The 111118-nt window shown below is 65.3% G+C and carries 112 protein-coding genes and 1 pseudogene (2 of these 113 only partly in view); 44 read left to right on the forward strand and 69 right to left on the reverse strand.

Going from position 1 to position 111118, the window contains the following annotated elements:
- A protein-coding gene (locus tag F9K07_RS10555) for a DUF1631 family protein (RefSeq protein ID WP_159592569.1) crosses the window boundary here: on the forward strand, positions 1–434 show its end. It extends 1663 nt beyond the left edge of the window; the window shows 434 of its 2097 coding nt (coding positions 1664–2097); the start codon falls outside the window, past its left edge; its stop codon occupies positions 432–434.
- Here F9K07_RS10555 and F9K07_RS10560 read toward each other — a convergent pair.
- A complete protein-coding gene (locus F9K07_RS10560; RefSeq protein WP_159592572.1) occupies positions 431–1789 on the reverse strand; it encodes a TAXI family TRAP transporter solute-binding subunit in 1359 nt (452 codons plus the stop codon). The genes F9K07_RS10555 and F9K07_RS10560 overlap by 4 nt on opposite strands.
- A 419-nt stretch (positions 1790–2208) precedes the next feature.
- Here F9K07_RS10560 and F9K07_RS10565 point away from each other — a divergent pair, with 419 nt between their 5' ends.
- Entirely contained in the window at positions 2209–2763 is a 555-nt protein-coding gene (locus F9K07_RS10565) for an NYN domain-containing protein (RefSeq protein ID WP_159592575.1), read from the forward strand.
- On the opposite strand, the gene F9K07_RS10570 is transcribed toward F9K07_RS10565, so the two are convergent.
- The 9 genes from F9K07_RS10570 to F9K07_RS10610 all read right to left on the reverse strand — a co-directional run bounded on the left by F9K07_RS10570 (position 2747) and on the right by F9K07_RS10610 (position 10070).
- Positions 2747–2911, reverse strand: coding sequence for a hypothetical protein (locus F9K07_RS10570; protein ID WP_159592578.1), 165 nt, complete (start codon positions 2909–2911; stop codon positions 2747–2749). The genes F9K07_RS10565 and F9K07_RS10570 overlap by 17 nt on opposite strands.
- Before the next feature lie 66 nt (positions 2912–2977).
- Complete coding sequence (locus F9K07_RS10575) at positions 2978–3229, reverse strand: hypothetical protein (RefSeq protein ID WP_159592581.1); 252 nt, start codon at positions 3227–3229, stop codon at positions 2978–2980.
- Between the two features lie 70 nt (positions 3230–3299).
- Complete coding sequence (locus tag F9K07_RS10580; RefSeq protein WP_159592584.1) at positions 3300–4781, reverse strand: SulP family inorganic anion transporter; 1482 nt, start codon at positions 4779–4781, stop codon at positions 3300–3302.
- 309 nt (positions 4782–5090) lie between these two features.
- The gene (arsH, locus tag F9K07_RS10585) at positions 5091–5813 is read right to left on the reverse strand and encodes an arsenical resistance protein ArsH (RefSeq protein WP_159592587.1); all 723 of its coding nucleotides are present in this window, start codon (positions 5811–5813) and stop codon (positions 5091–5093) included.
- Positions 5814–5909: 96 nt separating this feature from the next.
- Positions 5910–6935: an ACR3 family arsenite efflux transporter gene (gene arsB / locus F9K07_RS10590; RefSeq protein ID WP_159592590.1), complete on the reverse strand. Its 1026-nt coding sequence runs from the start codon at positions 6933–6935 to the stop codon at positions 5910–5912.
- Entirely contained in the window at positions 6935–7435 is a 501-nt protein-coding gene (locus F9K07_RS10595; protein WP_159592593.1) for an arsenate reductase ArsC, read from the reverse strand. Before F9K07_RS10595 ends, arsB begins: the two co-directional genes overlap by 1 nt.
- A gap of 10 nt (positions 7436–7445) precedes the next feature.
- Positions 7446–7775 carry an ArsR/SmtB family transcription factor gene (locus tag F9K07_RS10600; RefSeq protein WP_159592596.1) on the reverse strand — a complete coding sequence of 110 codons (330 nt, stop codon included), beginning with the start codon at positions 7773–7775 and terminating at the stop codon, positions 7446–7448.
- Positions 7776–7785: 10 nt separating this feature from the next.
- Complete coding sequence (arsJ, locus tag F9K07_RS10605) at positions 7786–9024, reverse strand: organoarsenical effux MFS transporter ArsJ (RefSeq protein WP_159592599.1); 1239 nt, start codon at positions 9022–9024, stop codon at positions 7786–7788.
- 2 nt (positions 9025–9026) lie between these two features.
- Complete coding sequence (locus tag F9K07_RS10610; RefSeq protein WP_159592602.1) at positions 9027–10070, reverse strand: ArsJ-associated glyceraldehyde-3-phosphate dehydrogenase; 1044 nt, start codon at positions 10068–10070, stop codon at positions 9027–9029.
- A 201-nt stretch (positions 10071–10271) separates the two neighbouring features.
- On the opposite strand from F9K07_RS10610, the gene arsA reads away from it, so the two are divergent.
- The 3 genes from arsA (at position 10272) to F9K07_RS10625 (ending at position 13732) form a co-directional block, all read left to right on the forward strand.
- Positions 10272–12290, forward strand: coding sequence for an arsenical pump-driving ATPase (arsA, locus tag F9K07_RS10615; protein WP_159592605.1), 2019 nt, complete (start codon positions 10272–10274; stop codon positions 12288–12290).
- A gap of 168 nt (positions 12291–12458) precedes the next feature.
- Positions 12459–12719 (forward strand): hypothetical protein, encoded by a 261-nt coding sequence (locus F9K07_RS10620; RefSeq protein ID WP_236581881.1) that lies wholly within the window; start codon positions 12459–12461, stop codon positions 12717–12719.
- A 74-nt stretch (positions 12720–12793) separates the two neighbouring features.
- Positions 12794–13732 (forward strand): cation diffusion facilitator family transporter, encoded by a 939-nt coding sequence (locus tag F9K07_RS10625; protein WP_159592608.1) that lies wholly within the window; start codon positions 12794–12796, stop codon positions 13730–13732.
- Positions 13733–13738: 6 nt separating this feature from the next.
- Here F9K07_RS10625 and chrA read toward each other — a convergent pair whose 3' ends face one another.
- From chrA to F9K07_RS10640, 3 genes are read right to left on the reverse strand one after another with little or no spacing between them, the layout of a single operon-like run.
- A complete protein-coding gene (chrA, locus tag F9K07_RS10630) occupies positions 13739–14968 on the reverse strand; it encodes a chromate efflux transporter (protein WP_159592612.1) in 1230 nt (409 codons plus the stop codon).
- The gene (locus F9K07_RS10635; protein WP_159592615.1) at positions 14928–15227 is read right to left on the reverse strand and encodes a hypothetical protein; all 300 of its coding nucleotides are present in this window, start codon (positions 15225–15227) and stop codon (positions 14928–14930) included. Before F9K07_RS10635 ends, chrA begins: the two co-directional genes overlap by 41 nt.
- Before the next feature lie 13 nt (positions 15228–15240).
- Complete coding sequence (locus F9K07_RS10640; protein ID WP_159592618.1) at positions 15241–15876, reverse strand: Crp/Fnr family transcriptional regulator; 636 nt, start codon at positions 15874–15876, stop codon at positions 15241–15243.
- A gap of 95 nt (positions 15877–15971) precedes the next feature.
- On the opposite strand from F9K07_RS10640, the gene F9K07_RS10645 reads away from it, so the two are divergent.
- The 3 genes and pseudogenes from F9K07_RS10645 to F9K07_RS10655 all read left to right on the forward strand — a co-directional run bounded on the left by F9K07_RS10645 (position 15972) and on the right by F9K07_RS10655 (position 17119).
- On the forward strand, positions 15972–16529 hold the full coding sequence (locus F9K07_RS10645; protein WP_159592621.1) for an aspartate carbamoyltransferase: 558 nt from the start codon (positions 15972–15974) through the stop codon (positions 16527–16529).
- A gap of 37 nt (positions 16530–16566) precedes the next feature.
- Positions 16567–16878: pseudogene (locus F9K07_RS10650) on the forward strand (AAA family ATPase); the annotation flags it as partial.
- The gene (locus tag F9K07_RS10655) at positions 16871–17119 is read left to right on the forward strand and encodes a hypothetical protein (RefSeq protein WP_159592624.1); all 249 of its coding nucleotides are present in this window, start codon (positions 16871–16873) and stop codon (positions 17117–17119) included. The pseudogene F9K07_RS10650 and the gene F9K07_RS10655, both read left to right, overlap by 8 nt.
- 153 nt (positions 17120–17272) lie before the next feature.
- On the opposite strand, the gene F9K07_RS10660 is transcribed toward F9K07_RS10655, so the two are convergent.
- Positions 17273–18418, reverse strand: coding sequence for an acyltransferase family protein (locus F9K07_RS10660; RefSeq protein WP_159592627.1), 1146 nt, complete (start codon positions 18416–18418; stop codon positions 17273–17275).
- Entirely contained in the window at positions 18419–18754 is a 336-nt protein-coding gene (locus F9K07_RS10665) for a cupin (protein ID WP_159592630.1), read from the reverse strand.
- A 97-nt stretch (positions 18755–18851) separates the two neighbouring features.
- Between F9K07_RS10665 and F9K07_RS10670 the strand changes: the two genes are divergently transcribed.
- Positions 18852–19808 carry a LysR family transcriptional regulator gene (locus tag F9K07_RS10670; RefSeq protein ID WP_159592633.1) on the forward strand — a complete coding sequence of 319 codons (957 nt, stop codon included), beginning with the start codon at positions 18852–18854 and terminating at the stop codon, positions 19806–19808.
- Between the two features lie 7 nt (positions 19809–19815).
- On the opposite strand, the gene F9K07_RS10675 is transcribed toward F9K07_RS10670, so the two are convergent.
- The 3 genes from F9K07_RS10675 to F9K07_RS10685 are packed head-to-tail and all read right to left on the reverse strand — an operon-like array spanning position 19816 to position 21125.
- The gene (locus F9K07_RS10675; protein ID WP_159592636.1) at positions 19816–20220 is read right to left on the reverse strand and encodes a VOC family protein; all 405 of its coding nucleotides are present in this window, start codon (positions 20218–20220) and stop codon (positions 19816–19818) included.
- A gap of 40 nt (positions 20221–20260) precedes the next feature.
- Entirely contained in the window at positions 20261–20659 is a 399-nt protein-coding gene (locus tag F9K07_RS10680; RefSeq protein WP_159592639.1) for a VOC family protein, read from the reverse strand.
- 25 nt (positions 20660–20684) lie between these two features.
- Positions 20685–21125, reverse strand: a complete 441-nt coding sequence (locus F9K07_RS10685; protein WP_159592642.1) for a DMT family transporter — start codon at positions 21123–21125, stop codon at positions 20685–20687.
- Between the two features lie 363 nt (positions 21126–21488).
- Here F9K07_RS10685 and F9K07_RS10690 point away from each other — a divergent pair, with 363 nt between their 5' ends.
- Together F9K07_RS10690 and F9K07_RS10695 are read left to right on the forward strand one after the other, a co-directional pair.
- A complete protein-coding gene (locus F9K07_RS10690) occupies positions 21489–21998 on the forward strand; it encodes an SRPBCC domain-containing protein (RefSeq protein WP_159592645.1) in 510 nt (169 codons plus the stop codon).
- A gap of 1 nt (position 21999) precedes the next feature.
- Positions 22000–22356, forward strand: coding sequence for a 5-carboxymethyl-2-hydroxymuconate Delta-isomerase (locus tag F9K07_RS10695; protein ID WP_159592648.1), 357 nt, complete (start codon positions 22000–22002; stop codon positions 22354–22356).
- Between the two features lie 87 nt (positions 22357–22443).
- Here the strand turns inward: F9K07_RS10695 and F9K07_RS32265 are convergent, their stop codons facing one another.
- The 6 genes from F9K07_RS32265 to F9K07_RS10725 all read right to left on the reverse strand — a co-directional run bounded on the left by F9K07_RS32265 (position 22444) and on the right by F9K07_RS10725 (position 28095).
- Positions 22444–23175, reverse strand: coding sequence for a copper-binding protein (locus F9K07_RS32265; protein WP_159592651.1), 732 nt, complete (start codon positions 23173–23175; stop codon positions 22444–22446).
- 20 nt (positions 23176–23195) lie between these two features.
- A complete protein-coding gene (locus F9K07_RS10705) occupies positions 23196–23705 on the reverse strand; it encodes a cupredoxin domain-containing protein (RefSeq protein WP_159592654.1) in 510 nt (169 codons plus the stop codon).
- A gap of 21 nt (positions 23706–23726) precedes the next feature.
- Positions 23727–25145 carry a multicopper oxidase family protein gene (locus F9K07_RS10710; protein ID WP_159592657.1) on the reverse strand — a complete coding sequence of 473 codons (1419 nt, stop codon included), beginning with the start codon at positions 25143–25145 and terminating at the stop codon, positions 23727–23729.
- 1 nt (position 25146) lies between these two features.
- Positions 25147–26502, reverse strand: a complete 1356-nt coding sequence (locus tag F9K07_RS10715; protein WP_159592660.1) for a TolC family protein — start codon at positions 26500–26502, stop codon at positions 25147–25149.
- Between the two features lie 79 nt (positions 26503–26581).
- Entirely contained in the window at positions 26582–26962 is a 381-nt protein-coding gene (locus F9K07_RS10720) for a hypothetical protein (protein WP_159592663.1), read from the reverse strand.
- Positions 26963–27024: 62 nt separating this feature from the next.
- Positions 27025–28095 carry a glycerophosphodiester phosphodiesterase gene (locus F9K07_RS10725; protein ID WP_159592666.1) on the reverse strand — a complete coding sequence of 357 codons (1071 nt, stop codon included), beginning with the start codon at positions 28093–28095 and terminating at the stop codon, positions 27025–27027.
- A gap of 160 nt (positions 28096–28255) precedes the next feature.
- On the opposite strand from F9K07_RS10725, the gene F9K07_RS10730 reads away from it, so the two are divergent.
- On the forward strand, positions 28256–29998 hold the full coding sequence (locus F9K07_RS10730) for a long-chain fatty acid--CoA ligase (protein WP_159592669.1): 1743 nt from the start codon (positions 28256–28258) through the stop codon (positions 29996–29998).
- Here F9K07_RS10730 and F9K07_RS10735 read toward each other — a convergent pair.
- Positions 29989–30912, reverse strand: a complete 924-nt coding sequence (locus F9K07_RS10735; protein WP_159592672.1) for a LysR family transcriptional regulator — start codon at positions 30910–30912, stop codon at positions 29989–29991. The two genes, F9K07_RS10730 and F9K07_RS10735, sit on opposite strands and share 10 nt — an antisense overlap.
- 71 nt (positions 30913–30983) lie before the next feature.
- Here F9K07_RS10735 and F9K07_RS10740 point away from each other — a divergent pair, with 71 nt between their 5' ends.
- The 6 genes from F9K07_RS10740 to F9K07_RS10765 all read left to right on the forward strand — a co-directional run bounded on the left by F9K07_RS10740 (position 30984) and on the right by F9K07_RS10765 (position 35836).
- Positions 30984–32003 (forward strand): alpha/beta fold hydrolase, encoded by a 1020-nt coding sequence (locus F9K07_RS10740; protein WP_159592675.1) that lies wholly within the window; start codon positions 30984–30986, stop codon positions 32001–32003.
- Between the two features lie 4 nt (positions 32004–32007).
- Positions 32008–32982: a Bug family tripartite tricarboxylate transporter substrate binding protein gene (locus F9K07_RS10745; RefSeq protein WP_159592678.1), complete on the forward strand. Its 975-nt coding sequence runs from the start codon at positions 32008–32010 to the stop codon at positions 32980–32982.
- 27 nt (positions 32983–33009) lie between these two features.
- Complete coding sequence (locus tag F9K07_RS10750) at positions 33010–34377, forward strand: acyclic terpene utilization AtuA family protein (RefSeq protein WP_159592681.1); 1368 nt, start codon at positions 33010–33012, stop codon at positions 34375–34377.
- Positions 34370–34732 (forward strand): AtuA-related protein, encoded by a 363-nt coding sequence (locus F9K07_RS10755; protein WP_159592684.1) that lies wholly within the window; start codon positions 34370–34372, stop codon positions 34730–34732. Before F9K07_RS10750 ends, F9K07_RS10755 begins: the two co-directional genes overlap by 8 nt.
- A gap of 96 nt (positions 34733–34828) precedes the next feature.
- Complete coding sequence (locus F9K07_RS10760) at positions 34829–35089, forward strand: hypothetical protein (protein ID WP_159592686.1); 261 nt, start codon at positions 34829–34831, stop codon at positions 35087–35089.
- A gap of 6 nt (positions 35090–35095) precedes the next feature.
- Entirely contained in the window at positions 35096–35836 is a 741-nt protein-coding gene (locus tag F9K07_RS10765) for a 2OG-Fe dioxygenase family protein (protein ID WP_159592689.1), read from the forward strand.
- 344 nt (positions 35837–36180) lie between these two features.
- Here F9K07_RS10765 and bktB read toward each other — a convergent pair whose 3' ends face one another.
- The 5 genes from bktB to F9K07_RS10790 form a co-directional block, all read right to left on the reverse strand.
- The gene (gene bktB / locus F9K07_RS10770; RefSeq protein WP_159592692.1) at positions 36181–37368 is read right to left on the reverse strand and encodes a beta-ketothiolase BktB; all 1188 of its coding nucleotides are present in this window, start codon (positions 37366–37368) and stop codon (positions 36181–36183) included.
- Between the two features lie 56 nt (positions 37369–37424).
- A complete protein-coding gene (locus F9K07_RS10775) occupies positions 37425–38015 on the reverse strand; it encodes a histidine phosphatase family protein (protein WP_159592695.1) in 591 nt (196 codons plus the stop codon).
- A 15-nt stretch (positions 38016–38030) separates the two neighbouring features.
- Positions 38031–38807, reverse strand: a complete 777-nt coding sequence (locus F9K07_RS10780) for an SDR family NAD(P)-dependent oxidoreductase (protein WP_159592698.1) — start codon at positions 38805–38807, stop codon at positions 38031–38033.
- A gap of 2 nt (positions 38808–38809) precedes the next feature.
- Positions 38810–39454 (reverse strand): pseudouridine synthase, encoded by a 645-nt coding sequence (locus tag F9K07_RS10785; protein ID WP_159592701.1) that lies wholly within the window; start codon positions 39452–39454, stop codon positions 38810–38812.
- Positions 39455–39675: 221 nt separating this feature from the next.
- Positions 39676–40662 (reverse strand): IS110 family transposase, encoded by a 987-nt coding sequence (locus tag F9K07_RS10790; RefSeq protein WP_159591904.1) that lies wholly within the window; start codon positions 40660–40662, stop codon positions 39676–39678.
- A 353-nt stretch (positions 40663–41015) separates the two neighbouring features.
- Between F9K07_RS10790 and F9K07_RS10795 the strand changes: the two genes are divergently transcribed.
- The 3 genes from F9K07_RS10795 (at position 41016) to F9K07_RS10805 (ending at position 44590) form a co-directional block, all read left to right on the forward strand.
- Positions 41016–42017 carry a tRNA dihydrouridine synthase gene (locus tag F9K07_RS10795; RefSeq protein ID WP_159592704.1) on the forward strand — a complete coding sequence of 334 codons (1002 nt, stop codon included), beginning with the start codon at positions 41016–41018 and terminating at the stop codon, positions 42015–42017.
- 33 nt (positions 42018–42050) lie between these two features.
- Positions 42051–43610, forward strand: coding sequence for a glutamate--cysteine ligase (gshA, locus tag F9K07_RS10800; RefSeq protein WP_159592707.1), 1560 nt, complete (start codon positions 42051–42053; stop codon positions 43608–43610).
- An 83-nt stretch (positions 43611–43693) separates the two neighbouring features.
- Positions 43694–44590 (forward strand): dienelactone hydrolase family protein, encoded by an 897-nt coding sequence (locus tag F9K07_RS10805; RefSeq protein WP_159592710.1) that lies wholly within the window; start codon positions 43694–43696, stop codon positions 44588–44590.
- 156 nt (positions 44591–44746) lie between these two features.
- Here the strand turns inward: F9K07_RS10805 and F9K07_RS10810 are convergent, their stop codons facing one another.
- Positions 44747–45217 carry an SRPBCC family protein gene (locus F9K07_RS10810; protein ID WP_159592713.1) on the reverse strand — a complete coding sequence of 157 codons (471 nt, stop codon included), beginning with the start codon at positions 45215–45217 and terminating at the stop codon, positions 44747–44749.
- 118 nt (positions 45218–45335) lie between these two features.
- Between F9K07_RS10810 and ylqF the strand changes: the two genes are divergently transcribed.
- Positions 45336–46277 carry a ribosome biogenesis GTPase YlqF gene (gene ylqF / locus F9K07_RS10815; protein WP_159592716.1) on the forward strand — a complete coding sequence of 314 codons (942 nt, stop codon included), beginning with the start codon at positions 45336–45338 and terminating at the stop codon, positions 46275–46277.
- 4 nt (positions 46278–46281) lie between these two features.
- Here ylqF and F9K07_RS10820 read toward each other — a convergent pair whose 3' ends face one another.
- From F9K07_RS10820 to F9K07_RS10850, 8 genes are all read right to left on the reverse strand, one after another.
- Entirely contained in the window at positions 46282–46563 is a 282-nt protein-coding gene (locus F9K07_RS10820; protein WP_159592719.1) for a DUF427 domain-containing protein, read from the reverse strand.
- A 10-nt stretch (positions 46564–46573) separates the two neighbouring features.
- Positions 46574–46714 (reverse strand): hypothetical protein, encoded by a 141-nt coding sequence (locus F9K07_RS31565; RefSeq protein ID WP_201451542.1) that lies wholly within the window; start codon positions 46712–46714, stop codon positions 46574–46576.
- 93 nt (positions 46715–46807) lie between these two features.
- Positions 46808–47416: a thioredoxin fold domain-containing protein gene (locus F9K07_RS10825; RefSeq protein ID WP_159592722.1), complete on the reverse strand. Its 609-nt coding sequence runs from the start codon at positions 47414–47416 to the stop codon at positions 46808–46810.
- Positions 47417–47519: 103 nt separating this feature from the next.
- Positions 47520–47954, reverse strand: a complete 435-nt coding sequence (locus F9K07_RS10830; protein ID WP_159592725.1) for an RcnB family protein — start codon at positions 47952–47954, stop codon at positions 47520–47522.
- A 113-nt stretch (positions 47955–48067) separates the two neighbouring features.
- Positions 48068–48544, reverse strand: a complete 477-nt coding sequence (locus tag F9K07_RS10835) for a tellurite resistance TerB family protein (RefSeq protein WP_159592728.1) — start codon at positions 48542–48544, stop codon at positions 48068–48070.
- A 49-nt stretch (positions 48545–48593) separates the two neighbouring features.
- Entirely contained in the window at positions 48594–49211 is a 618-nt protein-coding gene (locus F9K07_RS10840) for a DUF938 domain-containing protein (RefSeq protein WP_159592730.1), read from the reverse strand.
- Positions 49212–49227: 16 nt separating this feature from the next.
- Positions 49228–50454 carry a hypothetical protein gene (locus tag F9K07_RS10845; protein WP_159592733.1) on the reverse strand — a complete coding sequence of 409 codons (1227 nt, stop codon included), beginning with the start codon at positions 50452–50454 and terminating at the stop codon, positions 49228–49230.
- A gap of 75 nt (positions 50455–50529) precedes the next feature.
- On the reverse strand, positions 50530–50922 hold the full coding sequence (locus F9K07_RS10850) for a hypothetical protein (RefSeq protein WP_159592736.1): 393 nt from the start codon (positions 50920–50922) through the stop codon (positions 50530–50532).
- A 219-nt stretch (positions 50923–51141) separates the two neighbouring features.
- Between F9K07_RS10850 and F9K07_RS10855 the strand changes: the two genes are divergently transcribed.
- On the forward strand, positions 51142–51888 hold the full coding sequence (locus F9K07_RS10855; RefSeq protein WP_159592739.1) for a tRNA-uridine aminocarboxypropyltransferase: 747 nt from the start codon (positions 51142–51144) through the stop codon (positions 51886–51888).
- A gap of 79 nt (positions 51889–51967) precedes the next feature.
- Here the strand turns inward: F9K07_RS10855 and F9K07_RS10860 are convergent, their stop codons facing one another.
- Genes F9K07_RS10860 through F9K07_RS10870 form a run of 3 tightly spaced genes read right to left on the reverse strand, consistent with a single transcriptional unit; the run spans position 51968 to position 54467 of the window.
- Positions 51968–52972 (reverse strand): tripartite tricarboxylate transporter substrate binding protein, encoded by a 1005-nt coding sequence (locus tag F9K07_RS10860; protein ID WP_442907414.1) that lies wholly within the window; start codon positions 52970–52972, stop codon positions 51968–51970.
- Positions 52973–52992: 20 nt separating this feature from the next.
- Positions 52993–53271, reverse strand: a complete 279-nt coding sequence (catC, locus tag F9K07_RS10865; RefSeq protein WP_159592742.1) for a muconolactone Delta-isomerase — start codon at positions 53269–53271, stop codon at positions 52993–52995.
- 11 nt (positions 53272–53282) lie between these two features.
- Positions 53283–54467, reverse strand: coding sequence for a muconate cycloisomerase family protein (locus tag F9K07_RS10870; protein ID WP_159592745.1), 1185 nt, complete (start codon positions 54465–54467; stop codon positions 53283–53285).
- A gap of 118 nt (positions 54468–54585) precedes the next feature.
- On the opposite strand from F9K07_RS10870, the gene cynR reads away from it, so the two are divergent.
- Positions 54586–55488 carry a transcriptional regulator CynR gene (cynR, locus tag F9K07_RS10875; protein ID WP_159592748.1) on the forward strand — a complete coding sequence of 301 codons (903 nt, stop codon included), beginning with the start codon at positions 54586–54588 and terminating at the stop codon, positions 55486–55488.
- Here the strand turns inward: cynR and F9K07_RS10880 are convergent.
- Complete coding sequence (locus tag F9K07_RS10880) at positions 55463–56233, reverse strand: alpha/beta fold hydrolase (protein WP_159592751.1); 771 nt, start codon at positions 56231–56233, stop codon at positions 55463–55465. The two genes, cynR and F9K07_RS10880, sit on opposite strands and share 26 nt — an antisense overlap.
- 154 nt (positions 56234–56387) lie before the next feature.
- Between F9K07_RS10880 and F9K07_RS10885 the strand changes: the two genes are divergently transcribed.
- On the forward strand, positions 56388–58724 hold the full coding sequence (locus F9K07_RS10885) for a penicillin-binding protein 1A (RefSeq protein ID WP_159592754.1): 2337 nt from the start codon (positions 56388–56390) through the stop codon (positions 58722–58724).
- Positions 58725–58858: 134 nt separating this feature from the next.
- On the opposite strand, the gene F9K07_RS10890 is transcribed toward F9K07_RS10885, so the two are convergent.
- Entirely contained in the window at positions 58859–59188 is a 330-nt protein-coding gene (locus tag F9K07_RS10890) for a hypothetical protein (protein WP_159592757.1), read from the reverse strand.
- Positions 59189–59309: 121 nt separating this feature from the next.
- Complete coding sequence (locus F9K07_RS10895; RefSeq protein ID WP_159592760.1) at positions 59310–59717, reverse strand: phage holin family protein; 408 nt, start codon at positions 59715–59717, stop codon at positions 59310–59312.
- Positions 59718–59909: 192 nt separating this feature from the next.
- On the opposite strand from F9K07_RS10895, the gene F9K07_RS10900 reads away from it, so the two are divergent.
- Positions 59910–61751 (forward strand): DEAD/DEAH box helicase, encoded by a 1842-nt coding sequence (locus tag F9K07_RS10900; RefSeq protein WP_201451543.1) that lies wholly within the window; start codon positions 59910–59912, stop codon positions 61749–61751.
- Between the two features lie 53 nt (positions 61752–61804).
- On the opposite strand, the gene F9K07_RS10905 is transcribed toward F9K07_RS10900, so the two are convergent.
- The 4 genes from F9K07_RS10905 to F9K07_RS10920 form a co-directional block, all read right to left on the reverse strand.
- Positions 61805–62212 carry a hypothetical protein gene (locus F9K07_RS10905; RefSeq protein ID WP_159592763.1) on the reverse strand — a complete coding sequence of 136 codons (408 nt, stop codon included), beginning with the start codon at positions 62210–62212 and terminating at the stop codon, positions 61805–61807.
- Complete coding sequence (locus F9K07_RS10910) at positions 62196–62813, reverse strand: nucleotidyltransferase domain-containing protein (protein ID WP_159592766.1); 618 nt, start codon at positions 62811–62813, stop codon at positions 62196–62198. The genes F9K07_RS10905 and F9K07_RS10910 overlap by 17 nt, the downstream gene beginning before the upstream one ends.
- Positions 62814–63083: 270 nt before the next feature.
- Positions 63084–64763 (reverse strand): P-loop ATPase, Sll1717 family, encoded by a 1680-nt coding sequence (locus F9K07_RS10915; RefSeq protein WP_159592768.1) that lies wholly within the window; start codon positions 64761–64763, stop codon positions 63084–63086.
- Positions 64751–66574: a glutamine--tRNA ligase/YqeY domain fusion protein gene (locus F9K07_RS10920; RefSeq protein ID WP_159592771.1), complete on the reverse strand. Its 1824-nt coding sequence runs from the start codon at positions 66572–66574 to the stop codon at positions 64751–64753. Before F9K07_RS10920 ends, F9K07_RS10915 begins: the two co-directional genes overlap by 13 nt.
- A gap of 95 nt (positions 66575–66669) precedes the next feature.
- Between F9K07_RS10920 and F9K07_RS10925 the strand changes: the two genes are divergently transcribed.
- Positions 66670–67950 carry a DUF2157 domain-containing protein gene (locus F9K07_RS10925; protein WP_159592775.1) on the forward strand — a complete coding sequence of 427 codons (1281 nt, stop codon included), beginning with the start codon at positions 66670–66672 and terminating at the stop codon, positions 67948–67950.
- 22 nt (positions 67951–67972) lie between these two features.
- On the opposite strand, the gene F9K07_RS10930 is transcribed toward F9K07_RS10925, so the two are convergent.
- Entirely contained in the window at positions 67973–68968 is a 996-nt protein-coding gene (locus F9K07_RS10930) for a Bug family tripartite tricarboxylate transporter substrate binding protein (protein ID WP_159592778.1), read from the reverse strand.
- Between the two features lie 83 nt (positions 68969–69051).
- Between F9K07_RS10930 and F9K07_RS10935 the strand changes: the two genes are divergently transcribed.
- Positions 69052–70254: a CaiB/BaiF CoA transferase family protein gene (locus F9K07_RS10935; RefSeq protein ID WP_159592781.1), complete on the forward strand. Its 1203-nt coding sequence runs from the start codon at positions 69052–69054 to the stop codon at positions 70252–70254.
- Between the two features lie 31 nt (positions 70255–70285).
- On the opposite strand, the gene F9K07_RS10940 is transcribed toward F9K07_RS10935, so the two are convergent.
- Positions 70286–72175: a choice-of-anchor I family protein gene (locus tag F9K07_RS10940; protein ID WP_159592784.1), complete on the reverse strand. Its 1890-nt coding sequence runs from the start codon at positions 72173–72175 to the stop codon at positions 70286–70288.
- Positions 72176–72265: 90 nt separating this feature from the next.
- On the reverse strand, positions 72266–72883 hold the full coding sequence (locus F9K07_RS10945) for a DUF924 family protein (RefSeq protein WP_236581883.1): 618 nt from the start codon (positions 72881–72883) through the stop codon (positions 72266–72268).
- A gap of 135 nt (positions 72884–73018) precedes the next feature.
- On the opposite strand from F9K07_RS10945, the gene F9K07_RS10950 reads away from it, so the two are divergent.
- Positions 73019–73423, forward strand: a complete 405-nt coding sequence (locus tag F9K07_RS10950; RefSeq protein ID WP_159592790.1) for a hypothetical protein — start codon at positions 73019–73021, stop codon at positions 73421–73423.
- A 46-nt stretch (positions 73424–73469) separates the two neighbouring features.
- On the opposite strand, the gene F9K07_RS10955 is transcribed toward F9K07_RS10950, so the two are convergent.
- From F9K07_RS10955 to mutS, 7 genes are all read right to left on the reverse strand, one after another.
- Positions 73470–74279 (reverse strand): LytR/AlgR family response regulator transcription factor, encoded by an 810-nt coding sequence (locus F9K07_RS10955; RefSeq protein WP_236581996.1) that lies wholly within the window; start codon positions 74277–74279, stop codon positions 73470–73472.
- Between the two features lie 59 nt (positions 74280–74338).
- A complete protein-coding gene (locus tag F9K07_RS10960; RefSeq protein WP_159592796.1) occupies positions 74339–75385 on the reverse strand; it encodes a sensor histidine kinase in 1047 nt (348 codons plus the stop codon).
- 38 nt (positions 75386–75423) lie between these two features.
- Positions 75424–75735, reverse strand: a complete 312-nt coding sequence (locus F9K07_RS10965; RefSeq protein ID WP_159592799.1) for a 2TM domain-containing protein — start codon at positions 75733–75735, stop codon at positions 75424–75426.
- Positions 75736–75876: 141 nt separating this feature from the next.
- Complete coding sequence (locus F9K07_RS10970) at positions 75877–77808, reverse strand: PAS domain S-box protein (RefSeq protein ID WP_159592802.1); 1932 nt, start codon at positions 77806–77808, stop codon at positions 75877–75879.
- Positions 77809–77893: 85 nt separating this feature from the next.
- Positions 77894–78730, reverse strand: a complete 837-nt coding sequence (locus F9K07_RS10975) for an alpha/beta fold hydrolase (RefSeq protein WP_159596893.1) — start codon at positions 78728–78730, stop codon at positions 77894–77896.
- Positions 78727–79554 (reverse strand): proteasome-type protease, encoded by an 828-nt coding sequence (locus F9K07_RS10980; protein WP_159592805.1) that lies wholly within the window; start codon positions 79552–79554, stop codon positions 78727–78729. The genes F9K07_RS10975 and F9K07_RS10980 overlap by 4 nt, the downstream gene beginning before the upstream one ends.
- On the reverse strand, positions 79551–82208 hold the full coding sequence (gene mutS / locus F9K07_RS10985) for a DNA mismatch repair protein MutS (protein WP_159592808.1): 2658 nt from the start codon (positions 82206–82208) through the stop codon (positions 79551–79553). The genes F9K07_RS10980 and mutS overlap by 4 nt, the downstream gene beginning before the upstream one ends.
- 313 nt (positions 82209–82521) lie before the next feature.
- On the opposite strand from mutS, the gene F9K07_RS10990 reads away from it, so the two are divergent.
- Entirely contained in the window at positions 82522–84903 is a 2382-nt protein-coding gene (locus F9K07_RS10990) for a hypothetical protein (protein ID WP_159592811.1), read from the forward strand.
- A 73-nt stretch (positions 84904–84976) separates the two neighbouring features.
- Here F9K07_RS10990 and F9K07_RS10995 read toward each other — a convergent pair whose 3' ends face one another.
- Positions 84977–85369, reverse strand: coding sequence for a GFA family protein (locus tag F9K07_RS10995; RefSeq protein ID WP_159592814.1), 393 nt, complete (start codon positions 85367–85369; stop codon positions 84977–84979).
- Positions 85370–85499: 130 nt separating this feature from the next.
- Positions 85500–86849 carry an MFS transporter gene (locus F9K07_RS11000; protein WP_159592817.1) on the reverse strand — a complete coding sequence of 450 codons (1350 nt, stop codon included), beginning with the start codon at positions 86847–86849 and terminating at the stop codon, positions 85500–85502.
- Positions 86850–87063: 214 nt separating this feature from the next.
- Here F9K07_RS11000 and cyoA point away from each other — a divergent pair, with 214 nt between their 5' ends.
- The 7 genes from cyoA to F9K07_RS11035 are packed head-to-tail and all read left to right on the forward strand — an operon-like array spanning position 87064 to position 93769.
- The gene (cyoA, locus tag F9K07_RS11005) at positions 87064–88074 is read left to right on the forward strand and encodes a ubiquinol oxidase subunit II (protein WP_159592820.1); all 1011 of its coding nucleotides are present in this window, start codon (positions 87064–87066) and stop codon (positions 88072–88074) included.
- A gap of 7 nt (positions 88075–88081) precedes the next feature.
- Positions 88082–90082: a cytochrome o ubiquinol oxidase subunit I gene (gene cyoB, locus F9K07_RS11010; RefSeq protein ID WP_201451544.1), complete on the forward strand. Its 2001-nt coding sequence runs from the start codon at positions 88082–88084 to the stop codon at positions 90080–90082.
- Between the two features lies 1 nt (position 90083).
- Positions 90084–90701 carry a cytochrome o ubiquinol oxidase subunit III gene (gene cyoC, locus F9K07_RS11015; RefSeq protein WP_159592826.1) on the forward strand — a complete coding sequence of 206 codons (618 nt, stop codon included), beginning with the start codon at positions 90084–90086 and terminating at the stop codon, positions 90699–90701.
- Positions 90701–91105 (forward strand): cytochrome o ubiquinol oxidase subunit IV, encoded by a 405-nt coding sequence (cyoD, locus tag F9K07_RS11020; RefSeq protein WP_159592829.1) that lies wholly within the window; start codon positions 90701–90703, stop codon positions 91103–91105. The genes cyoC and cyoD overlap by 1 nt, the downstream gene beginning before the upstream one ends.
- The gene (locus F9K07_RS11025; protein ID WP_201451545.1) at positions 91102–91866 is read left to right on the forward strand and encodes an SURF1 family protein; all 765 of its coding nucleotides are present in this window, start codon (positions 91102–91104) and stop codon (positions 91864–91866) included. The genes cyoD and F9K07_RS11025 overlap by 4 nt, the downstream gene beginning before the upstream one ends.
- A gap of 27 nt (positions 91867–91893) precedes the next feature.
- On the forward strand, positions 91894–93225 hold the full coding sequence (locus tag F9K07_RS11030; RefSeq protein WP_236581884.1) for an ATP-binding protein: 1332 nt from the start codon (positions 91894–91896) through the stop codon (positions 93223–93225).
- On the forward strand, positions 93215–93769 hold the full coding sequence (locus F9K07_RS11035) for a response regulator transcription factor (RefSeq protein WP_159592832.1): 555 nt from the start codon (positions 93215–93217) through the stop codon (positions 93767–93769). The genes F9K07_RS11030 and F9K07_RS11035 overlap by 11 nt, the downstream gene beginning before the upstream one ends.
- 84 nt (positions 93770–93853) lie before the next feature.
- On the opposite strand, the gene F9K07_RS11040 is transcribed toward F9K07_RS11035, so the two are convergent.
- From F9K07_RS11040 to F9K07_RS11065, 6 genes are all read right to left on the reverse strand, one after another.
- Positions 93854–94309: a hypothetical protein gene (locus tag F9K07_RS11040; protein ID WP_159592835.1), complete on the reverse strand. Its 456-nt coding sequence runs from the start codon at positions 94307–94309 to the stop codon at positions 93854–93856.
- Complete coding sequence (locus F9K07_RS11045) at positions 94306–95802, reverse strand: DUF6862 domain-containing protein (RefSeq protein ID WP_159592838.1); 1497 nt, start codon at positions 95800–95802, stop codon at positions 94306–94308. The genes F9K07_RS11040 and F9K07_RS11045 overlap by 4 nt, the downstream gene beginning before the upstream one ends.
- A gap of 10 nt (positions 95803–95812) precedes the next feature.
- Positions 95813–96163: a hypothetical protein gene (locus tag F9K07_RS11050; protein ID WP_159592841.1), complete on the reverse strand. Its 351-nt coding sequence runs from the start codon at positions 96161–96163 to the stop codon at positions 95813–95815.
- A 240-nt stretch (positions 96164–96403) separates the two neighbouring features.
- On the reverse strand, positions 96404–96856 hold the full coding sequence (locus F9K07_RS11055) for a hypothetical protein (protein WP_159592844.1): 453 nt from the start codon (positions 96854–96856) through the stop codon (positions 96404–96406).
- Positions 96853–102825: a two-partner secretion domain-containing protein gene (locus tag F9K07_RS11060; protein ID WP_159592847.1), complete on the reverse strand. Its 5973-nt coding sequence runs from the start codon at positions 102823–102825 to the stop codon at positions 96853–96855. Before F9K07_RS11060 ends, F9K07_RS11055 begins: the two co-directional genes overlap by 4 nt.
- Positions 102826–103000: 175 nt before the next feature.
- Positions 103001–104125 carry an MBL fold metallo-hydrolase gene (locus F9K07_RS11065; RefSeq protein WP_159592850.1) on the reverse strand — a complete coding sequence of 375 codons (1125 nt, stop codon included), beginning with the start codon at positions 104123–104125 and terminating at the stop codon, positions 103001–103003.
- Between the two features lie 117 nt (positions 104126–104242).
- Between F9K07_RS11065 and F9K07_RS11070 the strand changes: the two genes are divergently transcribed.
- Positions 104243–104530: a hypothetical protein gene (locus F9K07_RS11070; RefSeq protein WP_159592853.1), complete on the forward strand. Its 288-nt coding sequence runs from the start codon at positions 104243–104245 to the stop codon at positions 104528–104530.
- Here F9K07_RS11070 and F9K07_RS11075 read toward each other — a convergent pair.
- Positions 104516–104872: a hypothetical protein gene (locus tag F9K07_RS11075; protein WP_159592856.1), complete on the reverse strand. Its 357-nt coding sequence runs from the start codon at positions 104870–104872 to the stop codon at positions 104516–104518. The genes F9K07_RS11070 and F9K07_RS11075 overlap by 15 nt on opposite strands.
- Before the next feature lie 543 nt (positions 104873–105415).
- Here F9K07_RS11075 and F9K07_RS11080 point away from each other — a divergent pair.
- Entirely contained in the window at positions 105416–106864 is a 1449-nt protein-coding gene (locus F9K07_RS11080) for a sigma-54-dependent transcriptional regulator (protein ID WP_159592859.1), read from the forward strand.
- A 60-nt stretch (positions 106865–106924) separates the two neighbouring features.
- Here the strand turns inward: F9K07_RS11080 and F9K07_RS11085 are convergent, their stop codons facing one another.
- A complete protein-coding gene (locus F9K07_RS11085) occupies positions 106925–107383 on the reverse strand; it encodes a PA2169 family four-helix-bundle protein (protein ID WP_159592862.1) in 459 nt (152 codons plus the stop codon).
- Between the two features lie 292 nt (positions 107384–107675).
- Here F9K07_RS11085 and F9K07_RS11090 point away from each other — a divergent pair, with 292 nt between their 5' ends.
- The 5 genes from F9K07_RS11090 to rpoN all read left to right on the forward strand — a co-directional run.
- Positions 107676–108362, forward strand: coding sequence for an outer membrane beta-barrel protein (locus F9K07_RS11090; RefSeq protein ID WP_159592865.1), 687 nt, complete (start codon positions 107676–107678; stop codon positions 108360–108362).
- A gap of 80 nt (positions 108363–108442) precedes the next feature.
- Positions 108443–108874 carry a response regulator gene (locus F9K07_RS11095; protein WP_159592868.1) on the forward strand — a complete coding sequence of 144 codons (432 nt, stop codon included), beginning with the start codon at positions 108443–108445 and terminating at the stop codon, positions 108872–108874.
- A gap of 5 nt (positions 108875–108879) precedes the next feature.
- A complete protein-coding gene (locus F9K07_RS11100; protein ID WP_159592871.1) occupies positions 108880–109455 on the forward strand; it encodes an MgtC/SapB family protein in 576 nt (191 codons plus the stop codon).
- Positions 109456–109562: 107 nt separating this feature from the next.
- Positions 109563–109871, forward strand: a complete 309-nt coding sequence (locus F9K07_RS11105) for a GlsB/YeaQ/YmgE family stress response membrane protein (protein ID WP_159592874.1) — start codon at positions 109563–109565, stop codon at positions 109869–109871.
- A gap of 210 nt (positions 109872–110081) precedes the next feature.
- A protein-coding gene (rpoN, locus tag F9K07_RS11110; protein ID WP_159592877.1) for an RNA polymerase factor sigma-54 crosses the window boundary here: on the forward strand, positions 110082–111118 show its 5' portion. 454 nt of this gene lie beyond the right edge of the window; 1037 of the gene's 1491 nt are visible here — the first part of the coding sequence; it begins with the start codon at positions 110082–110084; its stop codon lies beyond the right edge, outside the window.

Raw genomic sequence — 111118 nt, forward strand, 5'->3', positions numbered from 1 at the left:
AACCCTGGATGCAGCGCAACGAGGCGCGCGATTCCTGCCTGATGGACGACGTGTTCAAGGACGGCCCGCCCACCACCACGCAGCCGGCCTTTCAGGAAACGCAGCGCATGCAGCGCGACTGGGCCGACGTGAAGACCGAGATCGCGGCACAGCACACCACCGACATCCCCGTGGGCACCTGGGTCGACATCCTGCAGGAAGGGCAGGCCGCGCGCTGGCAGATCACCTGGGCCAGCCCGCACGGCACACTGTTCCTGTTCACCGGCAGCGACGGCCGCTCGCTCTCCATGACCAAGCGCGGTTTCGAACGGCTGCTCGAGCAAGACCGCCTGCGCGTGGTGGCCCAGAACGGTGTGGTGGATGCGGCCCTGGACGAAGTGGCGCGCCAGGCCTGGCTGAACAGCGCCAAGGCCACCAACTTCGCCGGACTTTAAGACGCGGCGGCGGCGTCGGCGCGCACCGCGCGGCGGGGCGCCTGCAAGCGCTTCCTGACCAGGTGGATGTTGTTGCGCAGCGCATAGAGCTCGTCTGTGTACGAGAGCGGCACCACGATCTTCTCCACCTTGGACTCCATCGCATCGAGCTGCTCCAGCAGGTCCTCTGTGCTGTCGCTGCCACTCTCCGCGTGTTGTTCGATGTCGCGCAACTCGGCGTACCAGCGGAACACGCGCGAGCGGATGCGAAAGGCGTAGAGCGGCGGCACGATGCGCGAGAGCGGCAACGCCAGCACGATGATCAGGCCCATGGCCAGCCACACGCGCTCGATCATGTTGGCCAGCCAGAACGGCAGGTAGCGCTGCAGGAACGGTGGGCCGCTCTTGATGGCGCGCTGCGCCTCGGATGAAATCGGCACTTCGCTGTGTTCCAGGCTGGGGTATTCGCGCGCCTTGCTGAACCAGCTCGCTCCGCCGTGCAAGGTGGTGGAGGTCTGCGCGAAGAGTTGCAGGATGGCGGGGTGCGTGTCGCTGTGCGCGAGCAGGCTGGTGGTGGAGGCGACCAGGCGCACGTTGCGCGGCGGGATGTTGGCGGCCAGGTCCACCACGCCTTGCGGCATCACCACCGGCGTGAGGTAGCCAAAGCGCCGCGAATAGGCTTCGCTCTGTGCAAAGTCGAGCAGGCGGATGCCCGGGGTCTGCAGCAGCATCTGCACCATCAGCGACTCGGGCGCGGAGGCGAATACCACGGCGTCCAGCTCGCCGTTGAGGAAGGCCACCGTGGCCGGCGTCTGCTCCAGTTCGCTGAGCTTGAGTTCGGACGCCTGGAGGCGGTTGACGTCGAGCAGCGTGGTGAAGAGGCGCGGCACGCCGCTGCCGGGGGTGCCGACGTTGACGCGCCAACCCTTGAGCTCGGAGAGCTTGGTCACCACGGGCTTCTTGTGCAGGCGTTGCGCCGAGTCTTCGCGGTAGAACAGCCACAGCGGTTCGACGAACAGGCTGCCGAGCGAGACGATCGAATCTTCGTCGTCGTAGCCGATGTCGGCCGTGCCGCCCTGCACGAAGCCCAGGTCGGCTTCACCGTTGCGCAGCAGCTCCAGGTTGGCCGACGAGCCCTCGGATTGCTTGAGCTCGACGGTGATGCCGTAACGCGCCAGCGCTTCGGCATAGCGCTTGCCGAACTCGTCGTAAGCGCTTTGCGCCGGCCCGGTGGCCAGCACCACGCGCTTGGGCGGCGTGGGGTTGAGCCACCAATAGGTGAGGCAGAGCAGGGCGATGGTCAGAAACGCGAACGGGCCTGCGGACAGCAGCATTTCGCGCAGCGACAGCAAGGTGTATCGCAGGGTTTTGGGCATGGGCGCGACATTAGCACGGCGTGCCCGGTCTGCCTGTCTGGTGGGATGTAGCAAGGCGTTAACCGTGGGGTGTATGGGCACCGCCACCGCCCCGTGGCCGATTCGCGCTGCGTGAAGATTTCTTGCTCAATGCCTTGGATGCTTGCGATGCGTTGAGGTAAAGTCGCTCCCGCTCACGAAGGGTGAGTCGGGCCTGAGAACCCGTTGGAATTTGTCGCGGCCCGAAGGCCGCTGTTCAGCCCGCTGGTACAGCGGCCTTCTTCGTTCGTGCATGCTTTTTGGCGGCTCGGGCGGGAGGCCGCAAGGCCTGCCGGCTTTTCGCGAGAAATTCCCCGGTTCTCAGCCCGTTCGGGCCGCCGCCACTCTGTCACGTGGCGTCGGCTGTTCCATGAACAACGAACGCAATGGGAGAAGGCCGAATGGCGAAGCGTGCGAACAAGCAACAAAGACTCGCCGTGTTGATCGACGCGGAGAACGTTTCCCACACACTCATCCCTGCCATCCTGCTGCGCTGCGCCTGCTACGGCACGCTGCAGGTCAAACGCGCCTTTGCGGACTGGTCGCGGCCTGACATGCGCAACTTCCGCAATGTGCTGAACCGCAACGCGATCGAGGCGGTGCACCTCGTCTCCTACGCCCGCGGCAAGAACGCAGCCGACATCGCGCTCTGTCTGAACGCGATGGAGCTGGTGCACACCGGCCAGTTCGATGCCGTGTGCCTCGTGTCATCCGACAGCGACTTCACACCACTGGCGTTCACCTTGCGGCGCGCAGGTGTGCGGGTGTACGGGTTTGGGGGACGGCAAACGCCACGGGCTTTTGTGGCGGCTTGCAGTAACTTTATCTACACGGAGTCGGTGGGGGAGGGGGTGCCAACTTGTGCGCGTTCGGGAAGTGCGGGTGGGGCTCGAGATGCGGTGGTGATTTCATCGCCTGGGGGCTCGACGGACTGCAGTCTCAGAAGCATGGCGTGAGGTTTGGCTGGGACTTCACCGCCTCGGCAATCACGGCCTGCGGGTCTCCCCGGTGGGCCTCCATCGAGACCTGGAAGCCCACCGCCTCCAGCACGTTGCGGGCTTCCTTGATCTGCTTCGGCCCTTGAACCTGAGGCTTTCCCGCCATGAGCAGGTGGATGGGCAAACCGCTTGAGTAGCGGGCTTCCCGCAATCATCTGGATGCCCTGGCGGGTCACGCTGGAGCCATCGATGCCATGGCCCGCTCCCGCAGGCCGTTGAGGAACACCCTGCCGACTTCCCGGGCCGCGCGCGTCCTCGTCTCGTCCTCGTCGCTCAACTGCTTGAGCAGGTTCTCCTGGGCATCCAAGCCGATGGCCCCGCTGTGATCCTGCACGGCCTCCAGGCGCGGGTGCCGGTCGATGACGTGAAGCAGTTCCATCGGGGCCTGCATCCGCCGGGCCGCCCAGGTGGCGTAGTCCGCCACGCTCTAGGCGTACTTCGATTGGTCCACGCAGGCCAGTACTTTCTTGTCTTCGTTCATCTGGTGTTCTCCTTCAGTGGCCCATCAGCATGTCTTGCGCGCCATCCTTGTCGTGGATGCCGAAGCGGTCCACCATGGTTGAACTGGCCTCGTTCAAGCCGATGACTTCGACCTCCGCTCCCTCGCGGCGGAACTTGATGACCGCCTTGTCCAGGGCGCTCACGGCGGTGATGTCCCAGAAGTGGGCACGGCTCACATCGATGCGAACCTTGTCGATGACTTCCTTGTAGTCAAAGGCGTTGGAGAAACGGTCGGCGCTGGCGAAGAACACCTGCCCGATCACCTGATAGGTGCGAGTGCGCCCTTCGTCCTCGCTTTGCGATTTCACCCGCAGGACCTGCCCGACCTTGTGGGCGAAGAAGACGCCCGAGAGCAGCACCCCGGTCAGCACGCCCATGGCGAGGTCGTGGGTGGCCACGGTGACGGCCACGGTGGCAATCATCACCACGCTGGAACTTTTGGGGTGCTCGCGCAGGTTCTTGATGGAGCCCCAGTTGAAGGTGCCGATGGAGACCATGATCATCACGGCCACCAATGCGGCCATGGGAATCTTTGCTACCCAGTCCCCCAGGAACACCACCAGGATCAGCAGCACGACACCAGCAGTGAGCGTGGACAGCCGACCACGCCCCCCGGACTTGATGTTGATGATGGACTGACCGATCATGGCGCAGCCCGCCATACCGCCGATGAAGCCCGTGGCGATGTTGGCAACGCCCTGGCCCACGCACTCGCGGTTCTTGTCGCTCTTGGTGTCCGTGAGGTCGTCCACGATGGTCGCGGTCATCAGCGATTCCAGCAGGCCCACCACCATGAGGGTGAGCGAGTACGGGAAGATGATGGCCAGCGTCTCCCAGGTCAGCGGGATGTTCGGGATGAGGAACATCGGCAGGCTGTCGGGGAGGTCACCCATGTCGCCCACGGTTCGGATGTCGAGGTCCAGAGCGATGGCCACCCCGGTGAGCACGACGATGGTGACCAACGGGGATGGCACCGCCTTGGTGATGTAGGGTAGGCCGTAGATGATGCCTAGACCCGCCGCCGTCATGGCGTAGACGTGCCACGTCACGTTGGTGAGTTCCGGTAACTGGGCGAGGAAGATGAGGATGGCGAGGGCGTTCACGAAGCCCGTCACGACCGAGCGCGAAACGAACCTCATCAAGGCACCCAGGCGGACCCACCCAGCGATGACCTGGAGAATCCCTGTGAGCACCGTAGCGGCCAACAGGTATTCGAGCCCGTGCTCTTTCACCAGCGTCACCATCAGGAGGGCCATGGCACCCGTGGCTGCGGAAATCATCCCCGGTCGGCCCCCAGTGAAGGCAATGATGGTGGCGATGGAGAAGGAGGCGTAAAGGCCCACCTTGGGGTCCACCCCGGCGATGATGGAGAAGGCAATCGCCTCCGGGATGAGTGCGAGGGCGACGACCAGTCCCGCGAGGAGGTCGTTGCGCACGTTGGACAGCCAGTCCTGGCGTAGTGTTTGAAGTGACATTGGGAAATGGCCCTCGCGGTGATGCGAAGGCAGAAAGCTCTGCAAGAGGGGTGTGACCAACTGATGCTGGTCAGGCGAAGCACGTAGGGCGCGTGGCAGCCCTGGGAAACTACGGTGGAGTCACCGAGCAGAAAAAGCCCCGTGGCAGGCCCCAGCCGGGGTAGGACACCGGGTGCTTGAGGGAGGCTGCGAGGGTATGTTGCACTGCGCCATTGTACTTAACGACCTCGGCGTCACTACCGGCTGGCAGCGATGGGTGCCCAGCAAGATATCCGCATTCGCGTCGAACTGGTTGGCAACCCTTCAGATTCAGATGGCCTTCTGGTTCACGCGCATCATCAGGTCGTCGGCCGATTCCTTGCGCTCGCTGTAGCGGTCCACCAGATAGGGCGACACGTCGCGCGTGAGCCAGGTGAACTTCACCAGTTCTTCGATGACATCGACGATGCGATCGAAGTAAGGCGAGGGCTTCATGCGGTCGTTGCCATCAAACTCCTGGAACGCCTTGGCCACTGACGACTGGTTGGGGATGGTGATCATGCGCATCCAGCGGCCCAGCACGCGCATCTGGTTCACGGCATTGAACGACTGCGAGCCGCCACAGACCTGCATGACGGCCAGCGTTTTCCCCTGTGTGGGTCGCACCGCGCCCAGGGACAAAGGGATCCAGTCGATCTGGGCTTTCATGATGCCGGTCATGGCGCCGTGGCGCTCCGGCGAGCACCACACCATGCCCTCGGCCCACGCGGCCAGCTCGCGCAGTTCGACGACCTTGGGGTGGGTGTCGGGCGCGTCGTCGGGCAGGGGCAGGCCGCCGGGGTTGAACACACGCGCCTCGGCGCCCATGGCCTGCAGCAGGCGCACGCATTCCTCCACCACGAGGCGGCTGAAAGAGCGCTCGCGCAACGAACCGTAGAGCAGCAGGATCCTGGGCGCATGGCTGCTGGCCAGGTTGGTGCGCAAACGTTGTGGGTCGGGCACCCTGAAATGGGCAGCGTCGGCCTGGGGCAGGTCATGGAGCGGCTTTGACACTTTGTCCTTGTTCGTTGATCACGGGTTCGCCATCTTGCTGGCCGACAAAGTCCAGAAGTTGTTCGTCGCTCCTAGACCGTGATGGTGCTCATGGCCTCAGGCACCCAAGCCCTGGTCGGAGGGCCGCCAGGCGTTGACCAGCGCCACCAGTGACAGCATCACCGGCACCTCCACCAGCACGCCAACCACCGTGGCCAGCGCCGCGCCGCTGTTCAGCCCGAAGAGCGAAATGGCCACGGCCACCGCCAGTTCAAAGAAATTGGAGGTGCCGATCAGGCAGGCCGGGCCGGCCACGTTGTGCGGCAGCTTGAGCCACTGGGCACCCCACCAGGTGATGAAGAAGATGCCGTAGGTCTGCAGCACCAGTGGCACCGCGATGAGCAGGATGACCAGCGGCTGGCGCACGATGGTTTCGGCTTGAAAGCCGAACAGCAACACCACGGTGGCAATCAGCCCGATCACCGACCAGGGCTTGAGCGCGGCAACAAACGCGGTCACGCTTGCCGGCCCGCGCCGCATCAAGAACTGGCGCGTGAGCATGCCGGCCACCAGCGGCAGCACCACATACAACACGGTGGACAGGAGCAGCGTTTCCCAGGGCACGGTCACGTTGGTCACGCCGAGCAAAAAGGCCGCGATGGGCGCAAACGCCACCACCATGATCAGGTCGTTGATCGACACCTGAACCAGCGTGTAGTTGGCATCGCCTTTGACGAGCTGGCTCCACACAAACACCATGGCCGTGCAGGGCGCCACGCCGAGCAAGATCATGCCGGCGATGTACTCGCTGGCTGACTGCGGATCGACCCAGGGCGCAAAGATGTACTGGAAGAACAGCACGCCGAGTGCCGCCATGGTGAAAGGCTTGATGAGCCAGTTGACCACCAGCGTGAGCACCAGGCCTTGCGGCTTCTTGCCCACATCGCGTACCGCGTTCCAGTCGATCTGGATCATCATCGGGTAAATCATCACCCAAATGAACACGGCCACCACCAGGTTGACCTGCGCAACTTCCATCGCCGCCACAGCCTGAAAACCCGATGGCACGATCAGGCCCAGGCCCACGCCCGCGGCAATGCCCAGCGCCACCCAAACCGAGAGATATCGCTCAAAGAGTCCCATCAGGCTTTGACCTGACCGATGTGTGCGAGCTCTTGTTTGAGCGCGAGCTTGTTGAGTTTTTCAATCGGCAGCACGGTCAGCAAGGCGATGCGCCGGCTCAGCACCATGAAACAGTCGTTGAAGGCGCGGTGGATGACCTCGTCGCTGCCTTTGACAGCAGCGGGATCTTCGACGCCCCAGTGCGCCGACATGGGCTGCCCTGGCCAGACCGGGCACACCTCACCCGCAGCCTTGTCGCACACCGTCAGTACGAAGTCCATGTGCGGCGCATCAGCGGTAGCAAATTCACTCCAGTTCTTGCTGCGCAGATCATTTGCCTTGAAGCGGTTGCGCTCCAGCAGGTCGATGGCGTAGGGATTTACCGCACCGGCCGGGTGGCTGCCCGCGCTCCATGCGCGAAAGCGGCCTGCGCCTTGCTGGTTGAGGATGGCCTCGGCCATGATGCTGCGCGCCGAATTGCCAGTGCAGATGAACAGGACGTTGTAGGTGAGCTTGGTCATTTGGAGTCTTTCAGCAGGTGGTGCAGACGGGAACAGAGGTCGTCATTTCGCAGGGCTCGCCCTGACAGCAGTGCGCGGTGAGGAATTGCAGCAAGTCGTTCATGGCGCCGAACTCGGCGCGGTAGATCAGGTAGCGGCCATCGCGCTCCTGCGACACCAGCCCGGCGTGGCTGAGTTCCTTGAGATGGAATGACAGTGCCGTGCTGGCCACACCGAGCGATTCGCTGAGCTGACCCGGCGTGAGGCCCTGGGGCCCTTGCGCCACGAGCGCACGGAAGATGCGCAGGCGCGTCTCCTGCGCCAGGGCACCGAGGGATTTGACGGCGAGGGTTTCGTCCATGGAATGGCTTTCAGGCGGTGGTGTGTTGCAAGGTGGCTTGGGTCGGCAGTTTGAGCGTGGCCAGCCAGCACACGATCAACATGAGCGCAGAGCCCAGCAACGCATACAGCAGCCCGCCCCACTGGTAGAGCAGCCCCGAGAGCAGCGTTCCGCTGAAGCGCCCGAGCGCGTTGGCGGCGTAGTAGAAGCCCACGTCTTCGGCCGCTTTCTCCGAGCCCGCGTAAGCCAGCACCAGGTAGGAGTGCACCGATGAGTTCACCGCGAAAGCAAAGCCGAACACGCCCAGCCCGCCCACCACCACCCAAGGCAGGTGCGGCACGTTCAGCGCCACGGCAATCGCAAGTGCAATGGGCACCAGCGCCAGCAAGGCCGACCACAGCCGCGCTGCGGGCACCTCGGTGCTCAAACCGTCGGTGCTGCGTTTGACAAAGGCCGGTGCCATCGCCTGCACCGCGCCGTAGCCGATGGTCCAGGCGGCGAGAAAGGTGCCGACCATGGTGAAGGTCCAGCCCTGCGAATACAGGTACACCGGCACGCCCACCACAAACCACACGTCACGCGCACCGAACAGCACCACACGCGCCGCGGCCAACACGTTTACGCCGGTGTTCTTGGCAAAGAGTTCCCTGGCCGACTTCGACGCCTTGCTCTTGCCCATCATCTGCGGCAGCGAGGTCACCACGCCCGCCAGCACCAGCGCCAGCAGCGCCGCCATGGCCCACAGCGCCTGCTGAAAGCCCAGCGTCTGCAAGAGCAAGCCACCCAGGAAAAAGCCCACACCCTTCATGGCGTTCTTGCTGCCGGTGAACCAGGCCACCCACTTGAAGAGCTGCCCCGAGCCCTGGCTTTTCGCCTGGTCGGCCGTGACCTTGATGGCCGACTTGCTCGCGGTTTTGGTGAGGTCCTTGGCCACACCGCAGATGCCCTGCGCCAGCACTACCCAGGCCACAGACATCGCCGCGCTCCAGGCGGGATCGAGGAAAGACAACACGGTGAAGCCGGTGATCTGCGTGACCAGGCCCACGGTGAGCATGCGGGTGATGCCGTAACGCGTGGCCAGCCAGCCACCAACGAAGTTGGCCACGATGCCGGCGGCTTCGTACAGCAGGAACAGAAACGCCAACGTGAACGGCGAATAGCCCAGGCCGTAGAAGTGCAGCAGCACCAGCATGCGCAACGCGCCGTCGGTGAGCGTGAAGCCCCAGTAGGCGGTCGTGACGATGGCGTAGTTGCGCTCGGCGGTGTTCATCTTCAGATACCGACCTTGTGCATGTGACAGGCCAGATCGACCATGCGGCAGGCGTAGCCCATCTCGTTGTCGTACCAGGCGTAGACCTTGAGCAACGTGCCGTCGGTCACCATGGTGGAGGGCGCGTCCACGATGCTGGAGCGCGTGTCGCGTGCGTAGTCCACGCTGACCAGCGGGCGTGTCTCGTAGCCCAGGATGCCGGCCAGCGGACCCTGTGCCGCAGCGGCAAACAACGCATTGACTTCGTCCACCGTGGTCTCGCGCTTGAGTTCGAACACGCAGTCGGTCAGCGAGGCGTTGAGTGCCGGCACGCGCACCGCGTGGCCGTTGAGCTTGCCCTTGAGTTCGGGGTAGATCAACGCGATGGCGGTGGCGCTGCCGGTGGTCGTGGGCGCCAGGCTCATCAGTGCGCTGCGCGCGCGGCGCAGGTCTTTGTGCGGCGCGTCCACCACCAGGTTGGTGTTGGTCGGGTTGTGCAGCGTGGTGATCTGGCCGTGGCGGATGCCGATGGCCTCATGTACCACCTTCACCACTGGCGCGAGGCAGTTGGTGGTGCACGACGCGGCGGTGACGATGCGGTCACGCATTGGCTCGTACAGCGTTTCGTTCACACCCACCACGATGTTGAGCACGCCGCCGGTCTTCACCGGCGCGGCCACGATCACGCGCTTCGCTCCCCGGTCCAGGTGGCCCTGGATCGTCTCCGGCGTGAGGAATTTGCCGGTGCACTCCAGCACCAGGTCCACGCCGAGTTCGCCCCAGGGAATGTCGCCGGGTGAGGCGTGCGAAGAAAACGACAAACGCTGCTGGTCGATGCGGATGGCTTCTTCGCCCTCGGCTTCGATGTCGGCGCGCCATTTGCCCTGCACGCTGTCAAACGCCAACAGGTGGGCGGTGGCCGCAGCGCCGCCTTTCAATTCGTTGAGGTGCACCACCTGCAGCCGGTTGCCGGCGCGCGGATCGGTGCTTTCGCGTTCGGCTGCGCCGAGGGCGGCGCGCAGGGCAAGGCGACCGATGCGGCCCATGCCGTTGATGCCAACTTTCATGTCGTTCCTATCCAGCGTGATACATTGATTCAATAATCGTTGAAGTATCGCACGCGATCATGACAGCATGGTGACGGCTCAAATGCAAAGATTGGAAACCGCCGACCTATGATGGCCCCGTCGTTGGTGGCTTATGGGTGAGAAAACACAGACCTCGGTCGATCGCTGAGCAATGCTGCGGAAAACGTGGAGCGCTATCAAATGGAAATCAAAGTGTTGGGTCCAGGCTGCAGCCAGTGTGTCGCCACCATTGAGATGATTGAGCGAGTCGCCCGGGACGTGGCTGTGAAGGTGGATATCACCAAAGTGGAGGATCCTCAGGAGATTCTTCACCTGGGCGGCACGGGGACACCGGTCGTCATCGTCGCCGGGAGGATCGTCCACAACGGCGGATTGCCTTCCCATGAGGCTGTCCGCGCATGGCTTCAGTCGCCCTCCGCCGGATTTCTCGATCATCCCTCCCGACATCTCTTCTTCACCGGCAAAGGTGGGGTGGGCAAAACGTCTCTCTCGACGGCCGCCGCGCTGACCCTGGCGGATGCGGGCAAAAAAGTGTTGCTCGTCAGCACCGATGCTGCGTCGAACCTGGACGAAATGTTGGGAATCGAACTTCGCAACACCCCTGTGCCTGTGCCTGGTGCGCCTGGCTTGTCGGTGTTGAACATCGACCCTGACACCGCAGCAGAGTCGTATCGCCAGCGGGTCTTGGCACAGATGGATGCGGGCAGCACCGAAGAAGAGCGTTCTACCGTGCGAGAGCAGTTGTCTGGCGCCTGCACCACCGAGATCGCTTCCTTCGACGAGTTCTCTTCCCTGTTGTCCGAAGGTGTCGAGCACTACGACCACATCGTTTTCGACACGGCACCCACAGGTCACACGCTACGGCTGCTCAGTCTGCCCAAAGCCTGGACCGGGTTTTTGGAGGGCAACGACAGGGGCGCCTCGTGCCTGGGACCGCATTCCGGATTGAAAATGCAGGAGGTGCGGTTCAAGGCAGCACTTGATGCCTTGTGCGATCCTTCGAAGACCACGGTGATTTTGGTGACGCGACCGGACAAGGGCGCCATTGCCGAAGCCGCACGCACGTCGGCAGAGCTGCACGAGCTCGGGCTGGACAACCAGAGGCTGGCCATCAACGGCGTGTTCCACGCAAGCGAGCGGACCGATGCGGTGGCCCGCGCCATCGAAGACCTGGGCAAGCAAGCGCTGGATGGCATGCCTGAATCGCTGCGTGCGCTGCCGCAAGACCTCGTGCCCCTTCGACCCTTTGACACGGTCGGTCTGTCCGCACTGCGGGCGCTGCTCGCGCCTGGCAGCAGTCCGATCACCCCGCGCCCGATGGCCGCAGCAGAAAATACGACACATCTTCAAGGCCTGGACGCGCTGGCGGACGAGCTGGCGATGGCCGGACACGGTTTGATCATGGTGATGGGCAAGGGGGGCGTGGGCAAGACAACGGTCGCGGCTGCGTTGGCCCTGGGCTTGGTCCTGCGCGGTAAGACGGTGCACCTGAGCACCACCGATCCGGCCGCCCACCTGGCGAGCACCTTGAGCGGCGACGTGAACGGTCTCAAGGTGAGTCGGATCGACCCAAAGCTTGAAACGCAGCGCTACATCGACAAGATCATGGCGGCTCGGTCTCCCGGCCTGGATCCGGCGGAACAAGCCCTGCTGCTGGAAGACCTGCAATCGCCCTGTACCGAGGAAGTGGCAGTCTTCCACGCGTTTTCGCACATCGTCAGCGAGGGTCGAAGTGCCTTCGTCGTGCTGGACACCGCGCCCACCGGGCATTCCATGCTGTTGATGGATGCCACTGGCGCCTACCACCGACAAATGACGCGCGAATTCGAAGGGCACGGTTCGGCACGGATCGTGACGCCTTTGATGAGGTTGCAGGACGCAACGTTCACCAAGATCATCCTGGTCACCCTGCCCGAAGCGACGCCCGTGTCACAAGCAGCAGCGTTGCAGGACGATCTCCGGCGCGCGCAGATCGAACCCTATGCCTGGGTGCTCAACAAGAGCGTGTTGGCGGCAGGCACGAAGGATCCGTTGCTGACTGCCCGGTTGGCAGGAGAACGCCAACAGATGCAACGCATGCACGCTGGACTGGCCAAACGCCTGTTCGTGCTTCCGTGGCTGACGGTCCCGCCGATTGGATTCGCGGCCCTGTCCGGATTGGTCAGCAAGACATCCGCTGTTGCTCCAACCCACAGATGATTCGCGATGTGTGAGCTGCTGGCGCTGTCAAGTTCGCACCCTGCTCGGCTGACGTTTTGATGCAGCGCAAACAGGCCACGTCACAACTGGCGTAGGCTGATCTTTGCATGAACCGTCGGGCGCATGCGGTGTGCGACGAAGTCCCTCGATGCCGAATTAAAAGCCAACATGCCAGACACGGCTCCCAAACTGCAGTTTCACGTCGAGTCCCGGCGGATCGACTCGCACGGCAGTCTGTCCCACTGCAAGAGCGCCGAAATTGCGCTGGACACCGACATGGCCGGCAATCCCGAAGCGTTCAACCCAGCCGAGCTGCTGCTGGCTGCGCTGTCGGCCTGCATGATCAAGAGAGGTGATGGAAGAAGCGTGTATCGTCTGTGGCACCTGTGTCACGGGCTGCAGCCGACCCGTTTCCCGTTTCGACTTTGACTGCAAGAAGGCCGTCGTGGTGGATCCACTCAAGTGCATGGTCGGCTGAGCGTCCGCTCGAAACAAACATTCACATGAATGAAACCCACGACCACAGCCACGCACCTGCCAACTTCAACCGCGCTTTCGCGATCGGCGTCGTCCTCAACCTCGCATTCGTTGCCATCGAAGCGTTCTACGGCTGGAAGATCAACTCGCTCGCCCTGCTGGCCGACGCTGGCCACAACCTGAGCGATGTGGCCGGGCTGGTCCTGGCCTGGGGTGGTGCGCTGGCGACCAAGCTGCGCCCGAACCCCAGGCACACCTATGGCTGGCAGCGCGGAACCATCCTCGCTGCCTTTGCCAATGCATTGCTGCTGCTGGTGGCCATGGGCGCGCTGATATGGGAGGCGGTGGGTCGGCTCACGTCGCCCGACTCTTTGGCGGGCGCCGAAGGCGTGACCATCATGGTGGTGGCCGGCATCGGCATCGTGGTCAACACGGTCACGGCCTTGCTGTTCATGCGCGGCGGCAAGTCCGATCTCAACATCCGCGGAGCGTTTCTGCACATGGCGGCCGACGCGCTGGTGTCGGCTGGTGTGGTGGTGGCCGGTGCGTTGACGCTGTGGTTGGGCTGGACCTGGCTCGATCCAGTGGCCAGCCTGTTGATCGCTGTGGTGATTCTGGCTGGCACATGGAATCTGTTCCGCCAATCGCTCCACATGCTCTTTGATGGCGTACCGGACAGCATCGACTTTCAGGAGGTGCACGCTTGCTTGGCGAGTCAACCCGGCGTCAGCCAGGTGAGCGATCTCCACATCTGGGCCATGAGCACCCAGAAAATTGCACTCACGGCGCATCTGGTGATGCCGGCTGGCGCTGCAGACGACACATTCCTGAAAAATCTGACCAACTTGCTGCACGACCGGTTCGGGATTTCTCATGCCACGTTGCAGACCGGGAAAACGCCCTTGCCGAACATGTGCGGAATTACCGCACAAGTTGACTCTCCTCAACCTTCTCGTTCTGCCTGAACCACCTCAGAGCGCCATGCCCCAACCAGCGAGCGCAGCGCCTGCGACAACGTACACAGGTGAAACCCGTCCATAAACCAGAAGCCCGAACGCTGCCAAGGCAAGACCAAAGTCGGCTTTGGACTGAATCGCACTGGTCCACACGGGGTCGTAGAGCGCCGACGCCAATACGCCCACCACGGCCGCGTTGATGCCGCCCATGGCTCTCTGGACCGAGTCGCGTTGTCGAATGCTTTCCCAGAACGGCAACGCACCCACCACCAGGACAAAGGCCGGCAGGAAAATGGCCAGCAGCAAGCCCAGCCCGCCCACCCAGCCCCCCAGTGGAGCCGGCATCACAGCGCCGAGGTACGCGGCGAAGGTGAAGAGAGGCCCTGGCACGGCTTGCGCAGCCCCGTAGCCCGCGAGGAAGGCGTCGTTGCCGACCCAGCCGGGTGGAACCACGCCGGCCTGGAGCAGAGGCAAGACGACATGACCGCCGCCAAATACCAGCGCACCTGCGTTGTAGAGCACGGCAATGGCCGAAGCAGCCAGTGAGCCGGTGGCCACTGCAACAGCTGGCAACAAGAAGAGCAGCGCGACGAACAGGAAAAGCAAGAACGCACCGACCCGCTTGCTCACGCCGTAGTCGCGGTGCTGGGCAGGCGGCAAATGGCCGAGTTGCAATGCCCAGCGGCCCACGAGTCCGCCGACGACGATGGCGGCTATCTGGCCCAGCGCGGTGGGCACGGCGAGCACCAGCAAGGCCGCAACCACCGCCAGCCCCGAGCGCAGCCGATCGGGACACAAGGACTTGGCCATGCCCCAGACCGCTTGCGCCACTACCGCCACAGCAACGACCTTCAGCCCGTGCACGGCGCCCGACGCGGCCAGGCCGGCCCACTGCGTCACGCCATAGGCAAACAGAATGAGTGCGATGGCCGACGGCAAGGTGAATCCGAGCCAGGCGCCCAAGGCACCTGCCCAGCCCGCCCGGCCCATGCCCAGCGCAATGCCCACCTGGCTGCTCGCCGGACCCGGCAGGAACTGGCACAAAGCCACCAGGTCTGAGTAGCTCTTGTCGTCCAGCCATTTCTTGCGTTCGACGAATTCGGTGCGGAAGTAGCTTAGGTGAGCCACGGGTCCGCCAAAGGAGGTCAGACCGAGTTTGAGGAATGCCAGAAAGACCTCCAGGGTTGAACCTCGGTTGGCCGTTTCAGCGCGTTGGTTTGCGTCGTTTGGTGGGTGGGGCGTCATGGGTGGATTTCTCGGGAAGGGCTTCATCAACCAATTCGGCCAGTCGGATCCCATGAGAAGGTTGGGGTGGCAAAGTTGAAACCAACCATGCGAATGTACGGATTTTCATGCCGAGCAATCCCTGCTCTTCTTGCCGGTGCGCGATCTTTCTCGCATCCCGTCGTTGGCCATCCAGCGAACTGTTGATGGTTTTATCGGCTTGCGCTTGTGCTGCGAACAGCGGGCAGGCAGCAGCCGAGTCCAAGCCTTTCTCGTGCATGCAAGTCAGCAAGTCATTCTGCTGCCGTAACCGTGTTCTGGCCACGCGCCACGGCAATGAAGCCCTGTTCGCGGTACACCGTGTCGTCTTTCTCAAGCACGGCCACGGCGCGGTAGAGCGCCTCGTGGGACACAGCCAGTTCAGCGGCGAGTGACTTGAGACCCGACTCAATGTGCAAGCGGCCACCCACACCTTCGGTCTCGATCATGTGTAGCAGCCTTTCGCCCACCCCTTTGAGCGACATGCGCTCGCACTGCGCCCGCAGCCGGCGCACTTCGGCGTTGAGCATGGCGATCCAGCGCAACGCGAACGCAGAGTCGGTGGTCAGTGCGGTCTTGAGGGGTTCGATGGGCAGCGCCACTGCACGGCCCGGCGCGGTCACCACCGCGTCGCAGTGGTAACTCCCCGACTGCAGGCTGGCCTCTGCCACGAAACCCTGGCGTACCCGCTGCAGAGCCAGGGGTGCGCCTTGTTCACCTATACGCTCCAGCACGACTTCGCCCTGCACAACGAAGAACATGTATCTGGGACGCTGGCGCTGACGGAACAGCTTCTCGCCCTTGCGCAAATCGACACCACTCGCCACGGATGTGAGGCTGGGCGGAAGAAGCTTGCGCAGCGTGTCGGGGAGCGTGATCGGCTTGTTCATGTGAATGGTGGGTCGTGTGATTCAAATCATATGACGGCACGATCTTCCTGCAGACAATCGCCTTCATCAACTTGCGTTCATTCAGGAACAACGACATGCTCAAAACCGCCATCGCTTCGGCAGTGTTTTTTTCTTGCGTGGGAGGCGTTCATGCCCAGGCCATGGATCACAGCCGCATGGATCATGGTGCCCACATGGCCAACATGCCCCATGGTCAGCGACAGGCAGACGTGGCGCAGCGCGGCAAAGACGTCATGCCCTTCAGTCTCGCTGCGACCACCCACATTTTCAGCAAGACGAACCAGGGCGGCATTCAACAGGTGGTGGTCAAGGACGCCAGCGACGCCGAACAGGTGAAGCTGACACGCCTGCACCTGCGGGAGATCCGCGAACAGTTTCTGAAGGGCGACTTTTCCGGGCCGACGCGCATTCACGGCCAGTACATGCCCGGCCTGGCCGAACTGAAGGCGGCCCGCTCGGGGCAGATCACCATCACATACGCAGAGCTCAAAGAAGGGGCCGAACTTCGATACACCACGGCGAACACAGCGCTGGTGTCGGCACTGCACCGATGGTTCGATGCCCAGTTGGCCGACCACGGCACGGACTCGAGGGCTGGACATGCCGGGCATGGTGGCGTGAAAAAGCCGTGAGGGCGCTTCAGGTCCGCCGCGACCTCGATCTCGACGCCGCCGATTGCGCGATGCGATGGCTGGCCACATTGAGGCAATCCTCTCAGCCGGCATGTCGGTGGTGCTCGATTTCCCCTCGAACACGGTCACCACGCGAGCTTGGGCTCGCGGCATTTACGAGAAAGCCGGGGCAACCCATCGCTTGCATTACCTCGATGTTCCCGACCAGGTTTGCAAAGCGCGCCTGCGTGCTCGCAACCTCTCGGGAGAACATCCATTTGAGACGACGGATGCCGAGTTCGACCAAATCACCAGTCACTTCGTCGCGCCTACAGTGGAGGAGGGCTACAACATCGTCCGCTATGGCTGAACGAAGCCGGTTGATGGCTGTCGTGGCATTCGGAGGCCGACGGTGGCAGGCAGAATGCGGCCAGAAGCGGACGGTCCGTACCGAGCAGGTTGACACCGAGAGGAAGGGCGAGATGGCTGGGCCAACGATGTCGGAAGAGAAGTACCGGGCGCTGACCAAAAGGCAGCGGGTTGCCTACTGGGTAGCGCTCGCCGCCGTCGCCGCGTTCATCGCGTACATGCTCTTCGTCTACCGGCAATAAAGTTGTAGGCCCGCTATGGGCCTATCCGCGACATTCGCCAGCCGTCGGGCCTGTCTCGCGCCGCTGCTTCCGATTCACTGCGAACGCCCCAGGTCGATGCCGTTGCTGCGCCGGCAAAAGAGCCATGCAAGGCATCCACGCTACATGGATGTTTCAGAGTACGCGAGTGACACCGGGCAGTGCTCGCAGTGTCCGGGCCAAGAGGAAGGAAAGTGCTGTGCCAAACACGCTAACCAGCAGGAACTTGAGCAGCGAAGGTAGTGGCCAAGGCGCAATCAGCACGCTTAGAGCCACAACCACGGGTGCATGGATGAAGAATGCGCCATATGCCTCCTCGCCCCAACGCTTCCAGCGCTGGCTGGGGACATTGAATCTCAGACGGAACTGAACGAGCAGGACGGCCATGATGCCCCAGGCGACGAAGGGCTCCCAAAGGGCATAGAGGACTGCGGCTGCGCTCAGTCCACCATTGAAGTCGACGGCCTTCCCGTCCATTGCTCCAGACAGCACCGCCCCAAGCGGCAGAAGCGGAATCGCTACTAGCGACGCGAGACCCCAGTCCCGTGCCCGTTCCAGACTCACTCGTTCGAGCCAGCGACCGGCCGACGCGCGACAGCCCAGGAAGAACAGGAAGACATAGGAGGCAAAGTAGCCCAACTGGAGCCCCAACACGTTCTGCCCCACGGGGATCCATTGCCGAATGCCCAACGCGGCAAGGCCGACAAGCACGGCACTCAGAAGCCAGTTTGGCCCGCTTGGCATGGATGCTTGCGTGCCCGACCTAGGCCAAGCTGTCCGTGGACTAGCTCGAGACCAAAGGATCCAGGCAAGCGTGAAGAGGAGCAAGGCCCAGGCAAACCACAACGGCCCCAACACGAACGCGCCGGAACCAAGCCAGTCCCCCCAGGGGGTGAACACCGATTGGCCCTTGGGGATGCAGCCAAGCGCGACAGCCATCGGACCCAGAACGAAGCCGAACACGAGCAATGGCACGCCGAGCCTGACGCCGCGGTCCAACAAGAAGCGCCGAAGGCCCTTTCGCTGCAACGAGCCCGGTGTAAAGTACCCCGCCAGCAGGAAAAACATGCCCATGAAGAAGGACTGGTTCACTGCGCAGAACAAGGTCAGGAGCAAGCTGCCGGGTCGGCCTGCATCGGTCACTTCGCGATAGAACCACGAACCCGCGCCACCGTACGTGATGGCCGCGTGGTGGGCGATGACCAGGGCTGCTAGCACCACGCGCAATCGGTCGATGAAGCCGGTTCTGCCGCTTTGACCAGGTGTCTCGACAGTGGCCATTTAGACCGAGCCCTTCGTCTCCACGACCAATATCCGCGCAGCTCCCTGTGGATGTGCCACATGTTCGCATCCAACGCATGCGTAGAACACGTCGCCGACCCCAAGGACCACGACTTCGACTCCTTCCGTTCCCCGAACGTGCATGTCCACGTGACCATCCAGCACTGCGAACACTTCGTCGCCATCGTTCACATGCCACTTGTAGGGGGCGTCGGTCCAGTGCAGGCGAATCGTGATGCCGTTCATCTCCGCGATGTCGGTCGCTCCCCAGGCCCGCTCGGCCGTGAAGTTGCGGGCCCGCGCAACTCGGTATGTCTTGGACTTTGTTGCTTCCATCTTCAGGTCTTCCTCAGCTCACATGCCTCATCTAGGCAAGAGTCTTCATCTGTTTGGCTGATAGCATGAATGGTGTTCATATGACAGAGATCGCCTTATGGCTAGAACAGACCTCAACGCCCTCAGCGTGTTTGCTGCCCTGTTCACGGAGTTGCACGTGACAAGGGCGGCTGCCAAGTTGGGCGTAACCCAGTCCGCGGTGAGCCATGCGCTGCGCAGCCTGCGTGACCGCTTCGACGACGAGCTCTTCGAACGCACCGCCAAGGGACTCAGGCCCACCAAGCGCGCGACGCAGCTGGCTCCTCGGGTCATCGAGGCCGTGCAAGCCGCAGAGGACGTCTTTCGTCTGCGGCCGGGCGCCGTTTCCCCCGTTCCGAGAGCACTCCACGTCTCGATGTCCGACTACGGCGTCGCGGTATTCCTGCGCGGGCTCTCTCATTGGTTGTCCGCCGAGCACCAGAGCGTGAACCTGCGCGTCAGCAACCGACCGCGCGTCGAGGCATTGGCCGAGGTCGAGGAACGCAAGTTGGATGTGGCGGTGGGTGTCTTTCCCGCCTTGGACCACGGTCGGCTGCGACAGACGCTGCTGCTGCAGGATCCGTTCGTCACCGTCGCCTGGAAGGAAAACCCGCGCGTCTCCAAGGGCCTGACGCTCAGCACATACGTGGAGCTACCCCATGTGCTGGTCAGCGTAGGCGGGGACGCCAGGGGTACGGTCGACGAATGTTTGGAGCGGCGTGGGCTGCGCCGGCGCGTCGCGTTGGCCGTGCCGAGCTTCATCCTCGCTCCAGAACTGGTCATCGGCACCGACAGACTCCTGACCATCACCAGCACGGCTCTGGCGCTTCGGCCCGAACTCGCCGAGCAGCTCGCGGTGTTCAAGCCACCGGTAGACCTTCCTCTGATGGACATCGTCGCTGTGACACATGCTCGCTCCGACGCCGACACCTTGGTGCAGTGCTGCTGCCGGACGCTCGCGCTGCAGGGAAAGCAGGCGTTGGCCGAGGGCCGTTCGCTGGGACGACGACTGCGCCCGACAGGAAAGTCGCGCTGAGACCGCGCTACGCCTCGCCAGTTAGGCAGGGCGCGCACTCCAGTACGACGCGGTACCCGTCCGGATCCTCGAATGTCTTGCCGTTGGTCTCCCAGTACGGATTGATGGACGGCACCGGGACAAAGCCCATGGCCGTCATCCGGTCGACGATTTCCTGCCACTCGGCCGCCGTCGGGACGTAGAACACCAGCAGGTTTTCCTGGGTAGGCGCCCGCCCGGCTCGATGGCAGCGGTGGGTGGTGAAGGCCAGGTGATAGGGCCAGCCTCGGCGACCGAGGAACACGCCATCGAAGCCGGCATGGTCCTGGAAGCCGCCGATAACCTCGAGTCCGAGCCCGTCCCGATAAAAGCGCAAGAGCGCCTGCGGGTCGTCGGTCGGTCGGGCGATGCGAAGCTTGGGTGCAGCGTTCATGGAGTGAGAACAGCATAGCGGAGCTCCGAGTCGACATGTGTCAGACCGCGTCCCGCCAAGGGGCGAGCTGGAGGACAACCCGATAGCCGTCGGCGTCTTCGAAGGTGACCCCCATGCTGTCCCAGTACGGGTTGTAGGACGGTACAGGCTCGAATCCGGCACGGCGCATGCGCGACACAGCGGCTTCCCAGTCATCGCGCTCTGGAAGGTAGAAAACGACCAAGTTGTCCTGTGTCGGAGCGCGGCCGACTTCGTGCCCACGCTGATGAGTGAATTCGAAGTGGTAGGGCGACCCGGGCCGGCCGAGCATCACCCCGTCGAATTCGGCGTGGTCTTCAAAATGACCGAGCACCGAGAGGCCCAGGCCGTCTCGATAGAACGGAAGCAACGCGTCGATGTTGTCCGTCGGGCGCGCGACTCGAAGGGTCGGGATAGGCATGTCGTGTTCCTAAATGAGTTGAGGGCTAGCGAGCGCGAACGACCAGGAGTGCGCCGACGAAGACAAGAGCGACGCCGAGCAGCACCGTGGAGCTGGCGGTCTTGGGCGTCCCGGTGAACCAACCGAAATGGTCGATGAAGAGTGAAGCCGCGAGTTGGCCTGAGAGCACCAGCAGGAACGTCGCGGCCAGGCCCAGCTTCGGTGCGACGACGGCGTTCATGGTGACGAAGGCAGCTCCCAGGAGGCCGGCGCACCAGTACAGCGGTGGCACGGACCGCAAAGATGCCTCCCCTGGGAGGCGGGCGCCCATCAACAGCAGAGTCAAGCCCAGTCCGAAGAGGCCGACCGCGTTGTTTGCGAGAGCTGCCCAGAGCGGACCTCCAAGGGCGTTGCGAGTCTGGCCGTTCATGACCAGCTGGATGGCCACGGCGACACCGCCCAGCAGAGCAGACAAGGAGTACAGCATCAGTTGCTTCGCCAGATTTCGCCGGTTGGAGCGTTCCCGAACGAGGCGGCCTCATCGCGGAGCAGGGCGAGACCCTCTGCGGAGGGGATGCCGCGCGAGGCATTGCCGGGGACGTCATAGGAAGGGGCGCTACCTTCTGCCCGTCCGAACGCCTCGCCAGCCCTGGCGCCAAGGGGTGAGCTGTGCTCCGTGAAGTCGAGTGTTGCGGCCATCGGGCTCTCCTGTTGTTGCCACGACAGTAATATCATTCATGTCGTCAATCCAGGAGAATGAGCAAGTCTCATTGACACCTTGAATGCTCTGCACAGTCATTTCGTTCGCGCCGAAGACTGCCTAAGCTGGAGGCCACTTGAGGAGTCAGCGATGCAACTGAATATCGAAACGTCGATTGAGATTGACACGCCGGCGGTGCTTGTTTGGTCGGTCCTTCTGGATTTCGACGCCTACCCTGAATGGAACACGTTCATGTCGAACATCCAGGGATCAATCGTTCCAGGGGAACGTGTGCGGGTGTCCATCCGTCCGCCTGGCTCCGCCAGCGTTAGCTTCAAGCCCCGGGTGCTTTCGGTGACCAGCGGGCGCGAACTGCGCTGGCTGGGCCGATTCCTCGTGCCTGGGTTGTTCGATGGAGAGCACTACTTCAGGCTCGAGCCAATGGGGACCGACCGGGTCAGGTTTGTTCACGGGGAGGTCTTCTCAGGGCTCCTTGTCAGACTTGCCAAGGACTCGCTGACGACCTCAATCCGTGAGGGCTTTGACGAAATGAACCGCGCCCTGAAGAGAAGGGCTGAATCGCTGCGTGTGGCCATGTGCAGCGGCACCTCGAGAAACGTCGATGCCAAGCGTTCTACACAACGTCTGATCGCGGCTTGAGATGCCTCACCTGACACTTGAGTATTCGGGCAACCTCTCAGGGCTCGACGTGCGGCAAGCACTCGTGTCGCTCAACGCCACATTGTTGGACAGCGGCCACTTCGACGGCCCGGACATCAAGAGCCGGGCGCTCCGGCTTGAGGATTTCCTGGTCGGCGATGGCATCCAAACGGCGGCGTTCATGCATGTCACTCTTCGACTCATCTCTGGCAGGACATCGGAAACCCGCGGCTCGCTCGCATCGGCCCTATTGAATGTGCTGACTGGCGCTCTGCCGAGGATTGCCAGCCCGTCCACGCAGCTCAGCGTGGAGGTCATAGAGCTGGACTCCGTCGTTTACGCGAAGGCGATTGTCTAATGCCCGCCTGGGCAACTTTCGACCTGTGAGAGTCGACTCAAAGGCGACCTTCGACGGACCAAGAAACTGAAGAGACTTGCCGCAGATTCAAGGCGCAGGCTCCAGATTCATCACCGTATACGCACCATTGACCTTGTCCACCGTCACGCGCACCTTGTCCCCAGCCTTCACGTTGGCCAGCAGCGCCGGATCGCGCACCTGGAACACCATGGTCATGGGCGGCATGTCCAGGTTCTTGATCTCGCCGTGCTTGAGCGTGATCTTGCCGGCGGCGGTGTCCACCCTGCGTACTTCGGCGTCGGTGGGCGGCAGCGCATTCGCTGCTGCGTCGTTCGAGGTGCGCTTGAAGCCCTGAGACGCCGCAGCGCCCGCGTGGTGCTGGAACACGCGCGTGCTGCCGTCGCGCTGGACCAGGAGCACGTCGTACGCATCGCGCCGCTCGCCGTACACCGGGCCGTCCATGCCCGGGCTGCCCACCGGCATGCCGGGCACGGCAAGGCCGAGTGCCTGGGGCTTTTCTTTCAGCAAGCGGCGGATTTCGCTGGCCGCCACATGGCCTTCGATCACATAGCCGTCGACGAGCGCGGTGTGGCACGACCCGAACTTCGCCGGCATGCCCAGGCGTTGGCGCATGGCGGTGTTGCCGCTGTCGAACAGCTGCACCTGGAAACCATCGGCGCGCATCAGCGCGACCCAATCGTTGCAGCAGCCGCAGTTGGGGTCTTTCCAGACCTGTAGGGTCGGGGCCTTGGCTTGCGCCCAGGCGGCCGCGGAGAGGGGCAGGCCGATGGCGGCGCTGAGCAGATGTCTTCTTTGCATCGTGGGTTCTCCTGAATTGGTCAAGGCTTGACGCGGATGGTGCCGCGCATGCCGGCTTCGAAGTGGCCGGCGATGAGGCAGGCGAATTCGAAATCGCCCGCGCGGTTGAAGGTCCAGACGATGTCGCCGCGCTGGCCCGGTGGCACGTGCGCCATGTAGGGCTCGTCATGTTCCATGCCCGGGTGCTTCTTCATCATGTCGGCGTGCGCCTGCAGGTCCGCGCCGGTGCCGAGCACGATCTCGTGCATGACCTTGCCCTGGTTGAGGGCGCGCAGGCGCAGCGTTTCGCCCTGGCGCACGTCGAGGTGGTTGGGGCTGAGCTTCATGTCGTCGGTCATGCGGATGTCGACCGTGCGCTTGACCGCTTTCGCGTCGCCCGCGATGCCCCAGGGCTTTTGCTCTTTCACCACCGGTGCAGCGGCTTTGCCGTGCGTGTCGCCGTGCGCTTGCGCGACGGGGGCGGAAAGCGCCCAGGGCAGGGCGAGCAGGCTGAGCTGGAAGTGGCGGCGGTTGGTGGGGTTCGTGTTCATGGGATGTTCCTTCATATCGGGTCAGTGGTGGTTGTGGCCGGCACCGGTGGCCGGCTTGCGAACGGTGGCGTTGGCGGGAGCCGTGGCGGGGGCTGCTGCGGGCCGGGTTGTTTCGGGCGCGGCACCGCCGTCGACCAGCCGGGCTTGCGTGCCGGGCGGCATCGGGTAGGGGCCGGGGTCGCTGTAGTCGCCGGCCTTCTGGTCGGCGCGCACCTTGAGCGTGGTGAACATGCCGCCCATTTCGATCGGGCCGTACGGGCCGGTGCCGGTCATCATGGGGAAGGTGTTGGCGGGCAGCTCCATCTGCATCTCGCCCATGTCGGCCATGCCGCGTTCGCCCATCACCATGTAGTCGGGGCTGGCGCGTTGCAGCGGTTTCACGAGGCCGCGGTGGTCGACACCGATCATGGTGGGCACGCTGTGCCCCATCGCGCCCATGGTGTGGTGGCTTTTGTGGCAGTGCATGGCCCAGTCGCCCGGCTCGTCGGCGACGAATTCGATCTGCCGCATCTGGCCCACCGCCACGTCGGTCGTCACCTCAGGCCAGCGCGCGGCGCGCGGCACGGGGCCGCCGTCGGTGCCGGTGACCTCGAATTCGATGCCGTGGATGTGGATCGGGTGGTTGGTCATGGTGAGGTTGCCCACGCGCACCCGCACGCGTTCGCCCAGGCGCGCCACCAGGGACGTGATGCCGGGGAACACGCGGCTGTTCCAGGCCCAGATGTTCTGGTCGAGCATGGTGTTGACCTGCGGCGTCCTGCTGCCGGGCTCGACGTCGAAGGCGTTGAGCAGGAAGCAGTAGTCGCGTTGCACGTCTTCGAACAGTGGGTGTTTCTGTTTCGGGTGCGTGACCCAGAAGCCCATCATGCCCATGGCCATCTGCACCATTTCGTCGGCGTGCGGGTGGTACATGAAGGTGCCGGGCCGGCGCGCGGTGAACTCGTAGACGAAGGTCTTGCCGGCGGGAATGGCCGGCTGGTTCAGGCCGCCGACGCCGTCCATGCCGTTGGGCAGGCGCTGGCCGTGCCAGTGGACGGTTGTGTGCTCGGGCAGGCGGTTGGTCACGTAGAGGCGCACACGGTCGCCCTCGACCACTTCGATGGTGGGCCCGGGGCTCTGGCCGTTGTAGCCCCACATGTTCACCAGAAAGCCGGGCGCCATCTCGCGCACCACGGGTTCGGCCACGAGGTGGAATTCTTTCACGCCGTTGCGCATGCGCCAGGGCAGCGTCCAGCCGTTGAGCGTGACCACGGGGTGGTAGGGGCGGCCCGCGCCGGTCACGCCGGACGGCGTCCAGGGCGCGGCGGTGTCGGCGGAGGTGTGTTGTACCGCCTCGGGCAGGGCGGCGAGTGCGGCGCGGTTGACGCTGGCGGCCGCGACCGCCGTGGTGGCCGCACCGGCGAAGAAATGCCGTCGGTTGAGGTTGTGGTTGTGGTGCATGTCAGTGTCCTGCGGGCGCGGCGGTGGAGGCGGCGCCGGTGGCGGAAGAGGGGGTGGGGGCCGCGGCATCCGCGCCACCAAGCAGGGCTTGCCAGTCGGCGCGGGCGGTCCAGTAGTCGCGCCGGGCCTGCAGCGCGGTGTCGAGCGAGGCCATGCGCTCGCGTGCGCTGGCCAGAAGCTCCCAGGTGCTTTGCAGCATGCCGTTGTAGCGCAGCTGGGTCTCTTGCTCGACGGCCGCTTGCAGCTTGATCACCACGTCTTGCGCGTGCCGCGCGCTGGCGTGGCGCAATTGCAGGGTGGTCCAGGCCTCGCGCGCCATCGAACGGCGCTCGACCGCCAACTGACGCAAGCGCGTTTCGGCGTCGATGCTGCGTTCGAGCGTGCCGTCGCGCAGCAGGCTGAGGTTGTCGATGTGGGGCGGGGTGCTGGTCTGCAGCGATCGCAGCGCCGTTTCAACGGTCTCGTTCCAGGCCTGGCGGCGCGCGGGGGACACGGCCGCGAGGTCGCGTGCCGCCAGCAGGCGGGTCTGAGCCAGCGTCGGGTGGCTGCGCAGCACGGCCGCTTCGCCCATGGCCTCGCCCGGCGCGGGCTGCGGGGGCAGCTCCGGCAGTGCATTGGGCAGCCGCGCACTGAGCCGGGCCACCGCCTGGGCGTCCGCGTCGCCGAGCAGGCGGGCGAGGCGCTCCTGCGCGGCCAGGGTGTCGCCACGGGCGTTCGCACTGGCCTGCCAGGCGTTGGCCTCGATGAGTTGCTCGCGCATCTGGCGCACCTGGCTCCAGTTGCCGGCGCTCACCATGCGCCGGCCCAGCTCGCTGCCGGTGCGCGTCGCATCGAGCGCATCGTTGAGCAGACGCTCGCGCTGGCGCGTGGCGACGGCGTCGATCCAGGCACGCTGCAGGTCGCGCACGTGCGCCGCGTAACGCGCTTGCACCTGCGCGCGCGCCAGGTCGTTCATGTCGGCGTGCGTGAAGAGCTCGGGCCGGTGCCGCAGCGACTGCCGCAAGGCCTGCGCGAAGTCGAGATCTGTCGAGGCCTTTGCGGCAGGTGGCGCATCGCCCGGGGGCTGTTGCGCCTCCCAGCGCAGCAGGTCGGCGTGGCCGCGCGGAAACTCGGCCACGCGCTGGTTGGCGCGTTGCCAGACGTCGCGTGCGGCGGCCAGGTCGCTGGGCAGCGCCGGTGTGTCGGCGGTGGTGGTGGGCGGCAGCACGAGCGGCTGCGTCTGGACGGGTTGTTGGGGGTCGGCCGCGCGCAGCGCGTCGACAGGTTGGGCCGTCGCCCAGCCCAGGGCGCTCAGCGTCCACAGGCCGGCGCACGCGTGCTTGCGCGCGGACGGCGGCATTCGCCTCAAGAAGCTCATGGAAATCTCCTGAAAACACAAACCAGCGCCCGCTGCGCGCCCTTGTCGGGCGGCGGCGGACGCACCTCGGGTGTGTGTGTCAGGAAATGGGTGGCTTGGTGCCTTGTTGCGGCTCGGCGCTGGCGAAACGCTCGGCGGGGGGCGCGAGCAGACCGGGTGTGGGCATCGGGCCGGGCAGGGCACCGAGGGCAAACGGCATGGCCGGGCCGTTGCAGACCTCGCAACTCTTGTGCGTGTGCTCGCCGCCGCTGCTCTGCGTGGCGCTGTCGTGCATGCCTGTGTGCTGCGAGCCGACCATGGCCTCGTGTTGCGTGTGTTCGGCGTGTGGCGATGGTGCATCGGCGACCGCCTGCACCATGCCGTGGGTCGGAGCGGCCAGCATCGCCACCGCCATGGCATCGCCCATCCAGCTGCGGATGGGCAGCAGGGCGATCATGAGGGCGAGGATCAGGTGGCGCATGGCGGAAGGAATGATACGGGAGCGCGCTCCTGAGTTCCCGCTGGCGTGTCAGTAGATCGGCGTCATTCGGGTGCGACGCCAAAAGGCGGCACCTGCGCCGGTGCTGGCGTCACCGCCGCCTGCACGGCCGGCACGGCTACCTGGGGAGGCAGGCCCATGCCCCGGCGTTTCATCACCGTGCGCAGTTGGTCGGGGCGGTCGGTGATGAGGCCGTCCACGCCCCAATCGATCAGGCGCGCCATGTCCTGCGGGTCGTTCACGGTCCAGGGGATCACGCGCAGGCCGAGCGCGCGCGCACGCTGCAGCGTGTGCTGGTCCAGGTCGCCGAAGTGGGGCGACCAGAGTTTGCCGCCAGCGGCGAGCACCATGGCCGGCGCGTCTTCGAAGTCGGCCAGGCGCAAGCCGTGGGTCCACTCACCGCCGCGCAGCGTATTGAAGTTGCCTTGTTGGGCCGACAGGAAGGACAACGGCATGCCGGGCGCCAACCGGTGCGCGGCCTTCTGGATGCGCCAGTCGAAACTCTGCAGGCTCACGCGCGAGGCCATGCCGTAGGACTGGATGACGCCGAGCACCGCGCGCACGAACGCGTCCGGCGCGGCCGACTCGTTGGGGCGCTTGGGGTGGATCTTGAGCTCGATGTTGAAGCGCACATGGTGTGCCTGCAAGTGGCGCACGCGCTCGAACAAGGCGGCCAGGGTGGGAATGTGCTGGCCGTCGCTGGCGATCTGTTCGCTGAAGGTTCGCGCGTAGCCGCTGGCCGGGTTGATGCGCCCCACGTCCCAGGCGCCGATCTCGGCCAGCGTGAGCTGCTTGAAGGGTTTGCCCCGCGCCTGCAGCCAGCGCCCGCTGGCGTCGCGCGTGATGTCGGGGTTGGGCGCGGCGTCGTGCGAGATCACCGGCACGCCCTCGGCGCTGAGCACCACGTCCAGTTCGAGGGTGGTCACGCCGATGGCCAGGGCGCGTTCGAACCCTGCCAAGGTGTTTTCCGGTGCCAGGCCGCGCGCGCCGCGGTGGCCTTGCACGTCGAACGCGAGCGCCGCGCCCGCGCACCACAGCGAGAGGCCCAGGGCGGTGGTGCAGCTCCAGCGGATCCAGGTCAGGCGTTGCACGCCTTGCGAGGTGGGATCGGTCATGGGGCGCAGTCTGACAGTGTCGAATGTCCGGATCAAGTCAACCCTTCAAGAGGGAGGGGGTGCTTTACAAGCGCGGTCCCGCGTGCGACAAGCCAGGTGCGACAGACATCGCGTCGAACCGTATGCTGGTTCGAAAAAATCCGCATGGAGACCACCGGCAATGACCAGCACCGATGAACGCGGGCGCCTGCCCGACCCGCACGCGCACTTTCGTTTCTGGCCCGCGCAACTGCCGCACCGCATCACGCCGCCGGCCACCTCGCTGTGGCACAACCTGGCGGTGAGCGCGCTGCGCTATCCGGACAAGCCGGCGCTGGTGTTCTTCGACCGCGTGCTGCGCTACCGCGACTTGCTGGCGCAGGCCGAGCGCCTGGCGGCCCACCTGCGCGAGCACGGCGTGCAGGACGGCGACCGCGTGATCCTCTTGATGCAGAACTGCCCGCAGTGGGCGGTGGCGCATTTCGCCATCCTGCGCGCCAATGCGGTGGTGGTGCCCGTGAACCCGATGAACCGTGCGGAGGAACTCAAACATTACATCGTGGACCCCGACGCGCGCGTGGCGATCGTTGCCGCCGACCTGGCGGGTGAGCTGCTCCAGGCCAACGCCATGGTGCGCGAGGGCGATCGGCTTCGCCACCTGGTGGTCTCTCACTACGGCGACGCCATCGGACCACAAGCCGACATTCCAGCCACCTGGACCGACTGGCTCGGCGCGCGCCACGCCGTGCCCGCGCCGCCCGGTGGCACGGTGAGCGACTGGGCCGAAGCACTGGCCTGCACCGGCACCGCGCCCGCGCACAACCGAGGCCCGGACGATCTCGCGGTGCTGCCCTACACCAGCGGCACCACCGGACTGCCCAAGGGCTGCATGCACCCGCACCGCACGCTCATGCACAACGCCGTGGCCGCCGCCTTGTGGGGCCACAGCACCTGCGAGAACGTGGGGCTGCTGGTGGTGCCGATGTTCCACATCACCGGCATGGTGGCGGGCCTGCACGCGGGCGTGTACCTGGGGGCGACCCTGGTGGTCATGCCGCGCTGGGACCGTGAGCTCGCGGGCCGCCTCATTTCACGCTGGCGCGTCACGCACTGGACCAACATCCCGACCATGGTGATCGACCTGCTGGGCAGTCCGAACTTCGACCAGTTCGACCTCTCCAGCCTGGTGCACATCGGCGGTGGTGGCGCGGCCATGCCGCAGGCCGTGGCGCAGCGCCTGTTCGAGCTGTACGGCTTGCGTTACGCGGAGGGCTATGGCCTCACCGAGACCGCAGCACCCTCGCACAACAACCCGCACGACCGCCCCAAGCAGCAGTGCCTGGGCATTCCGTTCGTGGGGACCGAGGCGCGTGTGGTCGACCCGCTCTCGCTGCAGGAAATGCCACAGGGCGAGGCGGGCGAAATCATCATCCACGGGCCCGAGGTGTTCGACGGTTATTGGAAGCGCCCCGAGGCCACCGAGGCCGCCTTCCTCACCTTCGAAGGCAAGCGGTTTTTCCGTTCCGGCGATCTGGGGCGCGTGGACGAGGACGGCTACTACTTCATCACCGACCGCTTGAAACGCATGATCAATGCCAGCGGTTTCAAGGTGTGGCCGGCCGAGGTGGAGGCGCTGATGTTCAAGCACCCGGCGATCGCCGAGGCTTGCGTGATCGCCACGCAGGACGCCTACCGCGGCGAGAGCGTGAAAGCCGTGGTGGTGCTGCGCGCTTCGGCGCGCGCGGACACGCGCGAGCAGGACATCATCGACTGGTGCCGCGACACCATGGCCGCCTACAAGTGCCCGCGCGCGGTCGAGTTCGTGGACGCGCTGCCCAAGAGCGGCAGCGGCAAGGTGATGTGGCGCTTGTTGCAGGAGCAGGAGATGGCGGCATCCCGTGCCCGCAAGAGCGTTCAGCCCTGACGGGGACTTCCCCTTCGTGCCACGCGCCCTTCATGCGGTCGCCGTTGAGCGATCAGGTCCATCAGCGCCTGAGCGGCCACGGAAAGACGTTCGCCCGATCGCGTGATGATGTAGATCTCGCGCTTGAGTCCGGGCGCGCTGAGAGGGCGCGTCACGATGTTTGCGCGCTCGAAGTGGAACAGCGTGAGCGCGGGCACCACGCTAATGCCCAAATCGCATTCCACCATGCCCATCACAGTCGCCAGATGCGCGACCTCCAGGATAGTGTGCATCTGCAGAGGATGCAGGAGCGCTTCCAGGTGCTGGCGCACGCTGCTGGACCGCGACATGTGGATGAAAGGGTGGCGCACAAGGTCTTTTGGAGACACCGACTTCTGCGCGGCCAACGGGTGATGCCGGTGACACACCACATGGAAGCCGTCTGAGCACAGAAGCTGCGTGGAGAGGTCCCCTTGATGGGGTGGGCAGGATGCGAGGGCGAGATCGGCCTTTCCCCGCCGAACGGTATCGATGCATTGGTCCGACAAGGTGTCTGTCAGCGATATCTCAATGCCCGCGTACCGGTCTCGAAACTCGCGCAGGACACTGGGCAACCAGCCCGCGCACAGCGAAGGCAGTGCGGCCAGCGCGACATGGCCCTTGCGCCGCTCCACATGATCGCTCATGTTCTGCAGCACGCCGTCCATGTCTCTGAGCAAGCGCTCGGCCGATTCGGCAAACAGCAAGCCTTCTTGCGTCAACTGAACGTTGCGCGTGTCGCGGTTGAACAGTCGCGCGTTCAAGCCGGACTCCAATTGCTGGATGAGGGCGCTGAAGGCCGGCTGCGACAGATGGCATTGTTCGGACGCCTTGGTGAAGTTGCGCAACTCGCTCAACACCACGAAGGCGCGCAGATGCCGGCTGGACAGATTCATCTGATAACCAGATTTATTGATACGAACGATCGATTGTACAAATTGCATTGTCGTGTCTAAAGTCTGCGGCCATGACAGGAAACATGTCTTTAAATGCGCCGCGGGATGCCGGTGTCGAGGCCAGCCACAGCATCGGACGTTTCGATTTCGAGGCCGGCGGCTTCCTCGAGCAGTTGAAGATCGGCTTTGTGACATACGGTGCGCTCAATGCCGCGCGCGACAACGCGATCGTTGTGCTGCCTGGAACCGCCAACACCCGGCACAGTGCCGACGGCTACATCGGGCCCGGCAAGGCATTCGACACCGATGCGTACTTCGTCATCGCGCTCGATGCCATCGGGGCGGGAACGTCGTCCAAGCCGTCCGACGGATTGAGAGGGCGCTTTCCTGCCTACAACATCCGCGACATGGTGCGGGCCGGGTTCGCCTTGGTGCAGCAGGTGTTTGGCATCTCGAGAGTGCGCGCCGTGGCCGGCGCATCGATGGGGGCCTTCCAGGCGTTGGAATGGTCGATCCTGTACCCTGAAGCGACAGCAGCTTCCATTCTCATGGTGCCTGCTGCGCGGGCGGGCCACGTGTTCCGCTCCACGGTGGCCACCGCCCGGCGGGTCCTGACCATGGACCCTTTGTGGAAAGATGGGCAGTACGACGTCCCGCCCGTGGAGGGCCTGCGTATGGCCGGTCGGGTGTATTACCCCTGGACGGTGACGGACGCCTGGATCGAGCAGTTATCGCCCGAGCAGCTGGAAGCCGAAACGCAGCAGACCGTTGAGCGCGCCGCCCAGTGGGATGCATGGGACTTTCTGAAGCGGTACGAGGCGTCGGCCAGCCACGACATATCACAACCGTTTGCAGGCGATTTTGCGAAGGCGCTTGATCGCGTGCAGGCGTCCACCCTGGTTCTTCCATCCGCCACGGACCGTCTACTCCCGGTGGCATCTGCGCGGCTTGTCGCGCGAGGCATCCGGCATGCGTGCTACGCCGAAATTCCCAGCACCCAAGGCCATTTGGGCTGGCGTGCTGTCCAAGGCTCTCCCGCCACCACTTTCATCAACGACCAGATCGCCCGCTTTCTGGGCACCACAGGATAACGCCATGAAACCACTGCGAATTGCTGCCATCACCCTGTCACTCACCTTTGCCACTGCATGGGGCAGCCTGGCGCATGCACAGGCGTACCCCAGCAAACCGATTCGCCTGATTGTCCCGTTTGCAGCAGGCCAGGGGGCGGACGCCGCGGCGCGAGTGGTGGCTCAGAAGTTGGCGTCTCAACTGAACCAGTCGATCGTGGTGGACAACAGGCCAGGAGCGGGCGGCAATATCGGCGCCGAAGCGGTGGCCAAGGCTGCGCCGGACGGCTACACGCTGCTCATGGGCTCCAACGGCACGCACGCGGCCAACGCCGCGCTCTACGCTTCCTTGCCTTTCAACCCGCAGACGGACTTCGTTCCGGTGTCCTACATTGGTTCGGTTGCCATGGTGTTGTTGGCAGCACCGGGCTTTCAGGCCCGCACGGCACAGGACGTGATTGCCATGGCCAAGGCCAGGCCGGACACGGTAAGTGTCGCCATTCCGAGCTCTACCGCTCGCGTGGTCCTGGAATCGCTGCAGAAGACTTCAGGCGCACGCTTCAATCCCATTGGCTACAAGGCAAGCGCCGCCGCTGTCACGGATCTGATTGGTGGGCATGTAAACCTCTCCATCGACACTGTGATTGCCGCGGCGCCGCAGGTCGCGTCGGGAAGACTGCAGGCGATTGCCGTCAGCAGCGCTGCTCGCACGTCGGCCTTGCCCAACGTGCCTACCCTTGCGGAAGGCGGCCTGGCAGGCTTCAACCTGAATGCCTGGAACGTGTGGTTCCTTCCCAAGGGAACGCCCGTGGACATCGTCAACAAGCTCAACGGCGAGCTGCGCAGCGCGCTCAACGATCCGGAGGTCCAGTCCCGCATGCGCTCGCTCGGCTATGAACCTGGCGGCGCGCAAAGTCCGGCGCAAGTGGCCGAATTCGTCGCCCGCGAGTCCGAGAAGTGGGGTGAACTGATCCGTGCCGCAGGCCTCAAGGCCGAATAAGGCAGGCGCTTGCAAGCGATTCTTCTTATGGCATGTGCGCGAGAGGATCGGCTGCTCGTGGGCTGCGCAGCGGGATTTTCGGGAGACCGTACGGATGCCGCGGGGCCGGTGGTGGATACCTTGATTGCGATGGGTGGCCCCGCCTTCCTCATATTCGAGACCCTTGCTGAGCGCACGCTGGCGCTGGCGCAACTGCGCCGGCGCGCCGACGCGAACGAGGGCTTCGAACCTTTGCTGGAGGACATGCTGCGGCCGGTGCTCGCGCGGTGCATGGACCACGGCATCCGCATCGTGAGCAACTTCGGCGCCGCGAATCCAAAGGCCGCCGCGAGGAAGATCCGCGACTTGGCGATGCAACTCGGACTGCCGGCGCCCAGGATTGCCGTGATCCATGGCGACGATCTGTCGGATGCCGAACAGCGGCCCTGGTTGCGCGAGCGCCTCGGCTCCGTGCTGGACGACATCAACGTCGTCAGTGCCAACGCCTACCAGGGGGCGCAAGCCATCGCCCAGGCACTGGATGCAGGGGCGCAGATCGTCGTTGCTGGCCGTGTGGCAGATCCGTCCCTGGTGGTGGGGCCCGCCCTGTCGCATTTTCGCTGGTCCGTTGACGACTGGGACCGCATTGCCGGTGCCACCATGGCCGGGCATTTGCTGGAGTGCGGGGCACAAGTCTGCGGCGGCTATTTCGCCGATCCCGGCTTTAAGGACGTGCCCGACCTGCACAACATCGGCTACCCCATTGCCGAAGTCTTCGAGGATGGGCGTTGCATCATCGGCAAGGCGGCCGATACGGGTGGGGCGGTGACTTTGCGTTCGATGAAGGAACAGTTGCTGTACGAAATCCACGACCCATCCGCCTACCTGACGCCAGATGTGACCGCGAGCATTTCCGAGGTGACGATGGAGGAGGTGGAGAACGGCCGTGTGCTCATGAGCGGCGTGCGCGGATGCCCTCGGCCTGACATGCTCAAAGTCAATGTCTGTTACGAGGGTGGCTGGCTGGCCGAAGGCGAGATCTCTTACGCGGGAGCGGGTGCCGAAGCGCGTGCCCGCCTGGCGGCGGATGTATTGCGCCATCGCCTGGATGGCCTGACATTGCGCTGTGATCTGATCGGCGCGCTCAGTGTTCTTGCCGACGATGGGGGGCGCATGCTGGCCAGCACGCCGGCGGGCGACGCGCGTGACGTGCGACTACGCGTGGCGGCAGCCCATGCGGACAAACAACAAGCTCTTCGTCTGGTTCGCGAAGTCACGGCGCTGTACACCTGTGGTCCTGCGGGCGGGGGCGGCGTGCGCACCAGCATCACGCCGCGGCTGGCGTTGTTGTCGGGCTTTGTGCCGAGGGGCGAACTGTCCTTCGGCTTCACGCTTCTCGGAGCCTGCGATGCGTAAGCCGCCATGCACCCAAATACCGCTTTACCATGTGGCGCACGCACGTTCAGGCGACAAGGGCAACCGCTCCAACATCAGTGTCATCGCGTTTCAACCCGGTTTGTATGCCGCATTGGTGGAGCAAGTCACGGAGGTGGCTGTCTCTCGGCATTTCCGATGGCGCCAGCCCACAGTGGTCGTGCGCTACCTCCTGCCCCATTTGCATGCGATGAATTTCGTGCTGGACGATGTGCTCGACGGTGGGGTCAACGGGTCATTGAACCTGGACAGCCACGGGAAATCGCTGGCCTTCCATATGTTGGACCTGCCCGTCGAGGTGCCCGACGATTGCCTTGGCTTGATTGCGACACGGTGAGCGCGTACTACGGTCGTACACGCTTCGCCAGGCGACACGCGGCATGATGGACATGGAACAAGCGAGCCGCGGAACGCTCGGTCGCACAATATGGGCATGTCGACCATCGCCGAAGCCATCCGCCGTCTGTGGCAGCCCCGCCGGGGTTTGTTCTGGCTCATGCTGGCACTGCAGTTGCTGTCGTCTGCCATCGTGCTCTTCATTCAGATCGCCCAGCCGCCCGATGCGCTGCGTCTCGTGCTGGGCCTGATGGCCTTGACCGACGCGCTATTGGCCTGGTGGCTGACCGTGCGCCTGTGGCGGGAGGGGGAGCCGCGTCCCCCCACCGACTCCCCCTCTATCGCGCCGCTACACTGACCGCCCATGACCAGCGAATTCCAACCTCCCTATGTGGCGTTGAACGGTGTCGACAGCGCTCTTGCCGCCCAGGGCTATGCCCTGCTGAGCGCGTCCACCGTGGCCGAGTGGTTGGCCGCGTCGCCGGCCGAGCTGGCCGAATTGCACACCGGTTGGAACCAGTTGCCCGCGGACGCCTATCTGAAAGACGGCGGGCGCTACCGCAGCCGTCGCCACAGTTGCTTCGTGGTGGATGGCCAGCGCGTGCAGCAGACGCCGCACCGCGCGCATTGGCAACCGCTCGAATACAACGCGCTGCACGGTGGCATGGAGCGCTGGTTCGAGCCCATGGAGCCAGCCACCGTGGCCTTGCCCGTGTGGGGCCGCTTGCTCACCCGCCTGGGTGAGGCCGCCAGCGCATTGCGCGGCGCGCAGCCCTGGAGCGTGGAAGCCCACGTGTTCCGCATCGACACCACCGATGGCATTGGCCGGCCCACGCCGGAGGGCGCACACCGCGACGGTGTGGACCTCGTGGCCGTGTTCATGGTGTCGCGCCACGCCATCAAGGGCGGCGAGAGCCGCGTGTTCGAGGCCAATGGTCCGAGCGGCCAGCGCTTCACCTTGCGCGAACCCTGGTCGCTGCTGCTGCTCGACGACGCGCGCGTGATCCACGAGAGCACGCCGATCCAGCCCATGGTGGCCGATGCGCTCGGTTGGCGCGACACGCTGGTGGTGACCTACCGCAAGGGCGGCTTCCAGGGCGCATAGGGAGCGTGTGCGCGGGCAACCGTGCTCTGGTGCGGGTGACGAACCGGGTCCTTCAACCTCCGGGGACGCAGCGTTGGATTGGTCAGCGGGAGCTGCATCTCAAGTTGTCCAGCGATTGGCGCTGCCGCTCTGGCGCCGCGCTCAAGGAGGTCTGGCAAAGGGTTCGGATAGAAAAGTTGATCGTGTCATCGAAGGAGCCTGACGGCGTGGTGCCGGACGATGTGTGCGACTGCATCGTGGAGATGGTTCGACACGGCTTGAAAGAGCTCCAGATCTTTGTTCCCGTCGCATCGCCCGGGAAGCGACGCGAGGACGCCCCCCGGGGGGGCGTCTTCATCCCACGTTCACACCCGCTCGAAGATCGCCGCGATCCCCTGGCCACCGCCGATGCACATGGTCACCAGCGCATAGCGGCCCTGGACGCGCTGCAGCTCGTGCAGCGCCTTCACGGTGATCAGCGCGCCGGTAGCACCGATCGGGTGGCCGAGCGAAATGCCCGAGCCGTTGGGGTTCACCTTGGCCGGGTCCAGGCCGAGGTCGCGCGTGACGGCGCAGGCTTGCGCGGCAAAGGCTTCGTTGGCCTCGATCACGTCCAGGTCCTTCACCGTCAGGCCGGCCTTCTTCAACACCGCCTGCGTGGCCGGCACGGGGCCGATGCCCATGTATTTCGGGTCCACGCCCGCATGTGCGTAGGCCACCAGCCGCGCCAGGGGCTGGGCACCCCGGGCCTTGACCGAGTCGCCGTCCATCAGCACCACCGCGGCGGCGGCGTCGTTGATGCCCGAGGCGTTGCCCGCGGTGACGGTGCCGTTTTCCTTCAGGAACACTGCCTTGAGCTTGGCGAAGTCGTCCAGGGTCGCGTTGGCGCGGAAGTGCTCGTCGGTGGCATAGGCCACGTCGCCCTTCTTGCTCTTGAGCGTGACCGGCACGATCTGGTCCTTGAAGTAACCCGCCTCGGTCGCGCGCTGCGCGCGGTTGTGGCTTTCCACCGCCAGCTTGTCCTGGTCTTCGCGGGTGATGCCCCACTTGGCGGCGATGTTTTCGGCCGTCACGCCCATGTGGATGGTGTGGAAGGGGTCGTGCAGCGCGCCGACCATCATGTCGACCATCTTGGTGTCGCCCATGCGCGCGCCCCAGCGCATGTTCAGGCTCGCGAATGGCGCGCGGCTCATGACTTCGGCGCCCGCGCCGATGGCCACGTCGGTGTCGCCCAGCAGGATGCCCTGCGCGGCCGAGACGATGGCCTGCAGGCCCGAGCCGCACAGGCGGTTCACGTTGAACGCGGGCGTGCCTTCGGCACAGCCGCCTTGGATGGCCGCGAAGCGCGAGAGGTACATGTCCTTGGGTTCGGTGTTGACGACGTGGCCGAACACGACGTGGCCCACGTCCTTGCCCTCGACCTTGGCACGGGCGAGCGACTCGCGCACGACCAGCGCGCCGAGTTCGGTGGGGGGTTGGTCTTTCAAACTGCCACCAAAGGTTCCAATGGCGGTGCGCACAGCGCTGACGACGAAAACTTCACGCTTACTCATGGGTTTCTCCGGGTGAAAAAGTTCACCCGACATCGTAGCCGCCTGCTTCGGGAGGCTCAGAACGATTGCCGGGCGAGCAGCCGCAGGGGCGGGTTGCCGCCCTGTAGGGCGGGGCGGGTCAGCAGGATCTCGCCCATGGCCGGGCGCACACCGGTGAGCGCGTGGATGTTCATGTCGTGCGTCACCAGCGCGAGGTTGCGCGGGGCCTGCGCGGTGCGAACCAGATCGAGCACGTCCTCGGTCTGCATGTCGCGCTCGTCCGGGCCGGAGAAGGCATTGAGCGCGGGCCACACCGTGTTCTGCTTGAAGGCCAGCAGGGCGGTGTCCTGGCAGCGGCACCAGGCGCTGGAGCGCACCTGGTGGATGCCGATGTGTTCGCGCAGGAACGCCGCCCCCATGCGGCGCGCCTGTTCGCGCCCGGCGGCGCTCAGGTTGCGCTGGGTGCCGCAGTCGCCCAGCGCGAAGCCGGGTGGGTCACCCGCGCCGGGCTCGGTCTGCGCGTGCCGTAACAGGAGCACGCAGCCGCCTTCGCGCAGCAGGCTCCAGAACCCTGGCGTTTGCGGCAGGGCGAGGCTGGGGAGGGGTGTGAATGCCAGTGCCGTGGCCTGTGCGAAGCGACGGCGGTTCAGCGGCGTTGGTGGCGCCATGGGCATGAATTCCACTCAATCGCGCACATCGGCCACGGGGTTCGCGCCGAAGTCGGGGCGTTCCAGGCAGGCCAGCACTTGCGCGGCGGCTTCGGTGGGCGAAGCGAGGTGGCCTTGGCGCTTGAGCTGCACGAAGCGGTCGAGGTCGGGGAAGGCATTCGCGTCGCCCGCGCGCAGTTGCTGCTGCATATCGGTGTCGATCACGCCCGGCGCGAGCGAGACCAGCCGTGCGCCGTGTTCGCGTTGGGCTTCATCCAGGGCGCAGCAGCGGGTGAAGTGGTCCATGCCCGCCTTGGCCGCGCAATAGGGTGCTTGCGCGGCCATGGCGTGGCGGCCCAGGCCCGAAGAAATGTTGAGCACCTTGCGCGGCCCGCGCCAGCCGGCGCGCACCCAGGCGCCGGTGGCGCGCAGGAAGGCGGCCGTGAGGTGCATCGGCGCTTCCAGGCCCACGCGCAAGGCGTTGCTGAGGTCCTCGGGCGGGCATTCGTCCAGCGGGCCGATGCGCGGGATCACGCCCGCGTTGTTGATGAGGGTGACGCTGGCAAAGCCGCTGGCCTGCTGCTCGCCCAGCCAGTCTTGCAGCCGTTGGGCCGCGCCGGTGGTGTCGGCCAGGTCCTGCGCCCATTGGGTGAGCGGTGCGTCGGCTTTTTGTGCGGCGTCGGCCAGTTCGGGGTTGATGTGGCGCGAGATGCAGAGCAGGTGGCGCTCGGGTTGCAGCAGTTGCAGGGCCATGGCCAGGCCCATGCCGCGCGAGGCGCCGGTGAGGACGGTGAGGTGGTGGGGTTGGGGCATGTTCAGAAAGGGCAGGGGCTGTAAAAGCGCATCTTCGCACCATGCAGCGGATGGGGCAGCTCGAGTTCGTGCGCGTGCAGCAGCAGGCGGGGCGAGAGGGCCTGCTGCTCGGGCGAAGCATAGAGTGCATCGCCCAGGATGGGGTGGCCGATGGCTTGCAGGTGCACGCGCAGCTGGTGGGTGCGCCCGGTCACGGGTTCGAGTTCGAGCCGCGTCGTGTGGCCATCGGATGGGGCGGCGAGCCGCCAGCGCGTGGTGCTGGGTTTGCCGAGTTCGGCGCTCACGATGCTGCGCGGCCGGTTGGGCCAGTCGATGGTAAGTGGCAGGTCGATGGTGTTCCAGCCGTTGTCGGGCATGGGGTTGTGCAGCCTGCCGGCCACCACGGCGGTATAGCGCTTGTGCACCTGGCGTTGCTCGAAGGCGCGGCCGAGGGCGCGTTGGGCCTGCAGGCCGCGCGCCATCACCACGAGGCCGGATGTGGCCATGTCGAGCCGGTGCACCACGAGGGCGTCGGGCCAGCGGGCCTGGGCGCGGGCGCTCAGGCAGTCCTGCTTGTCGGGGCCTCTTCCTGGGACGGCGAGCAGCCCCGCAGGCTTTTCGAGGACCAGCATCTGTTCGTCTTCGTGGATGGCGTCGAGTTCGCTCATCTTTTTTTCGCTCGCTGCATCTCGCGGGCGCGTGAGCGATGGGCGCTCTGCTCCGCGGGTGTCCCCCGCCGGCTGGTGCCGGCTCCTCCTTTACCCCGCTGCGCAGAACGCCCATCGCTCACGCGCAGAGGAAGCGGTGGCACACCCACGGACCGAGTGCCCACGAGGTCATCGGTGGCCATGGGGTGCGGCGCAGCGGGGTAAAGACACCGTTGTGCCTGTCAAGTGTTTGCATCGCAGAAACGAGTGGCATCGAAAGGTGTTCTGGATTTGAGCACGCCATAAACGATGGCCAACAGCTTGTGCATACATGCCACGACGATCACTTTGCCCGGTTTGTTCTGAGCCTTCAAACGTTGCCAGAACGCGGCCACAGCCGGGTTGTGCCGGCCCGCGACCATGGCCGGGAAGTACAGCGCATGCTTGAGCTGACGGTGGCCCTGCGCGTGCGTGCCGCCCCGCTTGTTCAGCGATGTGCCGGACTGACGGATCGCGGGCGACAGACTCGCGTAGGCAATCAACGCCTTGACGCTCTTGAACCGTTCGGGTCGGCCAATGTAGGCCAGCAACTGAGGGATGGTCCGATCGCCCAGTCCGGGGATGCTGTGCAACAGCTGGGCACGTCCTCGCAGATGCGGATCGTCGTCAATGGTTTGACGGATTTGCGCCTTGACCTGGGCGATCGTCTTGTCCAGGGTCGCCAGCATCTCGTGCAGCGAGGCTTGCACAACGCCATGGGCCACCTCCAGGCGGTTGGCCTCGCTCTGGCGCATTTCCTGCAGGGCATCCAGTCTGGCGACCAAGGCCTGCAGCGCACGCACACCAGGCGCTGGCGCCTCCCACAGCTCGGGCGAGGCCATGCGGCAGAACCGCGCCAGGCTCTTCGAATCCCCCTGGTCGGTCTTGTTGCGCGTGCCCTCGAGTTCGATGAACCGCTTGACCCTCAAGGGGTTGACCACCGAGACCCGCACACCCAGGTCGTGCAGGTGCAGTGCCAGCGGTTCGTGGTACGAGCCTGTGGCTTCCATGCAAACATGCAGCGCAGCGAGCTCCTGGCCTTGCGGCAGGTGGGTCTGCAGCCATTGATGCAAGGCTGCGAAGCCCATGCCTGAATTGGCAAACACCTTGCAGCGGTACTTGCCTTCGTCGTTGAGCAAGGCCACATCGAGCTTGGCCTTGCTGACATCCACGCCCAGCGATGAAGTCATGCCGTTCTCCTGTCAACAACAGCGCCATATCCGACTTGCGCATCCTGATATGCGAGGTCGCCGCTGGCCACAGACCGGCGGCGCCCCAAGACACCGTTCGAGCTACAGCGTCGAATCCGAGAGCGTGCCCCACTCTTTACCGCGGGAGGCAATTCCAAAGGAGGAGATCGGGGTCACACTACGGGCTCTCTTCGGCGCGAGGAGAGCAGTTTGAACAATATCAGGAGGAGCCGCCCTCCCGGCGGCGGGGGACACCCGCGGAGCCGTGCCCCGTGGTCGCCGATGGCCGGATCAACCGGAGAAAACAAAACAGACATCCCGCCATTGTCCAGGAGGCAAAGGACAATACGGCCATGCTCTTGCTCGCCCCCATGGAAGGTTTGCTCGATGCCACCCTGCGCGATGTGCTCACGCGCACCGGTGGCATTGACCGTTGCGTGAGCGAGTTCATCCGTGTGACCACCACCGTGCTGCCCGAGCGCGCGTTCTACCGCGTGGTGCCCGAACTGCGCAACGGCGGTTACACGCGCGCGGGCGTGCCGGTACGCGCGCAATTGCTGGGTTCCGATCCCACGCTGCTGGCCGAGAACGCCGAGCGCCTGGCCAGCCTGGGTCCGCATGGCATCGACCTCAACTTCGGCTGCCCCGCCAAGACCGTGAACCAGAGCCGAGGCGGTGCGGTGCTGCTCGACGAGCCCGAGCTGATCCACCGCATCGTGGCAGCGGTGCGCCGCGCCGTGCCCGCGAATGTGCCGGTGTCGGCCAAGATGCGCCTGGGGTTCAACGACGACGATCGGGCCGAAGAATGTGCCCATGCCATCGCCGAGGCCGGCGCGGACGAACTCGTGATCCACGCGCGCACCAAGGCCCATGGCTACCGGCCGCCCGCGTATTGGGAGCGGCTGGCCGAAGTGCGCGCCTCGCTGCCCGCCCACCTGCGCCTGCCGGTGATCGCCAACGGCGAAATCTGGACCGTGGCCGACGCCCGGCGCTGCCGCGAAGTGACCGGCTGCGAACACCTCATGATCGGCCGCGGCATGGTCACCAACCCGGGCCTGGCGCTGGCCATCCAAGGGCAGGGCGGCGTGCCCTGGCGGGTGCTGCCACCGCTCTTCGAGCTGTTCTGGCAACAGGTGAGCGCGCGCGTGGAACGGCGCCACCGCGCCGGGCGGCTCAAGCAATGGCTCAATTACCTGCGCAAGCACTACCCCGAGGCGCAGGCTGCGTTCGACGAACTGCGCCTGGTGCACGAACCTGCAGCCATCGAAGCCTGGCTGCGGCATGCCCAGAGCTCCCAGTTGCCTACCACAGCGGCAATCTTCCAGCCGGCTGCGGAAATAGCGCCGGCGTGTTAACTTCCGGCCCCGGACTCGAACCACCACGCCTGTATGACCTCTCTAGAACAACGGTTGGCCACCTTCCAGGGGGATCGCCTGCGCGGTATGCGCCGTGGCATTGAAAAGGAAAGCCTGCGCGCCCAGCCCGACGGTAAACTGGCCGCCACGCCGCACCCGGCAGCGCTGGGCAGCGCGCTGACCCACCCGCACATCACCACCGACTACAGCGAGTCGCAGCTCGAACTCATCACGGGCGTGCACGACAGCGTCGAAGGCTGCCTGGCCGAGCTCACCGAAGTCCACCAATACACCGTCAACAGCCTGCGCGCCAAGGGCGACGAAATGATGTGGGCGTCGAGCATGCCCTGCGGCCTGCCACCCGACGAAACCATTCCGATCGGACGCTACGGTTCTTCCAACGTCGGGCGGGCCAAGAGCGTCTACCGCATGGGCCTGGCGCACCGCTATGGCCGGCGCATGCAGACCATTTCGGGCATCCACTACAACTGGTCGCTGCCCGGCGTCGACAACGACGGCTACTTCGCGCTCATCCGCAATTTCCGCCGGCACGCCTTTCTGCTGCTCACGCTGTTTGGCGCGTCGCCCGCGCTGTGTTCCACCTTCGTCGAAGGCCGCCAGCACGAGCTGCAGAAGCTGGGCGATGGCGGCACGCTGTACATGCCGCACGGCACCTCGCTGCGCATGGGCCGCCTGGGTTACCAGAGCGAGGCCCAGGCCACGCTGGCCGTGAGCTACAACGACCTCGAAGGCTATGCGGCCTCTTTGCACGATGCGCTTACACGCCCCTGGCCCGCGTACGAGGCGGTGGGCATCCGCAACCCGGGTGGCGACTACAACCAGCTGGCCACCACGCTGCTGCAGATCGAGAACGAGTTCTACGGCACCATCCGCCCCAAACGCGTGATCAAGCCCGGGGAGCGCCCGCTGCATGCGCTGCGCGAACGCGGTGTCGAATACATCGAAGTGCGGCTCATGGATCTCAATCCCTTCGAACCGATCGGCATCGGTGCGTCCACGCTGCGTTTTCTCGACGTATTTCTGCTGCACTGCCTCTTGTCGGACAGCCCGCCGGACACGCCGGCTGAAATCCGCGAGCTCGCGCACAACCAGCACCTGACCGCCGCGCGGGGCCGCGAACCTGGCCTGAACCTCCTGCGCCGGGGTGAAAGCGTGCCGCTGGTGCAATGGGGTGCGGAATTGCTCGACCAGCTCGGCCCGATTGCCGCGATGCTGGATGCCGCGCAAGGTGGCGACGCGCACGTGCGCTCGGTGGCCCTGGCCCGAGGCCAACTCAAGGACCCCGACACCTTGCCTTCTGCGCGCGTGCTGCAGGCCATGCACAAACACCATGGCGACTCGTTCGTTGCCTTTGCGCGTGCGCAATCGCACCTGACCCACCAGCAACTGGCCGCTCTGCCCTGGTCGCACGCGCAGCAGGCGCGGTTCGAGGCCATGGCCGCCCAATCGGTGGAAGACCAACGCGCCATCGAAGCCGCCGACACCATGCCGTTCGAAATCTACCGGCAGGAATACGTCTCCCCAGCCCGGCTGGGCCGTCCCCGCACACAGACCACGCCGCTGGCAGTTTGAAGCCTTGAGCGGTGCACTAGGGTTTGCACGCAGCAGACCGCTGCTCCCACGCCCTATGCTGCGCTTTTTTGCCGGAGACCACCATGACCCGTCTGAGCGCCGCCGATTTCGACCAGGAACTGCTGATCCTGTTCGATGCCTACGTGCATGGAGATATCGATCGCCGCGCGTTTCTGGATCGGGCCAAGAAGTTCGCGGTGGGTGGCATGACCGCAGCAGGATTGCTCGCCGCGCTTACGCCGAACTTCGCGGCTGGGCAGGTGGTGCCGGCGAACGACACGCGCATCAAGACCGAGACCGTGAGCGTGCCGTCTCCCCTGGGCTACGGGACCATCAAGGCGTATGTGGCCAAGCCAGTGGCGCCCCCAGCCGGTGGGCGACTGCCTTCGGTGCTGGTCGTGCACGAAAACCGGGGGCTGAACCCGCACATCGAAGACATCGCGCGCCGCCTGGCCGTGGACGGCTACCTGGCGTTCGCTCCAGACGCGCTCACGCCGCTGGGCGGTTACCCGGGCGACGAAGACAAGGCCCGCGCGTTGTTCGCCCAGCTCGACCAGGCCAAGACCCGGCAGGACTTCCTGGCCTCGGCGGCCGCGCTCAAGGCGCGGCCCGACAGCAACGGCCGTGTGGGCGTGGTGGGCTTTTGTTATGGCGGTGGCATTGCGCACATGCTGGCCACTGAAATCCCGGATCTGGCGGCGGCCGTGCCGTACTACGGCAACCAGCCACCGGCGGAAGCGGCAGCCCGGGTCAAGGCGCCGCTGCTGATCCATTTCGCGGCGGTGGACGAGCGCATCAACGCCGCCTGGCCAACCTACGAGAGCGCTCTCAAGGCGGCCGGTGTGCGCTACACCGCGCACCAATACCCGGGCACCCAGCACGGCTTCAACAACGACACCACGCCACGTTTCGATGCGGCTGCCGCGAAGTTGTCCTGGGACCGCACGATGGCGTTCTTCAAGCAGCAGCTGATGGTGTGAGTGGGTGCCTTCGCGCACGCTCTCCGGCGAGCCTGCCTGAACCCAGAGGCATCAAGGGTCCGGCTCCGCCGGCCCGAGATGCCGTCCCCCCTCGAAGCGCCGAAGGCGCGCCACGGAGGGGGGACGCCGCGCAGCGGCGCAGGGGGTGTTTCCAGTTCAGGCCTCGCCGCCAAAGCGTTTGATGAGGTTGGCGATGTACTTCTCCACCAGCTTCTCGAACTCGGCCTCGACCACCGGCGACACCACCATCTTCATCAGCCCAGGCAGCGGTACCTCGATCTGACCCTGGATGGCCAGCGTGAGCCCGGTGGACTTCTTGTTGTCCACGATCTTCCAGTGGCCGCCCACCTGCGCATTGCCCACGCCCTTGACGGGCGTCCACTTCACCGTGCCGCGCGCCTGGTCGCTCACGTACTTGCTGGCGTACACCGTCTGGATGTTCACCTGCGCAGTGCCGACCTTCTCCATCTCCCACTGGTAGACCCCGCCACCCAGGTCGGTGAGCTTCTCTACCTTGGGAAAGTGCCTCACCGATTCGGGCACGTCGGACAACACCTCGAACACGTCGGCGGCCTTGGCCTTGACGTCGAATTCATAGCCAAGATCGATCTTGACGGTGATGCTCATGGGTGCCCCTCGTGTTGGTTTGTGCGTGCGATTGTAGAGACGGGAGAGGGGCGGTAACGTGGGAATTACACCAAGGCACAATGCTTGTTTTTCCGATCTGCGACGCGCCACTTTCCCCATGAGCATTCAATGGTTTCCCGGGCACATGCACCTCACGCGCAAGGCCATCACCGAGCGCGTGAAGGACATCGATGTCGTCATCGAAATGCTCGATGCGCGCCTGCCCGGCTCCAGCGCGAATCCGCTGCTGGCCGAGCTCACGTCGGCCAAACCCACCTTGAAGGTGCTGAACAAGCAGGACATGGCAGACCCCGAGCGCACCGCGCTCTGGCTTGCGCATTACAACGCCCAGTCCCACACGCGCGCCATCGCGCTGGACGCCAGCGTCACCGCCCCGGCGCGGGCCATCATCGCCGCGTCTCACGAACTCGCGCCCCGCCGCGGCGGCATGGTCAAGCCCATGCGTGTGCTCATCTGCGGCATTCCCAACGTCGGCAAGTCCACGCTCATCAATACCTTCATGGGCAAGCGCGCGGCCAAGACCGGGGACGAAGCGGGCATTACCCGCACCGAGCAGCGCATCGCCCTGGCGGACGACTTCTACCTGTTCGACACCCCCGGCATGCTGTGGCCGCGCATCGTCGTGCCCGAGAGCGGCTTCAACCTCGCCGCCAGTGGCGCCGTGGGCCGCAACGCTTACGACGATCAGGAAGTGGCGCTCGAGTTGCTGGCCAAGCTCAAGCTGTCCTATGCCACGCTGCTCGACGCGCGCTACAAGCTGGGCCTGTCGCCCGAGGCCATCGCCGCACTGCCCGACGAAGAGCTGCTCGAAGCGATTGCACGCAAACGCGGCGCATTGGCCGGCGGGGGCGCGGTGAACTGGCAGAAGGCTGCCGAGCTGGTGATTGCCGATTTCCGCAGCGCCATCCTGGGCCGCATCACGCTGGAAACGCCCGAACAATTCACGCAATGGCTGCGCGCCGGGCAGAAGGCAGATGCCGATCGGCAGAGCCGGAAAAAGGAACGCGGCGCAAAGCCTCGAAAGCCCGATAGGCGTTGAGCTGTCAGGCTTCGACCTTCACGCCTTTCCAGAACGCCACGCGGCCCTTGACCATCTCAGCTTCGGGCTTGGGATCGGCGTAGTACCAGGCGGCATCGGTGTTGAGCTCGCCATTGACCAGGAGCGAGTAGTAGTTCGCCTGGCCCTTCCAGGGGCAACTGGTGCGGTGGTTGCTGAAGGTGACAAAGTCGCGGTTGAGCGAGCTCTCGGGAAAGTAGTGGTTGCCTTCCACCACCACGGTGTCGTCGCTCTCGGCGATGGTCACGCCATTCCAGGTCGCCCTCATGCTGCGGCACTCACTTGTTCTTCTCTTTGCCGCGCGGCATCACAGCTGTCATGGGGGCGGTGGGGCGGTCCGAATTGACAGGTCCTTTGGGAGCGGACGTGTCCTTCTTCGGCTTCTTGCTCATTTTTTCGTTGCGTTGTTCTTTGCCCATGATGCACTCCAATGACCGCCGCGACACGCGGCTCGATGCGCGAATGGTAAGCGACAAAGCACCCGTTCCAGGGGCTTCGCAGCGCCACGGAACTTACTGCCCCATGCCCAGGAAATTCGCCAGCGCTTCCACGCTCATGGCGCCGTTTTGCGTGATCACCGCGCCGCTGCCCTGGTGCTTCGCCACGATGAAAGGCACGGAGGTCGCGCCCAGCCGTTCGAGCAGGTCGGTGTTGTGCTTGATGGTCTGCATCACCTCGGCGGGAATGTCGGCGGAGGCCGACATGCCGCCCGAACCACCGAGCAGTTGCTGCTCGTGTGCCGTCATGGTCTCGACCGGATTGGCCGCCGTCATGATGGCCGCACCCTGGGGTGCGCTCTTCGCGTTCATGATGGCCACGGGCAGCCAGACGAACTTCACCTTGCCTTGCAACGCCAGCGACGATTGCCACAGGTGGCCGCAGTGCGGGCACTGCGGATCGAACAGCACGTAGACGGTGTTGGCGCTCATCATGGCGCCAGCCACGAAGCCCTTGCCTTGCGCGGCGAGCACATCGTAGGCCTGCGCCTGCGCGATCGGGCTCTTGTCGGCGGCGGCCTGGGTGCTGCTGCCAGGCGCGCTGGCGGCTTCTTCTTTGGAGCAGGCGGCCAGTGCCAGGGACAGGGCCGCGACCAGGGGGAGGGCGATGTGTCGGATGTTCATGGGGCGGTATTTTGACGCTTTTTGCGCCGTGGTCGCGCGCGCCAAAAACAATCGCCGCGACATCGACGGGGCGATGGCGCGGCGTGGCCGGGGCCGGCGTGCGTCAGTTGTTGAAGATCAGGTTGGCAATCAGGCCGGTGGCGATGGCGACCAGCACATAGTCGCTGCCCACCTGCACCCACTGGTGTCCGCGCGGGGGCGCATAGAGGCGGTGCGCCCTGGGGTTCACGACGACGTATTGGCGGCTGCGGTACTCGCGGGGAACATAGCCACCGCGGCGGAACTCAGGACCACGTGCGTTGTAGTAATAGTGGTTGTGGCGCACCACCGGCCCGTGGCGGAAGTCGCGGCGGTCATCGCGGCGGTCGTAGCGACGATCGTCGCGCCGGTCATGGCGGTAGTCCCGACGGTCATCGCGCCGGTCGTCCACGCGCTGCATGTGGCTGGGCTCGAAGCGCGCACCTTGCGCAAAAGACAGGGTGCTCACGCCCAACGAGGCGGCGGCAAGGACATACACAACAAGGTTTCGGGTTTTCATGGAGCGTTCTCCTTGGGTTGGTGAGACTCCATCGTGCGGGGCGACTGTGAACCTGCCGTAAACGCTGCGCTCCGCCAGCGCAAAGTTGTGTACCCGCGTGTGTGGCCTGTCGTTCAGCGCTTGAGCGCGGCCTGGACGTGCAGCTTGGCCGCGATGTATTCCCCATGTGTCACGTGCAGAAGGCCCGCGACCTTGCTGATCACGTGGTGCTCGTTGGCATCGAGGTGGTGGTCTGCGAGCGCGACCTCCCACATGGCTTCGACCACGGCGATCTTCTGTGCTTGCGTGAAGCGCTCGTTCATCAGGTCGGTGAAGCGGTGGAAGTCGTAGGCGGTGCGGGAGGTCTCGTGCGCCATGTCGAGCAGGCGCTGCAACTCGTCGTCGCTCAGCGCGAACTTGCGCCGCAGCGCGGTGAGCACCGCGTCGCGCTCGCTGTCGTTCAGCGTGGGGTCGGCGCGCATCACCTCGACCAGCAGCACGGCCGTGGACAGTTGCAGCGTGTGCGCCTGCTCTGCGGCGGTCTGTGCATGGCCGGGCGCGGTCAGGCCCGCCGTGAGGGTGTCGAAGAGGTCCTTGAGATTCTTGAGCATGGCGCAGAGCGGGTTCGCGAAGACGTCGGGATGGAGCCCTTGTGCGCGCTCAAGGTTCCCGTGCCCAGACCAGCAGCAGGTTGTTGGCCGGCATGGCGTGGCGCTCGCGCAGCACGAGCCGGGCCCGCCACGCTTCCTGCTCCACCTGCGCACGGTGGCGAATGCCCCAGGCCGCGTTCTCTTGGCGCAGGCTCTCGTCGAAGGCCAGGTTGCCCGCCGACGTGGACACACCCTCTTCGAGATACGGCCCGTAGGTGACGAGCAGTCCTTCGGGCGCAAGGTGCCGCGCGGCGCCTTCCATGAGCGCCCTGCAGCAATCCCAGGGGGCGATGTGCAGCAGGTTGGCGCAGTAGATCGCGTCGAATGGCTCGGCGGGATCGAGCGGCCAGGCAGAGGCCTGTACGTCGAGCTGCAATGGCGCCAGCACGTGGGGTGCACCGGTCTCTGCCAGCCAGGCGCTGATGGCTGGCAGCGCATCGGCTCGCAAGTCCGTGGGCTGCCAGGTCCAGTGGGGCATGGCGGCGGCGAACCACGCGGCGTGCTGCCCCGTGCCCGAGGCGATTTCGAGCACGCGGCTGTGCTCGGGCAGCAGTTGGCGCAGCACGGCCAGGATCGGTTCCTTGTTGCGTTCGGCGGCCGGGCTGAGCCGCAGGAGATGGGGTTTCATGCGCGCGTGCCCGCTGTCAATCGCCCAGCGACGCCGGCGCGGTTTCGACGATGTGCTCGTCGCGGGCCGGCAGGTCGTGCATGACCGTCGCCAGGGCGCGCCGCTCGGCTTCGTGGATGGCATCCATGGGCGTGGTGTTGGACGGGTCGACCGTCACCATGCCCAGGCCCAAGCGTGGGCGAAAAGGCTTGCGTTCGCGCTGCCCGTCGAACACCACCATGGGGTGCGATACCGAGAGTGCCAATCGGGCCGCCGTGGATTTCACGGGTGGCACGCGCGCGTCCAGCGGCATCGCGACCACGAAGCAGCGCGGGTGGTACAGCCCCACCGTGCAGCGAAACCCCGCGGTGCGCCGGATGCGCGCGGCCATCGTCACGAGAATCTGATGCTCCACGCCGGGTCCGACCGTTTCGGCCAGTTCGTACAGGTTGCTGATATAGAGGCAGACCACGGAGCATTCGTGGTGCATGCGGGCGGCGCGCCAGAACGTGTGCTCCACATCGGCCAGCAGCACGGAGCCGCTGGGCAGGCCGGTGGCCGGGTCCGAGCCGTGTTCCAGCCTGGAGAGCCGTGCCAGCTCGCGCAGGTGCCGGTTGCGCAGCAGGCCGAGGACCGAGGACATGAGAAAGAACAGGATGGTGATCGCCGCGGTGAGCACTTGCGTGCCCAGGCCGAGGCCCAGCACGCTGAGCCCATGCAGGTAGTGGCTCACGGTGAGGACCGCCAGACACACGATCGCCAGCGACATCCAGCGCGCCAGTGGATCGCCCAGCCGAGCGGCGCGTACCGTGGCCCCGAGCGCCAGCAATACCGGCACCATGTTCGCTGCCATCGCCACCAGGAGCAGGGACTGGAAGTGGGCCTGATTCACCTGGCTGGCCATGGCCATCAAGCCCACTGCGACCGCCACGACCACGGCGCTGCCGAAGGCGGTGAGTCGGTGGATCTGGTTGTCTTCGCGCACGCCGCCGAGCCAGGTACCGACGAAGTACAGACCCATGGCACCCGCCAGCGGGCCCATGCCGGCTTTGAGCACCACGATCAGCCGCGCGGGCAGGTCGGGAAAGAAATACTCGGGCAGACCGGTCATCACGACGCAGGGGAAGCCGGTGATGACCACGAACAGCAGGTTGCGCACGGTGCCCAGATTTCGGCCGACGATGACGTCGGCCAACGCGAGTGCCGACAAGGTCAGCAAGCCGCCCAACATGGCAGACCAGACGGCGATTTCTGTGATGGGCATCGGCGGATTATCGTGGGCTCATGCCGTGTTGTCGGGTAGGCGTTGTCTGATCTTCCCCGAGCGGAAAATCACGGTTCACCGCGCTGTGCCCGATGTTTGCCTTGACCCGGAAAAGGAGGCGTTGCCCGAAGGTTTGCGCTGGGGGGACAGCCGGGGCATCGGCTCCAGAAACGTCGAGTGCTGGCGCAGCAGCATTTCGGCTTCCACCTTGGCGCGGTGCTTGCCCACCACATGCGTGATGAGCAGGCCAACGCCCAGAATCAGGCCCATCCAGGCCGGTGCGAGCAGTGCCTTGGCCGCGTACGCTGTGCTGTCTTCGGCGCGCATGAGCAGCGACACGATCCACAAGGCGGCCCCAGCGAGGAGCGAGCCTACGCCATTGAAGAGGAGGGGCTGACTCCGCTTCTTGCGGATCGCGCGGCGGCTGCGCGAAGACCTGGGCGTGCGCGGGGCTTTCGGTGGTGTCATATCAAAATCTCGACCGCGATCATGTGCCCCACGCCTTACCGAACGGCCCTCTGCGGCGACGAACGGAAGCATTTCCGGCTGGCCGTGAAAATGTTCGCGTGCGCGGGCCAAGGAAGTAATAAAAACCTTTCTGTGCCACGCTGTCCCCGCCGCTGAAATCGGTTTTTTTGCGTTTTCATGACATCTGTTTTTGCGTTTCCCCCGACCCCCCATGCTGCGATGGAGCATGCCGTTTCGCGTCTGCGTGCGGCGCGCCTGGCGGCGAGCGCCAAACCCTTCGTCGCGCGAGGATCGGGTGGTGGGCGCTGCGCGCGTTGCCGCGTGGTCCACAGCCACTGCGTGTGTGCCTGGACGCCGCGGGTGAGCACCCGCGCGGGGGTGTGCCTGATCATGGGCGACATCGAGGCGCTCAAACCCAGCAACACCGGTTGGCTGGTGGCCGACGTGGTACGCGATACCTGGGCCTTTGGCTGGGCCCGCACGGTGGTGGACCCGGGCCTGCTGGCCTTGTTGGCCGATCCGCAGTGGCAACCCTACGTGGTATTTCCGGGAGAGTTCGTTGCGCCCGAACGGGTGGTGACGGGCCTGTTGCCGGTGCCACCTGCGCCGCCGGGGCGCAAGCCGCTGTTCGTGTTGCTCGATGGCACCTGGACCGAGGCGCGCAAGATGTTTCGCAAGAGCCCTTACCTGAACCACCTGCCCGTGCTCAGCCTGCACCCCGAGCAGGTGGCGTCCCACTACCGCTTGCGCCGCTTCTCGCGCGAGGGTCATTTCTGCACGGCCGAGGTGGCATCGATGTGCCTGGCGCTGGCGCAGGATGTGTCAGCGGCCGACGCCCTGGTGGCGTGGCTCGACGTGTTTACCGCGCACTACCTCAGCGCCAAGCGCGGACTTCCACTGGACCGCACGAGCGAAGCTCACCAGCGCCTGCAGGCGCTGGGTGGCGACGTCGCCGTCAACCCGTGACGCGCTCCATGCGGGTCAGGGGCAAGGCTTCGTTGTCGTCCATGAGGTTGTGTGCGTTGCGGTGGACACCGCGGGGACATCAATCGAGCTTGATGCCGCGTTCGGTGATGAGCTTGGTCCACATGGTGGTCTCGCGCGCCAGATGGCTGGCAAGCGCCTCGGGGCTGGAGCCCACTGGCTCGGCGCCGATCGTGTTCAGGCGCTCGGCCACGTCGGGCTGCTTCATGGCATCGAGCAAGGCCTTGTTGATGCGGGCGATGACGGGCTTGGGCGTTCCCGCGGGGGCGAACACCGCGAACCAGGGCGACACGTCGTAGCCCGCGACGCCAGCTTCGGCCATCGTCGGCACGTTGGGCAGGGCCTTGGAGCGCTTGGCGGTGGTCACGGCCAGCGCGCGCAACTTGCCCGACTCGAGGTGAGGGCGCGCGGAGGTGATGCTGTCGAACATGTAGTTGACTTGACCGCCGAGCATGTCGCTGACGGCGGGGCCGCTGCCCTTGTATGGCACGTGCAGCATCTGCGCGCCGCTCAGCGACGTGAACATCTCGCCGGCCAGGTGGATGGAGGTGCCATTGCCAGCCGACGCATAGGAGAGCGTGCCCGGCGCCTTGCGTGCGGCGGCAACCACGTCGGCCACGGTTTTCACGTTGGGCTGCGTGTGGTTGGTCACCAGCACGTTGGGCACCACGGCCAGCAGGCTCACGGGCGCGAAGTCCTTGACCGGGTCGTAGCGCAGGTTGCCATAGAGCGGCTTGTTGGTGGCCATGCCGATCGACGTGATCATGATGGTGTAGCCGTCGGCCGGCGCCTTGGCGACGAACTCGGCCCCGATGTTGCCGCCCGCGCCGGGCTTGTTCTCGATCACGAAGGGCTGGCCCAGCGTGGCGCCGGCCTTCTCGCCCAAGGTGCGGGCGATGGCATCCATTGCGCCGCCCGGTGGGAACGGAACGATCCAGCGCACGGGCTTCGAGGGCCAGTCCGTGGCTTGTGCGTGCGCGGCGGGCGCCAGCAGGGCAAGGGGAGCGCTGCCGCAAAGAAGGGCGGCGAGCAGGTGGCGGCGGGTGTGGGAGGAAATCATGGTCATGGGGCGAAAAGAGGAGTGGATCAGGCGATGGCCGAGGGATGCTGTGCCAGCGGCGTCACGGAAATCTTCATGTACGGAAAGAGCGGCAGTTGGGACAACAGCGTGTGCAGCTCGTCGTGCGAGGCCGCGTCGAACACGCTGTAGTTCGCGTACTCGCCGACCACGCGCCAGAGGTGGCGCCAGCGGCCATCGCGTTGAAGCTCTTGCGAATAGGCTTTCTCGCGCGCCTTGATCTCTGCGGCGGTCTGCGCGGGCATGTCCAGGGGGATGTTCACATCCATGCGGACGAGGTAGAGCATGCGGCTTCCTTTCAAACGGTGAGGGTGCGTCGGCCGAGGTCGACGTGGGTGGCGTTCAGGCCCTGGCGGGCGCGGTCGAAGCGCTCCAGGCGCTCGGGGTCGATCTCGATGCCCAAGCCCGGCCCATCCGGCAGTTGCAGCTCGAAATCCACGATGGGCATGCGCTCGGTCACGATGTCGTCGACCAGCAACTGCGGGCCGAACAGTTCGCAGCCGTGGTGCTGCGTGCCCAGCGTGCTGAAGACATGGGCCGATGCGGCGCTGCCCAAGGAGGTCTCCAGCATGGTGCCGCCGTACCAGCCGATGTCGGCCGCTTCGGCGATCTCGGCGACCGCGCGCGTGCGCAGGAGCCCGCCGTGTTTGGCGACCTTGAGCGAGAACACATGGCAGGCCTGCTCGCGGGCCAGCCGCATCGCGTCCTGCGGGGTGCACACGGTTTCGTCCGCCATGATGCTGGCGCGGTCACCGAGCGCCGTGGTCAGGGTCTTGAGGGCTTCGACGTTCCACTTGGCCACCGGCTGCTCGATCAGCGTCACGCCGGCGTCGATCATGCGCGGCAGGAAGCGCCGGGCGGTGTTGCCGTCCCAGGCCTGGTTCACGTCCACGGTGAGGGTGGCGTGTCCTTCCAGGCCGCGAGCAATCTGGCTCACATGGGCCAGATCGGCCTCGGGCGCGCGCGCGCCAATCTTCATCTTGAAGATGCGGTGGCGTTTCTGCTCCAGGCGCAGATGCGCTTCTTCCAGGTCGCGCTGCACGTCGCCGCTGGCCAGCGTCCAGGCCAGCGGCAGGCTCTCGTGGCGCTTGCCGCCGAGCAGTTGCCATGCGGGTACGCCCAGGGTGCGCGCCAGTGCGTCGATCAGGGCCATTTCCACCGCGCTCTTGGCGAAGGCGTTGCCGCGGCAGCGGGTGTCCATGAGCGCCAGCGCTTGGCCCGCTCGCGTGCCGTCGGTGCCCAGCAGCGCGGGCGCCAGGTGTTCGTTGATGGCGTGGAGGATGGATTCTGGGGACTCTTCGTTCCACGAAGGGCCGCCGATGGTGGCCGCTTCGCCAAAGCCGCTGGCGCCGTTGGAGAGCCACAGCTGCACGATGACCGGGCTTTGCTGGCTGATCGCGCCGAAGGACAGCTTGTGCGGCCGGATCGTCGCGATGTCGAGAATGCGCGCCTGGATCCGTTCGATGAAATGCGTGGCGGGCATGGCGTTTGAATCGGTCGGTGGGGTGGAGATGTGGGCAGGTTAGTGTTCGCGGCGTCTTTGATCAAATGAATAATTCGAGATATAACGTTCGATATCTTCGAACGGTAGAAAGCGCCTCATGGAAATTCGGCAACTGCGCTACTTTCTCGACATTGCCCGCACGGAACACCTCACCCTGTCCGCGAGCAACCTCTTCGTCACCCAGTCCACGCTCTCGCACGGAATCCGGCAACTGGAGCAGGAGTTGGGCGTCTCCTTGTTCGATCGGGTGGGACGCGGACTGCGGCTCTCGCAGGCCGGCATGGCGTTTCGCGACCACGCGGCGCGCTCCATCAAGGAGCTCGAAGCGGGGCGCATGGCGCTCTCGGAGTTGAGTGGTTTGCAGACGGGGCGCCTGACGATCGGGGTGTTCCCGACATTTCTCAACACCTTGATGCCGGCCACGGTGGCGGCCTTCTCCGAGGCCTACCCGGGGGTGTCGGTGGAGGTGCGTGATTTGCGCGCTGGCGCGATCGAGGAACAGCTGCTCAATGGCGAGCTGGATTTCGGCATTGCCTTCCATCCGGCCGCGCACGAGGGCATTGAGGCCGAGCACCTGTTCGAGGAGCGCTTGATGCTCGTCGTCGCGCCCCGGCACCCGCTGGCGGATCGGCGCGGCATCGATTTCAAACAGCTGGCCGAACTGCCCTTGGCGCTCTTGCCACGCAACTTCGCAACGAGACGGTTGATCGACGACCACTTGCACGCGGCCGGCGTGAAGCCGCTGGTGAAAGTGGAGATCGAGTCGGTCGAAGCCTTGATCGGTGTGTGCCGGGCGAGCTCGCTGGCCAGCATCGTGCCCGAGCGCGCGGCGCTTCAGGCACCGGATCTGAAGGCCTTGGTGTTGCGCTCGCCGCAAATCGTGCGGCAGGCCGGCATTCTGTGGCGCCGGGGTTCTTCGCGCAGCGCCGCCGCGCGCGAGTTCGCGGCATTGCTGCAGCCCACCACCGCAAAGGTCAGCAGGAAGCCCAGAAAGCGGTGAGCAGGGCGGCGAACGCCTCGGGCTGTTCCACCGCACTCAGGTGGGCGGCGCTCAGATGCTGGAGCCGTGCGCCCGGAATGGACTGCGCGATGGCTTGCGACATGGCCGGTGGCGTGGCTTCGTCCAGGTCGCCCGCGATCACCAGCGTGGGGCAGGTGATGCGCGCATTGCCGGCCGCCAGATCGATGGCCGCCACCGCCTGACAGGCCGCGGCGTAGGCAGACGCATCGCTGCGCACGAGCACCTCGCGCAACTGCGCCACCAGGGCCTGCCCGCGCGCGGCGTCTTCGCGGAAGGCGGGTGTGAACCAGCGTTGCAGCGCACCTTCGGCAATGGGCGGCACGCCCTGTGCCAGCACGGTATCGACGCGGGCTTGCCACATGTCGCGAGCCGCTTGGGGGTAGTGCATGGCCGCGTTGGCGATGGCCAGGCTGCGCACGAGACCCGGGTGGCGCGCGCCCAGGGCTTGAGCGGTCATGCCGCCCATGGACAGGCCGACGAAATGCACGGGGCCTTGGCATTCGGCTTCGATCAGCCGTGCGGCGTCGTCGGCCAGATCGCCCACCGTGAACGCGCCGCCGGATGCGGGTGAGCGCCCGTGGCCGCGGTGGTCGTAGCGCAACACGGTGAAACGCTCGCGCAGGGCTGCGGCGACGCCGTCCCACATGCTCAGGTCGCAGCCGAGTGCATGGCTGAGAACGACGGTGGGGCCTTGGCCTTCCTGGATGAAATGAATGTGGGGCATGGGGAAAAATGGGAGCTGAAGTCGGGCGGTATTGTGCACATCAACGAAAAACCATGCCCTGATAGACTCCAACGCTCTTCGGGAGAGAGAGGGGCGCCACAGGATCCGAGCGCGAACGCGCGCGTCCTGCTTTGACACGAGCCTTTTTTTTTGCATGTCTTCATCCCAAGCTCCATCCCCTGTTGCCCGAACCCGTTTCAACATCCCATTTTTTGTCGCGCTGATCCTTGGCTTGTGCGCGGGCATGGCCATCGGCGCGGCCTACGCGCTGCACCGCCTGTGGGAACAGGTGCCCAAGGTCGGCCACCTGGCCCAGTACGACCCGATGCAGCCGATGCGCATCTACGCCAAGGACGGTAGCCTGCTTGCCGAGGTCGGCCAGGAGCGGCGCCAGTTTGTGCCGATCGAGCGCATTCCGTTGACGGTGCAGCACGCCTTGGTGGCGATCGAAGATGCGCGGTTCTACGAACACGGTGCCGTGGACTATGCGGGCATCGCGCGCGCGGCGCTGGGCAATCTCGTGGCGGGTGAACACGCCCAGGGAGGCAGCACCATCACCATGCAGGTGGCGCGCGTCTTCTTCCTGAGCCGCGAGAAAACGTACCAGCGCAAGATCATGGAGATTCTGCTGGCCTACAAGCTCGAATCGGTCTACAGCAAGGACAAGATTCTGGAGCTGTACATGAACCAGGTGTACCTGGGCGAACGGGCCTATGGTTTCGCGGCCGCGGCGTCGGTCTATTTCGACAAGACGCTGGACCAGCTCAGCGTGGCCGAGGCGGCCATGCTGGCCGGACTGCCGAAAGCACCTTCGGCGTACAACCCGGTGGCCAACCTCGAACGTGCCACCGTTCGGCAGCAATACATCCTCAAGCGCATGCATGAGCTGGGCTATCTGGACGAGCACGCCTATGAGCAGGCGCGCGCCACACCCTTGAAGCTGCGCCCGCGTGCCGCATCGACCGATGCGCCCGCCGCGTACGCGATCGAGCAGGTGCGCCGCATGCTGGTGGCGCAGTACGGTGACGATGCCTATTCGCTCGGACTGGATGTGCTCACCACCATCGACCTGCCGGCGCAGCATGCCGCCACCCGCGCCCTGCGCGCGGGCCTGTTGCGCGCCCAGGGCCAGCGTGGGTATGCCGGGCCGGAGGGACGCTTGCAAATGCCCGTACGTGCCGATGACCATGCCGCCATTCGCGCCGCGCTCGCGCCCTACCGCGACAGCGGCGTGCTGCGCGCGGCGCTTGTAGTGGAAGCCTCGGTCCAGCGCGGCATCACGGCCGCGCTGCGCGACGGCACGCAAGTGCGCATTGCGCCCGCGAGGCTGGACCGCAGCGCCAGCGCATGGCTCAAATCCGATGCGCCAGCACAACGGCGCATGGCGCCAGGCGCGGTGATCCGCGTGGTGGCCGAGGCCGGTGGCCATTGGAGCCTGGGGCAGCTGCCGCAAATGGAAGGTGCGCTGGTGTCCATCGATGCGGTATCGGGCGAGATACTGGCGCTGGCCGGGGGCTTCGACTTTGGCTTCAACCAGTTTGACCACGCGGTGCAAGCGGTGCGCCAGCCCGGCTCCACCTTCAAGCCCTTCGTGTTCTCCGCCGCATTGGAAAAGGGCTATTTTCCCGGCACCTTCATCGACGATTCGCAACGCCTCGTGACGCCGCCCGCGCGTGGCCGCAAGGCCTGGCAACCGCGCAACTACGGCAACCAGTACGAAGGTTTCATCACCGCCCGGCGTGGCTTGGTGCGGTCGAAGAACGTGGTGGCGGTCAACCTCATGGAAGCCGCCGGGGCAGAGCACGTGCAACAGTTCGCCGTCACGCGTTTCGGATTCGAGGCCGCGCGGAACCCGGCGGGGCTGCCGCTGGCGCTTGGCGCGGGCGCGGTCACGCCGCTGCAGCTCGCGCAGGCCTATGCCGTGTTCGCCAACGGTGGCGAACGCGTGGCGCCGCGTCTGGTGCTCAAGGTCAGCGAGCGCGATGGCGGGGTGCTCTACGAGGCGCCACCCGAAGCGACGCGCGCCCGCGTGATTTCGCAGCGCAACGCCTACGTGATGGACAGCATGCTGCGCGACGTGGTGCAACACGGCACCGCGCGGCGCGCTGCGGCGCTGGGCCGCCAGGATGTGGCGGGCAAGACCGGCACCTCCAACGACGCGCGGGATGTGTGGTTCGCTGGCTATTCGTCGGGCGTGGTGTCGGCGGTCTGGGTCGGATACGACCAGCCCCGCAGTCTGGGCCGGGCCACAGGCGGCAGCTTGGCGTTGCCGGTGTGGGTGGACTACATGAAAGTCGCCATTGCCGAGCGGCCCGAGGCTCAGCGCCCCATGCCTGCGGACCTGGCCCGTTTTGAAGGCGACTATGTCTACGCCGAGTACCTGGACGGACGTTGCGTCGAGGACCGGAACGCGTTCATCCTGAGCCCATTCGCGTGTCCTCGCGAAGGCCTCTCCGACCCTGTGCTGGCGCAGCCGCACGGTGCGGGGTAGCTGCCACGCCACTGTCATATGGGCATTTCACAATGCCCTTGCGCCCGCTGGTCCTGACGGGTGAAAAGTATCGGGGCACCAAACACGCAGAGCCGCCCAGCGCGGGCTCTGGACTTTGCGGGAATGGCTGGGCGTCAGGCCTGCCAGACGCCGAAGCCGGCCGAGCGCAAGTCGATGCCGACTTCGATCTCCTTGTCCACCGCGTCCTTGTATGTCATCGGGTTGAACGCCTCGTACAGATCCGGCAACAGGCGCAGGCCATAGCGGAAGACGTAGGCGTTGGCCTGGATGCCCGCCTTGTGCTTGTCGAAGCGCAGGTCTGGATCAAGCCCGGTCATGCCGACGTAGACGCAGGGCTTGCCTTCGATGTAGTCCGGGTTGTTCTTGCGGAACCTGGCTTCGTGCAGCACCTCCTTGGAGAGCTCGATCACGTAGATGTGGTGGTGGGCGCGGCGGCGGGGCATGGCGTTGGCGTCCGATAGGGCCGATGGGTTTTTCGGGTGATTGACTCGTGGCCAGGAACTCTTGCCGATCTCGCCTTGTCTTCTCGCGCTTGTTGCACGGATGCATTCGCCCATGTAAGCCTCAGAGCCAGACCGACCCCGGCGTCGGCCCGGTGTCGATGGTGAACTCCGGCGATCCACCCAGCAAAAACGCGCCCAGCACAAAGCTCAGCACCGCCATGAACAGGCTGGCCCAGAACGCCGTCCAGAACCCGTTGATCTTGAAGCCTTCGACCAGCTTGGCCACCAGCAACAGCATCAGCGCGTTGATGACGAGCAGAAACAGCCCGAAGGTGAGCACCGTCAAGGGCAGGGTCAGGAACACCAGCAAGGGCCGCACGACCGCGTTGGCCAGGCCGAGCAGCAGGGCCGAGATCACCAGCGAGGACGTGCTGCTGAACTGCATGCCCTTGAAGACGTGGCTCGCCACCCAGAGCGCGAACGCGGTGAGGGCCCAGTGGAGGAGGAAGGGGGTGAGGTTGGCGAGCATGCGTGGTGTCGGGCAAGGAGGTGGTGTACCGAGGCATTGTGCCTCCAGGATGCTCTGGGAGCACCTCCGTGACGCAATGCCAAGAAAACGTGCTCTAGAAAGTGGAGTGCGCGCCGAACAGACGCAAGGTGCCCCGCGGCAGGCATTTCTATGCATGATGTGGCGCAGAGGAAGACAACGCAGATCCGACCCATGGCCACCCTCATCCCCGCTCTTGGCAGTTGTGTGTCTCGCATGACCACGGGTGAGCGGCGGCTGGCGGAGCGGCTTGAACAGAAGCTCGAGGACGACTACCTGCTGTGGTACGACGTGCCCATCGGGCCGAAGCACACATACCCCGATTTCGTCGTTCTGCACCCGCGACGTGGGTTGCTGATTCTGGAAACGAAGGACTGGCGCCTCGAAACCGTCCAGCGTGCCACACGCCAGGCTTGGGAGATCGTGCCCGATGGGACGTTGAAGGTGGTCATGAACCCGCTCGCGCAAGCGCGGCACTGCGCCATTCAGGTCGTCAACGCGCTGGAGCGTGATCCGCAACTCATCCAGTCCAGCGGCCCCCACCAGGGCAAACTGGCATTTCCGTGGGGCCATGGCGTGGTTTTCACGCGCATCACGCGCGCTCAGTTCGAGGCCGCAGGTCTGGCCGATGCCATCGACCCACACCTGGTGATCTGTGCCGACGAAATGGTGGAGGCCGCGGACGCCGAGGCGTTCCAGCAACGCTTGTGGAACATGTTCCCGCACGCCTTCGGCAACAAGGCGCTCAGCCTGCCGCAAATCGACCGTGCCCGCTGGATCATGTTCCCCGAAGTGCGTGTGCCGGTGCAGGGTGCCCTGTTCGCTGCCGAAGACGATGACGCGGCCGAACTGCCCAACATCATGCGCGTGATGGACCTGCAACAAGAGCAGCTTGCACGCAGCCTGGGCGAAGGACACCGCGTCATCCATGGCGTGGCCGGTTCGGGCAAGACCATGTTGCTGGGCTACCGTGCCGAGCACCTGGCCAAGGCGCAGACGGCCGACAGCAAACCCGTTCTCATCCTCTGCTACAACGAGCCCTTGGCCAAACAACTGGCACGCGTGATGGCGCTCAAAGGCATTGCCGATCGTGTGCATGCCGTGCACTTTCACAAGTGGTGCCGCGATCAGTTGGTGGCGTACGGGCAAGGCTTGCCGCCCCAGGGCTTGCCCAGAGAGGTCTTCTTTGACGACATGGTCCAGCGTGTCATCAACGGTGTGGATCGAAGTCAGATTCCTGGCGGCCAGTATTTGGCGGTGCTGATCGACGAAGGCCACGACTTTGCCCCCGAATGGTTCAAGCTGGTTGTGCAGATGGTGGACCCGAGCACCAACAGCCTGCTCGTGCTGTACGACGACGCGCAGAGCATCTACGATCGCAGGAAGAAGCGCGAAGGCGCAGGCACTTTCAGCTTCAAGAGCGTGGGCATTCAGGCCCAGGGCCGCACCACCATTCTCAAGATCAACTACCGCAACACCCGGCAGATTCTGGAGACGGCAAGTCGGGTCGCGGCCGATCTGTTGACGGCCGAAGACAAGGACGACGATGGCGTTCCCCTGCTCAAACCCATGAGTTGTGGGCGCGATGGCCAGGCGCCCCTGATCATCCGCTTGCCTTCCGTGCGCGAAGAAGCGCAGCAGGTGGTGGAGCTCATGGCCAGTGCGCACCAGGAGGGCCACGCCTGGGGCGACATGGCGATTCTGTGCCGGCACTACGGCGAGATGGACGTGTGTGCGCATGCGCTGCGGCAGCGGCGCTTGCCGCACCAGGTGCGCAAAGGTTCGAGCACGCCGTTCGACCCCTCCGCCGATTGCATCAAGGTGATGACGATGCACGCCAGCAAGGGCCTGGAGTTTCCGGTGGTTGCCCTGGTGGGCGTGGGGCACATGCCCGCGCGCGGCGAAGACGAGCGGGAGGAGGCGCGGCTGTTTTATGTGGGGGCCACGCGGGCGACGCAGCGATTGATCGTGGGGGCCGGTGGCGAGGGGCGGTTCGGGGATCGGCTGGCGGGCTGACTGCGCGCTCGTTGCCACCGAGCAAGCAATGGTTGGAGGCTTCTGCGGGGCATCTATACCTGCATTGCCTTCGCCACAGATGCCGTCGCCGTGATGAGATCGTTGACAAGACGTTCATCAATTTCCAGAAGACCTTCGTATTCCCCGAGGTTGCGCTTGTTGTGGCACATATCCAGCACACGCCACACCTGCGCACCCAGGCCCAGTGTGTGAGGCAGCACCTGAAAGACGATGTAGCGATTGCTTGCTCGGAAGCCTTTTCTTCGCAACGCAGCCAGGCACAGGGCATGCGCGGCGTTGTAAGCCAGATCGAACCGACTTTCCAGTGCGAGCGCTGCGTTGCGAGCGTCCGCAAGGCGAGCCAATCCCGTGCGAAGCAGACCGGCGATCTCATTGGCGTCTGGGGGTTCTGCTTTCAAGGCTTTCCCAGGGCCACTGAGATTCTCAAGTGCCTTTGTCATGGTCTTGTTTCTTTGCTTCGATCAGCCATATCTTGGGCTGCTCCATGACCCGTGTGACGAAGGCGTTGTCCTCTGCCACCCGCCGTTCAAATTCCTCTGGTGTGTAGATCGTGGGATTCACCGAGCGAGCGAGCGTGGACTGGGCGCCTTCCAACGTGGCGAACACATCGCCGTAGCCCAGAGACGGACTCACGATCATCAAGTCCACGTCGCTGCTCGCGGTGTCCTCCTGTCGAGCCATGGAGCCGTACACGAACGCTTGCCGAATCTGAGGGGCTATGGGCATCAGCGCGGAATGCAACACATCGGCCAAACCCATGGTCTTGAGTACCAGTCCACGTATCTCGGTGTACACGGCTGAGTCCGGGTTGGCTTGATAGTGTTTCTGGTTGCCTTGCTTGCGCGACGTGATCAGCCCGGCATCACACAGACCTGCGAGTTCGCGCTGCACGGCTCCCTTGCCAGACTGGGCCAGGTCGATCAACTCGTTGGCGTAGTAGCTGCGATCTGGCGTGCCGAAGAGGACAGCCAGTACCCGTTGCCGGACCTTGGGGAAAAGGGCGTCGGCGGTCTTTGATGAAATGGAAGTTTGTGATGTCATACCCAAATTGGGTCTGATGATACCTTTTTTGGGGGTGATAAGGATCTCAACGATCCCGGCTTGGACACGGTGCCGATAGTGAACTGGGAGTGAACCGCGAAGCAGGAGCGCGAGTCAGAGAACCAAATGCGCTTGAAATCCTAGCTCGTCGCCCAGAGCGCGCAGGCGGTGATGATTCAGCGAAGAGGGAAGGAGGTTAGGTCGGCAAGGACGCCTGTCCGGAGAGTGCATATCACGCTTCAAGTTCACTAGGTCGACGTATCGACATTCTCAGTTTGGCCTCGCCCCGACGGCGCGCCAAAACGTAGGATGTAATTTTATGACCGAGGCGGGCTTTAATGACCCCTCGCCAGGACTGTGTTCAGAATAGTATGACCAGTATTCGGGGCTGCCCGCGTCTGGTTTTATTCCAACCGCTCCAACACAATAAAGGCTGTCGAACAGGGTCAGTAAAAACTTAAAATGACTTGGTTTCCCATCGTTGATGTGAGCGCGAGCGACCATCACAACTGGATCGCTTGATCCTTCATGCCGTAATAGGACGTCGTACAGCCATTCTCGAATGCTTTCTTCGCTAAATTCACTAATTTTCTGCTGCACAGGGCGCCGAGAAAAGATCTTAATATAGTCCGCAACATAGGGATACATGCCAGACCATTCTTCTTGTAAAGAGTCAATTCTTTTTTGAGAATATGACCCCTCTGCATCATGTACGATTTGGGTGGATATTTGTCCACGATCTGATGCTCGAGCGATACATTCGTTAACGAAGATAATCGCATCTCTGGGGCGAAGGAATGTTCTTTGTATGAGGTAGTCTGAGAATGAAATATGCCCCACCCTTTTGGGGAAGAGTTCATCGAGTAGGATGGCGCGTGATGTATAGCGCTGCTTTACCAAATGTGCAACTCGCCTGTTTATTAATTCGATTAGTTGTGGTGCTCGCCAAGCAATCTTTAGATACAAAGCTTCGTATTTTTCTGATTGGAAACCTGAGTCTCGCGTTGCGGAAATTACTCGTTGAAGTAAGTCTAAGCGCAGAGAGACAACGATTTTCACATTTTGAATTTGGCGAAAAGTTTTGACGGTCTCAATGAGTGCGCGAATTAATTTGTATTTCAACGGATCCTCTACCCACTTCGTGTCAAGATCATCGATGACGACAAAATGTGCTTCTTGGTCATCTGAAAAAATCTCATCGGCGAGTAGTTTTATTACGTCAGACAAGGCTCTTATCTGGACTTGACTGACAACCCGGGATCCTCGCGATATCACTTCGAGCTTTTCTTCTGCCGTCAGCTTTTGGGATGCACCTGCTTCCAATTTGGCACCTAGTCCATTGGCTCCAAGCGATGCTCTTAAGTCATTTTCAATTTTTTCTGTAATCTCTTTAACTCTATACTCAGTTTCGTTCCAAAAATTTTCGCCCCAATCCCGCAGATACGTGATGGCTTGCTCTTTGGTTTTGTCTCGAGAAAAAATGTTGGTGAGAGAACTCAGAAAGGAGCGTTGCGAGGATTCATTGGTGATTTTGTATTTGTATTTCAAAAGTTCAACTGTCAATACGTGGCGCCATAGCAGTTGGTAGAATAAATCTAGATTCGCGCCTGCATTTTCAAAAAACCTCAATACCTCTGAATTTGAGAGGTAGCTAAGCGCCAGTTGTTCTGGTACAAGGTTTATGACATGATCCTCCCGGGACTCGAGGACCTTAATCAACGCGCTTTTGCCAGAACCAGTTCTACCAACTATTATTCTTTGTGGCGCAGAGCAGTCTGATAGCAAATCTATGTCGCCACTATCCACGAAGCATTCAAAGAGAAATTTTTCGTCAGATTCTGCAGCCGCCTCTCCTATTCGATCATTGTTTTTGAATCTGAACGACGCACCAACGTCTTTTTTTCCATTGATCTCTTCCTGAATTTTGGCAATCCTGCCTATTTGCCCCAACTATCTTTCAACCCCGTCGCCCGGTTGAACACCGGTTTGCCCACCGCGTGATCCACCCGGTCTGCCACGAAGTACCCGTGCCGCTCGAACTGGAATTTCTCGTCCGGCTTCGCGTTCGCCAATGACGGCTCCACATACGCCGTCACGACCTTCAAACTGTTCGGGTTCAGGGCTTCGATGAAGTCCTTGCCGCCCGCGTCCGGATGCGGGTCGAGGAACAGGCGGTCGTACAACCGAACTTCTGCGGGCACGCCACTGGCCACGCTCACCCAGGTGATGGCGGCCTTGGCCTTCACGCTGTCCGCGCCGGGCGTGCCGCTCTTGGTGCCCGCGATCACCTTGGCGTGCACCTCGGTCACCTGGCCGTTCGCATCCTTCGCGCCCGCGCCGGTGCACTCGATCACGTAGCCGCCTTTCAAACGCACCACGTTGCCCGGGAACAGGCGCTTGTAGCCCTTGGGCGGCACTTCTTCGAAGTCTTCGCGCTCGATCCACACCTCCTTGCCGATCTTGAAGACGCGGTCGGGCGGTGGCGTCTGGCCTTCGGCGATGGCCGAGTGGGGCAGGGCCGGCTGGGTGCAGTCTTCGGTGTAGCCATCGCTGCCGAAGACCTCGGCCCAGTTGGTCAGCACCAGCTTGACCGGGTCGAGCACGGCCATGCCACGGTGGGCCTTGTTTTCGAGGTCTTCGCGCAAGCAGCTTTCCAGCGTGCTGTAGTCGATCCAGGAGTCGCTCTTGGTCACGCCGATGCGCTCGGCAAACAGCAGGATGCTCTCGGGCGTGTAGCCGCGCCGGCGCAGGCCGACGATGGTGGGCATGCGCGGGTCGTCCCAACCGCTCACCTTGTGGTCATACACGAGTTGCGCCAATTTGCGCTTGCTGGTGATGACGTAGGTGAGGTTGAGCCGCGCGAATTCGTATTGGCGCGGTGGCGGGCTCTTCAGCAGGCCGCCTTCGCACAGGCGCGCGAGCAGCCAGTCGTAGAACGGGCGCTGGTCTTCGAATTCCAGCGTGCAGATGCTGTGGGTGATCTGCTCCAGCGCGTCTTCGATCGGGTGCGCGTAGGTGTACATCGGGTAGATGCACCACTTGTCCCCGGTGTTGTGGTGCGTGGCCCGGCGGATGCGGTAGATCGCCGGGTCGCGCAGGTTGATGTTGGGGCTGGCCATGTCGATCTTGGCGCGCAGCACCATGCTGCCGTCTTCGTGCTGGCCGTCGCGCATTTCGCGCAAACGCGCCAGGTTCTCGGCCGGCGTGCGGCTGCGAAACGGGCTGTCGACGCCGGGTTTGCCGAAATCGCCCCGGTTGGCGCGCATCTGTTCGGTGGTCTGCTCGTCGACGTAGGCATGGCCGTTTTGCACCAGGTATTCGGCCGCGCGGTACATGAAGTCGAAATAGTCGCTGGCCTGGTAGAGGTGGGTGGTGCCCTGTGCCTGCCAGTCGAAACCGAGCCACTTCACCGCGTCGATGATGCTGTTGACGTATTCGGTGTCTTCCTTTTCCGGGTTGGTGTCGTCGAAACGCAGGTGGCAGATGCCGCCGTAGTCGCGCGCCAGCCCGAAGTTCAGGCAGATGCTCTTGGCGTGGCCAACGTGCAGGTAGCCGTTGGGTTCGGGCGGAAAGCGGGTGCGGATCCTGGCCGGGTCGGGCTGGCCGGCTTCCTGGTGGGCCGCGTCGCCGGGGCTGCCGGCCCAGCGGCGGCTCTGGTAGGTGCCTTTGTCCAGGTCGTTCTCGATGATCTGGCGCAGGAAGTTGCTGACCTTGGGTTCGCCTTCGGCGGCGGATGTGTTGGCAGGGTGGGTGGAGCTCATGCCGCATTCTATTGATGTGGGCCATGGTGCTACGGCGACCCCCCGCGGGTTTTCCGCTATCGTGGCTGCTTCCGAAAAGGAAGAGGACCTCTCCCATGAACAACAACGAGAACCCGGATACCGTCCCCGCTGTCGAGCCAACACGCTGGGAAATTACCCAGGCCGAGGACGTGTTCCTGCCTTCGGTGCGGGTGCAGATCGGCTGGAGCGATGTGGAAGCGGCCGTGGCGCGCGGGGCGGTACTGCAGAGCGAGGCGCATGCGCTGTGGGCGTCGTGGGCCACCCCGGGCAGCCCGTTGCGGGTGGTGGCGAGCAGCGCCTGCGGCGTGCCCACGGCGGCTCAACTGGCGCAGGAGGATGCCGCCGTACCGCCCCTTGCGCCGCATCTCGCACCGTCCCAGCGCGCCCCACTGGACCGCGGCCCGGTCTTCAGTTTCACCAACACGCTGTATTACTTCGGTGGTCTGCTGGCCATTGGCGCGATGACGCTGTTCATGTCGCTGGGATGGGAGCTGTTCGGTGCCTGGGGCGTTTTCGCGCTGGCGCTGGGCTATTTCACCGGCGCCTTGCTCGTGGCCCGCAACCTGCTGCAGAAGGGCTTGCGAACACCCGCAGGCATTCTGGCCACGCTGGCCGTGTGCCTGGTGCCGCTAGCGGTGTGGGCGTTCCAGGTGGGCATCGGCCTGTGGCCCGATGGCGGCTCGGACAGCTACCGCGATTTCCACCACATCGTCGACTGGCGCTGGCTCATGCTGGAGTTCGCCACGCTGATCGCCGCCGTGGTGCTCCTGTACCGCTACAAGCTGCCGTTCATGGTGATGCCGGTGGCGGTGACCATCTGGTACCTCTGCATGGACGTGTCGCACATGCTGATGCAGCAGGCGGGCCTGGACTGGGAATTGGTGCGCGACATGTCGCTGGTGTTCGGGTTGGCCACCTGCGCCCTTGCCGTGTGGGTGGACTTGCGCAGCCGCACCGCCGAGAACGCCGAGGACCGGCAGGACTTCGCCTTCTGGCTGTACCTGTTCGGCGCGGTCATGTTCTGGGCCGGCTTGAGCCTGCGCGAGAGCGAGTCCGAGTGGAACAAGCTGCTGTATGCGCTGATCAACGTCTTCCTGGTGTTCCTGGGCGCGGCCATCGGCCGGCGCGTGTTCACGGTGTTGGGCGGCATCGGCGTGGCCGGCTACTTGGGGCATCTGGCCTACCGGGTGTTCGCCGACAGCCTGCTGTTCCCGTTCGCCCTCACCTTGCTCGGGCTGGCCGTGGTGGCGTTGGGCATCTGGTGGCAGCGCAACGAGGCGCGCATCCACGCACGCCTGGCAGGCTGGTTGCCCGGGGCGCTGCGCCCGCTGGCCGAGGTGGCAGGCCGGGGTTGAGCGGCCTGCTCCAGGGGCGGCATCATTCGCTCTGGAAGACCCCCAGCCGGCGTGTGTTCTTTTCCCAGTACTGCGTGTCGCGCGCGATGAAGTCCGCGAACTGCGCGGGCGTGAGTGACGCTGTGTTTTCCAGGCCCTGGTCCCGGATGCGTTGCTGCATGTCCGGTTGGGCCAGGATGTCGCGCAGCTGTGCATAGATGGCGCTGACGGTGGCCTCGCTGGTGCCACCTTGCGCCAGGATGCCGTACCACGCACCCTCGGGCAGGTGCTGCAGGCCAGCATCCGCCGAGGTGGGGATCTCCGGCGCCAGGCTGGAGGGTTTGGTGCCCGTCAGGCCGATGGCCCGCACGCGACCGGTGCGGATATGCGGCAGCGCGCTGGGCAAGGCGTCGATCATGAGGTGGAGCGTGCCGCTCATCAGGTCGACCATGGCGGGCGCGCTGCCCTTGTACGGGGCGTGGACCACGTCGCCACCGATCTCCTGTTTGAAGATTTCCATGCACAGGTTGCTGGTCGAACCGGTGCCGGGCGATCCATAGCTGAAGCGCCCGGGATGGGCCTTGATCGTGGCCGCCACTTCTTTCCAGGTCCGGCCCGCGAAGCTGGGGTGCACGACCAGGACCATGTCCGTCAACGCCATCATCGTGATGGGCTTGAAGTCGCGCGCCACGTCGTAGGCGAGCTTCTTGTAGAGGTTGGGGTTGATCACCAGCGGCGAGTTGGACGTCAGCAGCAAGGTGTGGCCATCCGGCGCGCTCTTGGCGACTTCCTGCAAGGCGATGGCGCCGTTCGCACCCGGGCGGTTCTCGACCACCACCGGTTGTCCCCATGCCTTGGCCAGTCGGTCGCTGAGGGCGCGCGCCAGCAGGTCCGAGCCCTGTCCGGCGGCGAAAGGAATGATCAGCCGCACGGGGCGAGAGGGAAATCGCGCGCTGCTGGCGGTTTGCGAAAGCGCGGCTGGTGACAGAGACCAGGCGGCGGCGGCGCCCACGGCGCCCAGAGCGAGTCTTCGTTTCATGAAAGTTGTCTCCTCAGGTGAATGGAATGTTGTTTTGTGGCTTATCATAATGTTATGACAAATGAATGTGCAAGGAGTATTTGATGGGTCTGCTGACGGGCATGCGGGTTCTTTCCATCGAGCAATATGGTGCTGGGCCGTTCGGCACGCAGTTGCTCGCGGGCATGGGGGCCGAGGTCATCAAGGTGGAGCAACCGCATGAGCAAGGCGATGTCTCGCGCCAGGTGGGGCCTTGGTTCGACAGGTCCTTGCCGGCATCGGCGCAAAGCCTGTTCTTCCAAAGCCTGAACTGCGGCAAGAAGAGCATCTCTGTGGATCTCATGCACAAGGAGGGGCGCCAATTGCTGATGGAGCTCGCGCCCTCGTGCGACGTGGTCGCCAGCAACTTGCGCGGCGACGTGCCGCAGCGCCTGGGCCTGACCTACGCGCAACTGGCGCCGGCCAACCCGCGTCTGGTATGTGCCCACCTGACCGGTTATGGCCGCGAGGGCGAGCGCGCCAACTGGCCGGGCTACGACTACCTGATGCAGGCGGAGGCCGGCTACTTCTCGCTCACGGGCGAGCCCGACTCGGCACCTTCGCGCATGGGGCTGTCCATCATCGACTACATGAGCGGCGTGATGCTCTCCCTGGCCATCACCAGTGCCCTGTTGGATGTGCAGCGCGGCGGCGTCGGGCGCGACGTCGATGTGGCGCTCTTCGACGTGGCGCTGTTCAACCTGAACTACCTGGCGAGCTGGTACCTCAACAGCGAAGCCGAGACCGGGCGCCAGCCGCGCTCGGCGCACCCATCGATGACGCCGTGCCAGCTCTATCGCACGCGCGACGGCTGGATCTACCTGATGTGCAACAAGGAGAAGTTCTGGCGCAACCTGTGCGAGTGCCTGGAGCGCCCGCAGTGGCTTGCCGATGCCCGCTTCACGGGGTTTGCCGAGCGCCTGCAGCACCGCGACGTGCTCGGGGCCATGCTGGATGGCGTGCTGGTGGAACGCGATACGGCCGAGTGGATGGCGCTGTTCGCCGGCCGCGTGCCGGCGGCGCCCATCCTTTCCGTGGCGCAGGCCCTGGACTCGCCGTTCGCGCAGGCCCGGGACGCCATCGCGACCGTGCGCACACCCGAGGGACACGCGCTGCGCATGGTGCGCTCCCCCTTGCGCGTGGGCGATCCGCAGGATGTGGCGGGTGGCGCGGCGCCCACGCTGGGGCAACACACCGATGAGATCCTTCTCGGTGCCGGCGTGGACGCGGCTCGGCTGGCCAGACTCAAGGCCCTGGGTGTGCTCTAGAGCGCGTTGCGGGCCTGCGTTGCGATGAAGCTCAGTACCGCAGGTTGAGCTGCATCACCGACGTGGTGCCGCTGACCTCGTTGCCCACCACCAGCAGCGGCTTGCCGTTGGGCGAACGCGACGCGGGAATGAACACCAGGCCTTCGGGGCCGAGGTCGCCAACGGTGGCCAGGTTCGCCGGATCGGGGTCGGCGACCCACTCATCGCGGGTGTTGAGGTAGTCCACACGGGTGGGGGCCGTGGGGTTGGTGATGTCGTACACCAGCACGCCGCCCATGCGCTCCAGGCCGATGAAGGCAAAGGTCTTGCTGCCGATCTGGCCCAGGGCAATGCCTTCGGGCTCGGGGCCCTTGGCGTCGCTGCGGCTGTCCAGGGCGTCGCCCTCGTCGTGACCGGAGTTGAAGTAGTCCGCACACGGCATGTTGCGCGCGCTGCCCAGCTTGCAGTCGGCGCTGGCGAGGAACTTCTCGATCTCGGCGCCCGAGTCCCAGACCAGGCCGCCGTTGGCGTTCCAGATGCTGAACGAGCGCGCGCCGTAGCTGTAGAGCTTCTCGTACATCAGGCGGTCGCCGTTGACGTCCTGCACGCCCGCGCTGGTGAAGCGCAATGGCGCGCCGAAGGCATCGGTCTTGTAGCCCTGGGTCCAGCTGATGTTGAGGCGGCCCAATTCGCCGTTGGCGATGCAGGTACCCGGAATGCCGCCCGCGAGGGCCCCGCAGTAGCCGAACACGGTCGGGTCGAGCAGGGCGCCGGCCAGGTTCGGAGCCCCGGCCACCGAGCGCAGTTGCGGCGGCACCGTGCCCCAGCCGCCGGCAGCGGCCAGCGCCGAGACCCGCAGTTCTTCGATGAAGCCCAGCGTGGGGTCCTGCGTACCCAGGTAGGCCGCGTTGCCTTCGCCCCAGGCGCGCGCATCGCCCTCGTTGGCGGTGACGAGGTAGGTCTGGCCGCCGGAGCTGTACGAGGCCATCGCATCGGGCAGGTACATGCCATGTACGCCGGCCCAGGTCTTGATGCGGATGGCGTTGTCGCGGTCGGACGCATCGAATTCGTTGCCAGCCACACCATGGTCCTTGTAGCCCAGCGGCAGGACGTCGGTGACCGTGGCGCTGGCGATGTCCACCTTGGCCAGGGCGTTGTTCTCCTGCAGCGTCACCCATGCGGTGGCGCCGTCGGCAGAGACCGCGATGTACTCGGGCTCCAGGTCTTTCGCCACGGTGGCGCCTGGGCCGTAGATGCGCACACCGGCGGCGCGCAGCGTGGCTTCCTGGCCGTTGAACGCGGTGAACGTGGCTTTGCGCTCCACCGGGGCCGCCGGATTGCGCACGTCGATGATGCTGATGCTGCCCTCGGGGTCGGTCTGGTAGTTGTCGCTCGGCTCGCCCTCATTGGCCACCAGCACGGTCTGGCCGTCGGGTGTGAAGGTGACCATGTCGGGCAGCGCGCCCACGGCCACGGAGCCGAGCAGGGTGAGGTCGCTCGCGCGGTAGAGCGCCATGCGGCCCGGGTCGGTCTTCACGGCCGCCTGGATCGCCACGGCCACGATGCCGTTGTGCACCGCCACGCTGTTGATCGAGGCGCCGGCCAGCACGGTGGTGGCGTCGATGGCATCGATCTTGGTCGGGTTCGCCGGGTTGCGCATGTCGAGCACGTCGACCGCGCCGAGTTGGGCGTTGACCATGAACAGGCGCTTGCTGGCCGCATCGAAGGCCGGAATCTCGGCCGCGCTGGCCTCGTACTGACCGGTGCTGTAGCTGCCGATCTTCTCGAGCGTGAGGCCTGCGGGCGTGGCCTCTGCAACGGGGCCTGGGGCGGGTGTGGCCGTGCCGCCCCCACCACCGCCGCAGGCGGCGAGCACGGCGCTCATGATGAGCGAGACGGTCAGCAAACGGGGGGACGCGATGCGAGCGGACAGGGAGCGCATGAGGGTTTCTGGTTCGGGTTGAAAACCCTGGTTGTAGAAACCTCCGGTGACGCAACGATGACGGTACCGTGACAGATCCTGCGGCGCTCCCTACTGCCCGAAGCGCGGCCCGTGCTTCAGAAAGTCTTCTTCCTCGGGCGTGCTCAGGCGATCCAGTGCCTGGTTGCGGTGGGGGAAGCGGCCAAACCGCGCCACGATGTCGTGGTGTTCCTTCGCATACTGCAGATAGCCCGCAAGGGCGTCGCGCAGTTCGGGCGCGCAAGTGTCGTGCAGGCGCTGGAAGCGCAGCACGCTTTCGGCTTGCAGGGCCATGTCTTCGGCGTGTTCCAGCGGCAGGGCCATGAACACGCAACCCACGGTGGCCAGCTCGGCATCCATGCCGCTGGCGTGGGCGTGCAGCGAGAGGCGCTGCGCACGCGCATCGCCGGCAAAGGCGCGCGCCTGGCCGCGGAACACGTTGCGGGTGAACTGGTCGAGCAGCAGGATCAGCGCCAGGCGGGTGTCGATGCGGCTTTCCCATTCGGTGAGGCCGCCGTTGACGGCCTGCTCCACCAGGGCGCCGAACCGGGTGCGGATTTTTTCGTCCAGGGCGGTGCCGCCGCCAAACCAGAGACCGTCGCGCTGATCGGAGCACCAGCCACGGGCGAGACCATCGCCGAACCAGAAGTCGAGCACGTCGTGCGGGGAGGGGGGTGTCAGGGTATTCACGGAGGTTTTCAATGTAAAGATGGGCTGCGCGTTACGGTTGGCAACGACTTTGACCATCCGTGCGGAAGAGGGTAGCGTGAAATTCCTTGTAATACAGGCACAGGGTGAGAAAGCACCCGTCCACAGGAGCCCCACATGAACACGCAGACTTTGAAAACTCCCTGGGCCCGCACCTCGGGCCTGATGCGCGGGCTTGCGCTCGTCACGCTGGTCGCGGGTGGCTGGGCGCTGTCGACCGTAGGGTCGCAAGCCCACGCGGGCGGCGGCGGTGTGCACTGGTCCATTGGCGTGAACACGCCGGGCGTGGCGGTCGGCGTGTCGAACGCTCCGCCGGTCTACTACGCGCCCCCACCGGTGTACTACGCGCCACGGCCCATCTATTACGCCCCGCGTCCGATTTACTACGGCCCGCCGCCGGTGTACTACGCACCACGCCCGCATTACCGCTCGGGTTGGGGGCCAGCTCCCCGTTGGGAGCGTGACCGCCGCGGCCACTGGCATGGTGGCCACCGCCACGATGGGCGCCGCGGCCGCGATTGAGTTTGACCACCACCGGGACAGCAGTCCCGGTTTTTTTTGTGTGGCCCTAGATGGCGCGGAAGCGCTCGGCATAGAGCCGGCTCACCGCCAGCGTTTCCTGCCGGCCTCGCAAGCGCAGGCTCAGCTTTCCGGCTTCGTTGCGGGTCACGCTGTCGATGGCGTCGGCCCGCACCACCGAACCACGGTGGATCTGCCAGAAAACGGCCGGGTCCAGCTGTGGCAGCAGGTCCTTGAGCGGGGTGCGGATCAGCACCTCGCTGTCGGCGGTGAGCACGCGCACGTATTTGTCGGCGGCCTCGAACACCAGCACGTCGTTCACCGGCACCATGCGCACGGTCTGGCCCACGCTGGCGGGGATGAACTGCAGGCGCGGCTGGGTGTTCGCACGGGCATCGCCGGCCATGAGCAGGGCGCGCAGTTGCTGCAGTGTGGCCTCGTCCGGTGACGCGGCGCCGCTGGCGGGCGGACTGCGCTGCGTCAGCACCTGTTGCAGCCGCTGCACGGTGCGCGCCAGGCGCTCGGCTTGCACCGGTTTGAGCACGTAGTCGACCGCCTGCGCTTCGAAGGCCGCGACCGCGTAGGCGTCGTAGGCGGTCACGAACACCAGTGCCGGGAACGGTTCTCCTGCGGGCCATTCGTCGGCCAGCTCGGCAGCGGCTTGCAGGCCGGTCTGGCCGGGCATGCGGATGTCTAGGAACAGCACGTCGGGTTTGAGCGCCAGGGCCTGCGAGACCGCGGACACGCCATCGCCCACCGTGGCCTTGACCTGCAGGGCCGGCCAGGCGCGCGCGAGTTCGGCTTGCAGCGCCTGCGCCAGCAGCGGTTCGTCTTCGGCGATCAGGGCGGTGGCGTGCACTTGAATACCTTCGGCAACGCCAGCGGTGCGAGCTTGCTTGGGGCGGCCCGGCGCGGCGTTCATGGCGTGCAGACTTCGTGTAGGGGCAGGGTGAGCAGGGCGCGCGTGCCCTGGCCAGGGTGCGCCTGCCAAACCAACCCGGCCTGTCCGGGATAGGCCGTGGCCAAGCGTTCGCGCACTTGCGTCAGCCCGAAGCCGGCCGGCGCGTCGGGCTCGCAGCCCACGCCCGTGTCGGCCACTTCCAGCTCCAGCGTACCGCCGTGGCGGCGCGCGCTGACGCGGACCTCGCCGCCCTGCAGGCTGGGTTCGAGCCCGTGGCGGATGCAGTTCTCGACCAGGGGTTGCAGCAGCAGCGGTGGCACGGGTTGTCGGGCGAGGGTGTCGGGCAGGTCCAGCGTGTAGCGCAGGCGCGGGCCCATGCGCACCGCCATGAGTTCGAGGTAGTCGCGCAGCCGGTCGAATTCGGCACCGAGCGTGTGCTGGCCGGCGCCCGCCTCGGCGCGGGAGGCCACGAGGGTGGCGCGCAGGAACTGGTTGAGGCGGTCGAGCATGGCGGTGGCGCGCGCGGGGTCGGTGCCGATGAGCATGCGCAGGTTGGCCAGGGTGTTGAACAGCATGTGCGGTTCGAGTTGCGATTCGAGCAGCTTCAGCCGCGCCTCGCTGGCCTGTCGCTGGGCCTCTTCCTGCGCCAGGCGCGCATTCGCGAGCAGGGCACGGCTGGTGAAGTAGTAGGCCCCGAAGCCGCCTGCCGCCAGCGACATCAGCACAAAGCCCAGGGTGGCGCGCGGCACCTTGTTTAGGCTGGCGAGCAGCTCGCGTCCCAGCAGGAGGTTGGCGAACACACTGCCCGCCGCATAGGCCAGCAGCACCGAAGACACGACCAGCGCCGCCATCTTCGGCGCACCGGGCCAGCCCCGGCTGGGGTCCAGCACCTGGCGTCCGCCATCGATGAAGGCCCAGATGAGCAAGCCGATGCACTGGGAATACACGACGTTCACCCCGAAGGCGTCACCCCTGACCGCAGTGATGACCAGGGCAATCACGGTGTTGACCACGACAACCACGAAGACGCGGTGGGCGATGGCGCGGGGCTTGAGCGGTGGCATGCGCGCAGTATCCCGCATGCCCGCCACGGCCTGGGTGTTCACTGGCCGCGTTCGCGCAGCAGTCGCTCGCGCTCCTGGCTCACCAGGCGCTGCTGCAGGCCGCCGCCGCCCAGCGCGATCCAGACCGCCAGGCCATGGATCAGCAGGCCCAGGCCCCAGCCCAGCGCGGGGTAGACGGCCCAGTGGCGGTCGCTGGAGAGCGACAGCATGGCCAACACCGCGTTGACGGCCAGGTAGACCAGGGCGTGGGCGTACCAGCCCATGCGGGCGCCCGCGCGGCGGCGGGCCAGGCGGTCGATGTCGGGGGTGCCCAGGGTGTTTGAGGTGTTCGATGTATTCGATGCGTTCATGGTGTGCTCCAGCGGTGTCGGTGGAGCGCACTGTGCCGCTGCCGCGAGCGGGGCGCGATGGCCGTGAGACGAAGCCACTGCCGCAGGCCGCGAAACGCCGCCGGACGGCGCGAAATGCGGGCGTGCCAGCACGGGATGGGTTCAGCCCGCCGGCCGCGCGCTCAAGGTGAAGCGAAACGTCGCACCCTCGCCGGGCACGGCACTGGCCTTGAGTTCACCGCCGTGCCGTTGCACGATGCGCAGCGAGGTGGCCAGCCCGATGCCGATGCCACTGAAATCGTTCGGCATGTGCAGCCGCTGGAACGGCTGGAACAGCTTGGCCGCGCGCGCCATGTCGAAACCCGCGCCGTTGTCGATCACGCTGAACCACCGCTGGCCGTCGGTCTCGCCTGCGCGCACGCGGATGAACGCGGTGGGGGTGCGGGCGGTGTACTTCCAGGCGTTGTGCAGCAGGTTCTGCATCAGCGCCTCGACCAGCGTGGGGTCGGCCATGGCCTGCAGGCCGCGTTCGATGTCCCAGCGCACATGGCGCTGGGGTTCCGCTTCGGCGAATTCGCCCAGCAGGCGTGTGGCGATGGCGCTGAGGTTGACGGGCTTGCGCTGCAGCTCACCGCGCGAGAACTGCGAGAGCGTGAGCAGCCCGTCGATCAGCTCGCCCATCTTTTTGCTCGCGGTCATGATGCGCTGCAGGTGCGACAGCTGTTCGCCCGCCAGGCCGGGCATGTCTTCCTGCAGTGCCTGCGCGAAGCCGTTGATGATGCGCAGTGGAGAACGCAGGTCGTGTGCAACCGCGTAGGAATAACTCTCGAGCTCGTCGTAGGCCGCCTTCAGCGCCTCGGTGCGCGTCTGGATGCGTTGCTCCAGCGAGGCATTGAGTTGCTGGATCTCCATTTCGCTGCGCTTGCGCTCGGTCACGTCGCGTGTCACGCCCAGCGCGCGCACCGCGCGCCCGTTCGGATCGCGTTCAAATTCAGCCCGCATGGTGAACCAACGCTCTTCGCCGCTGAACAGCAAGCGGTATTCGAGCCGGTAGTCGGCCTTGCCCTGCAAGGCCAGCGTCCACAGCCTCAAGGCGCGTTCCCTGTCGTCGGGATGCGTGAGCGCCAGCAGTTGCTCGCCGGTGAACTCGGCGGTGGGCAGGCCCAACACCTTGTGCGATCCGGCCAGGGCCGTGAACCGGGTGGCGGTGATGTCGGCTTGCCAACTGGCCAGTCCCGCGAGCTCGTGTGCCTGCCGCAGCAAATGTTCGCTGGTGCGCAGCGCCTGCTCGGTGCGCTTGGCCGCGGAGATGTCTTGCACCACGGCGATCAGGTAGTCGGGCTCTCCTGAGGGCTTGCGCACCAGCGAGATGGTGAGGTGGACCCAGACCACATGGCCTTCGCGGTGGATGTAGCGTTTCGCGAAGCTGTAGTGGCCGATCTCGCCGTTGAGCGTGCGCGCCAGTTGTTGCATGTCCAGCCCCAGGTCATCGGGGTGGGTGAAGTCGCGGAAGTGCATGTTGCGCATCTGCGCCTTGGTGTAGCCGACGATGTCGCAGTAGGTCTGGTTGACGCGGATCCAGTCGCCGCCGATGTGGCTGTGCGCCATGCCGGTGGCGCTCTGTTCAAACGTGTCTTCCAACTGCTGTTTGCTGCGCTGGAGCTGTTCGGTGGTTTCCGCCAGCTGGCGATGGCGAAGCTGCAAGAGTGCGATGGTGCCCACCACCACAATTTGGGTCAGCAGGTGCCACAGGTTGAGCCAGAAGGCTTGGAAAAGGCTGTCGAAGGGAAGACCGAAATGCGGCTTGATCAGGAAGAAGTTGATGACCGCCATGCCCAGCAGCGTGCTCAACAGACCCGCCTGGAAGCCGCCGTACAAGGTGGACAGTGCCACCGCCAGCGACAAGGTGATGAAGCGCCCCCCCGACTCCGCCGGCGCGAATGCCACGCGCATCCAGGACAGGATGGCCGTGATGGCGAACGCCACCAGCAGCCGCAGCCACAGGGGGTGTTGCTCGGGCTGCCAACGGGTCAGGCGCTGCTGCAGCCACCACAGCGGGCGGGCATTCGGCGGGGAGGATGGGAGGTCGGGCACGGCAGGCTGGGTAGAGACAGTGCTCTTTATACCGGAGCAGCCATGGCACGCGGGACCGGGTCTGCCCTAGTCCCGTGACAGCCCGCTAGGCTCCCAAGGCTTTCAGCACGGATTCGATGGCCGCCGCGGTCTCCAGGGGGCGTTCCATCGGAAAAAGATGGCTGCCTTCCACCATGGCCATGCGATCGGGGTGGCGCTGGCCGACCAGGCGGTGGGTCATGGCCATGCCGACTTGTTGCATCTCGCGCGAGCGCGTGCCACCGATGAAGCCCACGGGGCACTGCAGGGGATGGCGGCGCAACAAGCGGTCGAGGTTGTGCGGCAAGGTGTTGTAGATCGCGGTCTCGACGTCGCGCTCGAACCACAGCGTGCGCTGGGTCTTGCCGTGGGCATCGGCGAGGTCGCGCATGCCGTGCGACACATAGTCGTCCAGCACCTGCGGATCCCAGGCGGCGAAGAGTTTCTTGCTGGCGAGGTGCGCGCGGGCGGTGGCTTCGTCGGGCCAGGTGTCGCGGCGCTTGCGGCTGATCTTGCCGGGCGAGACCGAGCCGATCAGTTGCGTGCGCTTGACCAGTTCGAGCGTGCGCGCGCGCCAGCCGCCGAGCACCGGCGAGTCGATCAGCAGCACCCCTTTGACCGCATGGCCTCCCAGCGTCGGGTGCCGTGCGGCGCACATCAGGCTGAGAAAGCCGCCCAGCGAATGCCCCACCAGCCAGGCGCCTTCGCCTTGCTTCTCGATCTCGGGCGCGGCGAAATCCGCGAGCTGCTGCACCAGGTGCGGCCAGTTGCTGCTGACCGGGTAACGGGGGTCGTGGCCAAAGCGCTCCAGTGCACGCACCGCGTGGCCGCGCGCGCGCAGCGACTTGAAGAGAACGCTGTAGGTGCTGGCGGGGAAACTGTTGGCGTGGGAAAAGACGATCAGATCAACTTCTCTTTCTCGTTAGCGATCTTCCTGAGCGGTTGGTTCTGCGGGTTCTGGCTGAGCAAGGGCACATCGGTGTGGGCGCCGTCCCAGGTCGGGTCTTCGATGTCGTCGAACACCTGGCGCAGCTTCTTGCCCCAGGCGCTGTGCAGCATGCGGAAGTACGGGTTGTCGTTGTCGATGCTGACGATTTTGTCCGACTGCAGCATGTTGGCTTCGTACACCGCGAGGTCCAGCGGCAGGCCCACCGACAGGTTGGACTTGAGCGTGGAGTCCATCGACACCAGCACGCACTTGGCGGCTTCGTCCAGGGGCGTTGCCGGGGTGATCACCCGGTCGAGCACGGGTTTGCCGTACTTGGATTCACCGATCTGGAAGAAGGGGGTCTCGGCGGTGGCTTCGATGAAGTTGCCGGCCGAATACACCTGAAACAGGCGCATGCCTTCGCCGCGCACCTGGCCACCGAAGATCATGGACGCGTTGAAGTCGACGCCCGAGCGCTGCAGCGACTCGCCATCGCGCTCGTACACGTGGCGCACCGCCGAGCCCAGCACGCGCGCGGCATCGAACATGCTCTTCGCATTCCAGATGGTGATGGGCTCGCCACCGTCCGGGTCGTTGAGTTGCTCGATCTGCAGGATCTCGCGCACGGATTGAGAAATGCTCAGGTTGCCCGCCGAGAGCAGGCACATGAAGCGATCGCCCGGCTTCTCGTAGACGATCATCTTGCGGAAGGTGCTGATCTGGTCCAGGCCGGCGTTGGTGCGCGAATCCGAGAGGAAGACCATGCCGGCGTTGAGCTTGACGGCGACGCAGTAAGTCATGATGAGGTGGCCAACTTCTTGAGGGTGTAGAGCTGTTCCAGCGCTTCGCGCGGGCTCAGGGTGTCGGGGTCGATCTGCGCCATCGCCGCCTGCAGCGGGTGCGCTTCGGGCTCCAGTGTGGCCGGCGGCGGCGCGAACAGGTCCACCTGGCTGCGGCTTTCTTCGCTTTGCGCTTCCAGGGCCGCCAGCGCGTGGCGCGCGTGTTGCACCACGCCGCTGGGCACGCCGGCCAGGCGCGCCACCTGGATGCCGTAGCTGCGGCTGGCCGGGCCTTGTTCGATCTGGTGCAGGAACACGATGCCACCGCCGTTCCTGCCACCGGCTTCCACCGCGCTCACGTGCACGTTCACCGCGTGGTGGTGGCTGGCCGGGAATTCGGTGAGCTCGAAGTAGTGCGTGGCGAACAGCGTGAAGGCGCGCGATTTCTCGTGCAGGTGCGCGGCAATGCCGCCGGCCAGCGCGAGACCGTCGAAGGTGGAGGTGCCGCGGCCGATCTCGTCCATCAGCACCAGGCTCTCGGGCGTGGCGGCGTTGAGGATCTGCGCGGCCTCGGTCATCTCCACCATGAAGGTCGACTGCGCATTGGCCAGGTCGTCGGCCGCGCCGATGCGGGTGTGGATCGCGTCGATCGGGCCCAGCCGGCACGCCGTGGCCGGCACGTGGCTGCCCATGCTGGCCAGGAGCACGATCACTGCCACCTGGCGCATGTAGGTGCTCTTGCCGCCCATGTTGGGGCCGGTGATGACCTGCATGCGCTGCTTGGGGCCGAGCACCGTGTCGTTGGCGATGAAGCTGCCGCCGCTGGTTTCGTTCAGGCGCGCCTCCACCACCGGGTGGCGCCCACCGCGGATGTCGATGCAGGGCTCGGGCACGAACTGCGGCGCGCACCAGTTGAGCGTGAGCGCGCGCTCGGTGAGCGCGCACAGCGCGTCGAGCTCGGCCATGGCGCGTGCGAGTTGTGTGAGCGGTGCAATGAAGCCCTGTAGTTCATCGAGCAGGTGCTCGTACAGCCATTTCTCACGCGCCAGCGCGCGGTCCTGCGCGGAGAGTGCCTTGTCTTCGAAGGCCTTCAACTCGGGCGTGATGAAGCGCTCGGCGTTCTTCAGCGTCTGGCGGCGGCGGTAGTCGTCGGGCACCTTGGAGGCCTGGCCCTGCGTGACCTCGATGTAGAAGCCGTGCACCTTGTTGAACTGCACCCGCAGGTTGGCGATGCCGGTGCGCGCGCGCTCGCGCTGTTCCAACTCGATCAGGAAGGCATCGCTGTGGGTCTGGATGTTGCGCAGTTCGTCGAGCTCGGCATCAAAGCCATCGGCGATCACGCCGCCGTCGCGCACCAGCGCGGCCGGCTCGGGCAGCAAGGCGTCGCGCAGCAGGGCAGCACAGCCCTCGGGCGGGGTGAGGTGGGTGGCGATGCTGTCCAGCAGCAGGCCCCCTGTCTGCTGGCCCAGTTGCTGCGCGAGCTGCTGTGCGCGCTCCAGCGTCTGGCCCAGGCCCACCAGTTCGCGCGGCTTGACCTGGCGCAGCGCGGTGCGCGCGGTGATGCGCTCCACATCGCTCGAACCCTTGAGCGACTGGCGCAGCGCCTGCCACAGGCCGCCGCGCAGCGTGTCGATGGCGGCCAGGCGCGCGCGCGCCTCGCTGCGCTCGCGCTTGGGCTCGAGCAGCCAACTGCGCAGCGCGCGGCTGCCCATGCCGGTGCAGCACACGTCCAGCAGCGAGAACAGCGTGGGGCTGGTCTCGCCGCGCAGGGTCTGCGTGAGTTCGAGGTTGCGGCGCGTGTTCAGGGGCAGGTCGATGCGCTCGCCGCTGCGCGCCACCTGCAGGCGGGCCACGTGCGTGAGCGCGCGGCCCTGGGTGTGTTCGGCATAGCTCAGCAGCGCGGCGGCGGCGGCGTGGGCGTCGGGCAGGTCCTGTGCGTCCCACGCGGCCAGGCTGGCGGCCTGCAATTGCTCCAGCAATTTGCGTTGGCCCAGGGCGGCATCGAACGCCCAGGCCGGGCGCAGCACGGCGACCAGGCGGCCCCCGTTGCTGCCGCTCTGTGCCGCCAGGGCCTGCACGGATTTTTCGAAGGCGGGCGTGGTCTCGGCGCTGTAGAGCAGTTCGCCTGGCGACACGCGTGCCACCCAGTCGGCCAGTTCGTCGCTGGCGCACTGCGCGAGAAACACGATGCCCTGCGTGACCGACATCCAGGCCAGGCCGCAACCGGTGCGCGCGCCCGGGTGCACGGCCATGAGCACGGCCTCGGTCTTGTCGGAGAGCAGCTCGCTGTCGGTCAGCGTGCCGGGCGTGACCACGCGCACCACCTTGCGCTCCACCGGCCCCTTGGACGTGGCCGGGTCGCCCACCTGTTCGCAGATGGCCACCGATTCGCCCAGCTTGATCAGGCGTGCGAGGTAGGTGTCGACCGAGTGGAAGGGCACGCCGGCCATCACCACCGGCTGGCCGGCCGATTGGCCGCGCTGGGTGAGCGTGATGTCGAGCAGGCGCGCGGCCTTCTCGGCATCGGCGTAGAACAGCTCGTAGAAGTCGCCCATGCGGTAGAACAGCAGCGTGTTCGGGTGCCCGGCCTTGAGGCCGAGGTACTGCTGCATCATCGGCGTGTGCGCGGACAGGTCTGCCGGAGCGGACGGGCTGTCGGAAAAATCCTTTTTCATCAAAGACTTAGGTGGTATTGGGGGCGGCGTGCGACGCCGGTCTTCGGGTCCCCGGCGGGTGTGTGCCGCAGGCCGAAAAGGGGGATCTTAGGGGATATCAGGAGCGCGGCCGCGCCGGTGCTCATGCCCAACTTCGGCCAGAGGCCGGCCATTTCCTGGGCAGTGCGGCCCGACTCGGTCGCGCCGAACTCGGCGAGGCTGGGCGCGCACTGGCCATTTGCTCACGCTTGGTGCACATACACGTGCATGTGGCACTGCGCGATCATGGTGAAGGGGCGGGGAACACTTGCAGTGCCCAAGGTACTGACGCGGCATGAACATCCACAGAACGCCGCTGCAAACATTCCCATCACAGCAAGCGGGCGCCTCAGCCCGGGCGAGCGCGCAACCGCAGACCGGCACGACCCCGGTGGAAGGCCATGTGCCCAGGGCCCATCCGAGCCCCCATGGGGTGATCTTTGTGGACCTGACGGTCGATCCCTCTGCGCAGGAGGAACATGCGCAGATGTATCCGAGCCATACGCATCAACAGCAAGTTGCCATGCCGTTCGTTCTACAGATGCCGCGCACGGTGGCGGACGTCGATGCGGCCGTGAGATGCGCAGGCGAAGCCTTCGGGGATCTCTATGTGCGCGACGACTGGGTGGGCGCAGCAGCGGTGCTCAAGACCCTTGGAGAGACCATGGCGTTGCTCCGTCTTCCAGCAACAGAAGGCAAGGCCCTTTCGGCGCTGGAGGACGCTGCGCTCAAGCACCTGGGCCTTTTCAATCGCATCTGCATGGCATTTGCGATGGGGGCTTGCCACTACCATAACGGGGCACCGTATGACAGCCCCTGGAATGGCGGCTTGCGCTTTCAAGCAGCGGGAGATCCAGTGTCCACCCACCGGCTTGTTGAACACTATGCAGCTGATTCTCGGCTTCCGGCGTCGCGTGCCGAGGCGCTGGCGGCGGCGTTGGTGCACCTGAGTTGGCTGGCTCCGACGTGGCATCCGGATGGGGGACCTCCCAAGCAGGAAATTGACGGACAGGTGCTGAATGCCTTGTGGCATTTGTCCGACGCTTTGACCAGCGTTTACGCCACGCTCGCCCAGCACGAGAAGGCCGCTTTTCTGAATGACCTTCTCTCTGCTGTCACGCCGGCTTACTGCTCGCCCTTGTTGGCGTCCGGGATCGCCCAGCTCCCGGTCTTTGCATTGTGCGGGGGGTATCTGAAGTTGCATCTCGACGCCATTCAGGCGGGGCCGGGTGCGGCGCTTTTCCCCATGCAATCCAACAGCGCCAAGGGCCATCACCCTGCAGGGCCTCAAAGCGATCAGGGCCAGCCAGGTGGCACTGGTGAAAAGCGCAGACGTGGAAGTGACCTCGAGGAAGCGGCCGACCGCGATCGGCACCAGCAGCGGCCGCGCACCGCTTCGGCTCCAGAAACCGGGTCCTCAGCGCCTGCCATACGCACATGGGTTATTCCCGACATGGGCGCGGCTGCGCAACCGATGGGCAAGGTTCCCGATGTCCTTGCCAACAACAACAGCAACAGCAACAGCAGCAACGCCGTGTTCGCCGCGCCGTATCTGCCGCCTTACGTGGTACCGGACAGCGTCTCTCCTGACATGCCGTTGATCTTGAAGACGCCGCTCACAAAGAAGGAGGTCGGTGCGGCGGTGAAGAAAGCCAGGACGGCTTTCAGGGATCGAGGCGAAAAGGGGGACTGGGATGGCGTGAGCCAATCACTTCGGGTCCTGGGAGAGTCCATGGCGTCGATCCCGAAACCCCTGGAGCTGGTGGCACTGAACAAGCTCAAGTATCTTGACCCTTACGACCCTGCCGACTCCGCTTTTCTGATGGGGTCATGCCACTACTACGGCCCCGGTTCCTACAGCGGTTCGTGGCCTAGCGGCTTGCGCTTTCAATCCGCGAACTCAACCTGCACGATGGTCAAAGTGGTTGAGCACTATGCGCTGAGTTTCGGAAGTACCGAGTCGCGTACCCGGGCCTTCAAGGCGGTGCTCGTGCATCTGGGTTGGCTCGCGCCGAACTGGGTGAACCTGGGTGGACGGAACCCTATGGGGTTGCAAAAGCAACGTCTTGGGTTGGCTTTCCAAGCGCTCTCCACCGAGTTGATGAAAGTCCATGACAAATTTGTTTCGCCGCTGGATAAACACGATTTTCTGAAGGACCTGTTGTCTGCCGTCAGCCCGACCTACTGTTCGCCCTTGTTGGTGTCCTGGATCGCTGCTTCGCCAGCCTTTCGGGCGTGCGGCGACGGACTCGCGACGAGGCTGGCAGAGATCAAGGCGCGGAACGGGCTGGGACTTTTCCCCCTGAATCCCCGCTTGATGAAGGACGAGCGCTGGGGAAAGGGTGTGTTCGGATCTTTCGAGTGGCAAGCGGTGCCCTTTGGTGAGTCCGTCGATGCCCACAACGGCAGCAACACCAACACCAACACCAACACCGTGTTCGTGGACCCCGACCCGCCGCAGATGCATGAGCCGCAGATGCATGTGCCAGAAGCGATAGGGCGACAAGCATTGGATCGACTCACTCGAGTGCAACGCACGCGGGAGCATGAGTCGTTCCTGTCCGATGACCGTGCCCCTGCGCCTGAGCCGGCCCGGACACCGCCGCCAGGGACGGACGCGCCGATCACTGACGACCCCGAACCGCTCGCTGACTGGTTCGATGTGATCTGGGGATGACCTTGCCGTGCCGCCGTGCCGCCGTGCCGCCGTGCGCCGCAGGCGTCATGGGCGCGCTTCCAAGAGGCGTGACTCACGCTTCGAAGCGACCCGTGTCTTCCCGATCATGTTCGTAGTGGTGCGCCAGTGGAAACGGCGGCAACCAGGACTCGCGGCGCACGGTCCAGAGTTCGTACGTCGGCACGAATTGATCGGGTGCATCGAGGGCGCCGAGGTTCACTTCGACCTCGTCGCCCGAGCGGCCGAACACGGTCGAACCACAGCGCGGGCAGAAGAACCGTCCGGCGTAGTCGCGGATGTCGCCCTTGATCGTCACCGCGTCTTGGGGAAACACCGCCGAGGCATGAAAGAGCGCGCCGTGGTGCTTGCGGCAGTCGAGGCAATGGCACAGGCCGACCCGGTAGGGACGGCCCGATGCTTCAATGCGGACGCTGCCACACAGGCAGCCCCCCTGGAATCGCTCCATGCGGCATCTCCTCAAGAGAAAACGGCTTTGGATCATAGGAGTCCGTGCGCCAGTTCACAAGGTTTCCTCGGCGCGCAGCACGAGCGCCACATGCGAGCGCCACACGCGCTCGGCCGCGCGACCCACGTCCTCAGTTGCGCGTCTCCAGCGCCCGGTTCAGGTACAGCGCTGCCAGCGTGCAGCCAGCGCCCGAGAGCAGGTAGAGCCCCACGTAGGCCAGCCCGAAATGCGCCGACAGGCCCAGCGCCACGAGCGGCGCGAAGGCGGCGCCAACCAGCCAGGCAATGTCGGCCGTCAAGGCCGCGCCGGTGTAGCGGAACCGCGCCGAGAAATTCGCCGTGACGGTGCCCGAAGCCTGGCCATAGGACAGGCCCAGCAGGATGAAGCCCACGAGGATGAACACGTCCTGCCCCAGCGTGCCGCCGTTGAGCAGGGTCGGTGCAAAGCCGCTGAACACCGCGATCAGCACCGCCAGGGTGCCCAGCGTGCGGCGACGCCCGTGGCGGTCGGCGATCCAGCCCGAGGCCACGATGCCGCCCGCGCACAGGAAGCCGCCCACGATCTGGATGAGCAGGAATTCGGAAATCGTCTGCTCCGCGAACAGTTGGATCCACGACAGCGGGAACACCGTGACCAGGTGGAACAGCGCGTAGCTGGCCAGCGCCGCGAAGGCGCCGATGAACACGTTGTAGCCCTGGCTGCTCAGCAGCTCGCGGGTCGGCACGGGTTCGAGTTCCTGCTGGTCCAGCAGGCGCTCGTATTCGTGTGTGACCACCAGGCGCAGCCGCGCGAACAGGGCCACGACGTTGATGGCGAAGGCCACGAAGAACGGGTAGCGCCAGCCCCAGGAGAGAAAGTCTTCCTGCGACAGGCTGGCGTAGAGGTAGGCGAACAGCGCCGTGGCCAGCACGAAGCCCAGCGGCGCACCCAGCTGGCCCAGCATGGCGTACCAGCCGCGCCGCTGGGGCGGCGCGTTCAGCGCGAGAAGGGAGGGCAGGCCGTCCCACGAGCCGCCCAGCGCCAGGCCCTGGCCGATGCGGAAGATGGAGAGCAGCACGATCGCACCGGCGCCCAGCGTGGCGTAGCCCGGCAGGAAGGCGATGCCCGCCGTGCTGCTGCCCAGGAGGAAGAGGGCGATGGTCAGCTTGGTGGCCCGGCCCCAGCGCCGCTGCACGGCCATGGAGATCACCGTGCCGATGGGGCGCGCGACGAACGCCAGGGCGAAGATGGCGAAGGCCCAGAGCGTGCCGTCCAGCCGGGACAGGTCGGGGAAGAAGACGGCCGGGAACACCAACACCGAAGCGATGCCGTAGACGAAGAAGTCGAAGTACTCGGAGGTGCGCCCGATGACCACGCCCACGGCGATGTCGCCAGGCGCAACGTCGCTGCTGGCAGGCAGGTGGTGGTCGCCCTCGGCGCGCGGCGTGCCGTGGGGGTCGAACGAGGGGCCGGAAGGGGTGGCGTGGCGGATGCTGGACATCGGGCGGGCTCCGAGGGACATGGGCCACGAAAGGGGTGGCCGCAAAAAGGCGAAAGTCACTATAAACCCGCGTTCTGCAGAAACGCCGGTTGGGCGAGGGACCTGGGACAAAACGTCCAATCGCGCTTCGCCGACCCGAGGGCTACATTGACCAGGTCTTCCGCAACTGGGGTTTGCCCGGGTGCGGGTGTTCGACCGCACCCTCTCACTCTGCATGCGACTTACCGCCCTGTTCCGTGGATCGATTCTGCTGATGCTGGCCAGTTTCCTGGCCGGCTGCAGCAAATTGGTCGTGCTCAACCCCGCCGGCGACATCGCCGCCCAGCAAGGCCAGCTGGTGGTGATCGCCACGGTGCTGATGCTGCTGATCATCGTGCCGGTGATCTTCCTGATCTTCCTGTTCGCCTGGCGCTACCGGCAGGGCAGCCAGCGCGCCGAAACCGACTACGCGCCCGACTGGGACCACTCGACCAAGCTGGAACTCGTGATCTGGGCCGCGCCGCTGATGATCATCATCGCGCTCGGTGCGCTGACCTGGATCACCACGCACAAGCTCGACCCCTACCGTCCGCTGGACCGCATTTCGGCTGGCAAGTCCCTGCCCGCCGACGTGAAGCCGCTCGAAGTGCAGGTGGTCTCGCTGGACTGGAAGTGGCTGTTCATCCTGCCCGAGCAGGGCATTGCGACGGTGAACGAGCTGGCCGCGCCGGTGGACCGTCCGATCCGTTTCAAGCTCACGTCGAGCACCACCATGAACGCGTTCTACGTGCCCGACCTGGCCGGCATGATCTACACCATGCCCGGCATGCAGACCGAGCTGAACGCCATCATCAACAAGCCCGGCGTGTTCCAGGGTATGTCCTCGCATTACAGCGGCGCGGGCTTCTCGGGCATGACCTTCAAGTTCCACGGCATGAGCGAAGAGGGCTTCGCGCAGTGGGTGGACAAGGCCAGGGCCAGCGGCCAGACCCTCTCGCGCGAGGCCTACCTCGCACTGGCCAAGCCCAGCGAGCGCGACCCGGTGGCCCGCTTCGCCTCGGTGGACGAATCCCTGTACCGGCGCGTACTCAACCTCTGCGTGGAAGAGGGCAAGGCCTGCATGCACGAGGTGATGGCCCAGGACGCGCGGCGCAACCGCGCCCACGCCGCTGGCGTCGCCCTGGCGGCTGCTTCCGGGCAGAGCGTCTGCACCGCATCCGAATCCTTCGATCTCCTGAACAACTGATATGTCCGTGTCTGCCGAACCCTCCGCCGCGCCCCACTGGCTTCTCGGGCGCCTGAGCTGGGACTCCGTGCCCATGGCGCACGAGCCCATCCTGCTCTGGACCTTCCTCGCCGTCGTTCTCGGCGGTGTGGTCATGCTCGCGCTGATCACGCGCTACCGCCTCTGGGGCCCTCTGTGGCGCGACTGGTTCTGCAGCATCGACCACAAGAAGATCGGCATCATGTACATGGTGCTGGGCATCGTGATGCTGCTGCGCGGCTTCTCCGACGCGATCATGATGCGCCTGCAGCAGGCCATGGCCTTCGGCGACAACCTGGGCTACCTGCCGCCGCACCACTACGACCAGATCTTCACCGCCCACGGCGTGATCATGATCTTCTTCGTGGCCATGCCGCTGGTCACGGGCCTCATGAACTACCTCGTGCCGCTGCAGATCGGCGCGCGCGACGTGGCCTTTCCCTTCCTCAACAACTTCAGCTTCTGGATGACCACCGCCGGCGCCGTGCTGGTGATGGTCTCGCTGTTCCTGGGCGAGTTCTCCACCGCTGGCTGGCTGGCGCTGTCCACGCTGGGCCAGCAGAACCCCGGGGTCGGGCTGGACTACTACATCTGGGCGCTGCAGATCGCGGGGGTGGGCACGACGCTCTCGGGCATCAACCTGCTGGTGACCATCATCAAGATGCGCGCGCCGGGCATGAACCTGATGAAGATGCCGGTGTTCGTGTGGACCTCGCTGTGTACCAACGCGCTGATCGTCGCCTCGTTCCCGGTCCTCACCGCGGCGCTGGTGCTGATGTCGCTGGACCGTTACGTCGGCACCAACTTTTTCACCAACGAGCTGGGCGGCAACCCCATGCTCTACGTGAACCTGATCTGGATCTGGGGCCACCCCGAGGTCTACATCCTGATCCTGCCGGCCTTCGGCATCTTCTCGGAGATCGTGGCCACCTTCAGCGGCAAGCGGCTGTTCGGCTACACCTCGATGGTCTATGCCACGGTGTGCATCACCATCCTGTCGTACCTGGTGTGGCTGCACCACTTCTTCACCATGGGCTCGGGCGCCAGCGTCAACAGCTTCTTCGGCATCACGACCATGATCATCTCGATCCCGACCGGGGCGAAGATCTTCAACTGGCTCTTCACCATGTACCGGGGCCGCATCCGCTTCACCGTGCCCATGCTCTGGACCGTGGGCTTCATGGTCACCTTCGTGGTGGGCGGCATGACTGGCGTGCTCCTGGCCGTGCCGCCGGCCGACTTCGTGCTGCACAACTCGCTGTTCCTGGTGGCGCACTTCCACAACGTGATCATCGGCGGCGTGGTGTTCGGCCTGTTCGCCGGCATGGTCTACTGGTTCCCCAAGGCCTTCGGTTACCAGCTCGACGAATTCTGGGGCAAGCTGTCCTTCTGGTTCTGGCTGCTGGGCTACTGGTTCGCCTTCACGCCGCTCTATGTGCTGGGCCTCATGGGCGTGACGCGCCGCGTCAACCACTTCGAAGATCCCTCGCTGCAGATCTGGTTCCAGATCGCGCTGTTCGGCGCGGTGCTGGTGGCCATCGGCATCGCCTGCTTCCTCATCTGCATCGGCGTGAGCTACCTGCGGCGCGAGCAACTGCGCGACCACACGGGCGACCCCTGGAACGGCCGCACGCTGGAATGGGCGACGTCCTCGCCACCGCCGGCCTACAACTTCGCCTTCACGCCGGTGGTGCACGACATCGATGCCTGGTGGGACATGAAGCGGCACGGCTACCAGCGTCCGCTCACCGGCTTCAAGGCCATCCACATGCCGTCGAACACGGCGGCCGGCGTGGTGATCGCGCTGCTCTCGCTGGTCTGGGGCTTCGCGCTGATCTGGCACATGTGGCCACTGGCCATCGGCTCGTTCGCGGCCATCGTGCTCGCGTCCATCGTGCACACCTTCAACTACCGGCGCGATTACTACATCCCCGCGGAAGAAGTGAGCGCCACCGAAAACGTGCGCACCCAGCAGCTTGCCCCTATCTGACATGGCCCATTCCATTCCCGTGACGGGCGCTCCGCGCGCCTACCACCTCGAACACGAACCGCATCCAGAGAACGGCACCGCGCTGGGCTTCTGGATGTACCTGATGAGCGACTGCCTCATCTTCGCCGCCCTGTTCGCCACCTACGGCGTGCTGGGCCGCAGCTACGCCGGTGGCCCCGGCGGTGCCGAGCTGTTCGACTTGAAGCTGGTGGCCATCAACACCGCCTTCCTGCTGCTGTCCTCCATCACCTTCGGCTTTGCCATGTTGCAGAAGCAGCAGGGCAAGAAGGGCGGCACGCTGGCCTGGTTGGCCGTCACCGGTGTCTTCGGCCTGGCCTTCCTGGGCCTGGAGCTCTACGAGTTCCAGCATCTCATCCACCTGGGCGCCACGCCCCAGAGCAGCGCGGCCATGTCGGCCTTCTTCACGCTGGTGGGCACGCACGGTCTGCACGTCACCTTCGGCTGTATCTGGCTGGTGGTGCTGATGATCCAGATCGCCCAGCACGGCCTCACGCGCGAGAACAAGCGCCGCCTCATGTGCCTCTCGATGTTCTGGCACTTTCTGGACGTGGTCTGGATCGGTGTCTTCACCTTTGTCTATCTGATGGGAGTGCTGTGATGAGCGCACACGATGTCCACGCCGACGGGCACCACCACCACGACCATGACCATGACGAGCACGACGATGGCGCGCCGCACAGCAGCTTCTCGGGCTACATGGTCGGCTTCGTGCTCTCCATCGTGTTGACCGCGATCCCGTTCTGGCTGGTCATGGGCGACGTGATCAGCCACCGCACCACCGCGGTGCTGGTGCTCGGCGGCTTCGCGGTGCTGCAGATCCTGGTGCACATGGTGTGCTTCCTGCACATGAACGGCAAGGTCGAAGGCGGCTGGACCATGCTCTCCACCATCTTCACCGTGGTCTTCGTGGCCATCGCCATCGCCGGCACACTCTGGGTCATGTTCCACATGAACACCAACATGATGCCGTCGCACGAGATGCACAGACATCTGCCGTCATGACCCGTTCGCGGCGCGGCCTCGCGCTCATCCTGCTGGGAGCCTCGCTGCTCACCGCTGTGTTCGTGGCGCTGGGCGTGTGGCAGGTGCAGCGCATGGGCTGGAAGCACGATCTCATCGCCCGCGTCGAGGCGCGCGTGCAAGCCGCGCCCGTCGCGCCGCCGCCCATCACCGAATGGCCGCGTGTGCAGGCCGACCCCGCCGCCTTCGAGTACCGCCGCCTGCGGTTGCAGGGCGAGTTCCTGCACGCCGACGAAGCGCTGGTGCAAGCCGTCACCGAACGTGGCGCGGGCTTCTGGGTGGTGACACCGCTGCGCCAGGCCGATGGCCAGACCGTGCTGGTCAACCGTGGCTTCATCACCTCCGCCCAACGCGACCCTGCGGCCCGAGGTGCTCCCGCACCCGATGGGCAGGTCACGGTCACCGGCCTGCTGCGATTGTCCGAACCCGGCGGCGGCTTTCTGCGGAAGAACGATGCGAACGCCGACCGCTGGCATTCGCGCGACGTGGCCGCCATCGCCACCGCCCGCGGCCTGCCCATGGCCCGCGTGGCCCCGTTCTTCGTGGACGCCGAAGCCACGCCACAGGCCGCTGCCTGGCCGGTGGGCGGACTCACGGTGCTCCGGTTTTCCGACAGCCACCTGGTGTACGCGCTCACCTGGTTCGGCATGGCGCTCATGGCCGTGGTGGCCGCGGCCTACCTGTTGCGCGACGGCGTGGGACGTTCCCCGCCCCTGGCCGCAAAAACCTCGCTGGTGGCCTGAGCCTTGCGAGGCCGCCACAATCGCAGCGTGACCGCTGCCCAAGCCACCTCCGCCACCTCGCACACCGCCGTTGACCTGAACCAGGCCGCCGGCCTGAAGAACCTGCAGCAACTGATCCAGTTGCGCTGGATCGCCGTGTTCGGCCAGGTGATGACGATCGAGGTCGTGCACTATGGCTTGAACATCACCATTCCCATTCAGCACATGTTCGCCGTGCTGGCCGGTCTCGTGGTGTTCAATGTCGTGTCGCTGCTGCGCTGGCGCACCCGCGTGCGCGTCACCGATGCCGAGCTGCTGCTGGCCCTGCTGGTGGACGTGGGCGCGCTCACCGCGCAGCTCTACCTGAGCGGCGGCGCGAGCAACCCCTTCGTGTTCCTGTACCTGCTGCAGGTGATCCTGGGCGCGGTGCTGCTGCCCGCCTGGGCCACCTGGGCCATGGTGGGTGTCACCACGCTGTGCTTCGCCGGCCTGGCGGTGTTCGCCGTGCCGCTGCCCTTGTCGCCCGATCTGCACCAGGGCCTGGCCAGCCCCTACGTGCTCGGCATGCTGGTGTGTTTCGCGCTCAATGCGGCGCTGCTGGTGACCTTCATCACCCGCATCGTGGCCAACCTGCGCGAGCGCGACCTGCGACTGGCTGCCTTGCGCCAGCGCGCTGCGGAAGAAGAGCACGTGGTGCGCATGGGCCTGCTGGCCTCGGGTGCGGCGCACGAGCTGGGCACTCCGCTGTCCACGCTGGCCGTGATCCTCGGCGACTGGCAGCACCTGCCGCACTTCAGCTCCGAACCCGAACTGGCCCATGAAGTGGCCGAGATGCAGGAGCAGGTGGCGCGCTGCAAGGCCATCGTCAGCGGCATCCTGCTCTCGGCCGGCGAGGCGCGTTCCGAATCCTCGGGCGAAACCACGGTCTGCGCTTTTCTGGACGGCGCGGTCGAAGCCTGGCGGCAGCGCCGGCCCAGCGCGGGCTTCCGATACACCAACCGCTTCGGCCACGACCTGCCCATGGTGTCCGATTCGGCGCTCAAGCAGATGATCGGCAACGTGCTGGACAACGCGCTGGAAGCCTCGCCCGATGCCGTGCATTTCGAGGCCGCGCGAGAAGCCGACGCGCTGGTGCTGACCGTGAGCGACCAGGGGCCTGGTTTTGCGGCGCACCTGCTACCGCACATCGGCAAGCCCTACCAGTCCACCAAGGGCCGGCCGGGTGGCGGGCTGGGCCTGTTCCTGGTGTTCAACGTGGCGCGCACACTCGGCGGCACCGTCGCCGTGCGCAACCTCCAAGAAGGGGGCGCGGAAGTCCGCATCACGCTGCCGCTGGCCGCCATCACCCTGCCCGAGGAAGGACCGACGGATGAGCGCTGAAACCCCATCTCGCGAAGGCCGGCGGCTGCTGCTGGTCGAAGACGACGCGGCCTTCGCGCGCACCCTGGCGCGCTCCTTCGAACGCCGGGGCTATGACGTGCGCGTGGCCGCCAGCCTGGAACAACTGAGCACGCAACTGAGCAGCTTCACGCCCGACAAGGCCGTGGTCGACCTCAAGCTGCAAGGCGATGCCTCGGGCCTGGCCTGCGTGCAGGCCTTGCATGGGCACAACCCCCACATGCTCATCGTGGTGCTGACCGGTTTTGCGAGCATTGCCACGGCGGTGGAAGCCATCAAGCTCGGTGCCTGCCATTACCTGGCCAAGCCTTCGAACACCGACGACATCGAAGCCGCCTTCGGCCGCGCGCAAGGCACGACCGAGGTGGAGCTGACCAACCGCTCCAGCTCGATCAAGACGCTGGAGTGGGAGCGCATCCACGAGGTGCTGGCCGAGACCGGCTTCAACATCTCCGAGACCGCACGCCGCCTGGGCATGCACCGGCGGACCTTGGCGCGAAAGCTGGGCAAGCAGCAGGTGAAGTGACGCCCTCTTGGAGGGCGGGTGATGCGACGAGCCGAAATCGCGCAGGGTGGTCAGTGCGCTGCTCACCAGCGCACCGACGTGATGTCACCACGGACGCACAGGCAGCTTGGTCACGTTCTTGGCGATGCCGGTGTCGGGATCGAGGATGTAGTGTTGGTAAGCAGAACCATCAAGATGCAGAGTGCAGCCTGATGTCCAGGTCTGCACCATGGCGGGGGTTCTTCCATCGGGCTCGCTTTGAAAAGTGCCGTCTGCGTTCTCTACCCAGATTCGCATGAAGGGCTCGCGCGCGCCATCAAGCCCTTCGGCACGGGCTTGCCGGTGCAGTTCGTCCCACCAGCCGGGCGGATGGTTGCTGTCATTGCGCTGAACCTGCCAGAGAATTTCTCCTTGAGCGTTTCGGCGGTAGACGTTGTGATTCATTTTGTGAAGTTCCAGTTGCGGCTCGTCTCCTGTCTCGCAATACATCAGCACGAGTTGATCACCGTTAGGCATGTGAACGCGTCGCAACGGCCATCCATACATGTATTCGATGCTCATGGAAGATACCTTTCGTTGATGAACCAAGACGACGGAACTCTTCCGTCCGTCTTGATCTGAAACTGCACGCCACCCCCACCGCCGTTGTCACCCGTGTAGATTCCACGTGATGCACCAGGGGAGACACTTCCGGCAATGCTGACCTCCAATGTCACGCCCTTGGGCAGCACCACGTCGGTGATCTTGGTAGGCACTTGTGGCAATGCATATTTGCTTGCGATCTGTTCTGCCGTCAAACCTGCCACATCCTCGGCGCGCATGACCCAGGTTCCGACTTGGGAGGATAGATTGGGGAGATCGACATACACCCTCACCATTGTTGCTCCCTCCGCGGCATTGAGCGAAACGATCGACGACCCAGGCACGAAGGGCGCCTCAAAGCCATTGGTCTTCGCCAGCGCATTGGCCACATCCGCAGAGCGCATGCCTGTCACCGTGCTACCCATCGGCAAGCTCAGTGCCACCAGTTGGTTGGCCTGCTGCGTTGAGAGCTCTGCCGCCGGTGTCCAGGGCCCCGCTGCCGACATGGGACGCGTGGGGTCCGAGATGCCTCCATCCCTGTAGATGTTGTTGCGAACACGCGCCTCGGCCAGGAGCTTGGCCTGCTGGCTGCCCACAGGAGCCAGCACGCCGTCGGCAAAGCGCAGCATCTTCTGCCCGCCCTGCACAACGACCTCGGCCAGCACCTTGCCCGGCGCGGTGAGGAGCAACGCGCCTACCGCGAGATCTTCCGGCCCGGGCAATGCAAAGAGCAGCGCTTGCGAGGTGTTGTTCGCTTGTTGATCGTGGAAGTTGCCGGGTCGCGACGGTGTGCCCATGGTCGCCACATTCAGCACGAACCCCGAGTCGGGGCTGTTCGCCCATACCAACTGACCCGGCTGTCCTCGCACCACATTGCCCATGTTCGCGGCCTGCTGGCTGAGCTGTTGGCACAGCGCCGGGGTTGCACCGTTGCACGCGGTTTGAAGCTCGCGATCCCGTTGCCGAGACAGATCGGCCAGCGCATCGCGCCGTTGGCAGGCGCTGGCATCGCCCGTGGCGCAATCGGCGCTGGCGCGTGCGAATTGCTCGACCTCGGACAAGCGCAGTGGATGGGGCCGAACATGGTTGAGGTAGTTGTTCGCCGCCGCGTTCTCTCCGGCCGTGGAGGCGATCGTCACGCTCTGCGCATCGCCATCGGTGTGCATGGCGACCAGCGCACCGCCCAGGCCGGCAATGAGTTTGGCGAAGTTGGTGATGTCTCCGCTGGATCGCGTGCCATCGTCGATCCACTCCGCGGCCAGGTGCCCGAGCACGCCACCCGCTGCCCCGGCCGCGCAACCCTCCGACCCGGTCTGCACCGCACCTGCCGCGCAGCCCAGCAAGGCGTGAGCGAGCTTCTGGCCGGCGGGGTTGAGCACCACCTTGCCGTTGGCATCGCGCACCGTGAGATCGCCAGTGGTCTTGGAGTCGAACTCGGTCACGGTCGTGAGCGCGCTGCTTACCAGCCTCACCGACGCGATTTCACCAAGGACGCACAGGCAGCTTGGTCACGTTCTTGGCGATGCCGGTGTCGGGGTCGAGGATGTATTGCTGATAGGCCGAACCTCGGAGCCAAATCCTGCAGCCGGGTATCCACTTAGCTTCCAATGGAAGCGTTTCCATGGGTGTCTTGTTGTTGGTGCCGTCGGCGTACTCGATGAGGAACTCGGTGAAAGGCTCTCTCGCACCGTCAAGCCCTTCGGCACGGGCCTGGCGGTGCAGTTCGTCCCACCAGCCGGGTGGATGGTTGCTGTCTTCGCGCTGAACCTGCCAGACGATTTCTCCCCGGGTGTTAAAGCGATAGACGTTGCGGTTGATATCGTGAAGCGACAAGAAGTCTCCATCCTCATAGGCTGAAGCTAGGACGAGCAGATCGCCAACGGGTAGATGGACGCGCTTCCATATTCCTGGCCTTTTGATTGACGGATTCATTTGAGGATGTCTCTCGGGTTAGCAAACCAACTTTCAAACTCAGACGGCTGCTTTGGGATCGTTTTAATCTGAAACTGCACGCCCCCCACCACCGTTGTCCCCGGTGTGGATGCCTCGAGATGCGCCCGGGGAGACGCGATGTCACCAGGGACGCACAGGCAGCTTGGTCACGTTCTTGGCGATGCCGGTGTCGGGGTCGAGGAGGTATTTCTGGTAGGCCGAACCTCGTAGCCAGATCCTGCAGCCGGGTACCCACTTGTCTTCCAACGGCAGGGTTTCCATGGGCGTCTTGTTGTTGGAACCATCGGCATATTCGATAAGGAACTCGGTAAAAGGCTCTCGTGCACCGTCAAACCCTTCTGCGCGGGCCTGCCGGTGCAAAGACTCCCACCAGTCGGGCGGATGGTTGCCGTCATCGCGCTGAACTTGCCAGACGATTTCTCCTTGAACATCGAGGCGGTAGACGTTGTGGTTCATAGTGTGTAGCGCCAACTTTGGCTCATTCCCGGTCTTGCAGTACATGAGAACGAGTTGATCTCCATTTGGCATGTAAACGTGTCGCAACGGCCATCCATACATGTATTCGATGCTCATGGCAGATCCCTTTCGTTGATGAACCAAGAAGACGGAACTCTTCCGTCTGTCTTGATCTGAAACTGCACGCCACCCCCACCACCGTTGTCACCGGTGTAGATGCCCTTGGATGCACCAGGGGAGACACTTCCGGCAATGCTGACCTCCAATGTCACGCCCTTGGGCAGGACCACGTCGGTGATCTTGGTAGGTATCTGAGGCAACGCATATTTGCTCGCGATCTGTTCCGCTGTCAGGCCAGCTACATCTTCGGCACGCATTACCCAGGTTCCGCTTTGGGTCGAGTCGCCACCATATACCCGCACCATACTCGCGCCTTCCGCGGCATTGAGCGAAACGATCGACGAGCCGGGCACGAAGGGAGCCTCATAGCCATGGGTCTTCGCCAGCGCATTGGCCACATCCGCAGAGCGCATGCCTGTGACCGTGCTACCCACCGGCAAGCTCAATGCCACCAGTTGGTTGGCCTGCTGCGTTGAGAGTTCGGCCGCCGGCGCCCAGGGCCCCGCTGCCGACATGGGACGCGTGGGGTCCGAGATGCCTCCATCCCTGTAGACGTTGTTGCGAACACGCGCCTCGGCCAGGAGCTTGGCCTGCTGGCTGCCCACAGGAGCCAGCACCCCATCGGCAAAGCGCAGCATCTTCTGCCCGCCCTGCACAACGACCTCGGCCAGCACCTTGCCCGGCGCGGTGAGGAGCAACGCGCCTACCGCGAGATCTTCCGGCCCGGGCAATGCAAAGAGCAGCGCTTGCGAGGTGTTGTTCGCTTGTTGATCGTGGAAGTTGCCGGGTCGCGACGGTGTGCCCATGGTCGCCACATTCAGCACGAACCCCGAGTCGGGGCTGTTCGCCCATACCAACTGACCCGGCTGTCCTCGCACCACATTGCCCATGTTCGCGGCCTGCTGGCTGAGCTGTTGGCACAGCGCCGGGGTTGCACCGTTGCACGCGGTTTGAAGCTCGCGATCCCGTTGCCGAGACAGATCGGCCAGCGCATCGCGCCGTTGGCAGGCGCTGGCATCGCCCGTGGCGCAATCGGCGCTGGCGCGTGCGAATTGCTCGACCTCGGACAAGCGCAGTGGATGGGGCCGAACATGGTTGAGGTAGTTGTTCGCCGCCGCGTTCTCTCCGGCCGTGGAGGCGATCGTCACGCTCTGTGCATCGCCATCGGTGTGCATGGCTACCAGTGCACCGCCCAGACCCGCAATGAGTTTGGCGAAGTTGGCGATGTCCGCGTTCGATCGCGTGCCATCGTCGATCCACTCCGCGGCCAAGTGCCCGAGTACGGCCCCGGCTGCCCCTGCCGCGCAGCCTTCAGAACCAGTCTGCACCGCACCAGCCGCGCAGCCCAGCAAGGCGTGTGCGAGCTTCTGGCCGGCGGGGTTGAGCACCACGTTGCCGTTGGCATCGCGCACCGTGAGATCACCAATGGTCTTGGAGCCGAACTCGGTCACGGTCGTGAGCGCGCTGCTCACCAGCGCACCGACGATGGCGTCTTCCAGGTCCGTGCCCTGCAGCGCCGCATTGACCACGGCGCGCCCGGTCTGTTCAACGAGTTGTTTACCGAGGTAAGCGCCTGGGCCGTCGGCCAGCTTGATATCCGACAAGGGCTTGCCGTTGAAGCTGACGTATTTGCCGATGTTGTGCGCCACCCCGGCGGTGACCATGCTGGTGAGAATGGCCTTGACGCTCTCGCTGGAGCCCAGATCCTTGAGCACGGCGCCCAGGTCGCCGCCGTTGTTGATGAAGCTCACGGCCGTCGTGCTGACCAGCGCGGTGAAGCCGGCGTTGACGGCGGCACCTGCGGCGGTGAAGGTGGTGACACCGGCCGCGCTCGTGGTGGCCAATGTGGTGCCCGCCACGGTGGTGGTGGAGGCACCCGCCGCCGCCGGTGCCGTGCTGCCCACGACCCCCGATCCCATGCCGGCGGTGAAGTACGCCACGACGGCGGTCACGATGGCCGCACCCAGCCCGGTCAAGCCTTGTTGTTCGTGGTCCCACTGGCGTCTGGCCAGTTCGATGGCTTGCCAGTCCACGTCGTCTCTTTTGGCGAGTTCGCCCAGGTAGGCCAGGCCGGGCTGTTCGCTCAGCAAGCGGGCCTGCTCGCGCACAGGCGCGCCTTGGGGAACCTGCACGCCGATGCGCAGGCCCGGGTCGATGTGAACCTTGCCGTGCAGCTCGGTGGGCACCAGGGTGTCCAGTTCATGGCCGTGGCTGGCCGTGCTTTGCCAGACGCGGTCGCTCTCGCTGCGGCGTTCGCTGCTGTGCACGTCGCGCTCGACCACGGCGCCCAGCAGCAGATCGGCTTTGATGTCTCTCTGGCCGTCGGGGCCTTCGATGGGAGCTTCCGCTGGCACACCGCGCCGGAGGTAGATGTCGGGCGCTTGCAGCCGTGCGCCGAGCAGTTCGATGCGCTGGGGCGATTCGATGTGGATGGCGTTGCCAGCGTTGAGTTCGGCGACCTGGGCCTGGCTGCGCAGGGTGGTCTGATCGATCTCGGTCTTGCTCTGGTGAGCGCCTTTGTCGAGCACGCCACCCCGGCGTCGCACCTCGGTGTCGCGCTCGTGCTGGTGGGTGTCTTGCGCGGCGTCGAGGCGCACGAGATGTTCACCCCGGATGTGGATGTCTTCTTCGGCGCCGATGGTGGCGCCTCGGACCACGGTGGCGCCGCCTTCCAGCGTGACGTTGCGTCCTTGCAGGCGGCTGCGCTGCGATTCGATTTGTTGCACCTGGACGTCGGTGGTGACGGTTTTGCGGGTGAACAAGCCCTTGGTTTCGGTGCGGTGGTGTTCGTCGGCCTCCAGGGTGTTTTGGCCGGCTTCGATGAGCAGCACGCCTTCGGCCTTGGCTTGGAGGTCGCCTTGGGCCTCGATATCGACCGCCCGCGCGATCAGGTGTTGGCCGGCTTGCAAGCCCACGTCGCCACCGGCGCTGATGCGCGTGCCGGTTTCTTCGCTGCGTGTGGTGCGCTGGCGGTGCTCGGGGTTCCAGTGAAGGTCGTCGGTAGCACCGGTGCGCACGGTGTCGAGGTTCAGATCGCGCCCGGCGCTGATGAGGGTGGCACCGTTGCCATCGTTGCGGATGTCGGAAGCGGTGAGGGTCACGTCGCGCCCGGCCTGGGCGAGCAGCACGGCGGCTTCGTCGCTCACGTACAGGCGCGCTTGCCGATCGATGCCGGTGCGCTCGAAGGTGTTGTTCCCGGCCTGCGTGGTGGTCGTGCGGGTGGTGCTGGCGACGTTCAGATCGCGCCCGGCATCGAGCACGATCGCATCCTTGGCGTGGACTTCACCGCCCTGGATGTTCAGGTCACGCCCGGCACCCATTGCCACAACGTCACCGCTGATCTGGCCGCTGTGCCCGATGTCGCGCCCGGCCGTGACCTGCACCAACTGCCGACCCGCCACGGTGCCGCTGTTCAAGACATCGCCGCTCATGTGGATCTTCACCGTCTCGCCCGCGATCAGCGCACCACTGGGGCTCAGGTCACCTGCTCGGGGTGCCAGGTAAACCCGGGGCACGAGCGCCTTCTCGCGTCTGCCGTCGGGCAAGGTCACGTCCTCGGCCACCAGCCAGACGATGTCGCTGGTGAGCGCGGCCATTTGCTCCGCGCTCAATGTGATGCCCGGGCGCAGTTGGAATTCCTGCGCAAAGGTCAGCCCCGCGTTCATGAGCGCGAGGAACTGCGCTTCGTCGTCCCGGTAGTCACCCAGGAAGCGTTGACCGGTGAGTTGGCCCACTTGTTCGCGGATGAGCCTTTGTTCGTAGAAGCCATCACCGAGGCGTTTCTCCAGGCGTTTCTGAACGCTGTTGGGGTCGACCGATATGGCCTTGAGCAGGTAGTCCGAACCGAGCCATTGGCGTTGATCGGTGAACAACGGATCGGTCTCGATCAAGGTCTTGCCTTGGGGATCGGGGTTGGGCTTGAACAAGCCGCTGTGCATCACCGGCGGGATGGCCTGGCCACCCTGGCTGCGCGCCACGTTGATGGGCACGCCCCGCTCCTGCACCGCCTGGTACGGGCTGTGTTCGTAGAGCCGATCGTCGTTCTTGAACAGGCCTTCTTCGCGCCGCCAGCTGTAGACCGCCTGCCCGCTGAGCTCGGTGCGCGCCACTACCTCGCTGCCCCGGCTCTCCAAGTTGGCACCCTGCACCTTCAACGCCCCGCCAGCCATGATCTCGCTGTTGTGGTTGAGCAGCTGGCCCCGCGCGTTGATCGCCATGTCCCCACCCGAGACGATCTGCCCCGGCGCGCTGCTCACCACCTTGGGGTTGTACGCCGTGGCCGTGGCGTCGATCACCACCCAGTCTTCAAGCGTGCGCGCGGCCACGCTGGCGTTGTAGGCGCCGATCTTCTGGTCCAGCGCGTCTTGTTGTGCGCGCTTGTGCGCGTTGTACTGCGCCATCTGCTGCTGCCAGGCCGGGTCTTCGGAGCCGCCCTGGGGTGGTGGCTCGGGCGGTGGACCAAACGGTGTGACACCCAGGCGTTGCCAGATCGGGTGTTCGGGCGCGTAGGTGTCCCGAGTGGTCGGGTTGCACTCCGATCCCGGGCAGGGCTCTTCGGTGCGGCTGGCTTCGAGCTGGAAGCTGCCGCTCCAGCCCCCCAGGGGCACGGCCCACTGCGCGGCCAGTGCCGGGTACTGGGCAAAGGGGTAATCACCCGAGGGCAGCAGCACCTGCCATTCGGCCTTGTCCTCGTACCGGTCCAGCCGGTCGAAGTTCATCCCCAGTTCTTCGGCCTTGTAGTCCACCCCCTGGTGCCTCAGGCGCAGGTAGCGCTGGCCGGGCTCGGCCACGAGTTCGGTTCTGAAATGGTCGTTGGCGTTGACCAGCACGGGGGTGGTGATGGCCAGATCGCCCTGTGCTTCGATGCGCGCTGAGCGGTTCACGATGCGCTCGGTGGCGGTGAGCGCCATCTTGCCCAGGCTCAGGAGTTCGGCGCCTTCGGTGTTGTGGATCTGAGCGGCCTGGATGTTCAGGCTCTCGCGCGCGGCGATGACGCCGCCTTCCTGGTTGCGCACCTCGCTGGCGTTGCCGATCTGGACGTCCTGCCCATAGATCCGTCCCTGGTTGATGAGCTGGCCGTTGGGCAGCAGGGTGAGTTGGCCCTGGCTGGCGAGGGTGCCGCGGTGGTTCACGCCCAGGCCGTCTTCGCTGCCCACCAGGAAGATCTTGCCGGCGTACATGCCACCGATGGCGGCCGTGTCGAGCCAGAAGACGGGTTTGGGGATGCTGGGGGCTTGGGGGTCGGGGGCGATGGGGGTGGCAGTCACTTGCGGAGTGGCGGTGGCCGAGCCTTGTTCGATGCGCACCTCGGCCGCGCCGCCCACCACGCTCAGGTACTGGGCCCAGATGGCGGCGTTGACTTCGATGGCGCGCGCCAGGATGGCGGCGTGGCTGGCACCGCGCATGTCCAGCCCCAGCCCGTCGACGTTGATCTGGCCACCGCGCACGCGGAAGGACTCCAGCGAACCGCTGTTCATCACCGGGGTGCCGGTGGTGAGCGTGACGGCCGAGGCGTTGATGAAGCTGCCTCCGTTGACCTGGATGCCTGCGGGGTTGGCAACAATCACCTCAGCGCGCTGGCCAGCGACTTCGATCGGGCCTTTGAGGTACGAGGGGTTGGTGCTGTTGACTTCGTTGAGGATGACCCGCGCGGACCCAGTGGCCAGCCAGGGGTTGCCGGGGACGTGGCCGCCGAGTTGGGTGGGTGTGGCCGTGCGGCTGTTGTTGAGGATGGCGCCTTGGCCATTCACGTCGAACTGGCGGTAGGTGTTGCGCGAGACGCCGGCAGCACTCGGGGTCTGGATGTTGACCAGGGGCACACCGTTGGGGGCGCTCAGCACCGTGGGGCGCTGGCGGCCCGGGGCGTTGGGGTCGGCCACGATCTGGGCTTGGGCACAGACGATGACCAGCAGGCTGCAAAGACCCGTGGCCGTGGCAACGGCCACGCGCCGGTGGTGCTTGTTCATGGAGGACTCCCTGGAATTGGCTGTTGTGATCGGGCGAGATCACAACAAAAAATAGAATTCCAGGGAACCGGTCAAAAGCACTGAATTTGCGCTTCAGATCGCATGAAAAGGGGTTCCCTTACATGTGGTCGACAACGCGGGTTCTATGGTGCCTGCACGCATGCGGGCAGGGGCGTCACTTCATGCGGTAGTGGTACACCCCATCCGCGCCATGCTGGCGCACGGCTTCGCCCCGCGCCAGCAGGTAGTTCAGATGCGCCACGCCTTCGCCGGTGGCCATGCCGAGCAGATCCCCGTTGCTGTCGATCGCGCGCGCGAACAGCGCGCCGAACACCTCGACCGTGCGTTTGGGTGATTCGGCCAACGTGCGGCGCAGCCGCTGCAGGCCACGTTCATGGCCCTGCGCCAGCCGGTCCAGCCGCGCATGCAGGCCCCGAAATGGATCGCCGTGTGCGGGCAGCACCAGCAGCTCGTCGCTCAGCGTGGTGCGCAGGCGTTCGATGCTCTCGATCCAGTCGCCCAGCGGATCGGCCTCGGGCTCGGTGGGAAACACGCTCACGTTCGACGAGATGCGCGGCAACACCTGATCGCCCGAGATCATCACCCCCAGCGAGTCGCTCACGAAGCACGCATGTTCGGGCGAATGGCCACGCCCCACGACCACGCGCCATTCGTGCGCGCCGATGCGCAGGTCCTGGCCGTCGGTGATGCGTTGAAAGCTGTCGGGCAGCGTGTGCACGTATTTGCTGTAGCCCCCGAAGCGGCTGCGGTACACGTCCAGCGCATCTTCGCTCCAGCCCATGCGGCGGTAGAACTCGATCGCGTCATCGGGTGCCTCGCGGCCGGTATCGGCCACCAGCGTGCGGCAGGTGAGGTACTCCAGCCGTGTCATCCACAGGCGGCACTGGAATTTGCGCGTGAGCCAGCCAGCCATGCCGACGTGGTCGGGGTGCATGTGGGTACAGAACACGCGTGTGATGCGTGCGCCCTGGGGCGTTGCGGCCAAGGGGCCGGTGGGCGAGATCAGTTGCCGCCAGGCGGCCATGGCCTCGGGGGTCTTGGTGCCGGTGTCGAACACGGCCCAGCCGGTGCCGCGCTCGTCTTCATCGGCGACGGCCCAGAGGTTGATGTGGGTGAGCGCAAAAGGCAAGGGCATGCGCAGCCAGAGCACGCCGGGTGCGATTTCGCGTACCTCGCCCGGCGCAGGCGCTTCGCCGCAGGGATATTGGAGAACCAGCGGAGCGCTGGCGCTGGTGACCGGATCGTCCGGTCGGCCGTCGGGGGTGGGGGCATCGGACATGTGGATCATTATTTCACTCCCGACAGGAGGGGGCTGTCGCGCGTGGGCGAAGCCCTGCCCCCGTGGCGGGGCGGGCGCGCCGTTTGCCCCTGTGTGGGCCTGAAAAACAGAACCACCATGCACCACCCACCGCCACGCTCCACCTCATCTGCCTCCCCAGGCTCCCGCTCGACTTTCTGGCTCGGCGCGGCGCTGGGCCTGTTCGTCGGCTGGCTTTGCACGGCGCGTGCGCGTGAGCCACGGCGCCGGGACGCGCACAGGCCAAGCCCCGCGCTGGAGGCGATGCCGCCGCCGCTCCCAGATGCGGTGCTGCTGGCTTCCGTGGCGGGCGAGGAAGACCCCGGCGCCGCGGTCGACGCGCCAGCGCAGCCGCGCATGACGCGCTCCCCTTCACCGCCGGTTTGACGAACGCGTGCGCGACCCGGTACCTGTGTTCTTCGATGCCGGTATCGGCTTCTGCCCGCCCGCGCCGGGCACATAGCGCTGGCGGCGTTGTGCGTCCAGTCCCGGCGTGGCGCGCATGTCGGTGTCCACCTGTCCTTCTTCGAGATCCTGGTGCGCCTGGCGCATGGCCGGATCGCGCTGCCGGGCGGTCGCGTGGGTGGACTGATCACGCTCGTGCGGCAACTCCAGATGCTCCTCCCGTTCGTCCTGTGGAGGCGGTGCGCCTGGGCTGCGCGGTGTGCGTGAGACGGGGCGCGACGGTGTTTCACGCCGTGCCGGGGAAGAGTGGTCTGAGCGACTCATGAAGTGGTCTCCTGGTCAAGTGGGATCTCCTGGCGTGGCAACCCGTGTACCTGTTGGTGCAGGAGCGCGTCTTGCCGCAACCGTGCAAGTCACTTTTTTGAACAGCCGCCCTGTCGGCGAAGGAGTTTCCGATGATGCTTGTCCATTCACCACCTACCTCTGCCAGCACGGCTCTGTCCCAGGCTTCGTTCATGTGGAGCGCAGGCATGCGCTTGCACGTTCCGACGCCCGAGGTCCCCAGGCCCATGCCGCCGGTGCAACCGCCGCCAGCGACCCCACCGCAAACGCCCACCGAGCCACCACCCGACATCAAGGAGCCCGACGACCCCGACGAAAAGACGCCCCCTGCGGGCGATCCACCGCGCGACCCCAAGCCCATCGTTTCACGGCAACGGTCGCGCACCGGTCCTGCCCCCATTGGACATGGCAAAAGATGGCATCATGCATGCCGCCGCGCGACGCCCATGCGAGGAGAGTGAACCCTTCCACTCTCCGGTTCCATGCACCGATCCTGGTGCCCGTGCGGTGAGGAGAACGCCCGAGATGTCCCATGTCCTGATCGTGGATGACGACGTCGATTCCGCCACGATGCTCAGCGAGTTGATCGTGATGCAGGGACTGACGGCGGCATGCGCGCATTCGCTGCGAGATGCGCGCAAGCAACTCGCCTTGCAATCGCCCGACCTGGTCCTGCTCGACCTGCGCCTGCCCGATGGCAGCGGCATGGACCTGTTCGCCGATCCCGAGTTGCTGGCCAATGCCGAGGTGGTGCTCATCACCGGGCACGCGAGCCTGGAGACTTCCATCCTGGCATTGCGCCTGGGGGCGGTGGACTACCTGGTCAAGCCCATCAACATGAAGCACCTGCAGGGCGTGCTCTCGCGCGCCACCAAGCCGGCGGTGCTCAAGGCCGAGGTCGCCGATCTCACGGCCCATCTCGCCGCCACGGGCAGCTTCGGCCAGTTGTGGGGGCGCTCGCCCAACATGCAGCGCGTGTACGAACAGATCACGCGCGTGGCGGGCTCGGGTGTCACGGTGTTCATCACCGGCGAGAGCGGGACTGGCAAGGAGGTGGTCGCGCAGACCATCCACGATCTCAGCCGGCGCCGCAAGATGCCTTTTCTGGGCGTGAACTGCGGCGCCATCTCGCCCAACCTGATCGAGAGCGAGATCTTCGGCCACGAGAAAGGCAGCTTCACCGGCGCGGACCGGCAACACCAGGGCTTCTTCGAGCGGGCCGCCGGGGGCACCCTGTTCCTGGACGAAATCACCGAGATGCCGCTGGACCTGCAGGTCAAGCTCTTGCGCGTGCTGGAAACCGGGCGCTTTCTGCGCGTGGGCGCCACGCAAAGCCAGGAAACCGACGTGCGCATCATCGCGGCGACCAACCGCTCGCCGATGCGGGCCGTGGAGGAAGGCCATCTGCGCGTGGATCTGATGTACCGCCTCAACGTGTTTCCCATCGACATGCCGCCGCTGCGCGATCGGCTGTCCGACGTGCCGTTGCTGGCGGGGCACTTCCTGCGCCTCATCAGCGAGCAGGAAGGCCACGAGAAGCGGTTCCTGTCCGAGGCGGTGGACCGCTTGATGGCCTATGACTGGCCCGGCAACGTGCGCGAGTTGCGCAACGTGGTGCAGCGCGCCTACGTCATGGCGCGCGGCGACACCATCGACGCGCAGTGGCTGCCAACACGCCCGGTTGCCGCGCCCCCCGTGCCCGCCACGCCGGCGCGCGCGAGCGAACCACGCGCTGAGCGCCGCCCGGACGGCGAAGCCGATGGCGCGGTCACGCTACCGCTCGGCATCTCGCTGGCGCAGGCGGAACAGACGCTCATTCTCGCCACGCTCGACCACTACGGGCGGCAGAAAGAACGCACGGCGGCGGCTTTGGGCATCAGCCTGAAGACGCTGTACAACCGCCTCAAACAATACGCGGCCGATGGCAAAGCCCAGGACAGCGCGGACGCCGACGACATCACGAAGGGCACTTGACGGCGGTGGCCAAAAAAAGCCCGCACGCGGCGGTGCGGGCTTGGGGAAGCAGGGCCGCTGTCAATGCGAAACGGCGGCTTTGTGCTGGTCGCGCAATGCGCGGATCTGGTCGTGGTTGCGCTTCACGCCTTGGTACTGGGCTTCCACGATGCTGCGCACTTCGATGGGCAGGTCTTCCTTGAGCGCTTCGCGGTAGGACTTCAGGGCCGAGTCCTCCCCGCGCTCGGTTTCCTCGAGCATCGCCAGGTCGTTGTAGCCTGCCAACGTGCCTTTGACCGCCACCCATCCCCGGTGCATCGCGCCGCCCGCCGTGCCGCTGTCTTCGGGCTTGCCGCCGCGCTGCACCACCAGGGTCTGCAGCTCAGCGGCTGCCCTGCGGCAGTCTTGCGCACGGGCATCGAAGAGCTGCTTGATCTGTGGGTCCGTGGCGTGGTCGGCGCTGGTCGTGAAGCCGTATTCACCGTCCTTGCAGGTTTCGATGAGCGTGTTCAGCGTGTTGATCGTGTGTGAGTCTTTCATGGCGTTCCTTCCGAAGGTGTGAGATGGACGCCGGTTCGGCGGACAGAGGTCCGTCGTTTCCGACACCTAGTCGGGGCACGCGGTGTACCCGCCAGATCGCGCGTTGCCAAAGGGGGACGAGGTGCGCGCTGGCGCCGCGCTGCGGCAACTTTTGCCGCAAAGGAGCGCGCGACGCTCTTCAGGGTCCGGGTTTGGAGCCGTGGGCACCTCGGCGTGTTGGCATCCCACTTGCCACGCAAGGTCCACTGCAGACGTTTGGCGCAGTGTTTCCCCAACCAACGAGGACCCACCTATGAACCGCTCACTTCCTTTCTCTCTCAAGACAGGGTCAGTCGCCGTGATGGCTATGGCCGTGGCCTGTGCGGTCAGCGCGCAGTCGGACATGCCGCGCAACGACGCCAATACCACCACGGTGGCGCAGGCCGGCAGCGCCATGCCGGCACAGCGGCGCGCCTATGCGCCCGGCGAGGGCAACTTCTCCGTCATTCCGTACACCTCGCATGGCTACATCGGCCTGAACCTCGGCCGCTCCGACTACGACCTGGGCTGTGGCGTCGGCGGCTTCGGATGCGACAGCAAGGGCAACGCGGTGAACCTGTACACCGGGGGCATGTTCAACCGCTACTTCGGTGCCGAGTTGGGCTACCTCCACCTCGGCCGCATGGACCGTGGCGGTGGCCGGTCCGAGGCACAGGGCCTCAATCTGAGCCTGGTCGGCCGCGTGCCGCTGGGCGTGGTGCATCTGTACGGCAAGGTGGGCGGTGTGTACAGCCGCACCGAAGTCACGGCCAGCCCGCTGTCGGGCATCGCCACGGGCAAGGAAAGCGGTTGGGAGCCCTCGTTCGGCGCGGGCATTGGCTTTGACCTGAGCCCACGTTCGTCCATCGTGCTGGAATGGAACCGCTACGACATGCGCTTCGTCGGTGCGGGCAAGCGCGAGGTAGAAACCACCAGCATTGGGTACATGCACAGGTTCTGAGCCCGCGTCGCGCTCCTTCGGCTGCGGATGGGTGTCTTGGGCGCCCCCGTGGCCGGCGCGACGTTCGCAAGGAGCACACCATGAATACCCATGTGCCTTCGGGGGACCCGCCCCCGCTGCGCCTGCTGGTCGCCGACGACGACCGCGATGGCGCGGCGTTGCTCGCCATGTTCATGCGCGGGGAAGGCCATCGCGTTCATCTCGCCTACGACGGAGAGACTGCCTTGGCCATGGCCTTGTGCCTGCGCCCCGATGTGGCCATTCTGGACCTGGGCATGCCCGGCATGGACGGCCTCTCGGTCGCCCGGCAACTGCGCACCGAACTCACCGGCACCCGCATGCTGCTGTTGGCCGTGACGGGCCGAGGCGAGGTCGAGGACCAGATGCAGACGCGCGCGGCCGGCTTTGACCATCACTTTGTCAAGCCGGCGAATCCGGTGGATCTGCGGGCCTGCATCGCCGACTGGTGCCAACGCAATGGCATGATGCCCCACGTTCCATCCAAGGGGTGAATGCCATGTCGGTTTTGCAGACGGTCTGGGCCACCATTCAAGCCGAGTTCGGCGATTTCGCCGAGGTCGAGCGCATCACCCGTGCGACCTGGCGCATGGGCGAGGCCCTCTTGCTGGGGGCGGCCATCGGCTGGGACCGCGAACGGCGCGATGCCGAAGCCGGCCTGCGCACGCACATGCTGGTGGCCTTGGGCGCCGCGTTGTTCGTGCTGATTCCGATGGAGGCCGGCATGGACCCGGAGCAACTCAGCCGCGTGGTGCAGGGGCTGGTGTCGGGCATTGGTTTTCTGGGGGCGGGCGCGGTGCTCAAAGACCAGGAGGAGGGCCGCATCCATGGCCTGACCACCGCGGCCAGCATCTGGGCCACGGCCGCGATCGGCTTGGCTGCGGGCATGGGCCGCACGGGCACGGCGGTGCTGGCCACCGTGTTCATCCTGCTGGTTCTGGTGTCCCTGCGGCGCTTCGGGCGCACGCTGCGGCGTCGGCACGGGAATGAGCACCGCGATGAGGGGGGCCGCGACACCGACACGAACGCGGGTGCGCGCAGCCCTCGGGATTCAAGCGGTACAGGGCGACCCTGAGCGCCAACCCGTGGCAGTTGCCCTGCCCAGGCCTGGCACGTCACTTGCTGCTTGGCACGTCTGCGGTGTCTGTGTCATTCCCTTAAATCCTGTGCAGGAGTTGCCTCATGGTCGAAGTGCTTATTTGGTTGGCCATGGGAGGTGTCGTGGGTTGGATGACCAGCGCCATCATGCAGCCCAGTCCCCCGCGCAGCCATGGATGGAACGTGTGCCTGGGCATGGCGGGCGCTGCCCTGGGAGGATGGCTCATACCGCCCCAGCTTGGCATGGCGGCGGGCAGTTCCGATGTGCTCAACATGGGGGCCCTTCTGGTGGCTCTGGTCGGCGCGATTCTGTTGCTGGCCATCGCCCATCTGTTCCAGCGCCCGGATGACGTGGCTGGGCCTGCGTCGCGGACCGCGCCGGACGAGCACTGACAGCCGGATCGGCCCTTGCGTCGGCAAATTTTGCCGCAATAAGGTGAAGACGCAGGCCGTTGTGTGAGTTTTTGTGTCGGCCGACAGCGCTGCCCGCGTCCCGCTTCCTGCGTGCACGGGTGAATTGTTCGAATCTGTATCTACCCTGCCCATGCGGCACGGCCGTTGCATGACCTTGCGGCACAACAGCCGGATCAAGGAGGAAACCGCATGCAGATGGACGTTCGCGCCGGTCAGCGCCAAACCCAGACCCAGACCCAGACCCTGTCACCCCGTTTGCAACACGCCGTGCGCTTGTTGCAGATGTCTTCCCTGGACTTTGGCACCGTGGTGCGAGACGTCCTGGGGCGAAACCCGTTCCTGGAAACCGAAGAGGCGGACGACGAAGACGGGCGCCAAGATACCCAGGACACGGTGATCGACGATCCATTCGATGGCCCCGAGCCGCCACAGCCGCTGGCGCACGAGACCGTCGACGAGGTGCCCGGGCGCGCCAGCGAAACCGATCGCGATCTCTGGCTGGCCGACAGCTTCGCCCCGGCTCGCAGCGCGCACAACGGTGACGTCTCAGCGCTGGACTTCATGGCGGCGCACACCTCGCTGAGCATGCACCTTCATGCCCAGTTGAACACCTTGACCTTGTCGGAGCGTGACCTCGCCTTGGCTGGCGCGGTGGTGGAGTCGCTGGACGACGATGGTTACTTGCGCACCCCGCTGGACGAACTGCTGGGGGTGGTGGGCGTGCAGCCCACAGCCTCGTTGCCGGAGATGCAGATCGCATTGAAGATGGTGCAGTCGCTCGATCCGGCGGGGGTGGGCGCCCGCGATGTGGCCGAGTGTCTCGCGTTGCAATTGGCCGACATCGAATGCCCCCAGGTGCGTGCGATGGCCCGCGAGATCGTGGGCCATCATCTGGGCGAACTCGCCGCGCGCGATGTGATGGCCTTGTCCCGTGCGCTCGGTCATTCGCCTGGCGAGGTCGAGCGGGTGTGCGATCGCATCCGGCGGCTGGACCCGCGGCCTGGGTGGCGCTGGAGTCCGTCGCGCACGGGGTACATCGTGCCGGATGTGATCGTGAAGAAAGACCGGGGCAACTGGAGCGTGCTGCTCAACGCCGCGATCGTTCCCAAGGTGCGCGTCAACGAGGTGTATGCCCAGCTGTTTCAGCGCCACCGCTGCGCCAACAACGCCGACAACGCCGACATGAGCGCGCACTTGCAGGAGGCGCGCTGGACGCAGCGAAACGT

The sequence above is a fragment of the Hydrogenophaga sp. BPS33 genome, from assembly GCF_009859475.1.
Taxonomy (GTDB): Bacteria; Pseudomonadota; Gammaproteobacteria; order Burkholderiales; family Burkholderiaceae_C; genus Hydrogenophaga.

Coding starts and splice junctions, on each gene's coding strand:
- F9K07_RS10560 (WP_159592572.1), bottom strand. CDS start 1,789: ATGCCCAAAACCCTGCGATACACCTTGCTGTCGCTGCGCGAAATGCTG.
- F9K07_RS10565 (WP_159592575.1), top strand. CDS start 2,209: ATGGCGAAGCGTGCGAACAAGCAACAAAGACTCGCCGTGTTGATCGAC.
- F9K07_RS10570 (WP_159592578.1), bottom strand. CDS start 2,911: ATGGCGGGAAAGCCTCAGGTTCAAGGGCCGAAGCAGATCAAGGAAGCC.
- F9K07_RS10580 (WP_159592584.1), bottom strand. CDS start 4,781: ATGTCACTTCAAACACTACGCCAGGACTGGCTGTCCAACGTGCGCAAC.
- arsB (WP_159592590.1), bottom strand. CDS start 6,935: ATGGGACTCTTTGAGCGATATCTCTCGGTTTGGGTGGCGCTGGGCATT.
- F9K07_RS10595 (WP_159592593.1), bottom strand. CDS start 7,435: ATGACCAAGCTCACCTACAACGTCCTGTTCATCTGCACTGGCAATTCG.
- F9K07_RS10600 (WP_159592596.1), bottom strand. CDS start 7,775: ATGGACGAAACCCTCGCCGTCAAATCCCTCGGTGCCCTGGCGCAGGAG.
- arsJ (WP_159592599.1), bottom strand. CDS start 9,024: ATGAACACCGCCGAGCGCAACTACGCCATCGTCACGACCGCCTACTGG.
- F9K07_RS10610 (WP_159592602.1), bottom strand. CDS start 10,070: ATGAAAGTTGGCATCAACGGCATGGGCCGCATCGGTCGCCTTGCCCTG.
- arsA (WP_159592605.1), top strand. CDS start 10,272: ATGGAAATCAAAGTGTTGGGTCCAGGCTGCAGCCAGTGTGTCGCCACC.
- F9K07_RS10620 (WP_236581881.1), top strand. CDS start 12,459: ATGCCAGACACGGCTCCCAAACTGCAGTTTCACGTCGAGTCCCGGCGG.
- F9K07_RS10625 (WP_159592608.1), top strand. CDS start 12,794: ATGAATGAAACCCACGACCACAGCCACGCACCTGCCAACTTCAACCGC.
- chrA (WP_159592612.1), bottom strand. CDS start 14,968: ATGACGCCCCACCCACCAAACGACGCAAACCAACGCGCTGAAACGGCC.
- F9K07_RS10635 (WP_159592615.1), bottom strand. CDS start 15,227: ATGCACGAGAAAGGCTTGGACTCGGCTGCTGCCTGCCCGCTGTTCGCA.
- F9K07_RS10640 (WP_159592618.1), bottom strand. CDS start 15,876: ATGAACAAGCCGATCACGCTCCCCGACACGCTGCGCAAGCTTCTTCCG.
- F9K07_RS10645 (WP_159592621.1), top strand. CDS start 15,972: ATGCTCAAAACCGCCATCGCTTCGGCAGTGTTTTTTTCTTGCGTGGGA.
- F9K07_RS10655 (WP_159592624.1), top strand. CDS start 16,871: ATGGCTGAACGAAGCCGGTTGATGGCTGTCGTGGCATTCGGAGGCCGA.
- F9K07_RS10660 (WP_159592627.1), bottom strand. CDS start 18,418: ATGGCCACTGTCGAGACACCTGGTCAAAGCGGCAGAACCGGCTTCATC.
- F9K07_RS10665 (WP_159592630.1), bottom strand. CDS start 18,754: ATGGAAGCAACAAAGTCCAAGACATACCGAGTTGCGCGGGCCCGCAAC.
- F9K07_RS10670 (WP_159592633.1), top strand. CDS start 18,852: ATGGCTAGAACAGACCTCAACGCCCTCAGCGTGTTTGCTGCCCTGTTC.
- F9K07_RS10675 (WP_159592636.1), bottom strand. CDS start 20,220: ATGAACGCTGCACCCAAGCTTCGCATCGCCCGACCGACCGACGACCCG.
- F9K07_RS10680 (WP_159592639.1), bottom strand. CDS start 20,659: ATGCCTATCCCGACCCTTCGAGTCGCGCGCCCGACGGACAACATCGAC.
- F9K07_RS10685 (WP_159592642.1), bottom strand. CDS start 21,125: ATGCTGTACTCCTTGTCTGCTCTGCTGGGCGGTGTCGCCGTGGCCATC.
- F9K07_RS10690 (WP_159592645.1), top strand. CDS start 21,489: ATGCAACTGAATATCGAAACGTCGATTGAGATTGACACGCCGGCGGTG.
- F9K07_RS10695 (WP_159592648.1), top strand. CDS start 22,000: ATGCCTCACCTGACACTTGAGTATTCGGGCAACCTCTCAGGGCTCGAC.
- F9K07_RS32265 (WP_159592651.1), bottom strand. CDS start 23,175: ATGCAAAGAAGACATCTGCTCAGCGCCGCCATCGGCCTGCCCCTCTCC.
- F9K07_RS10705 (WP_159592654.1), bottom strand. CDS start 23,705: ATGAACACGAACCCCACCAACCGCCGCCACTTCCAGCTCAGCCTGCTC.
- F9K07_RS10710 (WP_159592657.1), bottom strand. CDS start 25,145: ATGCACCACAACCACAACCTCAACCGACGGCATTTCTTCGCCGGTGCG.
- F9K07_RS10715 (WP_159592660.1), bottom strand. CDS start 26,502: ATGAGCTTCTTGAGGCGAATGCCGCCGTCCGCGCGCAAGCACGCGTGC.
- F9K07_RS10720 (WP_159592663.1), bottom strand. CDS start 26,962: ATGCGCCACCTGATCCTCGCCCTCATGATCGCCCTGCTGCCCATCCGC.
- F9K07_RS10725 (WP_159592666.1), bottom strand. CDS start 28,095: ATGACCGATCCCACCTCGCAAGGCGTGCAACGCCTGACCTGGATCCGC.
- F9K07_RS10730 (WP_159592669.1), top strand. CDS start 28,256: ATGACCAGCACCGATGAACGCGGGCGCCTGCCCGACCCGCACGCGCAC.
- F9K07_RS10735 (WP_159592672.1), bottom strand. CDS start 30,912: ATGAATCTGTCCAGCCGGCATCTGCGCGCCTTCGTGGTGTTGAGCGAG.
- F9K07_RS10740 (WP_159592675.1), top strand. CDS start 30,984: ATGACAGGAAACATGTCTTTAAATGCGCCGCGGGATGCCGGTGTCGAG.
- F9K07_RS10745 (WP_159592678.1), top strand. CDS start 32,008: ATGAAACCACTGCGAATTGCTGCCATCACCCTGTCACTCACCTTTGCC.
- F9K07_RS10750 (WP_159592681.1), top strand. CDS start 33,010: ATGGCATGTGCGCGAGAGGATCGGCTGCTCGTGGGCTGCGCAGCGGGA.
- F9K07_RS10755 (WP_159592684.1), top strand. CDS start 34,370: ATGCGTAAGCCGCCATGCACCCAAATACCGCTTTACCATGTGGCGCAC.
- F9K07_RS10760 (WP_159592686.1), top strand. CDS start 34,829: ATGTCGACCATCGCCGAAGCCATCCGCCGTCTGTGGCAGCCCCGCCGG.
- F9K07_RS10765 (WP_159592689.1), top strand. CDS start 35,096: ATGACCAGCGAATTCCAACCTCCCTATGTGGCGTTGAACGGTGTCGAC.
- bktB (WP_159592692.1), bottom strand. CDS start 37,368: ATGAGTAAGCGTGAAGTTTTCGTCGTCAGCGCTGTGCGCACCGCCATT.
- F9K07_RS10775 (WP_159592695.1), bottom strand. CDS start 38,015: ATGGCGCCACCAACGCCGCTGAACCGCCGTCGCTTCGCACAGGCCACG.
- F9K07_RS10780 (WP_159592698.1), bottom strand. CDS start 38,807: ATGCCCCAACCCCACCACCTCACCGTCCTCACCGGCGCCTCGCGCGGC.
- F9K07_RS10785 (WP_159592701.1), bottom strand. CDS start 39,454: ATGAGCGAACTCGACGCCATCCACGAAGACGAACAGATGCTGGTCCTC.
- F9K07_RS10790 (WP_159591904.1), bottom strand. CDS start 40,662: ATGACTTCATCGCTGGGCGTGGATGTCAGCAAGGCCAAGCTCGATGTG.
- F9K07_RS10795 (WP_159592704.1), top strand. CDS start 41,016: ATGCTCTTGCTCGCCCCCATGGAAGGTTTGCTCGATGCCACCCTGCGC.
- gshA (WP_159592707.1), top strand. CDS start 42,051: ATGACCTCTCTAGAACAACGGTTGGCCACCTTCCAGGGGGATCGCCTG.
- F9K07_RS10805 (WP_159592710.1), top strand. CDS start 43,694: ATGACCCGTCTGAGCGCCGCCGATTTCGACCAGGAACTGCTGATCCTG.
- F9K07_RS10810 (WP_159592713.1), bottom strand. CDS start 45,217: ATGAGCATCACCGTCAAGATCGATCTTGGCTATGAATTCGACGTCAAG.
- ylqF (WP_159592716.1), top strand. CDS start 45,336: ATGAGCATTCAATGGTTTCCCGGGCACATGCACCTCACGCGCAAGGCC.
- F9K07_RS10820 (WP_159592719.1), bottom strand. CDS start 46,563: ATGAGGGCGACCTGGAATGGCGTGACCATCGCCGAGAGCGACGACACC.
- F9K07_RS31565 (WP_201451542.1), bottom strand. CDS start 46,714: ATGGGCAAAGAACAACGCAACGAAAAAATGAGCAAGAAGCCGAAGAAG.
- F9K07_RS10825 (WP_159592722.1), bottom strand. CDS start 47,416: ATGAACATCCGACACATCGCCCTCCCCCTGGTCGCGGCCCTGTCCCTG.
- F9K07_RS10830 (WP_159592725.1), bottom strand. CDS start 47,954: ATGAAAACCCGAAACCTTGTTGTGTATGTCCTTGCCGCCGCCTCGTTG.
- F9K07_RS10835 (WP_159592728.1), bottom strand. CDS start 48,544: ATGCTCAAGAATCTCAAGGACCTCTTCGACACCCTCACGGCGGGCCTG.
- F9K07_RS10840 (WP_159592730.1), bottom strand. CDS start 49,211: ATGAAACCCCATCTCCTGCGGCTCAGCCCGGCCGCCGAACGCAACAAG.
- F9K07_RS10845 (WP_159592733.1), bottom strand. CDS start 50,454: ATGCCCATCACAGAAATCGCCGTCTGGTCTGCCATGTTGGGCGGCTTG.
- F9K07_RS10850 (WP_159592736.1), bottom strand. CDS start 50,922: ATGACACCACCGAAAGCCCCGCGCACGCCCAGGTCTTCGCGCAGCCGC.
- F9K07_RS10855 (WP_159592739.1), top strand. CDS start 51,142: ATGGAGCATGCCGTTTCGCGTCTGCGTGCGGCGCGCCTGGCGGCGAGC.
- F9K07_RS10860 (WP_442907414.1), bottom strand. CDS start 52,972: ATGACCATGATTTCCTCCCACACCCGCCGCCACCTGCTCGCCGCCCTT.
- catC (WP_159592742.1), bottom strand. CDS start 53,271: ATGCTCTACCTCGTCCGCATGGATGTGAACATCCCCCTGGACATGCCC.
- F9K07_RS10870 (WP_159592745.1), bottom strand. CDS start 54,467: ATGCCCGCCACGCATTTCATCGAACGGATCCAGGCGCGCATTCTCGAC.
- cynR (WP_159592748.1), top strand. CDS start 54,586: ATGGAAATTCGGCAACTGCGCTACTTTCTCGACATTGCCCGCACGGAA.
- F9K07_RS10880 (WP_159592751.1), bottom strand. CDS start 56,233: ATGCCCCACATTCATTTCATCCAGGAAGGCCAAGGCCCCACCGTCGTT.
- F9K07_RS10885 (WP_159592754.1), top strand. CDS start 56,388: ATGTCTTCATCCCAAGCTCCATCCCCTGTTGCCCGAACCCGTTTCAAC.
- F9K07_RS10890 (WP_159592757.1), bottom strand. CDS start 59,188: ATGCCCCGCCGCCGCGCCCACCACCACATCTACGTGATCGAGCTCTCC.
- F9K07_RS10895 (WP_159592760.1), bottom strand. CDS start 59,717: ATGCTCGCCAACCTCACCCCCTTCCTCCTCCACTGGGCCCTCACCGCG.
- F9K07_RS10900 (WP_201451543.1), top strand. CDS start 59,910: ATGGCCACCCTCATCCCCGCTCTTGGCAGTTGTGTGTCTCGCATGACC.
- F9K07_RS10905 (WP_159592763.1), bottom strand. CDS start 62,212: ATGACAAAGGCACTTGAGAATCTCAGTGGCCCTGGGAAAGCCTTGAAA.
- F9K07_RS10910 (WP_159592766.1), bottom strand. CDS start 62,813: ATGACATCACAAACTTCCATTTCATCAAAGACCGCCGACGCCCTTTTC.
- F9K07_RS10920 (WP_159592771.1), bottom strand. CDS start 66,574: ATGAGCTCCACCCACCCTGCCAACACATCCGCCGCCGAAGGCGAACCC.
- F9K07_RS10925 (WP_159592775.1), top strand. CDS start 66,670: ATGAACAACAACGAGAACCCGGATACCGTCCCCGCTGTCGAGCCAACA.
- F9K07_RS10930 (WP_159592778.1), bottom strand. CDS start 68,968: ATGAAACGAAGACTCGCTCTGGGCGCCGTGGGCGCCGCCGCCGCCTGG.
- F9K07_RS10935 (WP_159592781.1), top strand. CDS start 69,052: ATGGGTCTGCTGACGGGCATGCGGGTTCTTTCCATCGAGCAATATGGT.
- F9K07_RS10940 (WP_159592784.1), bottom strand. CDS start 72,175: ATGCGCTCCCTGTCCGCTCGCATCGCGTCCCCCCGTTTGCTGACCGTC.
- F9K07_RS10950 (WP_159592790.1), top strand. CDS start 73,019: ATGAACACGCAGACTTTGAAAACTCCCTGGGCCCGCACCTCGGGCCTG.
- F9K07_RS10960 (WP_159592796.1), bottom strand. CDS start 75,385: ATGCCACCGCTCAAGCCCCGCGCCATCGCCCACCGCGTCTTCGTGGTT.
- F9K07_RS10965 (WP_159592799.1), bottom strand. CDS start 75,735: ATGAACGCATCGAATACATCGAACACCTCAAACACCCTGGGCACCCCC.
- F9K07_RS10980 (WP_159592805.1), bottom strand. CDS start 79,554: ATGACTTACTGCGTCGCCGTCAAGCTCAACGCCGGCATGGTCTTCCTC.
- mutS (WP_159592808.1), bottom strand. CDS start 82,208: ATGAAAAAGGATTTTTCCGACAGCCCGTCCGCTCCGGCAGACCTGTCC.
- F9K07_RS10990 (WP_159592811.1), top strand. CDS start 82,522: ATGAACATCCACAGAACGCCGCTGCAAACATTCCCATCACAGCAAGCG.
- F9K07_RS10995 (WP_159592814.1), bottom strand. CDS start 85,369: ATGGAGCGATTCCAGGGGGGCTGCCTGTGTGGCAGCGTCCGCATTGAA.
- F9K07_RS11000 (WP_159592817.1), bottom strand. CDS start 86,849: ATGTCCAGCATCCGCCACGCCACCCCTTCCGGCCCCTCGTTCGACCCC.
- cyoA (WP_159592820.1), top strand. CDS start 87,064: ATGCGACTTACCGCCCTGTTCCGTGGATCGATTCTGCTGATGCTGGCC.
- cyoC (WP_159592826.1), top strand. CDS start 90,084: ATGGCCCATTCCATTCCCGTGACGGGCGCTCCGCGCGCCTACCACCTC.
- cyoD (WP_159592829.1), top strand. CDS start 90,701: ATGAGCGCACACGATGTCCACGCCGACGGGCACCACCACCACGACCAT.
- F9K07_RS11025 (WP_201451545.1), top strand. CDS start 91,102: ATGACCCGTTCGCGGCGCGGCCTCGCGCTCATCCTGCTGGGAGCCTCG.
- F9K07_RS11035 (WP_159592832.1), top strand. CDS start 93,215: ATGAGCGCTGAAACCCCATCTCGCGAAGGCCGGCGGCTGCTGCTGGTC.
- F9K07_RS11040 (WP_159592835.1), bottom strand. CDS start 94,309: ATGAGCATCGAATACATGTATGGATGGCCGTTGCGACGCGTTCACATG.
- F9K07_RS11055 (WP_159592844.1), bottom strand. CDS start 96,856: ATGAGCATCGAATACATGTATGGATGGCCGTTGCGACACGTTTACATG.
- F9K07_RS11060 (WP_159592847.1), bottom strand. CDS start 102,825: ATGAACAAGCACCACCGGCGCGTGGCCGTTGCCACGGCCACGGGTCTT.
- F9K07_RS11065 (WP_159592850.1), bottom strand. CDS start 104,125: ATGTCCGATGCCCCCACCCCCGACGGCCGACCGGACGATCCGGTCACC.
- F9K07_RS11070 (WP_159592853.1), top strand. CDS start 104,243: ATGCACCACCCACCGCCACGCTCCACCTCATCTGCCTCCCCAGGCTCC.
- F9K07_RS11075 (WP_159592856.1), bottom strand. CDS start 104,872: ATGAGTCGCTCAGACCACTCTTCCCCGGCACGGCGTGAAACACCGTCG.
- F9K07_RS11080 (WP_159592859.1), top strand. CDS start 105,416: ATGTCCCATGTCCTGATCGTGGATGACGACGTCGATTCCGCCACGATG.
- F9K07_RS11085 (WP_159592862.1), bottom strand. CDS start 107,383: ATGAAAGACTCACACACGATCAACACGCTGAACACGCTCATCGAAACC.
- F9K07_RS11090 (WP_159592865.1), top strand. CDS start 107,676: ATGAACCGCTCACTTCCTTTCTCTCTCAAGACAGGGTCAGTCGCCGTG.
- F9K07_RS11095 (WP_159592868.1), top strand. CDS start 108,443: ATGAATACCCATGTGCCTTCGGGGGACCCGCCCCCGCTGCGCCTGCTG.
- F9K07_RS11100 (WP_159592871.1), top strand. CDS start 108,880: ATGTCGGTTTTGCAGACGGTCTGGGCCACCATTCAAGCCGAGTTCGGC.
- F9K07_RS11105 (WP_159592874.1), top strand. CDS start 109,563: ATGGTCGAAGTGCTTATTTGGTTGGCCATGGGAGGTGTCGTGGGTTGG.